Below are 115343 nucleotides of genomic sequence, written 5' to 3' on the forward strand. Positions count from 1 at the left end.
TCTTGCCCGCACCGTCAATGCCCTCGAAGGTCACGAACTTGCCCGGCACGGCTGCCGGTGCCACGGAGGATTGCGTCATTGTTCACCTCGCTGATATTTGTCCACGGCGCGATTGTGCTCCTGGAGATTCGTCGAGAAATGGCTTGTGCCGTCGCCACGCGCTACGAAGTACAGCGCATCGGTCGGCGCGGGATTCAGCGCCGCTGCCAGCGACGCCACGCCCGGTAGCGCAATGGGTGTGGGCGGCAGGCCGGCGCGCGTGTAGGTGTTGTACGGCGTATCGGTTTGCAGGTCGCGCTTGCGCAGCCGCCCGGTGTACTGATCCCCCATGCCGTAGATCACTGTCGGATCGGTTTGCAGCAACATGCGCTTACGCAGTCGGTTGATGAACACGGCCGCGACCTGCCCTCGCTCCACCGCCTGCCCCGTCTCTTTCTCCACGAGCGATGCCATGATAAGCGCCTCGTAGGGTGTCGTGTACGGCAGTCCCGGTGCCCGCGCGGCCCACGCTTCGTCCAGACGCTTCTGCATCAGGCGATAGGCGCGCTTGTAGACATCGATGTCGCTCGTGCCTTTCGGAAAAAGGTAAGTGTCGGGGAAGAACATGCCTTCGGCCTCGGCGCGGTCTGCGCCCACCAGTTGCATGATGTCGGCATCGGGCAAACCCGCCGTATCGTGACGCAGCGCCGGATTGGCATCGATCTCCGAGCGCATCTTCTTGAAGGTCCATCCCTCGATGATCGTCACCACATACTGGTTGACGTCGCCACGTGCGAGCTTTTCCACCACTTCGATGGGCGTGATGCCGGTCGCGAACTCATAGTTGCCCGACTTGAGCTTGGTGCCCACGTCCATCACACGGGCAAGCAGGTTGAACAGGAGCGGAGGCACCGGCACGCCGCCGTTGCGCAATTGCGCAGCCACGCTGCGCACCGAACTGTACGGCTTGATCGTCACGTCAAGTGTCGGCTTGTCTAGTTGCAGAGGGGCCTGCGCCCAATAATAGAAAGCGCCGCCCGCCGCCAGCGCGGCGACAATCAGCAGAACCAACAGGCGTTTGATGAAAGACATGAATTGCAGGGTAAGCCGTGTGTCGACAGCAGCGGGTTCGGGGGACTCGGTCAGCCGGACTTGCGTGGCGACGACGGTGTCGAGAGGCGCGTTTTGCGCGTCGAACCGGGCTCGCACGTCCTGGCGGAAGACCCAATATAATACTTTGACTTGCCGAACCCTCACAGATTGACAGGCTCTCCCGTTTATGACCTCCCAATGGCGTGATCTTCTGCCCCAAGCGGCAGCCGCTTCCTCCCTCGACGCGACGTCCGACGCGAGTGCTCGCGCGGCTCAGTTCGCGGCGTTGCAAACCGGCAGTTTCGTCTCGCTCGCCAGCGATACCGGCCTCATCGCGGTGACTGGCGCCGACGCGGCGGCCTTCCTTCACGGTCAACTGACCAACGATGTCGAGCGCCTTTCCTCCGCTCAGGCGCGTTTGGCCGGATATTGCTCCGCCAAAGGACGGTTGCTCGCAACGTTCCTGATGTGGCGAGACACGTCGGCCGACGCCACGATCTATCTCGCTTGCGATGCCGACGTGCAGGCGGCCGTGCAAAAGCGCCTCTCGATGTTCGTTCTGCGTGCGAAGGCCAAACTGACGGACGGCACCGCGACCCATGTGCTGCTCCAGGTCGGTGGCCCTGCGGCCGAGGCCGTTTTGGCCAACACGTTCCCGGCGTTGCCCGCCGCCGCGCTTGCTGCCGCTCACGCAACCCTTGGCGATGCGCCGACCAGCCTGATTCGTTTGCCTGACGCCGGCACGGCGCGCGCGCTCTCGCGCTTCCTGTGGAGCGTGCCGGTCACGCACGCCGCCGAGGCGTGGGCGGCCCTGACGCAGGCGGCGGGCCTCACCGTCGTCCCGCCGGCCCTCGCGGCATGGCTCGACGTGCATAGCGGGGTCGCGCGAGTCACCACCGCGACGCAGGAGCAGTTCGTCCCGCAGATGGTGAACTGGGAGGTCGTGGGCGGCGTGAATTTCCGTAAAGGTTGTTACCCCGGACAGGAAGTGGTTGCCCGCAGCCAGTATCGCGGCACAATCAAGCGTCGCCTGCATCTTGCGCACGTAAGCGGCGTACAACCAGCGCCGGGACAGGCATTGATCGAGACGAGCGATCCCGACCAACCGTGCGGCATGGTGGTACAAGCCGCGCCGGCCCCGGACGGCGGCTACGACCTGCTCGTAGAGGTGAAGCTGGCCGCACGCGAAGCCGACGACGTGAGGCTCGGCAGTGCCGACGGCCCGGCCCTCGCTTTCGCCGATTTGCCATACGAGATCATCGATCCGACTGAAACGCCCGCGTCGTCTGCGGCGGCCTCCTGATCTGGCCGCCCAGCGATTGCCCATGGACTGTTACGTCTACTACCGTGTCTCGTCGCACAACGCAGCCGCGGCACATGCCGCCGCTGCACGGCTCTTCACGCTGGCGGCGTCACGCTTCGGCGTGTCGGGGCGGTTGCAACGGCGCGCCGACGCCTCCGCCAACGACGCGACCAGCGGCACCACGACCTGGATGGAACGATACGACAGCGCGAGCCCTGCCTTCATTGCCTCACTTGCACAATTGGCGGCCGAGTCGGGCCTGACGGCGCTGATTGAAGGCGAGCGTCATACCGAATGCTTCGTTGACGCGCAAACCCCATGTGCCTGATTGTCTTCTCGTGGCAACCCGATACCGACACGCCGCTGATTCTGCTCGCCAATCGGGATGAGTTCTTCGAGCGTCCTGCCGAGCCGATGCACTGGTGGCACGACCGCCCGGATGTGCTTGGAGGCCGGGATCTGCGAGGCGGCGGTACGTGGATGGGGGTCAATCGCGCCGGGCGGTTCGCTGCACTCACGAACTTCCGCGACGGCCGCGCGCCGATGGCGTCGAAGGACGCGCCGTCTCGAGGCCTGCTGGTCTCGGCCATGCTCGACGCGACGTCGTTCGACGCCGATCTCGCACGCGTCGAGCGGCATGCACATGAGTACGCAGGCTTCAATTTACTCGCGGGCGATCTGCCCGCAGGCAAGCTGTTCTGGTTGGGAAACCGGGCCGATCACGTTGGCGGCAACCTGAAAGCGCCACCGGCAATACCCGTCAATCCTGTCGCGCACGCCATCTCCCCCGGACTGCACGGTCTGTCCAACGCCGTGATGGATACCCCCTGGCCGAAACTGCTCAGTCGCCGCGACGCACTTGCGGACGCAATTTCGCGTAACGCCGACGACGCCACGCTGTTGCAGATCATGCGCGACCCGACCGAAGCGCCAGACGACGCCCTGCCTGAAACGGGTGTCTCGCAGACATTGGAACGCACGCTTTCGGCAGCATTCATCGCATCACCGGCCTACGGAACGCGATGCACGACGCTGCTCCGCTACCACCGCGATGGTCGCATCGACATGGTGGAAGCGACCGTAACGCCGGGACAATCCCCCAAAGTGCTCTCCGATCGTCGCGATTTCTCCTTCGTCATCGACGCCAAACGCACTTAACGGCACGTCGCCGTTTATTCCCATCTTTGGGACGTGCTTCTCAATTTCGACACTTAAATTGGGAATCGCGCTGCATCGGCTGGCGGTGATTTTGCCAACTGCCTCAGCCCGTGACCGTGAAAACAGAAAGACACACCACTCCTGAAACTCAGGAATCCTTGATAAATTCGATAATAATCCCGCGCTATACCAACCGCACAATCTGCTTGCCGAAGTTTTCCCCTTTGAGCAGCCCCAGGAACGCCGCAGGCGCGTTTTCGATGCCTTGGGCCATCGTCTCGCGATAGCGCAACTCACCAGCGGCAATCGCGTCAGTCAGTTCTTTCAGCGCTTGCGGCCAGACGTCCATGTGCTCAGTCACGATGAAACCTTCGAGTCGTACGCGGTTCGTGAGCAACAGCGCCGGATACTTCATCGGAATCGGGTCGCCGTTGTAGCCGGAGATCATGCCGCACAAAGCAATGCGCGAGTGTGCATTGAGATTGCGCATGACGGCATCCAATACCTCACCCCCAACGTTCTCGAAATAACCGTCGATACCGTCGGGTGCTGCGGCGCGCAGCGCATCGTTCAGATTGCCTGCCTTGTAGTCGATACAGGCATCGAAGCCCAGTGTGTCCACGACGTAGGCGCACTTTTGCTCGCCGCCGGCAATGCCGATCACACGACACCCGGCGCGTTTGGCCAATTGGCCGACCACGCTGCCCACCGCACCGGAGGCCGCGCTGACCGCCACCGTCTCCCCGGCTTTCGGCGCGATGATGTGGTTCAGGCCATACCACGCGGTCACGCCAGGCATGCCGGCAACCCCAAGATAAGCGCTCATCGGCACGCGTGCATCGTGCAGACGACGCAGGTTGCTGCCGTCCGAAATGCCGTACTCCTGCCAGCCGAACATGGCGGTGACGGCATCGCCCGGCTGCCAGTCGGGATGGCGCGATTCGATTACCTCACCGACTGTCGCGCCGATCATCACCGTATCGAGCGGCTGCGGCGGGGCGTAAGACTTCGTATCGTTCATCCGGCCGCGCATGTACGGGTCGAGGGACAGGTAGAAGTTTCGGACCAGCACCTGCCCGTCACCAAGTTCCGGTAACTCCGGTGCGGCCAGATGAAAATTGTCCAGCGTGGCTTCGCCCTTCGGGCGTGAAACCAGCAAAATCTGGCGATTGATCGTCATGGTATTCCCTCCGCATCAACTGCATTGGTCGGGTAGCGACAATCGCTACCCGTTACGGTCTCAATAGGCTCGCCTCGCACGGGCGCCCCATACCGGTCAACAGCGCTTTACCCACGCATCGACCGGCAACGTCGTCGTCGACAGCGAGACGTTTTCCGGGCAATCGTCAGTCGCCGCTCGGGGCGTCGGGGCGTCGCTGCTCCCGCACGGTACGCCCGACCGCAAGGCGACGCAGATACTTGAAGGTCCCCATCGCCTTCGCTACCAGCTTGTCGTTGACGTCGCGCACCTCGCCCTCACAATAGGCCATCGTCGTGGAGCGATGCAGGAGACGCCCGAACGCGCGCATCTCGCCGGTGCCAGGTTGCATGAAACTCGTCTTCATCTCGATAGTCACCACGCCCGAGCCTTCCGGCGCCACACTCCGGCAAGCGGTGCTCAGGGCAACATCAAGCATCGCCATCGTGACCCCGCCGTGCATCACCTCCCAGCTATTGAGATGCTGAGGCGCCAGCGAGAGCCGTAACACCGACTCGCCCCCCTCAGCACTCAGCAATTCGATGCCGAGGTGATCGATAAAACCTGAACGGATCGAGAGCGCAGTCATCAGAAACTCCGGCCACATTGGCCATTACGGTAGAACTTGTCCATCGTCACGACATCATTTAGCGACGCAAAGCGAAGCGCATTGCGTCTGTTATTCACTCGGTGGCCCGCCACTCGCCCACGACTCCCCCGCTATTCGCGCGATACACCTGCGGCAGCCAGCGACGCCCACGCCCTGGCGAGCGAGCCGTTCAGATCGATAGCACGGCAGGCGTGCTCGATCACACAAACGTCGAAGCCCGCCGCCCGGGCGTCGAGCGCACTCCACGCCACACAGAAATCGGTCGCCAGTCCAACACAGTGCACGCGTCTCACGCCCTTGTCCCGCAAATACCCCGCGAGCCCCGTGGGCGTCTTGCGGTCTGCTTCGAGAAACGCCGAATAGCTATCGACATCGGCCTGATACCCCTTACGCACCACGGCCTGCGCGTGCGGAATATGCAAATCCGCATGCAATGCCGCCCCCTGCGTATCCTGCACGCAGTGGGCAGGCCACAGGACCTGTTCGCCATACGGCAAGGTCATCGTCTCGAACGGCCGACGCCCCTCGTGATTCTCGGCAAACGACACGTGCCCAGACGGATGCCAGTCCTGCGTCAACACCACATGGGCGAACTTTCCCGCCAACGCGTTGATCGCCGGCACCACCTCGTCACCGTGAGGCACGGCCAAGGCCCCTCCGGGCATGAAATCGTTCTGCACGTCGATCACGAGCAGTACTTCGTCCATCGGCTTCATATCATTGCCCCTAAACTATTCCCGCGATATGGCCAATACTGCCGGATGCAGGTGATAAAGCCGATACGGACAGGACACCTCGACGCAGCAGCCCTTTCCTATCGACCCCGTGTTGCTTACCCGTTGAAACGCTTGCCGGCTTCCGCCAGTTCCACGAGCCGTGCGGCCGGTGTCCAGTCCGCGCCGTGCTCACCCTGCTCGAACTCCCGCACCCGTGCAAGCACCTTGTCGAGCCCGACCATGTCGGCATAGAGCATCGGCCCGCCACGCCACAGCGGGAAGCCGTAGCCATTCAGATACACCATATCGATGTCGGATGCGCGCGCCGCCGTTCCGTCGGCGAGCACCTTTGCCCCTTCGTTCACCAGCGCATAGACGAGACGGTCGACAATCTCGCCGTCGGAGAACGCGCGAGGCACAATCCCGTTCGCCTTGCGATAGTCGTCGAGCATCTGCGCAATTTTGGCCGACTCACGCGGCGTGCGGTCGCCCTCAGCGTAGTCGTACCAGCCAGCGTGGGTTTTCTGGCCATAGCGGCCTGCTTCGCACACCACATCGGCAATCCTGGGATACACAATGCCGGGGTGTTCGGCATGACGACGCTTGCGAATCGCCCAGCTGACATCGTTGCCAGCCAGGTCGCTGGTGCGGAACGGCCCCATGGCGAAGCCGAAGCGCTCGATGGCAGCGTCGACCTGCGCGGGCGTCGCGCCCTGCTCGACCATCCATTGAGACTGCTTGAAATACGGTTCGAGCATGCGATTGCCAATAAAGCCGTCGCACACCCGAGCCACGACAGCGAGCTTGCCAATTCGTTTGGCGAGCTTCATGACGCTCGCCAATACGTCCTTGCCCGTATGGGCGCCGCGCACCACCTCGAGCAAGCGCATGACGTTGGCGGGACTGAAGAAATGCATGCCGATGACGTCCTGCGCCCGCGACGTGGTTTCAGCCAGCACATCGAGATCGAGCGTCGACGTGTTCGACGCCAGAATCGCACCGGGTTTGGCCACCTTATCGAGTTCGCGGAACACCACTTGCTTGATGGCCATATCCTCGAACACCGCCTCCACAATCAGATCGGCATCTGCGACCGACGTGAAATCGGTACTGCCTTGAATACGTGCCAGCCGCTTTTCAGCCTCGTCGGCTGCCAGCTTGCCCCGGGTCACGGCACGTGCGTAATTGCCGCGCATCGACTCGACACCGCGCGCTAACGACGCCTCGGTCGTGTCGATCAGCACTACCGGAATTCCAGCGTTCGCGAACGTCATGGCAATGCCGCTACCCATCGTTCCGGCACCGACGACCGCCACGCGCTCGATGGTGCGTACCGGGGTATCGTCGGGCACGTCGACAATCTTGGCTGCGGCACGCTCCCCTAGGAACGCGTGACGCAGCGCCTTCGATTCCGGCGAACTGACCAGCGCGACAAAACACTCGCGCTCGAACTTCACCCCTTCATCAAACGGACGTTGCAGCGCCGCTTCGACTGCCGCCACACATTTCTGCGGCGCAGGAAAATGGGGCTGCTCGCGCTGTACCTTGTCTCGCGCGGCATCAATGGCAGCCTGCCCCGAACCGTCAGCGTCGTCGATGGCAACGTCGCGCAATCGCGGCAAGGTGCCGCCTTGGGCGGCAATCTCGCTGGCAAAGGCAATGGCCCCCGCGAGGAGATCGTCATGACTGCCTTCGATGAGCTTCGAGAAGAGCGTGCCGACGAGCGTTTCGGACTTCACGACACGGCCCGACACCACCATATCGAGCGCACGCGCCACACCGATGGCGCGCGGCAGTCGCTGCGTGCCACCAGCACCGGGCAGCAGACCCAGCTTCACCTCGGGCAGGGCAATCTGTGCCCCCGGCAACGCCACGCGATAGTGACATGCGAGTGCCAATTCGAGACCGCCGCCCATTGCCACCGCGTGCACCGCCGCGACGACAGGTTTCTTGCAAGCGTCGAGCGCGGCAATCACGTCGACCAACAGTGGGCTCTGCGTCGCCTTCGGCGTGTTGAACTCACGAATATCGGCACCGCCGGAAAAAGCCTTCCCCCCGCCGATCAGCACCACGGCGCGAACCTGAGCGTCGGCCTGAGCTTGCGCGATGCCATCGGCAATACCCGCCCGTGTGGCATGTCCCAGGCCATTCACCGGGGGATTTTCCAGCGTGATGACGGCCACGCCGTCACGAACCTCATAAGCCGTGCTCATTGTTGTCTCTTTCCTTATTTATGTGCGTCGTTGGGGGCGCCGCAGGCGCTCCGACTGCGGCAAGACGATCGTTCGATTCTAGCGCAGCGCTAGACCTCAAGCCATTCGCGACGAATTGCGGGCGCGGCCGCCAGCGCGTCGGGCGGCCCCTCGAAGACAAGCGTGCCACGCCCCATCACCGCCACACGCTGCGCGCAACTGAGCGCGAGCGACAGCTTCTGTTCGATCAACAGAATCGCCACGCCCGCCGCCCGCAAATCGGTCAGAATTCGGCCGATGCGGGCCACGACCCGAGGCGCGAGCCCTTCGGTCGGCTCGTCGACGATCAATAGTTCGGGCCCCGCCATCATCGCCCGGCATAACGAAAGCAACTGTTGCTCTCCCCCCGATAGCGACGCCGCAGGCGCATCGCGCCGGGGTGCCAGTTCCTCGAAGCGCGCGAACGCGTCGGCGAGCGTCAGCGTCCGGTCAATGCCCCCCGCGCGACGCGCCGCGCGGGCTTTGCTATCTCGCTGCCCAAGCAGCAAATTCTGCGTGACCGTCAGCGGCCCAAAAACATCGCGGGTTTCCGGCACATAGCCAACGCCCAGCCGGGCGATCTGATGCGGCGCGAGCGAGACCAGCGACCTGCCGTGCCAACGAATGTCGCCCTCACGTGGCACCTGCCCCATGATCGCGCGAGCCAGCGTAGAGCGCCCCGCACCGTTGCGCCCGAGCACCGCCACGATCTCGCCCGGTGCAACGCGCATCGTCACACCATGCAACACTCGGCTGCCGCCGTATCCAGCCTTGACGTCGGATAGTTCAAGCATCGTGTGCCTCTCCGACAGAGTCCCCGTTGTAGGCGTCTGCGTAATCTCCCAGATACGCTGTACGCACATCCGGATGCGCGCGAATTCGCGCCGGGGTATCGCATGCGATGATCGCGCCGCGTGCCAGCACGGCGATCCGGTCAGCCAGCGAGAAGACCACCTGCATGTCGTGTTCGATCATCAACAACGAGCATCCCCGGCTGAGTTCGGCAATTAGCGCCACCATGCGGGAAGACTCCGACTGACTCATGCCCGCCGTAGGTTCGTCGAGCAACATGACACTGCCTGCCGACGCCGCACACAATCCCACTTCGAGTACGCGTTGCTCGGCGTAGCTCAGTGCGCCCGCCGGCACGTCGCGCCGCGCCTCCAGGCCAAGACGTTCCAGCCAAAGCTCGCTGCGCCGGGTGACGTCGTCCAAGCCACGCATTCGCCGCCAGAACGTATAACGATGTCCGTCCGGCCAAAGCGCTGCGCAACGCAGATGATCGATGACGCTCATTTGGCCGAACAACTGCGAGGTCTGGAAACTGCGCGACAGGCCAAGCCGGCTGATGACATGCGGCGCGCGGCCGGTGACATCCCGCGCGTGCATCAGCACACGCCCGCTGTCGGGCCGCGTTCTACCGGTAATGACGTCGAACAACGTGCTCTTACCTGCGCCGTTCGGGCCGATGATCGCAAGCCGTTCCCCCGGTGCCAACGTCAAATCGACACCGCTCAGCACTTGCGTGCGTCCGAACGATTTGCGCACGCCTCGCACGCTGAGCGCCTGGCCAGACGAGCGAGCCAGTGTTTCGGCGTCACTCATCGTTGCGCCTCCGCACGAAGCCTCGCACTCGCCACGGTGTGCCGCAAACGACGTCCGGCGAACGTCAGGGTGGCAACCCCAACGACGACCATCGCCGCCGCCGCACCCCATACCGCCGTGGCGGCGTGAGCACCCGGTCTTCCTGCCAGATTTAGCCCGGCGTCGCTGGCAAGCCTCGCGCCGTAGGTCATTTCCACGACGCCGATCAGCCCGCCAACGGACAATACGAAGCCAAGACACACCGCCGCATAGGGCTTCCACAGTACTCGTACCCTGCCATCGCGCCAAGCATGTACGTGGGCCGCGATCAACCCCGACATTCCGCCGGGGGCGAATATCACGACCGCGAGAAACCCCAATCCAAGATAGAGCTGCCACGCTCGCGTCAGCGACGCCAGCACAACGGTCGCGAAAACGCCGACGACGGCCCCCAGCATCGGCCCCGCGAAATACGCCGTACCGCCAAGCACAGTAAAAACCAACACGATGCCGGAGCGTTCCAGGCTGAAGGTGTCGGCACTGACCAGTTCGAAATTCAATGCGCCGAGCGCGCCCGCCACTCCGGCGAAAGCCGCAGCAATGATCTGCATGCGATACCGCACCGCCGCAGGCGACTGCCCGAGGAAGGCAACACGCCCCGCGTTGTCGCGTACCGCGCGTGCAAGAAACCCTAACGGCGTTCGCGTAACGCCGTACATCAGGCCTGCGCAAACGAACAGCCATACGGCCACCAGCGCATAGACCTCGCGCTGCGTTGCGAACGTCACGCCGAACCACGCAGCGCCCATCGTCCTGTCGGTAGGGATGCCGCGCTCACCACCGAACCATTCGGGCAGCATTGCGGCCATCACCCAGACAAGCTCCGCTACGCCGAGCGTAATCATCGCGAACGTCATGCCCGAGCGACGCGTGGTGACGTATCCCAGCGTGGCACCTGCGATACCGGCTGCGACGGCGCCCGCCAACGGAACGATGGCCATCGACACAGGCAGCCCCTGAACGCCAATGCGATTCATACACCAAACGCCCGCATAAGCACCGATACCGGCATAGGTCGCGTGGCAAAAACTCAATAGTCCCGTCGAGCCGAGCAGAAGATTGAACGACAACGCGAGAATGGCTGCGGTTCCCATTTGCGTCATCAGCGTTAGCGCCGCGTCGGATGGAAAGCACCAAGGCGCCAGCCCGAGAATGGCGGCAAAGAGCAGCCATACGAGCGCCCGGCGGCGCAGCGATACCGGCACGGATACCGGCGTAACGATGGCGTCGTTCATCACCCCTCCCGAACGCCGAAGAGGCCGCGCGGACGCCACAGCAGCACCGCTACCATCAGCAGATACGGTACTGCGGGCGCAAGCTGCGCAACGCTCAAATGGGAGATCGGGGCAACGACACCACTCAGCGTCCCTAACGCGCCGGAGACGCTCACACCGCCCCCGGTGGCCATTTCACTTTGTGGCCACCATTGTGCAAGGCTGGCATCGCTCGTGACGGCCCATGTCTGCAATAAACCAATCAGCAGCGAGGCGACGAACGCACCGCCCAGCGAGCCCAATCCGCCGACGACAACCACAACGAACACCACACTGCCCACTGTCGCCGCCATGCCCGGTTCCGTCACCAGCACATTGCCCCCTGCCGCCCCGGCCAGTGCCGCCAACGCCGCGCCGCAAGCGAACACGCCCGTGTAAAGCGCGGGCACGTTGTAGCCGAGGGCCTGCGTCATTGCCGGCTGTGACAATGCCGCCTGCAAGATCAGTCCGGCCCGCGTGGCGCGAAACGCGCCCCACACCAGCAAGGCAATCGCACATGCCAGCCCCATCAGGAACAAGCGGTAGGCAGGCACGGCAATGCCCGCCACATGAACGAGCACACCTTCGAAGGCCGCAGGCACGCCGTAGTCGACCGGCCCGCGCCCCCAGGCAAGCTGCACGAGTTCCACCACGACGTACGCCAGTCCGAACGTGGCAAGCAGTTCCGCCAGCGCGCCACGCGTACGCAATCGCCGCAAAACGCTCCATTCGAAGACAGCCCCGATCACTCCCACGATCAGCGGCGCAGCGACCAACGCCGGCCAGAAACCCACTGCCGCCGATAACGCGTAGGCAAAATACGCCCCCAGCATGTAGAAGCTGGCATGCGCGAAGTTCAGCACGCCCAGCATGCTGAAGATCAACGTCAGTCCGCTCGAGAGCATGAACAGCAGCAAGCCATAGCTCACACCATTCACGAGCACGAGGCCCGCAGTGGCATTCAGCAAATGCACGCCGTCTCCTTCGGAAAACCAATGAAAGACGCGGCAGCACCTGCCGCATCGAGAGAAATTCAGGCTGACATTATAGAGGGGAGGGGCAACCGCAATGCCCCGGGATCGCCCGAAAAGCGGCGTCACTGCTGGATTTCAGGCGGCATCCGCACCACCGTTCAGAGGTTTCCGAGCGGAATCCCGGCGGATGCCGCAGTCATGACAGGCGCCATGACCGGAAATCTACGACGCCGCCTGATAATCGCGGAATTTCTCGCGGAGTTTGAGCTTGAGCATCTTCCCGGTCGCCGTATGGGGAATCTCTTCGACGAACACCACATCGTCGGGTATCCACCATTTCACGACACGCCCTTGGTAGAACGCCAACACGTCTTCGCGCGTCAACGTCGAACCGGGTTTGCGAACCACGACCAGCAACGGGCGCTCTTCCCATTTCGGATGGCGAACGGCAATGCAGGCGGCTTCGTGAATCTCCGGATGCGCCATTGCGACATTCTCCACGTCGATGGAACTGATCCACTCGCCGCCCGATTTGATGACGTCCTTGCTGCGATCGGTGATCTGCACATAGCCTTCCGGGTCAATCGTGGCCACGTCTCCGGTGGGGAACCAGCCGTCGATCAACGGCGACGCATCCGAGCCGAAATAACGATCGAGCACCCACGGCCCGCGAGCATGCAGATCGCCGAACGCCTTGCCGTCCCAAGGTAACTCCTCGCCGTCCGGGCCCACGATTTTCAGGTCGACACCGTAAATGGCCGTCCCCTGCTTCTCCAGAATATGTTGCTGCGCCTCGGCCGGCAGGTCGCGGTGATGTTTGCGTAGATGACATAGCGTGCCAAGCGGCGACATCTCGCTCATCCCCCAAGCATGAATGACACGCACACCGTAATCTTTCTCGAAAGTCTGAAGCATGGCCGGCGGGCAGGCCGAGCCGCCGATCACCGTGCGCTCCAGCGTCGAGAAGCGTGCGCCGATAGATTTCACATGCGTCAGCAACCCTAGCCAGACGGTAGGCACACCGGCCGAGAACGTCACGCCTTCGGCCTCGAAGAGTTCGTAAAGCGACTTACCGTCGAGATCCTTGCCGGGGAACACAAGCTTCGCGCCGACAAGCGCGCTGGAATACGGCAGCCCCCACGCGTTCACATGGAACATCGGCACCACGGGCAATACGGCGTCGCGCGCCGACATGGCCATCGCGTCAGGCAACGAGGCACCGAAGGCGTGCAGCACCGTGGAGCGATGGCTGTACAGCACTCCTTTCGGATTCCCTGTCGTGCCCGACGTATAGCAAAGACCGGACGCCGTGGATTCGTCCATCGACGGCCACACGAAATTGCCGTCCTCCGCAGCGATCAACTCCTCGTAGCAAAGCAACGGCAAGCCCGACTCGGGCAGGTGCGCGCGATCCGTCATTGCGATCCAGCCCTGAACGCCGGGGCACATGGGGGCAATCGTCTCGACCAGCGGCAGAAAATTGATGTCGAACGCGACGAAGCGATCTTCGGCGTGATTGACGATATAGGCGATCTGCTCGGGAAACAGGCGCGGATTCACCGTATGCACGACACTGCCCATGCCCGAGACACCGTAGTACAGCTCGAGATGCCGGTAGCCGTTCCATGCCAGCGTACCCACGCGCTCGCCATCGCCGACTCCCAGCCGGCGTAACGCCTGCGCGAGTTGGCGGGCGCGCCGCTCGGCGTCGCGCCAGGTGTAGCGGTGGATGTCGCCTTCCACGCGACGTGACACGATCTCGGTGTCGCCGTGGTGACGCGCGGCATGCGTAAGCAGCGAGGAAATCAGGAGCGGCGCGGCCATCATCTGGCCGAGAAGCGGTGTTGCCATGCGTCGAATCTCCAGAAAAGTCGGGAAAACCGGAATTACGGGGATACGTCGGGAATAGCGTTCAGCCGTTCGAGAAGTTCGTGTGTCGAACGTTGGCACGGTCGGGGCGCGCCTTCTCCGGCACCGCAGAGATTCATTCTTGACGCGCTCGCTCGCCGGGTCAACGCCCATCGCTTGTGCGGCGCAGCAGACATGCGGCTACGCCAGTGTACGCACACTGGCAGCGCACGACGGACACCTCAAGTAGAATGTTTGTTCACCATCAGGAACGTCCTCCAATGTCGGCAACCGACCGTCCCGCCCCTGCTTCCACTTCGCTCAAGCCCTACGGACCGTTGCCTTTGGCGAACCGGTTTGCGTCGCTCGGCAGCGATTTCTATACGCGCCTCGCGCCTCAGCCGTTGCCCGCGCCCTATCTGGTCGGCTTTTCGGCCGACGCCGCGCGGCTGCTGGGCTGGTCGCCTGAAGCGGCACGCGATCCGGAGTTTCTCGCCACATTTGCCGGCAATGCGCCACTGCCCGGGGGCGACCCGCTCGCCAGTGTCTATTCGGGCCATCAGTTCGGCGTATGGGCCGGTCAACTGGGCGACGGCCGGGCATTGCTGCTCGGCGAGTCGGACGGCCCCGGTGGCCGCTGGGAAATCCAGCTCAAGGGCGGCGGGCTTACGCCCTACTCCCGCATGGGCGACGGACGCGCCGTACTGCGCTCGTCGATCCGGGAATTTCTCGGTTCGGAAGCCATGTTCCATCTCGGCGTGCCGACCACTCGCGCCTTGTGCGTCATTGGTTCAGACACGCCGGTGCGCCGCGAAACCATCGAGACGGCAGCCGTCGTGACCCGCCTGTCACCGAGCTTCATCCGTTTCGGTCATTTCGAGCATTTCTGGGCCAGCGATCAGTACGAAGCGCTGCGTCAACTCGCAGACTTCACCATCGATCATCATTACCCGCACTGCCGCGACGAAGCCAATCCGTACCTCGCGCTCTTGAGCGCCGTCTGCGACGCCACGGCCGAGATGGTCGCGCACTGGCAGGCAGTGGGTTTCTGCCATGGGGTGATGAATACCGACAACATGTCGATTCTCGGCCTGACGATCGACTACGGGCCCTTCGGCTTTCTCGACGGCTTCAACGCACACCACATCTGCAACCACTCCGATACGCAGGGACGTTACGCCTATCAGGCGCAACCGAATGTGGCGTACTGGAACCTGTTCTGCCTCGCACAAGCCTTGTTGCCCTTGTTCGGCGAAGGGGAGGCGGCGATCGAGCAGGCGCAGTCGGTATTGCCGGTGTTCAAGACACGGTTTGCCGAGGAAATCGACCTGCGTATGCGTGCCAAACTCGGATTGCGCGAGTCTCACGCCGACGACGAAACGCTCATCAATCGTTTGTTCAAGCTGATGCACGAGGGACGCGTCGATTTCACGCGCCTGTTTCGCACGCTCGCCGCGCTGGAACTCGAGAACCCCGCGGCCGACGAACCGCTGCGTGACATGTTCATCGACCGTGCCGGGTTCGACGCCTGGGCGGTGGATTACCGTGCGCGGCTCCGCCATGAAGCGAGCACCGACGCCAAGCGCGCTGTGGCCATGCGACTCGTCAACCCAAAGTACATCCTGCGCAATCACCTGGCCGAAATCGCGATTCGCCGTGCCGGCGAGAAAGACTTCTCGGAAGTCGACACGCTGCTGCGCGTGCTCTCACGGCCCTACGACGAACAACCCGAATTCGAGCGCTACGCCGAGTTGCCGCCCGACTGGGCCAGCCAGCTCGAAGTCAGTTGCTCGTCTTGATCGACGGGCATGGCGCCGGCGGGCGCCTGAGTATGACGGAACATTGCAAACCGGGGCATCGCCCCCATCTGAACAAGGTCAGACGATATACGACGCGCGGCGGCAACTCCGGGGCCGCCGCCCCTGAGGAGACTCTCATGAGCAAAGTTGAAAAAAACGACGCCGACTGGCGTGCCCAACTCGACGACGTGGAATATCAGGTGACGCGCCATGCGGCCACGGAGCGCGCATTTACGGGCCGTTACTGGGATCACTGGAAAGACGGTACCTACCGTTGCATCTGCTGCGGAGCGCCGCTGTTCGAGTCGACCGAGAAGTTCGACGCGGGCTGCGGGTGGCCAAGCTATTCGGCTCCCGTGGATAAGTCAGGCATCGACGAGGTCATGGATTACAGCCACGGCATGGTGCGCGTGGAAGTCCGCTGCCACAACTGCGACGCCCACCTCGGGCATGTGTTCGAAGACGGTCCGCAGCCGACCGGCTTGCGTTATTGCATCAATTCCGCCTCGCTGAACTTCGAAGACAAGGAAGGTCAGACCGACAAACCCATCGAAGGCTGAACCCCTACCCCGCCGGCCCTCTGCCGGTGGGGCGACACCTGAATTTCGACTTGCGGTGAGCACTTTTGGAGAATTCCCTCCCTGCCAGTGTTCGGACACCGACCGTGCCTCTGCTAAGCTGACATCTCCTTAACAAGCCTCAGGAAACGTCGCTCATGCCAAGCAAAATCACTGGTTTCAAGCCGCTTCTCTGCGCGGCGGCGGCATCTTTCGGCATACTAAGTGCCGCGCCTGCCATCGCGCAGTACACCGGCCCGACCGCCAGCCCAGCAACGACCGGAAGCGTGATGGTACCGTCAGTGGCATCGCATGTTACGACGGTAGAACGAGCGCTGGTTGCCCCCGACGATGCGGTGGCCGTAATCGAGGGCTTCATCGTCAACCGCCTCAAGCACGAGCATTACACGTTCCGCGACGACGCCGGCAGGACTATCGAAATCGAGCTAGACGACAAGTACCTGCCGCCGGGTCGGCAAATCACCGACACGACCCGTGTGCGTATCACCGGCGAAGTCGATCGCCATCGCTTCCGCCCGAACGATATCGACGTGAAGCGCATCGAAATCCTGCCGTAAGACGAAGCGCCCGCCCGACCGGGTGGCGGTGTGGCGCCGCGCGCCGCGCCGCGCTTTCGGAGATTCGCCGCGTCCCTCCAGGGGCCTTTGAAATATAATGGGCGTTTGCTCCCCAGACGCCTTGTGCCCCTGGGTGTTTGCCCCCGAAGCCCCCAAGTCGAGACTTCATGAAATTTCTTTTCGACCTGTTACCGGTCATTCTGTTTTTCGTCGCCTTCAAGTTCGCCGGCATTTATGTCGCCACCGGCATCGCGATCGTGACGACAATTGCGCAAGTCCTCTGGATGTGGCTGCGTCACCGCAAGGTCGAGCCCATGCAATGGGTGAGCCTCGCAATCATCGTGGTGTTCGGCGGTGCCACCATGGTGCTGCACGACGAAACCTTCATCAAGTGGAAGCCCACGGCGCTTTACTGGCTCTTTAGTATCACGCTGTTCGTCGCCGAACTCGTCTTCGACAAGAACCTGATCCGCGCCATGATGGAAAAGCAGATGGCGCTGCCCGAGTCACTGTGGCGTGCGGTGAATTTCAGTTGGGCACTGTTCTTCCTCGCCATGGGCGTACTCAACCTCGTCATTGCTTACCATTTTTCGACCGACACCTGGGTCGACTTCAAGCTCTTCGGTGGCATGGGCCTCATGGTCGTGTTCATCGTCGTGCAGAGCCTCTGGCTCGCGAAGTACATCAAGCAAGACGAATAACGCCCGACAGGAAGTCACCGCCATGACCATGGAACAGCAAATCGAAGCGCGTCTCACCGCTGCGCTCTCTCCCCTGGAATTCGCACTTGAGAACGATAGCGCCCGTCACGCCGGTCATGCCGGTGCCGCGTCGGGCGGTCATTACAATCTCAGGATCGTTTCCGCTGCGTTTACCGGCCGTAACCGCGTTGCGCGTCACCGCCTGGTGTATGATGCGCTAGCCGATTTGATGCAAAACGGCATTCACGCCCTCGCCATTGTTGCGCTCGCCCCCGGCGAAGCGTAATTCGCATGCGACGCGTCCCCCGTCGATTAACCTTGCCTTCGTCATTCGTTAGGAAAAACAGCATGGCATTGAAACTCGCCCGCACGGCTCTGGCGCTCGGCGCCGCCGTGTCGCTGACCGCCGTCTCCCTCCCCGTCCTCGCCCAGAATGTCGCCGTTGTGAACGGCACGCCGGTGCCTGTGGCACGTGCCGACGCCATGGTGCGCGAAATGGTGCGTCAGGGTCAGCCGAACTCGCCGCAACTGCAACAGCAGGTGCGTGAAGAACTGGTCAAGCGCGAAGTCCTCGCGCAGGCAGCCGTCAGCAAGGGGATCGCCACTCAGCCGGACGTCAAGGCACAGCTCAAGCTGGCCGAGCAAGGCGTACTGATCCGTGCCCTTATCGCCGACTTCCAGAAGACGTCGCCCGTGACCGATGCAGAAGTTCAGGCGCGTTACGACCAACTGAAGAAGCAGTTCGGCGATAAGGAATATCACGCTCGTCACATTCTCGTGCCTAGCGAAGATACGGCCAAGGAGATCATTGCGAAGCTCAAGGGTGGCGCGAAGTTCGCCGACCTCGCCAAGCAGTACTCGAAGGACCCGGGTTCGGCACAGAACGGCGGCGACCTCGACTGGTCGCCGGCCAACGCCTACGTGCCCGAGTTTGCCGATGCCCTGCAAAAGCTCCAGAAGGGCCAGTACTCGCAAACGCCCGTCAAGACCCAGTTCGGCTACCACGTGATCGAGCTGGACGATACGCGCGATGCGCAAATCCCGCCGCTGGCCGACGTCAAGCCGCAACTCGTACAGCAGATGCAGGAAGAGAAGCTGCAAGGCTTCATCGAAGGCCTCGAGAAGAAAGCCAAAATTCAGTAAGCTTTGTTGGTACGGCACTGAAACAAAAATCCCGCCTTTCGGCGGGATTTTTTTATGCCTGCGAGAAACGTTCCGCACGCTATCCGGCGCGGAACGTCCCCGTCGTGCCTTTACACCGTCAAGCCACCCAACGGCGAGCGTTGCGGAACATACGCATCCACGGGCTATCTTCGCCCCATTGCGCCGGCGCCCAGCTCATTTGCACAGTGCGGAACACGCGCTCCGGGTGCGGCATCATCACCGTGAAACGGCCGTCGCCCGTCGTCACCGACGTGAGGCCCCGCGGCGAACCGTTCGGGTTGAACGGATACTGTTCGGTCGGTTGACCGCGGTGGTCCACGAAGCGCATCGCAGCGATCGCCTGATCAATGTTGCCTTGCTGGCCGAAGTTGGCAAAACCCTCGCCGTGCGCGATCACGATCGGCAATTGCGAGCCAGCCATGTCCTTGAAGAACAGCGACGGCGAGTCGAGCACTTCCACTTGCGTGAGACGTGCCTCGTACTTCGATTGGTTATACGTGAACTTCGGCCATGCGGCCGCGCCGGGAATCAGGTTCGAGAGGTTGCTCATCATCTGGCAACCATTGCAAACACCCAACGCGAACGTATCGGCACGATTGAAGAAGCCGGCGAATTGCTCGGCCAGCGCCGGGTTGAACAGAATCGTCTTCGCCCAGCCCTCACCTGCGCCCAGCGTGTCGCCATACGAGAAGCCACCGCAGGCGATGAACCCCTTGAACGCTTCAAGCGTATGACGGCCTGCAAGCAAGTCGCTCATGTGCACGTCGTAAGCGTCGAAGCCGGCCTTGTCCAACACGTAGGCCATCTCCAGATGCGAGTTCACGCCCTGTTCGCGCAGAATGGCGATCTTCGGCCGCACGCCCGTCGCGATGAACGGTGCGGCAATGTCTTCGCTCGCATCGAAAGTCACCTTCGGCGAAAGCCCCGGATCGCTCGTGTCGTTCAGGGTTTCGTATTCGGCGTCGGCCGCTGCCGGGTTGTCGCGCAGACGCGCGATGCGCCAGCTCACCTCCGACCACACGCGTTGCAGCTCTGCGCGCGACGCGCCGAACACCTTCTTGGCGTCGCGGTAGATCTCGATGACGTCGTTCGTGTTCGGCTTACCGATCACGTTCGTGCAGCTCGACAGACCGGCTTCGCGCAGCGCCTGCAACACGGCATCGCGCTCAGACGCCCGCACCTGGATCACGCCGCCAAGCTCTTCGGAGAAGAGCGCACGGAGCGTCTTGTCTTCACGACGGCCGACCGTCTGCTTCGCCCAGTCCTTCGCGTCGCCGTAATCGGACTCGAAGCCTTCGTCGAGCGTGAGCATATCGACATTGAGCGACACCCCCACGTGGCCCGCAAAGGCCATTTCCGCCACAGTCGCGAACAAACCGCCGTCCGAACGATCGTGATAGGCGAGCAGCTTGCCTTCGCGATTGAGCTTCTGGATGGCGTTGAAGAAACGCTGAAGGTCTGCCGGATCGTCCAGATCCGGTGTCACGTCGCCAATCTGCTGCGTAACCTGTGCGAGGATACTGCCGCCAAGACGGTTCTTGTTGTGCCCTAGATCGATTGCGATCAGCACCGTCTCGCCGACTTCCGCGACCGAGCGCAGTTGCGGCGTGAGATGGCCACGCACGTCTTCGACCGGCGCGAAAGCCGATACGATCAGCGAAACCGGCGCGACCACGTCCTTGCTGCGGCCTGCGTCTTCCCACTTGGTACGCATCGACAGCGAATCCTTGCCGACAGGGATCGACAGGCCCAGCGCCGGGCACAGTTCCATGCCGACGGCCTTGACCGTATCGAACAGCGCCGCGTCCTCACCCTCGGTGCCACACGCCGCCATCCAGTTGGCCGACAGCTTGATCTGATCGAGCGACGCAATCGGCGCCGCCGCGATGTTGGTGATGGCCTCGCCGACTGCCATACGGCCCGATGCCGGGGCATCGATCACGGCCAGCGGCGTGCGCTCACCCATCGTCATGGCTTCGCCGCGATAACCGGCGTAATCCATCAGCGAGATGGCGCAGTCGGCCACCGGCACCTGCCACGGGCCGACCATCTGATCGCGCGCGGTCAGGCCGCCCACGGTCCGGTCGCCAATGGTGATGAGGAACGACTTGCTCGCGACCGTCGGGTGACGCAGCACGGCACGCGCCACGTCATCGAGCGACAGGCCCGTGACGTCCACCGGCGGCAGCTCTGCCTTGACTCGCGTAACGTCGCGATGCATGCGCGGCGGCTTGCCGAGCAGCACGTCCATCGGCATATCGACCGGGTCCGGCGACTCGGGGTGCATCGGGTCGACCAGCTTCAACTGACGCTCGTCCGTCGAGATACCGATCACTGCCACCGGGCAACGCTCGCGCTGGCAGACTGCCTGGAAGGCCGGGAAGCTGTCCGGCGCAATGGCCAGCACGTAGCGCTCCTGCGCTTCGTTACTCCAGATTTCGGCCGGCGACATACCCGACTCTTCGAGCTGGACCTGACGCAGATCGAATCGGGCGCCCTTGTTCGCGCCGTCAACCAGTTCCGGGAACGCATTTGAGATGCCGCCCGCGCCAACGTCGTGAATCGAGAGGATCGGGTTGGCCTCGCCCTGACGCCAGCACCAGTTGATGACTTCCTGTGCACGACGCTCGATTTCCGGGTTACCGCGCTGCACCGAATCGAAGTCGAGCTCGGCCGTGTTGGTGCCGGTCGCCATCGAACTGGCGGCGCCGCCGCCCATGCCGATGCGCATGCCCGGACCGCCGATCTGGATGAGCAGCGTGCCGGCGGGCAAGTCCTGCTTGTGCGTGTGTTGCGCAGCGATGTTGCCCAAGCCGCCCGCGATCATGATCGGCTTGTGGTAGCCGCGCACGCGACCGCCCACGTTCTGTTCGTAGGCACGGAAATAACCACCGAGGTTCGGCCGGCCGAATTCGTTGTTGAATGCAGCGCCGCCCAGCGGGCCCTCGATCATGATCTGCAACGGCGACGCAATCCGATCCGGACGGCCGTAGTCGGCGCCGGTGTCGTCGGGCTTGCGCAGCGACGGCGGCACGGCCACGTCGCGGTCGTTCTCCCAGGGTTCGCGGGCGTCCGGCAGCGCCAGATTCGACACGGTGAAACCGGTCAGCCCCGACTTCGGGGTGGACCCACGACCCGTTGCGCCTTCGTCGCGAATCTCGCCGCCAGCGCCCGTCGACGCGCCCGGGAACGGCGAGATCGCCGTCGGGTGGTTGTGCGTCTCGACCTTCATCAGGGTGTGGGTAAGCTCAACGCTGCGGCCGTACTTGCCATCGGCACCGCGCGGATACCAGCGTTCCACTTCGGCGCCTTCCATCACCGAAGCGTTATCGGAATATGCCACCACCGTACCCTGCGGGTGCAACTGGTGCGTGTTCTTGATCATCTGGAACAGCGACTTGTCCTGCGCCTGACCGTCGATGGTCCATTGCGCATTGAAAATCTTGTGACGGCAATGCTCGCTGTTGGCCTGGGCGAACATCATCAGTTCCACGTCGGTCGGGTTACGCTTCAGGCTCGTGAAAGCGTCGACCAGATAGTCGATTTCGTCATCGGCCAGCGCCAGGCCAAGGTCTCGATTCGCGGCTTCGAGGGCGCCTCGGCCCACGCCGATCACGTCGACCGTCTGCAGGGGCTTGGCCGGCAGCTCGACGAAGAGGGCCTCGGCGTCGCTGCGCGTGGCCACGACCGTTTCGGTCATGCGGTCGTGCAACACGCCCGCGACACGGGCGAGCACGTCTGCGGGCAGCGACTTCTTGCCGCCAAGCAGGCCCGACTTCACGCCGATCGTGTATTCGACAGCGCGCTCGATACGGCGCACGTGATCGATGCCGCAATTACGGGCGATGTCCGTCGCCTTGCTCGCCCAAGGCGAAATCGTGCCCAGGCGCGGAATCACCAGCAACTGGTCGCCCACCGGTTCTTCGCCCACCGGCTCACCGTAAGTGAGCAGACCGGCCACACGGACCACGTCTTCGCTCGACAGCGGTTCGGCGCTGGCTACGAGATGAACGTAGCGGGCGTCGACACGCACGATCGAACTGTCGATGGCTTGCAGGGTCTGCAGAAGACGTTGCTGGCGGAATTCGGAAAGCGCCAAGGCGCCGGCGAAGCAGGCAATGTGAGTCATGGAAGGACGGAAGGCGAGGCGTTCAAAACGCGGGGGAACGACAAACCGGGATTATACCCTGCTTACCCCGGGTTATACCCGAGTGTGCGGCAGGCAATATGGGTAGCCTCCCGCCCCGGGAGGGCGTCTCTCTGGTAACCTATGCGCCCCGTAACGAACACGGGCCGCAAAACCGCATTTCGGTGGCGGCACGGCCAAAAACGACACTAACAAGCGAACGAGCGGGCGTTCGCCACACACCAGACGGTTGGGAATGAAGGTCATCGTTATCGGCGGCGGGGTCATCGGCACGTGTACTGCCTACTATCTGGCCGCCGCGGGGCATACGGTTACACTCGTCGAGCGCAATAGCACGGTCGCGCAAGAGAGCAGCTTTGGCAATGCGGGCGTCATCGCGCCAGGGTACGTCACGCCCTGGGCGGCGCCGGGCATGCCGCGAAAGTTGCTGGGCTACATGTTCAGCTCGGCCAGTCCGCTCATCTTCCGGCCTGGCCTGTCGGCCGGCACGTGGCGTTGGGCTGCCCGCTGGCTGCGCGAGTGCAAGCTCGAGCGCTACCGCGCCAATCGCGAGCGCATGCAACGCATTGCTTTCTACAGCCAGCGCTGCCTGCACGAACTGCGCGAAACCCACGTCTTCGAATACGAACACACGCAGGGCTACCTGCAACTGTTCCGGACCGAGCGCGAAATCAAAATGAACGAGCCGGCGCGCGCCATGCTCACCGAGAACGAAGTGCCGCACCGCCTGCTCACTGCCGACGAGTGCCGCAAGCTCGAGCCTGCGCTGTCGACCGATGCCCAACTGGCAGGCGGCCTGCACTTGCCGCGCGACGAGACCGGCAACTGCCCGCTCTTCACGAAACGCCTCGCCCAGATCGCCCGCGATATGGGGGTGACACTCGCCACAGAGACGACCGTGCTGTCGGTGCGCCCGAATGTCGGCCGCGCAGGCGTCACCGTCGAAACCGCGGGCACCGGGCAAGCCGCCCAGCGCGCCACGCTGGAAGCCGACGCCGTGGTGATCGCCGCGGGCGTGGCCAGCACTGCCCTGCTGCGCCCGCTTGGCATCGATCTGCCACTCTGGCCGATCAAGGGGTACTCGATCACGGTGCCGGTCAAGACGGAACTCTTCAGCCCGCGCATTGCCGTGATGGACGAATCGTACAAAACCGCCATCACGCCGCAAGGCAACCGTTTGCGCATTGCGGGCACAGCCGAACTGGGCGATACCGAACTCGTGCTGCGCGAACGCGCCATTGCCACGCTGTACAAGGTGGCCACGGACTGGTTTCCCGGCGCGGGCAAATATCGCGAGGCACGCGCCTGGGTAGGCGCGCGCCCCATGCTCCCCGACGGCCCGCCTCTGCTCGGCGCTACACACCTGCCCGGCATTTTCCTGAACGTCGGTCATGGTTCGACCGGCTGGGCCATGGCCTGCGGATCCGGCCGGGTGCTGGCAGACGTCATCTCCGGGCAAACGCCGGAAATCGATCTGAACGGCCTGACACTCGCGCGTTACGAGCACTAATCACCCCTCAGCGGTGCCCCTCTACTCGCACCCTCGCGCCGGAAACGCGGCCGCCGCTAAAGCGGCTAGCGGCTGCGGCAGGCGGCCTCTCTTCGATGCCCGCGGGCGGCGCCGACCGCGTTCGGAAACCCCTTCGGTCAGCTTGTGGGAAAAGACCGACATGGCATCGGGGCGCACACCTGCAGGCAGAATGCCGCGATGGCGGCATAATCTCACGATAAGCACCTAGCGCACGTCACGCCGGGCCAATGCCCTCCGCATCGGGACGCCGCGCTCGCCGCACCTGCTACCGGGAGCCTTGCCTGCTATGTCTGATTCTTTGCGCGTCAACGTTCCTGCCAACACCGCCAGTCCGAGTCCGCTGGCGCGCGTTCCAGCCCCCCGCAGCGAGGTTCCCCTCGGGCCGGCCTGCGCAACGGTGGCGCTCGATCTGTATCTTCCCGGCACATTGCGCGACGTGGAGCGGACCGCCGCCGCCGCACGCCCTGCGCATGCCTTGATGGCCCGCGCCGGGGCAGCGGTTGCCGAGTGGCTGTACGGACGCCTGCCCGCGCTGGTGAGTGCCGGCCGCCAGCCCGTCTTGATTCTCGCCGGCCCCGGCAACAATGGCGGCGACGCTTACGTCGCCGCATGCGAGTTGCACCGGCGCGGCGTACTCGTCGAAGTCTGGCAACTCGCGCCGCCCACCGCCGACGACGCCCGCTGGGCTCTCGCCAATGCCCTTGCCGCCGGCGTGACGGTTCGGGCCGCCCCCGATACCTGGCCGGCCCCGTCGGCTTACGCCTGGATTGTCGACGGTCTGTTCGGCATCGGCCTGTCGCGCCCGCTCGAAGGGGCCGCCGCAGCGCTTGTCGAGAATATCGCCTACGCTCATCGCCAAGGCACGCCCATGCTCGCCATCGACATCCCCAGCGGACTGGCGGCGGCCACCGGGGTCGCTGCCGGCAGCGTCATACGTGCCGACGTGACCATGGCAATGCTCGGCGCCTGCCCCGGCCTATTCACCGGCGACGGCCGCGACTACGCCGGCGAGGTGCTCGTAGCCACGTTGGATGCGGACGACGCACTGACAGCGGCGCGAACAGCACTCCCCGACGGCAGCCTCATCACTACCAGCGCGCCCAACGCCTTCCTCGCGCATTTGCCGCAACGGCATCACGCCACCCACAAGGGAAGCTATGGGTCGCTGGCGGTGTTGGGCGGACACGAAGGCATGGTCGGCGCGCCGCTACTTTCGTCACGCACCGCCCTGATGACGGGTGCCGGACGCGTCTATGTCGGGTTTGTTGCACACGATGCGCCTGCGTGGGACCCGGTGCATCCGGAGCTGATGCTGCGCCACGCCGAAAACCTCGATCTTGCGACGATGCAGGCGGTTGCCGTCGGGCCCGGCCTCGGCACGTCCGCAGCGTCTGCCGCGTGCCTGTCACGCGCACTCGCACTCGACCACACACCGCTTGTCATCGATGCCGACGCGCTGAATCTGCTCGCTGCCGAACCAGCGCTCGCGGAGCGCGTGCGCCGCCGTGCCGGGCCTACGGTGTTGACACCGCATCCGCTCGAAGCCGCACGTCTGGCGGGCTGCGATGTGGCTCGCATTCAATCTGACCGACTGGCTTCCGCCCGCGCGCTCGCGCAGCATTTCGGCGCGACCATCGTGCTCAAGGGGTCCGGCAGCATCGTCGACGACGGAACCCACGCCTGGATCAATACGACAGGAAACGCCGGGCTGGCCACGGCGGGCACGGGCGATGTGCTCACCGGCGCCATCGGCGCGCTGCTCGCGCAGGGCATGCCCGCAACGCAGGCGGCACTTGCCGCGGTATGGCTGCATGGCCGAGCCGCCGAACGCTGCGTATGCGCAGGTGCCGGACCTGCCGGACTGACGGCGTCCGAACTTTTGCCCGCAATACGCGCCGAACTGGCGGATTTGCTGAACGAGGTAACGCCCGTGACACCCCTTACTCAATCACCTGGCGGGTCGCGCACCGATCCCCCCTGAAACGGCATATCCCGTAATACCCGCCTACTCCTTCATTTCGGCGCGATTGCCCTGCGACTCCCGTTATACTTCGCTTTATCGAAATGTCTCTATCGCACATGCCGTACAAGCCATCCGCGCCTTCCGCTCGTCTCGATCAACTCCCCGCCTGGCGTACTCTGCTGACGCATCGCGACGACATCGCCGCCCAGCATATGCGTGACTGGTTCTCCGGCGCGGGAGCCCGCACACGCGTCGAACAATTCTCACTACATGCGGCCGGCCTGTATCTCGATTACTCGAAGAACCGCATTACGGAAAAGACACGCACGCTGCTTACCCATCTTGCGCGCGAATGCGACCTTCCGGCCAAACGCGATGCCATGTGGGCCGGCAAGCATGTGAACGTCACGGAAAATCGCGCGGCATTGCACATTGCTTTGCGCGCGCCGAAAGGCATGGTCTTCCGCGACACCACGAGCGAAGTCAGCAGCGGCATTCTCTCAATGCTCACCCGTATGCGTGCCTTCAGCGAGAGCGTGCGCGACGGCCGTTGGGTCGGGGCGACCGGCAAGCGCATCAGGCATCTGATCAACGTTGGCATTGGGGGGTCCGACCTGGGGCCACGCATGGTGTGCGACGCCCTGGCCGCTTACGGCCGTCAGGATCTGAGCGCGCACTTCATTGCCAACATCGATCCGACCGAATTGGCGCGCACACTGCCTTTACTCGATCCGGAAAGCACGCTCGTTGTCGTCTGCTCGAAGACATTCACCACGCTGGAGACGATGACCAACGCGCGCACGATTCGCGCATGGTTCGTGGCGAACGGTATTCCGGAGAACGAACTCAGCAAGCATTTCGTCGCTGTGTCGACGAACGTTGAAGAAGCCATGGGCTTCGGCATTCTCCGCGAGAACGTATTCGAGTTCGGCGAATGGGTGGGCGGCCGCTACTCGCTCTGGTCGTCGATCGGGCTCGTCATCATGCTGTATCTGGGTGCGCAGCATTTCGATGCACTGCTCGCCGGAGCGCATGCCATGGACGAACACTTCCGCACTGCGCCGCTTGAAGCCAACATGCCGGTGCTTCTTGGCCTGCTCGGCATCTGGTATCGAAATTTCTTCGACGCGCAATCGCTCTCCATCGCCCCGTACACGGACGCACTCCAGAAACTGCCGCCCTATCTCCAGCAACTGGACATGGAGAGCAACGGCAAGTCGGTGCAGATCGATGGCACGCCTGTCGCCTGGCAAACCGCGCCGATCATCTGGGGCGAGCCGGGCACGAACGGGCAGCATGCGTACTTCCAGATGCTGCATCAAGGCACCACACTCGTGCCGGTCGACTTCATCGCCGTGCTCGAACCGCAATACGACGCGCCGGCCTATCTGGATCATCACCGCAAGCTGCTCGCGAATTGCTTTGCGCAGAGTGAAGCGTTGCTGCAGGGAGGTTCGATGGCGACGGCCGAACAGGCGGGCGGTCCGCTGGCCTCTCAACGTCACTTCAACGGCAACCGGCCGAGCAACACACTGGTCATCGACAAGCTCTCGCCCGAACGGTTGGGTGCGCTGATCGCGCTCTATGAACACAAGGTATTTGTGCAGGCCGCCATCTGGAACATCAATCCGTTCGACCAATGGGGTGTTGAACTTGGCAAGACGCTGTGCCGGGCGATCGAGCCTGAACTCGCCGATCCGGAGTCACTCAAGCCCGATGCGCACGACGCTTCCACGACATCGTTGATCCGCATGGCTGGCGAAGCCCTGAAAGCGAAGGGCTGAAGCCTTCGGCGTCTCGCGCCACCGCAACCAGAGCGACGCCCGCCGTCATCGAACGGGGCTACCTCGCCCCGTTTCGTCACCTTCACACGGCAGCGCCATTCACCAGCCGGCCACCGGCGAGTTGCACCGTCGCATCGCAGCGTTGCGCAATCGCCAGGTCGTGAGTCACGAGCACGAGTGTCGCCCCACTCGCCTCGTTGAGCGAGAACATCAAGTCGATGACGCGCTCGCCAGTGGCCGTGTCCAGACTGCCCGTCGGCTCATCGGCAAACAGGACCGCCGGCTCGGTGACAAATGCACGCGCGAGCGCCACGCGTTGTTGCTCACCCCCCGAGAGTTGTTTGGGATAATGCGTGAGTCGCGACCCCAGCCCCACCTGCTCGAGCAATTTGACGGCACGATTGCGCACCTCGCGTGTCTCACCCAACAATTCGAGCGGCAACATGACGTTCTCGAGCGCCGTCAGATGCGGCATGAGCTGGAACGACTGGAAGACGAAACCGACGGCACCACGTCGCAGCGCTGCACGGCCTTCTTCGTCGAGATCGCCAAGCGACTTGCCCAGCAGCGTGATCGCACCATCGGTTGCAGTATCGAGTCCGGCCATCAGGCCAAGCAGCGTTGACTTCCCGGACCCCGATGCGCCAACGATAGCCACGCTCTGCCCCTTCGCGACGGAGAAATCGATATCCTGCAATATGACTAGCTCGCCGGTAGCGTCACGCAACCGTTTGCCCAGCCCCCGCACCTCAATTACGTTTTCGGAAAACGACATGGCAAGAAGAGAGTTCTTGAAATTGGCCGCCTCAGCCCTCGCAGGCTGGTGCATGCTGTCAGGGACCGCGGCAAACGCGGCAAGTTCGGGCGCCCCGACGATTTTGGTCGTAGGCGACAGCCTTTCTGCGGAATATGGCATCCCGCGTGGCGCCGGCTGGGTGAATCTGATGCAGCAGACGATCACGCAAAACGGCTTCGATTATAACGTCGTGAACGCCAGTATCAGTGGCGACACCACGAGCGGCGGGCGCGCCCGTCTGGCACCCTTGCTAGCGCGCTATCACCCCGCCGTCACCATACTGGAACTCGGCGGCAACGATGCGCTGCGCGGCATTCCACTGGATCTGACACGCAACAACCTGCTTGAAATGATCACGGCGGCGCGCAAGGCCGGGAGCCGGGTCGTTGTCGTCGGCATGCGAATTCCCCCCAACTACGGCCCGGATTACAGCGAACAGTTCTTCAACATGTTCTCTGCCGTCGCCAAACAGGAAAAGACGGGTTACGTGCCTTTCCTGCTGGCAGGGGTCATCGAGCACCCTGACTGGTTCCAGCAAGACCAGATTCATCCGCTGGCCAAAGCCCATCCGCAAATCCTGCAGAACATCTGGCCAACGGTGAAGCCGCTGCTCAAGCCTGCCGGTAAACCTCCTGCCAAAGCGGCGGATTCCCGGACGCCAAAGTCCGGCGCATAAAAAAACGCGGCCGATTGGCCGCGTTTTTCTTGTCGTCCGTCTATCGATCCATCAATCGCTCGATTACGAACCTGCCTTCGTGACGTCGTTCACAATCTTGACCTTCGAGCGTGCACGCAGATCACCTAACCATGCATTCCATTCGGCCTGAGCGGCCAGTTGGTTAAGTTGCTGCGCTTCGGCGGCAAGGCGCTGGGCATCTTGCTCGGCCGGCTGCGTCACCTTGCTGATGCGGTACACCGCGTAGCCCTGACCCTCGCCCAGTGCCACACCCACATACGCCGGAAGCTTGGTCGTGTCCGCCCCGAAGATTGCGGTCAACGCCGTGGCGGACAGCTTGCCCGGGTTGTCACGAGAAACCGTCTGTGCGGCGCCAAAAGCGGCATCGCCTCCCTTCTTCAGCGCATCGAGCTTGGCTTCACCGGCCTTCTTGGCCTCTTGATCCGCCAGATCGGCGATCGCCTTCTCTTTGACTTGGGCCTCGATCTGCGCAAGCGGCGGCGTTGCGGCCGGGTGGTAGGTCACCACGTGAGCAGACACGAGCACGCCCTGTCCAACATCCACCGCTTCGGTATTACGCTTGTTCTTAAGCGACTCGTCACCGAACACAGCCTTGAGCAACTTCTCGTTACCCAGCGGGCTCTGCGCTTGCGAGGGGTCCGGCGTGCGCGTGACCTTGGCCGAGAGAACCTTCAGGTTGAGCTTGTCGGCGACTGGCTGCAGACTGTCGGGTTGCTCGTACACGGCGTTGGTGAACTGATCCGCCAACTTGGCATACGCCTTCGCTGATTCTTGCTGGCGATACTGATCGGCCAACTGAGCCTTCACCTCATCGAACGACTTGGTTTGCTGCGGCTTGATCCCTGTCAGCTTGATGATGTGATAACCGAAATCGCTCTTTACGACATCGCTCACGTCGCCGTCGGTCTTGAGGGCGAACGTGGCGTCGGCAAACGGCTTGACCATCGCGTCGCGCGTGAAGAAACCGAGATCGCCGCCGTTAGCCTTGGAGCCCGGATCTTCCGAGTTCTCGCTGGCCAGCTTGGCGAAGTCGTTCGGGTTTTTCTTGATCTGTGCGAGCAGTGCTTCAGCCTTGGCCTTCGCCTTGGCGTGATCGGCCGGCGACGCATCGGCCGGCGAGGCGATCAGAATGTGCGATGCGCGACGCTCTTCCTGCGTCGTGTACTGCTTCAGATTGTCGTTGTACATCTTGCGCAGCACATCGTCGCTCGCGGGCGTTTGCGCTGTTGCCGGCATCGCCTTCGGGTCGAGCACCACGTACTGAATCTCAGCCGACTCCGGCGTCTGGAACGCAGCCTTGTGCGCGTCGTAGTACGCCTGAATTTGCTGCGGCGTCGGCACGACCTTGCCTGAGAAATCCGAAACCGGGAAATTCAGCACCGACACGTCACGCTGCTGTGCACGCAGTTGCGCAAAGCGATCGAGCACCGCCTTCGGCAGCATGGCGCTTGCCTGCACACTCGCGGGAAGTTGATTCGACGCCAGCTCGAAACGGATTTGCGCCTCGAGTCGCTGCGGCGTGAGGTTCTGCGCAGACAGCAGTTGCTCGTACTTGGCTTGATCGATCGAGCCATCCGGGCGACGCAGTTGAGCGATTGCGGGGATGGCGAGAAGCGCGTCGCGCACCTGAGTATCCGGCACCGACAAATTCTTCTTGAGGGTTTCCTGCAAGAGCAGCTTCTGCTGGATCAGATTATCGAGCACAGCACTGCGCATTTCGGGAGTGTTGATCTGGCTCGCATCGACTGCGCCGCCAAACATTTGCTGCATGCGCTCGGTCTGCGAGCGAAGCACGCTGTCGTACTCCTGACGTGTCACGGTCTGATCGCCAACCTTGGCAATCGTGCTGGCATCCGCGGCATATTCTTGCAAGCCATGAACGCCGAACACCACGAACGACGGGACGATCAGCACCGTCAGGAAGATGAGGACCAAGCGTTGATGACGGCGGATGAAGTCGAACATACGAAATCGGAAAAGTCGTCTAGAGCGTCTTAGGACGTCATATGGCAAAAAAGGCGAACCGAAGTTCGCCTTTTCACAATTTGGCGGAGCGGACGGGGCTCGAACCCGCGACCCCCGGCGTGACAGGCCGGTATTCTAACCAACTGAACTACCGCTCCCCAAGATATCTGGAACTGGTGGGTGCTGAGGGGCTCGAACCCCCGACCTACGCCTTGTAAGGGCGCCGCTCTACCAACTGAGCTAAGCACCCGTTCCCGATTCAGGTGTTGTTCTTACTGTTGTTTCCCGCCGAAGCAGGAAAGCTCGTTAGTTTAACGTATCTTTCAAACCTTTGCCAGGGCGAAATTTCGGAACCTTCGCTGCCTTGATCTTGATCTCGCTGCCGGTGCGCGGATTCCGCCCGACACGCGCCGCTCGCTTGGCCACATGGAACGTACCAAAGCCGACAAGCGTCACCGCATCTCCCTTCTTCAGCGCTTTCGTTACTGCACCCAGCAATGCATCAAGTGCTCGACCGGCAGCAGCTTTCGAAATGTCTGCCTCACCCGCGATATGATCGATCAGTTCCGTCTTATTCACTGTAACCCCCTTGCAAGGATAGTAGGCGATTGAGCCGCGGAGGCGCTCTTTGCGCGCCTTGACATCGATCTGCGAGGTCCGCTGGCTTTGCCATTAGACAAGCCGCAAACCCTGATGTCAAGCCGTTTTGCGCCCTTTTACGCCCTTTTGGCCGCTTAGGAAGCACTCCTGAATCTGCGCGTTCCGATGGCTATTTTCGAGCACTTTGCGTGAATAAAAAAAGCCCGGGGAAAACCCCGAGCTTTTTGCCCATTTTCGATCCGGCGAACGACAACATAAATGCCGTCGCGCCGGATGAAAACTGACTGTCAGTGCTTGATGACTTCCTGCTTGCCGCTTGCATCCGTATTCGGCGTGACAGGGGCGGCTTTCGCCTCGTCTTCCGGCAGCGGTACGGGCGCATGCTCCAACGCCAGCTCGAGCACCTTGTCGATCCAGCGCACCGGCACGATCTCCAGCGCATTCTTGACCGTATCGGGAATCTCGGCGAGATCCTTCACGTTCTCTTCCGGAATCAACACGAGCTTGATGCCACCGCGATGTGCCGCGAGCAACTTCTCCTTGAGACCGCCGATCGGCAGCACTTCGCCGCGCAACGTAATCTCACCGGTCATCGCCACATCCGCGCGCACCGGGATACCGGTGAGTACCGACACAAGCGCCGTTGTCATGGCGATACCGGCAGACGGACCGTCCTTCGGTGTCGCCCCTTCGGGCACGTGGATGTGAATATCCTTCTTCTCGAATTGCTCATCCGTCACACCGAGGCGACGCGCACGCGAGCGCACCACCGAACGTGCCGCTTCGACCGACTCCTTCATCACGTCGCCGAGCGAACCCGTGCGGATGATGTTGCCCTTGCCCGGCATGAGTGCGGCTTCGATGGTCAGCAGATCGCCGCCCACTTCCGTCCACGCCAGACCCGTGACCTGACCGATCTGGTTTTCCTTCATGGCCAGACCGAAGTCGAACTTGCGCACGCCCAGGAAGTTGTCGAGGTTGCTCGCATCGACCTTGATGGACGAGCCATCGACCTTCTTGAGCAACAACATCTTCACGACCTTGCGGCAGATCTTCGAGATCTCGCGCTCGAGCGAACGCACACCGGCTTCGCGCGTGTAGTAGCGAATGATGTCGCGAATCGCGGCTTCCGTCAGATCGATCTCGCCTTCCTTCAGCCCGTTGTTCTTCTTCTGCTTCGGCAGGAGATAACGCTGAGCGATGTTGACCTTTTCGTCTTCCGTATAGCCCGACAGGCGAATCACCTCCATACGATCGAGCAACGGTGCCGGAATGTTCAGCGAGTTCGAGGTCGCCACGAACATCACATCCGACAGATCGAAGTCGACTTCGACGTAGTGATCCGAGAACGTGTGGTTCTGCTCGGGATCAAGCACTTCGAGCAACGCCGAACTCGGGTCGCCCCGGAAGTCCATGCCCATCTTGTCCACTTCATCGAGCAGGAACAACGGGTTACGCACTGCGACCTTCGACAGGCTCTGCAGAATTTTCCCCGGCATCGACCCGATATACGTGCGACGGTGACCACGAATCTCGGCCTCGTCACGCACGCCGCCCAACGCCATGCGCACGAACTTGCGGTTCGTTGCACGCGCGATCGACTGACCGAGCGAGGTCTTGCCCACACCCGGAGGCCCAACCAGGCACAGGATCGGCGCCTTGACCTTGTCCACGCGCTGCTGCACGGCAAGATATTCAAGGATACGTTCCTTGACCTTCTCGAGACCGAAATGGTCTTCGTCGAGCACCTTCTCGGCATTCGACAGATCGTTGTTGACCTTGCTCTTCTTGCGCCACGGCAGACCGACCAGCGTGTCGATGTAATTGCGCACGACCGTCGCTTCGGCTGACATCGGCGACATCAGCTTGAGCTTCTTGAGTTCGGCGTCGGCCTTCTTCTTGGCTTCCTTGGGCAGATGCGCGGCCTTGATGCGCTTCTCGAGTTCTTCGAGATCGGCGCCCTCTTCGCCCTCGCCCAGTTCCTTCTGGATCGCCTTGACCTGTTCGTTCAGGTAGTACTCGCGCTGACTCTTTTCCATCTGGCGCTTCACGCGGCCACGAATGCGCTTTTCCACCTGAAGAATGTCAATCTCGCTCTCGAGTTGCGCGAGCAGATGCTCAAGGCGCTCGATGACGGGGAACATCTCCAGAATCTTCTGCTTCTGCTCGAGCTTGAGCGGCAGATGTGCGGCGATGGTATCGGCAAGACGACCTGCCTCATCGATGCCCGACAGCGACGTCAGGATCTCGGGCGGAATCTTCTTGTTGAGCTTCACGTACTGGTCGAACTGCGCCACGATCGCACGACGCAGGGCTTCGGATTCCGGCGAGTTGCCATCGTCCGGTTCGAGCGGCATGACTTCCGACGTGAACTGGGTTTCTTCCTCGTCCACACTCAGGGTGCGGGCGCGTTGAATCCCTTCCACCAGCACCTTCACGGTGCCGTCGGGCAGTTTGAGCATTTGCAGGATGTTGGCCACGCAACCGATCTCGTAGAGATCCTTGGACGTAGGCTCATCCTTGGCCGCGGCTTTCTGCGCGACCAGCATGATGTGCTTGCCGCCTTCCATGGCGGTTTCAAGCGCTTTAATCGATTTCGGACGCCCCACGAAGAGGGGAATCACCATGTGCGGAAACACGACCACGTCGCGCAAAGGCAACAGGGGCAGTTGAATCGCTTCGGGCGGGAGGATTTGGGTGCCTGACATCTCGTTCCCCATATTTAACGATACCGTTGTGTTCCAGCTAATTGAGGCCGCCGGCGAGAATTACAAGAGGGACGAAGGGCCCTTTCGCCGACAAGTTGCACCACTCGGGGTTTCATTGCCCGTGGCACTAGTATGAAGGAAAAAAAGCCGTCCATGTTTCCATGAACGGCTTCGGATATCACTGAGTTGACCGTTCAATTGGAGCCGGCAACCTTGGGCGACTCCTGGTAGATCAAAAGCGGTTTTCCGTCGCCGCTGATCGCGTTTTCGTCCAGAATCACCTTGGTCACGCCCTTGAGCGATGGCAGTTCGTACATCACTTCGAGCAGTGCCTGTTCGATGATCGAACGCAGGCCACGCGCGCCGGTCTTGCGCTTGATCGCCTTGCGCGCCACCGCATGCAGGGCCGCCGGACGAATTTCCAGTTCCACCCCTTCCATCAGGAACAGGCGCTGGTATTGCTTGACCAGTGCATTCTTCGGCTCGATCAGGATGGTCACCAGCACGTCTTCATCAAGCTTACCCAACGTGGCAACCACCGGCAGACGACCGATCAGCTCGGGAATCAGACCGAATTTGATCAGATCTTCCGGTTCGACATCGCGCAACAGTTCGCCGGCGTCACGCTCTTCGCCGGTCTTCACTGTCGCGCCGAAGCCGATGCCCGTCTTCTCGGTGCGATTCATGATGATCTTCTCGAGACCATCGAACGCCCCGCCGCAGATGAACAAGATGTTCGTCGTGTCGACCTGAATGAAATCCTGGTTCGGATGCTTGCGGCCACCTTGCGGCGGCACCGACGCCATGGTGCCTTCGACGAGCTTGAGCAGCGCCTGCTGCACGCCCTCGCCCGACACGTCGCGCGTAATCGACGGATTGTCCGACTTGCGGCTGATCTTGTCGATTTCGTCAATATAAACAATGCCCTTCTGCGCCTGCTCGATCTCGTAATTGCAGTTCTGCAGCAGCTTCTGAATGATATTTTCGACGTCCTCACCCACATAACCGGCTTCGGTCAGCGTGGTGGCGTCGGCAATCACGAAAGGCACGTTGAGCAGACGCGCGAGCGTCTGCGCGAGCAACGTCTTGCCCGAGCCGGTCGGCCCGATCAGCAGAATGTTGCTCTTGGAAAGTTCGACCTCGTCGCGCTTGTCGCCGAGGTGCTTCAATCGCTTGTAATGGTTATAGACCGCCACGGCCAAAATCTTCTTGGCGCGATCCTGACCGATCACATATTGATCGAGACTCTCGCGGATTTCCTGCGGCGACGGCAAATCGGACTTGCCACCACTGCCGCTCTCGTCTTCAGCCGCTGCGGCCTCGTCGCGAATAATCTCGTTGCACAGATCAATGCACTCGTCGCAGATAAACACGGACGGACCTGCGATGAGCTTCTTGACCTCGTGCTGGCTCTTTCCGCAGAAGGAGCAGTAGAGCAGCTTTTCGCCGTTGGAAGTGCTTTTTTTATCCACCATATCTGTGTCAGCCTGCTAGCAATTTGCGCCCCGGTCGTCCCCCTACGGAGGCGGCAAACGCGGCATACGTGATTCCATTGTAACGCCATGCCGCGCGAGCGTGTGGCCCACCCGCGACAACCCTAAATTCCCTTCTACGACAAAGACTTGGCGCGATCACCCGGTCGTTCGTGACGAAAACACCCGATGTCGCGCCAGCCTTTTTCTGGTCAGGCGCCCAAATTCGAGACCGAATCAGGGACGCTTTTCAAGCACGCGATCGATCAACCCGTACTCGACGGCATCGGTCGCCGACTTGAAGTTGTCGCGATCGGTGTCGCGCGCAATGGTTTCGAGCGGCTGCCCAGTGTTCACGGCCAGCAAACGATTCAATCGATCCTTGAGCAAAAGGATTTCCCGGGCGTGAATCTCGATATCCGACGCCTGACCGCGGGCACCGCCCAGCGGTTGGTGAATCATGATGCGCGCGTTCGGCAGAGCGAAACGCTTGCCCTTCTCGCCAGCGGCAAGCAGGAATGCGCCCATGCTCGCGGCCATGCCCAGGCACAGCGTCGAGACCGCGGGCTTGACGAATTTCATCGTGTCGTAAATCGCCAGACCCGCTGAGACGGACCCGCCCGGCGAGTTGATGTACATCGAGATTTCCTTGTCAGGATTTTCGCTCTCGAGGAACAGCAACTGGGCGACAACAAGGTTGGCGCTCTGGTCGTTGACCTCGCCCACCAGGAAAATGATGCGCTCCTTCAGGAGTCGCGAGTAAATGTCATAAGCGCGCTCGCCGCGACCACTTTGCTCGACGACCATCGGCACCAGGCCAAGGCCTTGCGTCTCGAGGGCGGAGCTGTGCGTCTGGGAAGCGAGTTGGGCGAGCAATTCGGAACGGGTAATCATATCGGTTCGACCCTTCTATCGAGATGGTTTTGCGCGCCGCAGGGAGGAGGCTCGGAGGCCATTTGGAAAAGAACCGCCACGGCCTTTCGGCCGCGGCGGTTCAGTCGGTCGTGTCGCGTTCGATCAGGACTGCGTGTTGCCAGCCAGTTCTTCGAAGCTGACTTGCTTGTCGGTCACCTTGGCCTTACCCAGGACAAACTCGACAACGTTGTTCTCAACGACGAAACCTTCCATTTCCGCCATGCGCTGCTGATCGCCATAGTACCAGCGGACGACTTCTTGCGGGTCTTCGTAGCTCTTCGCGAACTCTTCCACTTCCGCCTTGATCTGCTCCGGCTTGGCTTGCAGGTCGTTCTGCTTGACCAGCTCAGCCAGAATCAGGCCCAGCTTCACGCGACGCTCAGCTTGTTCCTTGAACATTTCTGCCGGGATCGGCACGTTGGCGGCGTTCGGCACGCCGCGCTGCGCGAGGTCCTGACGCGCCATCGCCACCAGACGCTCCTGATCCTGAGCCACCAGCGCATTCGGCACATCCAGCTCTGCCACGGAGATCAGTGCGTTCATCACTTGATCCTTGAGCAGGGCTTGCGTGCGACGCTTCACTTCGCGCGACAGGTTTTCCTTGATGTCGGCACGCATCTTTTCGATGCTGCCGTCAGCGATACCGAGGGACTTGGCGAACTCGGCGTCGACTTCCGGCAGGTGCGCCCATTCGACCTTCTTGAGCGTGACCGTGAACGTGGCGGTCTTACCCGCCACTTCCTTGCCGTGGTACTCGTCCGGGAACTTGAGTTCGAATTCCTTCGACTCGCCGACCTTCAGGCCCAGCGTAGCCTTTTCGAACTCCGGCAGCATGCGGCCTTCGCCCAGCACGAACACGAAGTCTTCAGCGCTACCGCCAGCAAACACTTCGCCGTCGATCTTGCCAACGAAGTCGACCGTGACGCGGTCGCCGTCCTTGGCTTCCACCGTGCCGCCGTCGCCGTGGGCGCCAGCTTCGCCACGCACGTGGTAATGCACGCGCTGCTTACGCAGAATGTCGATGGTGCGATCGATCTCGGCTTCCGACACATCGGTCGTGGTGCGGCTGACCTCTGCGGCGGCCAGATCACCGATCTTGACTTCCGGGTAGACCTCGAACGTGGCGTCGAATGCGTATTCCGTGTCGGCGGCGTCGGCCTTCGGCGCGAAACGCGGCTGACCGGCCACGCGCAGGTCCTGTTCCTTGCTGATTTCGAAGAATTGCTGGCCAACCTTGTCGCTCACGACTTCGGCTTCGACCTGACCACCGTATTGCTGGGTGACCATCTTGAGGGGCACCTTGCCCGGACGGAAGCCCGGCATACGAACCGTCTTCGACAGCTTCTGAATACGAGCTGCGACTTCTTTTTCGACTTCCTGCTTGGGCAGGGCGATGGTAAAGCGACGCTCGAGCTTGCCGAGGTTTTCAACAGCGATAGTCATGAGGATATTCGTCCATCCAGAGGGTCGTTCTGTGTTGTGGCGAGGGAATGCCACAAGCGGACCCAGTCAGTTAATCAACCTTGGGCCGGAACCGGCGACGCCAGTTTCCCTCCGCCCCCGACAAATCGGGGTAGCCCCAAAACGGTTTCACACACAAAGCGAAACATTTTAGCAAACTATTGTCCCGCCTCCAGACTTTCCGCCCGGAAATCAGGGAAATCAAACCATTTCCCCTTCACATGTCTTCCGCGCGCCGTCTGCTGCGGCAGGCGCGCCCCTACTGGGCGGCCCCACGCTTTAGAGGGCAACGTCGACAAAAAGATCTTGGGAGACGCGCTTCCACCGCCTAGGATTCAATCGAACGTTTGAATGAAACGTAAGTTCATTGAAGCGACGTGGCGTTGTGCTGCGTCTTTCCGGAGGATCGTCGTGAGTCCACGCCTCTCGGCCGGCCGACAAGCCGGCGACACCAAACTGCGCATTCTCGATGCCGCAGAAGACCTTTTCATCGAATACGGCTACGAAGCCATGTCCCTGCGCCAGATTACGTCGCGCGCGGAGGTGAACCTGGCGGCCGTCAACTATCACTTCGGGAGCAAGGAGACCCTGCTTCAGGCCATGCTCTCGCGCCGACTCGACCGGCTCAACGAAGAGCGCCTCGCGTTGCTGACCCGTGCCGAAGACACCTGGCCTTCACCGAAATTGACGTGTGAACATGTGCTCGGCGCCATGTTCATCCCCGCGCTGGCCATTTCCCATCATCGCGATATCGGCGGCCCGGCGTTTCTGCGACTGCTCGGACGTGTTTATGCCGATCCGTCGCCGTTTATCCGTGACTATCTGCAACGGCATTACGCGCCGGTATTCGAGCGCTTCTTCGAAGCCTTTGCTCGCGCCTTGCCCGAATTGCCGCGCCAGGAACTGGGCTGGCGGCTGCACTTCGCTCTGCAAGCCCTGTCTGGCGTGTTGGCGAGCAGCGATACGTCGCGCCTGATCGACACCTTCGCGCAAGGCCAGCCGATGGGCGACCTGCAAGTCGTCGCGAGGCTCACGGCCCTGATGGTGGCAGCGCTCAAGGCGCCGATGCCGGGCGAGGAGCAACTGGCGAGCTTCGCCGCCGTGTTCGCCCTTGCGAAAGACGCCGATGTCACGCCGCCGCGCGAGGCCGGACATGTCGCAGATCCGTCCGGCCAGGCATCGCAAAGCGACGGTAGCGGCCCAACGTCCAGCGATAACGACCGCGTGTTCGCAAACGTCTGAGTCGAGTTCCCCACGAGCGCCGGAAGGTCGCTCGAAAAATAAGCCGTGCGCCCTATCGGCGCTGCGGCGGCATCAGCGTTAGCGTCAATATCCACGCCAGCGCTCTTTGCAGATGGAAGTCGCAATTTCGACGCATCACTCGAATTCTCGGCGCACCAATGTGTGACCGAACGATCCAACAAAAACGCCGCCGCCGGTTCGAAGCAGGCGCAATGCCAGCGAGCATCGGCAGACGGCACGAAGACGACAGCCCCCACCCGCGGCCCGGCATGACGGATATGCCACCGCAGGCATGACGCACCACATGTGCGGGGGAGCTGAACCGAAAGGGAGGAGAAAATGATGGCCGTATGGATTCTTGCGTTTCTCGTGGGCGTATCTGCCCTGCTCTTCTATCGCGCGCACGCCTGGCAGTGGCTCGTAGCCACGGTGCTCTGGGTCGGTGCGGGCGCCGTCGCGGGGCTGACGGGGACGGTCGCGACCGTCGTTCTGGCTATCGTGTTCGTGGTGCCAGCCCTGGTGCTGAGCGTCGGTCCGTTGCGACGCGCGTGGGTCAGCGCGCCCATGCTCGCGAAATTCCGAACGATCATGCCGGAGATGTCGGAGACGGAAAAAGACGCCATCGAAGCCGGCACGGTCTGGTGGGACGCCGATCTGTTTTCCGGCCGTCCCGACTGGCAGAAGTTCATGGCGCTTCCCGCCCCCGCCTTGTCCGCCGAAGAGCAGGCATTCATGGCGAACGAGGTCGAGCATCTGTGCGACCTGTCCAACGATTGGGAGAGCACGCAAGTCTGGCAAGACCTACCGCCCAAAGCGTGGCAATACGCGAAAGACGCCGGCTTTCTGGGCATGATCATCCCCAAGCGTTACGGCGGGCTCGAATTCTCCGCGTATGCGCATTCGCAAGTGGTAATGAAGCTGGCGTCGCGTTGTTCCGCCGCCGCCGTGTCGGTCATGGTGCCGAACTCGCTCGGCCCGGCCGAACTGCTATTGCACTATGGCACCGAGGCGCAAAAGAACTATTACCTGCCGCGCCTGGCGAAGGGGGAAGAGATCCCCTGCTTCGCACTCACGAGCCCATACGCGGGCTCTGACGCTGCTGCCATTCCGGATGTCGGCATCGTCTGCCGCGGCGTGCACGACGGTCGGGAAACGCTCGGCTTTCGCGTCACATGGAACAAGCGTTACATCACGCTCGGCCCCATCGCGACCGTGCTCGGTCTCGCATTCCGCGCGCTCGACCCCGATCATTTGCTGGGAGACAACGACGAGCCCGGCATCACTTGCGCCCTGATCCCGACGCATCATCCGGGCGTGGTGATCGGACGCCGTCACTGGCCGTTGAACGCCGTGTTCCAGAACGGCCCGAACTCCGGCAAAGACGTGTTCATCCCGCTCGACTGGGTTATCGGCGGTCAGGCACAGGTGGGCAAGGGCTGGCGAATGTTGATGGAGTGTCTCGCTGCCGGGCGTGCCATCTCGTTGCCGTCGTCGAACGTCGGCTATTCGAAGATCGCAGTGCGCGCAACGGGCGCCTATGCTGCGGTGCGTCGCCAGTTCCGTACGCCAATCGGCAAATTCGAGGGGGTGCAGGAAGCGCTTGCGCGCATGGCCGGCAATTTGTACGCGATGGACGCGGCACGCCGTATGGCAGCGCTTGCCGTCGATCTTGGCGAAAAGCCGTCGGTGATCTCCGCCATCGCGAAATACCACGTTACCGAACGCGCGCGCAAAGTGGTCAACGACGGCATGGATGTCGTGGCGGGCAAAGGCATCTGCATGGGCCCCAACAACTTCCTTGCCCGCGCGTACCAGCAGATTCCCGTGTCGATCACGGTTGAGGGTGCCAACATCATGACGCGCTGCCTGATGATCTTCGGTCAGGGCGCGATCCGCTGCCATCCGTATGTGCTCAAAGAACTCGCCGCTGCGCAAACGGCCGATCACACCGCAGCCGTGCGCGCCTTCGACGACGCCCTGTTCGGCCATCTGACCTTCGTGACGAGCAACATCGTGCGCGGCGCGTTGCAGGGCATCACGCACGCCCGGTTCTCTGCCGTGCCATCGACTGCCGCGCCAGAACTGCATGCCTACTATCGCGCCGCAAATCGCATGTCCACGCTCCTCGCCATCGCCTCCGATGTGTCGATGGCTGTTCTCGGCGGTTCGCTCAAGCGTCGCGAGAGCATCACGGGGCGGCTTGGCGACATCCTCTCGCAACTGTTCCTGCTCACGGCAACGCTCAAACGTTTCGAAGACGAAGGGCGTCCCGAAGCCGATCTGCCGCTGGTGCACTGGGCTGCGCAAGACGCCCTCTGGCAGGCACGCGAAGCCTTCGAAGGCGTTCTCGCGAACTATCCGTCGCGCGCTGTGGCGTGGTGGATGCGCTGGAAGCTGACGCCGCTCGGCCTGCCGTACGCCAAGCCGTCCGACGCGCTCGCCGCACGCGTGGCCGAAGTGATGCAAACACCGGGCGACGCCCGTGAGCGCCTCATCGCAGGCAGTTACTCGCCGCGAGTCGAAATCGACGGGCTGGCCTATGGCGAGATCGTGTTCCAGATGACGCCGCAGGTCACCGCCATCGAGCAGCGTCTGCGGACTGCAATCAAGGAAGGCCGTCTGCCGACGATGCCGCAAAGCCTGCCCGAATTCACCGAATGGGTGGACCACGCGGCGGAACTGCAACTCGTGAGCGACGACGAACGCCGGGTGCTGACCCAGTACGCGGATTACGCTGCGCGCGCGGTCGCCGTCGACGACTTCCCGGCCGATTTCGGACGCCTTGCCGACATGCAGCAAGCCCAGCAACAGGAAGCGGCCGACGAAGCGCTCACCTCATGAGCCGGTCTGGCTGCGCCCACCCCATCACTCTGAGGATTTACGCGCCGTGACAACGCCCGACCGATACCTGGCTTTCGCCAACTCCGCTGTAGGCAGCCGTCTGGCCAATACGCTGGGACTGCCGCGCCCTGTACCGCTCGAGCGCATGCCGGCTTTCGGCGACACCGAGGCGCGCGCCACGCCCGCACCGCTTGCCGTTGTCGGCGGCGCAGGCGACGCGCCGCTACTGCCCGGGCTGGCACGTGAACTGCATTGGCTCGACATCCCCAGTCTGGCCCATGTCGAGCGACTCGACTGGATCTCGTACGCCAACAAGGCCGGCACGATGAGCGGGCGCTTCAACCCCGATGAGGGGGTACGTCCCAAGGCGTTGCTGTTCGACGCCAGCGCCATTGCCGACACCAGCGAGCTAAGCGCGCTCTACACGTTCTTCCACGACACCCTCGCCTCGCTGGACCGATGCGGGCGGGTACTCGTGCTGGGCTTGCCCCCGCCGCTGGCAACGACACCCCAAGCCAGCGTTGCGCAGCGCGCGCTCGAAGGCTTCGTGCGCTCGCTCGCGAAGGAACTCAAACGGGGCGCCACGGCGCAGTTGCTTTACATCGCACCGCGCGCCCGTGAAGCCTTGCACTCCACCTTGCGTTTTTTCCTCTCCCCGCGCGCCGCTTACGTCAGTGGGCAAGCCATCACCTTGCAAGACCCGGTATTCGAAACGCCGCCCATGCGCGATCAGCGTCCGCTCGCGGGCCAGGTCGCGGTCGTGACGGGCGCGGCGCGCGGCATTGGCGAAGCTATTGCCACCGTGCTGGCCCGCGACGGCGCCCATGTCGTCTGCGTCGACATCCCTGCCGCACAAGCCCCGCTCGACGCGGTCGCGGCCCGCCTCGACGGCAGTGCCCTGACATGCGACATTGCCTCACCGGAAGCGGGCATCACGCTGCTCGCGCATCTGAGCACGCATGCACCCCGCGGCCTCGACATCCTCGTCCACAATGCCGGCATTACCCGCGACAAGACCCTCGTGCGCATGAGCGAGGCGCAATGGCAGAGCGTGCTCGATATCAATGTCGGTGCTCCGCAGCGCCTGAACACCGCACTGCTCGACGCGGGGGTGCTGCGCGCCAACAGCCGGATCGTCGGTGTCGCATCGATCAGCGGCATTGCGGGCAATCGAGGGCAAACGAATTACGCGGCGTCGAAGGCGGCCGTGATCGGTATGGTCGAAGCGTGGTCGCCGCGGCTCGCCGAGCGCCACATCAGCATCAACGCCGTCGCTCCCGGTTTCATCGAAACCCAGATGACCGCCGCCGTGCCGTTCGCCATTCGCGAAGCCGGACGCCGCATGAACTCGCTGGGTCAGGGCGGTCAGCCGGTTGACGTAGCGGAAGCCATCGCGTGGCTTGCCCACCCTGCCTCGGGGGCACTGACCGGGCAGATCGTGCGCGTGTGCGGCCAGAGCCTGCTGGGAGCGTGACCATGCCCAACGACCGTCCCCTCGACCCGCCGGGCGCCGGGCAAACAGCCGTGGAAGTGTCCCGTCTGCCCTCGCCGCTTCATCTGTATCTGCGTGCGTTGCTATCGGCGCGCAAACCGGCACTGGCACAAACGCTGCCGCCACTGGCGTTCGCGCGCCGCAATGTCGTGCTCGACGCGAACGATATTGCTCGCTACGCGCGCCTTTGCGGCTTTACCGACGCGCAAGGGATCCCACCCACATGGCCGCACTTGCTCGCCTTCCCGCTCCACATGCGCCTGATGACGGATCGCGCATTTCCGTTCGCCATGCTTGGCATGGTGCATCTGGCGAATCGTATCCGTACACACGCGTCGCTGGCGGCCGGGGACCGGCTCGACTTCGACGTGCGGTGCGGCCCCCTGTATGCGCATGACAAGGGGCAGGTCTTCACGGTACTTACGACCGCGCGCCGTGACGGCGACAGGGTGTGGACAGGCGAAAGTCTGTATCTGCGCACCGGTGTACGTAACGCGCTTGGCGCGCCCTATCGGGCCGGGTTGAGCGCCAACCCGGCGCTCGTGAAGACTGCCTCGTGGCAAGTTCCGGGCGACCTCGGCCGTCAGTACGCGCGGGTTTCGGGCGACTACAACCCCATCCACCTCTGGCCCATCACGGCCAGGCTGTTCGGCTTCCCGCGTCCGATCATTCATGGCATGTGGAGCTTCGCCCGCACACTCGCCGCAGTGTTGCCCAACCAGTCCATCAGCGCGCAACACCTCGACCTCCTCGTGGAGTTCAAAACACCGCTGCTGCTGCCGGGCAACGCCACGCTTTGGCGCGACCCGCACAGCGATGTCTTCGAATTGCGCGACGCAGCGGGCACCGTGCCGCATCTGCGCGGACGGTGGCAGGCCGCACCGAGCGCATCGTCCTCCATCAACACCTTCGCTACGGACCCTTCATGAGCGCTTTCAAACCTACCGCGCCGGCTCCCGCCCTGCGTCGCGTTGCCATTCTTGGCGGCAACCGCATCCCGTTTGCGCGTTCAAACACGGCCTACGCCACGGCATCGAATCAGGACATGCTGACGGCCTCGATTCAAGGCCTTGTCGACCGTTTCGCGCTGCATGGTCAGGTGCTCGGCGAGGTAGCTGCGGGTGCCGTCCTCAAACACGCCCGCGACTTTAATCTGACGCGCGAATCCGTGCTGTCGACGACCCTCGCCCCGCAAACGCCAGCTTACGACGTGCAGCAAGCGTGTGGCACCGGCCTCGAAACCGCGATCCTCACCGGCAACAAGATCGCACTGGGTCAGATCGACGTGGCGATCGCAGGCGGTGTCGACACCGCCTCGGACGCCCCCATCGGCGTGAACGAAAAACTCCGCCAGATTCTGCTCGAAGCCAATCGGCAACGCAGCACAGGCGGCAAGCTGAGCGCCCTTGCGAAGGTACGTCCCGGCATGTTGTTCAGCCCCGCACTCCCGCGCAATGGCGAGCCGCGTACGGGCCTGTCGATGGGCGAGCATTGCGAATTGATGGCCAAACGCTGGCACATCGAGCGCGCCGCACAAGACGAACTCACGCTCGCAAGCCATCGACACCTCGCCGCCGCATACGAGCGCGGCTTCTTTCTCGATCTGATGACGCCATTTCGCGGCTTGCAACGCGACAACAACCTGCGGCCGGACGTCACACTCGAGAAACTCGCCAGCCTCAAGCCGGTGTTTGATCGCAGCGCCACAGGCACGCTAACGGCAGGCAACTCCACACCGCTCACCGATGGCGCCTCTTGTGTATTGCTCGCCAGCGAGGACTGGGCGCGCGCGCACGGCGTGCCGGTGCTCGCGTATCTCACGTATTCGCAAACAGCCGCCGTCGACTTCTTCAACCCCGACGAGGCGCAGCGCGAAGGTCTGCTCCTGGCGCCCGCCTACGCCGTGCCGCGCATGCTCGCACAGGCCGGACTCACGTTGCAGGACTTCGACTTCTACGAAATTCACGAGGCCTTCGCCGCGCAAGTGCTATGCACGCTGAAGGCATGGGAAGACCCGCAATACTGCCGCGACAAGCTCGGGCTGGCGGCGCCCTTGGGCAGTATCGATCGTCAACGGCTGAACGTGAACGGCAGTTCGCTCGCCTGCGGTCACCCGTTCGCCGCGACCGGCGGGCGCATTCTCGCGACCCTTGCCAAATTGTTGGCCGAGCGTGGCGGCGGGCGTGGCCTCATCTCGATTTGCGCGGCCGGCGGACAAGGCGTAGTTGCGATGCTGGAGCGATAGAACAGATCAAGGAGCAAGGAAAAAAGGGGCAGCCGGAACCACGGCTCCGCGCAAGCATGCGAGTTGCCAGCAGAGCGACCCATCGGCAGCGGATACCCGTGCATAAGCATGGAGACAACGATGGATCAAGCAGTTCAACAGGAACGTGTTTGGCTCAGCACCTACCCCCCTGGCGTTCCTGCCGATATCGACGTCACGCGGTACACGTCGCTCGTGCAGGCTTTCGACGAGTGGATTGGCAAATACCGAGATCGAGTCGCGTTCGTGAGCCTCGGCAGCGAGATCACTTACGCCGAAGTCGCGCGTCAGGCATATGCATTCGCCGCGTGGTTGCAAGCGCAAGGCGTGAAGCCAGGCGAGCGCGTTGCGCTCATGATGCCCAATTGCTTTCAGTACCCGATCTGCCTTTTCGGCACACTTATCGCAGGCGCTGTGGTCGTCAACGTCAACCCGCTGTACACGGTGCGCGAGCTCAGACACCAGTTGCAGGATAGTGGTGCGCGCACCATCGTCGTCTTCGAGAACTTTGCGAAGACGCTGCAGGACGCACTTCCCGGCACCGAACTGCGCAACGTGCTCCTCACACAGATCGGCGACTTGCTCGGCGCTGGCGCGAATGTCAAAGGGCGCTGCGTCAACTTCCTCATGCGCCGGGTAGCCCGGCAAGTGCCGCCTTACTCACTGCCGCAGGCGATACCGCTGCGTCAGGCGCTTGCCGAGGGCGCGAAGCACACGCCCACGCCAGTGCCCCTCACGCGTGAGGATCTTGCCTTCCTGCAATACACGGGGGGCACCACCGGGGTGGCCAAGGGCGCCATGCTCACGCACGGCAACGTGCTGGCCAATCTGCTCCAGACCGAAGCGTGGGCAGCCGATCAGCTTGACGGCGACATCGAGGTAAATCTGTCGCTGCTGCCGATGTATCACATCCTCTCGCTCACCGTGAACTGTCTCGTGTTCATGAGCCTTGGCGGGCGCAACATTCTGATTGCGAATCCGCGCGATGTGAAGAAGGTTGTCTACATCATCCGCAATGAAACGTTCACCGGTGTGACCGGCGTGAACACGCTGTTCAACGGTCTGCTGGAGAACGCCGATTTTTGCGCGCGCGACTTCTCCCGGTTAAAGCTGTCGCTGGCGGGCGGTATGGCAACGCAACGCGCGATTGCCGACCGATGGAAGCAAGTGACCGGCAAGCCGATCATCGAAGGCTACGGCCTGACAGAGTGCTCGCCGATCGTCACGATGAACCCGGTCGACCTCGCGCATATGGACGACTACCATTTCACCGGCTCCATCGGCCTGCCCGCCCCTTCGACCGATGTCCGCTTCAAACGAGACGACGGCACATGGGCCGACCCGGGCGAGCCGGGCGAGTTGTGCGTGCGAGGCCCGCAGGTCATGCGCGGTTACTGGCAGCGCCCGGAAGACACGGCCAAAGCGTTCGACGCCGACGGCTGGCTGATGACCGGAGATATTGGCGTGATGGACGAGCGTGGGTATGTTCGCCTCATCGACCGCAAGAAAGACATGATTCTCGTGTCGGGCTTCAACGTCTATCCGAATGAAATCGAGGACGTAGTGATGCTGCATCCCGGCGTGCGCGAGGCGGCGGTGGTCGGTGTCCCCGATCCGGTCGCCGGCGAGCGAGTGAAGCTCGTGGTCGTCGCGAAAGATCCGGCGCTGAATGTCGAGGCGATGTTGGCGCACTGCCGCCAGCATCTGACCGCCTACAAGGTGCCGCGCATCGTTGAATTCCGTCAGTCGGAGTTGCCCAAATCTACCGTTGGCAAGATCCTGCGACGCGAATTGCGCGAACCGATGGTGTCCGCTCAGGGGGACCAATGACATGGCCATTCACGCTTTTCCCCGTAATGCCGGCGAAACCGGTAGTGGTGAGCGCCACCGCTTTCAATGCGCGCCCAGCATCGCGATGCGCCGCGTCGCACTTGCACTCGCGTTGCTGCCCCTGGCAATTGTTGCCGGTGCGTTTCACGTACCCGATGCCGCAGCGCAAGCCCATGCCGCGACAGGCGCATCGACACCCACCGCCCCCGAGGCGAATGCAGCAGGCAACGCGGCGGCGGGCGACGTCGAGGTGTCCAGACTGGCCGCCCTGCCCGTCGCCGCGCAAACGCAATGGCTATCGCGCGCGATCAAGAGCGGCGAGTTGGCGAAGCTGAGCGACGACCAGATCGTCGCTCGTATGCAGGCGATTCAAGCCGAAGCTCTCGTCCGGTTCCTGAAAGCCGAATCTGCCGCCCTGCCGGAATACCAGTACGAGTTGACGCGCCACGAGCGTATCAATAATCAGTGGCAGACAACCCCTGACCGCATGCTCGTGCGGATTCGCGAGAAGCCGTTGCAGATCTATGCCAGGTGGCTGCCCGACGGCGCTCACGCAGGTCAGGAAATCATCTACGACGAGACGAAGAATCCGAAGGAGATGTATGGCCATCTCGGCGGCATTCTCGGCTTCACGTCGATCTGGAGCAGTATCGACGGCCCTCTCGCGCGCTCGCAATCGAACCACACCGTGCGCGATCTCGGTTTCGCGTTCATTGCGGAGCAGATTGCGCATGACGGCCGCAGTTTCCGCGCAGCCGGGCTGCCCGAGAAACCGGCAAGAATTTCGGTTTCCGAATCGAATGGCGTGCGCATGCTGGCGCTGGAGTGGGACGCCCCGTCGGGCCCGCCTCAGCATTACGCGAACAAATCGCGGGTGCTGATCGATCTGAAGACGGGCCGCCCGCGTGGCATTGAAGCGTGGGACACGTCGGGCCAAAAGGTCGAAGAAATGCGCTTTGAGAAAGTGCGCAAGGAACAGTGGACCGACGCGACGTTCGACCCGAAGAATCCCGACTATAAGTTCTGACGCAAATGCGCCGCCGACCGGTGCGAATCGGTGGCGCGTGATCGGCACATGCACGACGAAAGCCCGCCACCCTTCATCGAGGGTGGCGGGCTTTCGCTTGTCGGAACATCACGAGCAGGTCACGGCGATGTCTCGCCGGCGCCCGCCCGCCGCTACCGTTCAGGTCTGCGGCAGTTCGATCTTCACTTCGAGCACTTCCAGGTTGTCCTGATGCTCGACGCTGACCTTGATGTCGTCTTGTGCGATTTTGACGTACTTGGAGATGACGGCGACCAGCTCGCGTTGCAGAGCCGGCAGATAGTCTGCTGGCGGCGACGAGCCCGCGCGTTCGTGCGCCAGAATGATCTGCAGGCGCTCTTTGGCAACGGCGGCGGTCTTTTTCTTCTCCCCCAGGAGGAAGGACAGGAAGGACATGGGCGCTCCTTACTTCGAGCCGAAAATGCGCTGCAACAACCCCGGCTTTTGATAGTCGGTAAAGCGCATAGGCTTGTCTTCGCCCTTGAATCGGCTCACCACGTCGCGATAGGCGTCGGCCACGTCGGTACCGTCGAGATGAATCGCCGGCGTCCCTTGGTTGGAGGCATGCAACACCGACTCCGATTCCGGAATCACGCCGATGAGCTTGATTCGCAGGATTTCCTGAATGTCCTCAAGCGACAGCATCTGGCCGTCGTTGACGCGTTTCGGGTTGTAACGGGTGATGAGCAGGTGCTCCTTGATCGGTTCGCCGCCTTCGATGGCGCGCTTCGTCTTCGACGAGAGAATGCCCAGAATGCGGTCCGAGTCGCGCACCGACGACACTTCGGGGTTCGTGACCACGAGTGCTTCGTCGGCGAAATGCATCGCGAGCAACGCCCCCGATTCGATACCGGCCGGCGAATCGCACACGATATATTCGAAGCCCATGTCGGTCAGGTCCTTGATGACCTTTTCGACGCCCGCTTGCGTGAGTGCTTCTTTGTCGCGCGTCTGCGAGGCGGGCAGAATGAACAGGTTCTCGCAGGCCTTGTCCTTGATAAGCGCCTGATTAAGGTTCGCTTCGCCCTGAATCACATTGATCAGGTCGTACACGACGCGGCGCTCGCAACCCATGATGAGGTCGAGATTGCGCAGGCCGACGTCGAAATCGATGACTGCCGTCTTGTGCCCCTGCAAGGCGAGGCCGGCGGAAAAGCTGGCGCTGGTTGTCGTCTTGCCGACACCACCCTTGCCAGAGGTCACCACAATCACTTTTGCCATCTGTCGATGCCTTCCCAAACTTGAGGATGAATTTAGCTACGAATCATTTGAGCCCGAGTGGCTCGAAAATCAGTTTGTCGTCTACCAGCCGCACCTGCACCGAACGCCCCTGAACATCGGGCGGCAGCGCATACTCGCCAGTCCGGTAAATACCGGCGATGGAAATCAGCTCGGGCTCGAGGCAGGTACAGAAGATGCGCGCATCGAGCTTGCCCTTCACCCCTGCCAGCGCCCGCCCCCGCAGCGGCGCGTAAATGTGAATATTACCTTCCGCGATCACCTCGGCCCCATAACTGACCAAATCGAGGATGATCAGATCGCCTTTCGCGTAGACCTGCTGGCCCGAACGCAACGGCTTGTCGATGATGGTCGAGGGCACAACGCTGGCCTCGGCGCCGGCCTGCACCGGGGCCGCTTCGGCAGGTGCTGCGGTCGCCTCAGGCGCAGCCTCGCTCTCGCGCGACGCACGCGATACCCGGCGTTCGTGGCTATCCAGCCGAGGCAGGCCATCCACGACCGCCCAATCGGTCTGCTCGCTGTTGGCGACCACGCCGATCGGCTTCATGCGGAATTCGGCCAGCATTTCAGCCAGCGCGGGCACGGCAACCCGCTCGTCGCCGGCCAGACGCCGTACGTCGATGGCGACCGTGTCGCCCGCGAAAAACTCCGGGGTTGCCTCGAAGCGTTGCGCCAGTTCGGTGCGCAGCGTGTCCAGTTGAGGCGTCTTGACAACGAAATGCAGGGTATCGACTGCACCGCTGCGTAACTCGAAGTACGGCGTTTTCTTTTGCGGCATGTCAGGTTGTTGTGCGCGAATTGCTGGCAAATTGGGCATTCTACCGTCCCTTGCGTGCGAGCAAACCGCAAATAAGCGGGATGAAGCGGCGATTTGCACAAATATTGCCTTTACCGCGACGCAGCATATCGTGCATTTTGCATGCGATTTTTCCGTAGGCAGATGCTAGTCGATTGACATGGCAATGTCATCACGCAAGCCTATGCTGGCGGTGGGAAAGTCCCTCACGAGAAGTGCTGCACAGCAGCATCGAAAGTGCGAATTTTGTCGCGCAAGTGCCATATTCGTGACCTATCCTTAAATTCCCTGACGAGGGACCCCCCTGTGTGGAACCGCAAACCGGGAGACGGAAGATGCTGAGTCATCATGAATTTGCCACCCTGATGCTGGTCAAGGACGCTCCAGAGCAAGTGGAGCACAATCGCCCGGACCTCGAATCGCTGCTTGAAAGCAAACTGATCGAGTGGGAAGAGTTGGCGTCGGGTGAGAAGTCCCCGCGCCTGACTGTCCAGGGCAAGTATGTCCTTCAGGCCGTTGCCTGAGCGTCCAGCCTGCTGTTGAGGTGCCTGTAGCAATAAAAAGCCCGCCGGAAGGCGGGCTTTTCATTTGTGGGGAGAGGTGTTCTCCCCCGACGATCCAACGACATTCAACCGTGCCGGACATCACGACGCTGGCGGCGCCAGGTGTGCCGCGCCGACGGGTGCTCCCGGCACCAGTTACGATCCACCAGCCAGGCGACGGCAGCGCCGACGACCAGCACAATCACCAACATTGCAATCAGGCTCCCTGTGAGCATAGTGGCCTCCTAACTTCGACATGGCGGGATGGCACGTTTCAATTGTAGGCAATCCCTATCGAGATAGGTACCCGGAAATGATCCGGGTATACGGCGTTTGCTTTGAATCAAACTCTCTGCATCTCACGGCCCAGATCAATTGTGCGACGCACCATTTTAAATCTGACACCGCGATGGCGGCCCCCTGTCACTGGTCGGACGGTCGGCCATCTGAAGCTTCCCTCAAAGGGAATCGACCACCCCGCCATCGACACGAAGTGCCGCCCCGGTCGTCGCCGATGCTTGCGGCGACGCAACATAGACCACCATATTCGCCACTTCCTCCGTGGTAGCTGCACGCGCGATGATCGAGCCAGGACGGTGCTCGCGTACAAACTCGGCCGCCGCCTGCGCCATGTCGGCGTTCGCCGGCACGCCCGATTGACGGAGCATCTCGATCATGCCGTCCGAGAGCGTCGGGCCGGGCAGCACGGCGTTGACGGTGACACCCGTGCCGCGCATGCGCTTGGCCAGACCGCGAGACACCGCTAATTGGGCCGTCTTGGTCATGCCGTAGTGAATCATGTCCTCGGGAATATTCAGTGCGGACTCCGAGGAAATGAAGATCACGCGCCCCCAGTCGCGGTCGGCCATTCCCGGCAAATATGCGCGGGAGAGCCGCACCCCCGACAGTACATTGACGTCGTAAAAGCGCTGCCACACCTCGTCCGGCACTTCGAAGAAGTCCTGCGGTCCGAAAATGCCCGCATTGTTCACGAGGATGTCGACATCCGGCACGGCAGCAACGAGCGCGTCGCAGCCCTCGGCCGTCGCCACGTCCGCCGCGATGCCACGCACCTGCGCGTCCGGGAGCGCCTCGCGCAGTTTCGCGACGGCGGCATCCACGCGCGGTTGCGAACGCCCGTTGATGAGCGTCGTGGCCCCTGCGGCTGCCAATCCGTGAGCGATGGCGAAACCAATGCCAGCCGTCGACGCCGTAACCAGCGCCACCTTTTCGTTCAGATCGATATTCATGACTGAGTCTCCGGAAATAGCAAGCGTCAGGCGATCGCGCCACCGGCGTCGATCAGCACGGTCGAGCCGGTCGCACTTGGCGTGCCGGCCAGATAAAGAATCGTGTTGGCGACATCCTCGGCGGCCACCACACGGCGCGCTGGCAAGCGCTCCGCCGCGTTGCGATACATCGCTTCGCGATCCGCCTCAGCCAGTTTGTTCCACAACGGCGTGACCGTCAGGCCCGGCGACACAGTATTTACGCGCACTGGCGACAGTTCCAGCGCGAGCCCACGACCCAACGCCTCGACCGCCGCGTTGATCGCGCCCTGCACGACCGAGGACGTGCTCGGACGCACGCTCAGGTAGCCCGACGTCAGCGTGAGCGAGCCGCCGTCTTCGATTCGTGCATAGCGCGCTACGTGATACGAGCCCCAGAACTTGCTGTCGAAAGCCGCGTGCGCGTCGTCCAGCGAGAGCTTGCGAACCTGCCCCGTCGGCGTTTGCGCGGCCGAGACGACCACATGCTGCCAGGGGGCGTGATCGGCAAAAAATCGTTCGACGGCAGACGCGTCGCCCATGTCGAGCACGACGGCACGAGCCGTAGTGCCGATAGTGGCAAGCGCTTCGTCGAGCCTGGACTGACTCCGCGAGGCGATAGTCACCGCCGCGCCGGCCTTGGCGAACGCCTGTGCTGCGGCTCGGCCGATGCCGGAACTGCCGCCAATGACCAACACGCGCTGACCGTCGAAATTGAACATGATGAGGCTCCAGAAAGTGATCGTGACGATGAAAGCGTTGCGACATCGGCGCAAAGCCCGGCTGCCCGAGGGGCAAGCGCCGGTTCGCAACGTCTTGGCACCATTGTGATCCTCTCCATGACACACGATAATCCCCCAACAAACTGAATGACTCTCTTCAAATTTTTGATAATTGAATGGCGATGATCGATCAGACATTGGACCTCACTCTCTTCGACCGGGTCGTTGCCACGGGCAGCATGTCGGCTGCCGCGCGCGAGCTGGGGCTGTCGCTCGCTGTCGTGAGCAAGCGGCTTGGGTTGCTCGAGCAGCGTCTGGGCGTGCGTTTGCTCAATCGCACCACGCGCAAGCAGGCGCTAACGGAAGAGGGGCAGGTATTTCACGCATGCTGCCAACGAATTCTGGCCGAGATCAGTGAGACCGAGCGGTTGATGACGCGCCAAGCGGGCACCGTTGGCGGCGTGCTGCGCATCAGCGCCCCGCGGGCGTTCGGACGCCGTCACCTCGCCCCGCTGCTGGTCGCGTTTCGCGAGCGGCATCCGGATCTGAAGGTGCATCTCGAACTGAGCGATCTATGGGTGGATCTGCTGGCGCATGGCATCGACGTTGCCATTCGTGTGGGCACGCTGCCCGACTCCAGCCTCGTCGCTCAGGAATTGGCGCCGAACTACCGAGTGCTGGTCGCGTCGGCGGACTATCTGGCCCGACGCGGTACGCCGCAGGAAGTGGGCGATCTGCAGCAACACGACTGCATTCTGTTTGGCCATGCGCCTCACGGCGACTGGCGTTTCGTTTGGCAATCCGAAACGTTACGGATCCAGGTACGCGATACCTACGTTGTCGACGACGGCGACACCGCGCACGAGCTGGCGCTGCACGGCGCAGGCATCACGCAGAAGTCCATCTGGGATGTCGGCGACGATATCGAAGCCGGCCGGCTCGTGCGCGTACTACCGTCGCTGAAAATTCCGGCGTCACCGCTGCATGCCGTGTACCCGCACAGCCGGCACCTTGCGCCGCGCACGCGGGCTTTCGTCGATTTTCTACGCGATCGGCTGCGCGCCACCTGGCGCTGGCCGCAACGCTGATGCCACGCCCTTGCGCCCCTGCGCCCCTGCGCCCCCGCGCCCTCGCGCTCGATCAGCCGGCGCCGTGGGCGATGAGCGCCTCGCGTCCGGCGGCCAAGAGTGCGTCCGACAGTGCAGGGTCCGCCTTCACAACGGCGCGAGACAGCACAAGCGCACCAACCATTTGTGCGAAGCGGGCCATCGCGGCCTGTGTGGCTTGTGCCGGGCTCAGCCCCTGTTCGATCTCTGCTGCCGTCATGCGGGCAATCACATTCGAGAGCCCTTTCGCGTAGCACGCCTGCGCCTCGTCGCCGATGCGCGGCGCGTCTCCGGCAAACCCAGCCATCGGGCAGCCGCACGCCACGTCGTCGCGATGCTCTGTCGACAGATACCTGCTCACGCGCGCCTCGCGGGACAATCCCGCCTCCAAAGCCGGATCGCCCCCCGTTAGTGCCCCGTCACTGGCCGCCACTGCGCGCGCCATCACCGCGGCGACCAGCGCATCTTTCGATTTGAAGTGGTTGTAGAAACCGCCCTGCGTAAAGCCGGCCGCCTTCATCAGCGTCGTCAGTCCTACCGCGTCTACACCGTGCTCGCGAAACAATCGCTCGGCGGCCGCGACGATCGCTTCACGGTTTTCCGCCGCCTGTTCTCTCGAAATGCCCATCTGCAACTCCTCACGTCCGTCTACGCAATCGCGCCTATCGATATCATCGAAAAAGACAATTGCGATCACCATTGACACATCAACATCCGACTCGTCACAATGCATCACCCCATGACAATGTCGATCACAATTGTCATGCAGTATAACCTACGCTCGCGCCAGTCTGGTGCAGTGCCATTCGTTGCTGGAGTTTCCGAAATGAAGATCAAAGATGCTGTCGTGTTCGTGACCGGCGCCAATCGCGGTCTGGGACAGGAGTTTGCAAAGCAGGCGCTCGAACGTGGCGCAAGGAAGGTCTACGCCGGTTCGCGCGATCCGTCCAAGGTGACGCTGCCCGGCGTCATCCCGGTCAAACTGGACGTGAACAACCCGGAAGACGTGGCAGCCGCCGCCAAACTGGCTGGCGACGTCACACTGCTCATCAACAACGCCGGCATTGCTCGCGTAACGGAAGGTCTTACCCGGCCGGGTGCCGCGGAATTGCTGCGCGAGACGCTGGAAACGAACCTGTTTGGCATGCTGGCCATGTCGCAGGCATTTGCCGGCACGCTGGGGCGCAACGGTGGCGGCGCCCTGCTCAACGTGCTGTCGATCGTGAGCTGGATCAGTTCAAATGTCATCCCCGAGTATGCGATTACCAAATCGGCCGCCTGGTCGCTGACGAACGGCCTGCGTCAGGAGCTGCGCGCTCAGCGCACGCAGGTGGTGGGTTTGCATGCGGGATACATCGACACCGACCTGACACGGGGTTTCGATGCGGAGAAAAGTGCGCCGGCCGATGTGGTGCGCCAGGCGTTTGAGGCGATCGAAGCCGGCGAAGAGGAAGTGTCGGTGGACAACGCCACGCGTCAGGTCAAGCAAGCGCTCTCGCAGGGCATCTACCTGCTCGACCCGGCGGCGGCCCGGACCCCGTCGTAAAGTTCAGCCACGCCAGACGTAAAAACGCCGCGATCCCCCTTCGGGCATCGCGGCGTTTTTCCTTCAAGCCTTCCGCGACCTGGGCGACCCGTCATCGCAATGGGCCCAGGTGCGTCGCGTCAGGCGGCCTTGTCCATCTGACGCTCACCGCCCACGGCTTCGATCAGATCATCGAGCATGCGAGCGAGTTCGCCGGTCATGAGCGCGACATCGGCGTCGAACTTCTCGGCCTCGCCTTCCGCCGTCGGGTCGGCAGCGTCCTTGATGATATCGAGCGGCGTCACGCGCTTGATGACGAACGCATCGGTCAGCACGAACGAAATGCGGTCGTTCCACGTCATCGCGAGCTTCGTGCAACGCTTGCCTGCCTCGATGTGCTGACGCACGTCCGCACCGTCGAGCGGGTGGCGCACATAACGCACGGCCGCCTTCTCATCGGTGTTCGAGCGCAGTTCCACGTCCTGATCGACGGTGAAGCCGCCCGGCGCTTCGTTGCCGGCAAGCCACGACGTCATCACCGACACCGGCGCTTCGTTGAGTTCCACGTTTTCAAGCGTGATATCGAGCGTCTTGAGGAGCAAGCTGCGCACTTCGTCGGCCTTGGCGGGCGACGCGGCATCGATCACCAGCCAGCGATTGACCGGATCGATCCACACACGCGTGTCGCGACGAATACCGAACGCACGCGGCAGCAACTCGTCGGTCACTTGCTCCTTGAGTTCCTTCATCTGCTTGCGGCCCGGCTTGAAACCCTGCTGCTCTTCGAGTTCGACCGCCTTGGCGCGTGTGACCTGATTCACGACGGTCGACGGCAGCAGCTTCTTCTCGGCGCGATAGGCCAGCAGAAACTGGCGGTTGACGCTGTGCACGAGTTCGCCGCCGTCACGCGGCGGTGCCCAGCCTTGCACTTGCATTTCGAGGCTGCCGCCCTCGCGGAAGGCGTGCTTCTCGAGCGCCTCCTCCATTTGGGCGACGCTCATTGACCAACCGGCAGGAATTCGGTGCAACTGAAGATTCTTGAACCACATCGGGCATCACCGCAAAAAAGCAAAACGGCGATTTTACCAGTGCCGCGTGGTCCGGCGAAGCTCAGTTACACGAATGGTGTCAGAGAAAGCGATCGAGGATTTTCCGGCTCGGCTTGTCCAGCTTGCCCGTGTCGCGAATCAGGAAGTGAATGCCATGACTGTCGGAGATGAGCAACGTTTGTCCACCCAGACGCCGAATGTCCTCCTCGCCCCGCAACACGAACGACGCCTCGCCCCGGTTCGTCTCGACGGTCCAGGTGCTCGGCGTGGCGTACGTCGACACACTCAGAATGCGCTGCACCTCGGGCATGAATTCGCGCGCGGCAAGTTCCTCCGCCAACAGGCTACGCATGGCGGTGGGCAGCACGTCGAGCGAATCGAGCCAGACCAGTTCGCGCCCCTCCGTGCTCACCAGCGCGAGGCCGTCGTCCGGCGCGGCAATCGGAAACGCCCGCACGGGCACTACGCCTTCGTGGGCAATGCCCGCGGCGTCCGTCAACACCAAACGTCCAAAGGCGTTGCGCGACAAAGTGAAATCGATCTTCATAAATGGCTTCGCGAACGTTCAGTTAACGGAGAGCGGCTGGGCCGGTGCAGCACTTACGGCTGCAATGGTGGCGGCGGCCTCGGCCGACCCGAGCGTCGCATCGATGTCCGTATCGACATTGCGTTGTTGCGCCTGATAGAGCTTGTAGTACGCGCCTTCGCGCGCCATCAGTTCATCGTGGTTGCCCACCTCGACGATCTTGCCGCGATCGAGCACCACGAGCCGGTCAGCCTTTCGCAGCGTCGACAACCGGTGAGCAATGGCAATCGTTGTGCGCCCCTTGACGAGGTTGTCGAGCGCCTTCTGTATTTCCTTTTCGGTGGCGGTGTCGACCGACGACGTCGCCTCGTCGAGTATCAGAATACGCGGGTCGATGAGCAGCGCACGCGCAATGGAAATGCGCTGGCGCTCGCCGCCCGAGAGTGCCTGTCCGCGTTCGCCGACCAGCGAATCGTAGCCATGCGGCAGACGCAGGATGAACTCGTGAGCATGCGCCGCGCGCGCGGCCGCCACGATCTCGGCGCGCGTGGCCTCCGGCTTGCCGTAAGCGATGTTATCGGCAATCGTGCCGAAGAACAGGAACGGCTCCTGCAACACCAGCCCCACGTTCCGGCGGAAGTCCGAGACCGGCAGCGCCCGAATGTCCACGCCGTCGATCTGGATCGAGCCTTCGGCCACGTCGTAAAAGCGGCAGATCAGATTGACCAGCGTGCTCTTGCCCGACCCGCTGTGACCGACCAGACCGATCATCTCGCCCGGTGCGATACGCAGATCCATGCCGCGAATTACCGAACGATTGCCATAGCGGAAGCCAATATCGCGCAGATCGATGGCGCCCTTCACTTCCTTCAGATGCACCGGATTGACCGGTTCGGGCACGTTCGAGACGTGATCGAGTACGTCGAAGATGCGCTTCGCGCCTGCGGCGGCCTTCTGCGTAACCGACACGATGCGGCTCATCGAATCGAGACGGGTATAGAAGCGGCTGATGTAAGTCAGGAACGCAGCGAGCACACCGACGGTGATCTCGTGTTTGGAGATCTGCCAGATGCCGAAGATCCACACCACGAGCAGGCCCACTTCCGTCAGGAACGTCACCGTGGGGGAGAACAACGACCACACCTTGTTCACGCGGTCGTTCACCACGAGGTTGTGGCGATTGGCCTCCTTGAAGCGTGCGACTTCGCGGTTCTCCTGTGCAAACGCCTTGACCACGCGAATGCCCGGAATCGTATCGGCGAGCACGTTGGTGATCTCTGCCCAGATCCGGTCGACCTTCTCGAAGCCGTGACGCAAGCGGTCACGCACCAAATGGATCAGCCACGCAATGAACGGCAGCGGCACGAGCGTGACCACCGCCAGCCATGGGTTGATCGACACCAGAATGACCGCCGTCATGATGATCATCAGCACGTCGGTGGCGAAATCGAGCAGGTGCAGCGAGAGGAACACGCAGATGCGGTCGCTCTCCGAGCCGATACGCGCCATCAGGTCGCCCGTACGCTTGCCACCGAAGTACTCGAGTGAGAGACGCAGCAGATGCGAGTAAGTCGCGGTGCGCAGATCGGCCCCGATGCGCTCCGACACCTTCGCAAGCAGATACGTGCGCGCCCAGCCCAGCACCCAGGCGACGACGCCCGCGCCCAGCAGGCCCGACAGGTACATTCCCACCAGACGATAATCGATGGGCTGACCGTTCTGGAACGGGATCAGCACGTTGTCCATGAGCGGCATCGTCAGATACGGCGGGATCAACGTCGCGCCCGTGGCGCACAGCGTGAGCAGGAAACCGGCGAGCAACTGGAAACGATACGGACGCGCAAAGCGCCACAAGCGCAGCAATGCCCATGTCGACGGTGGGGCTTCTGCCTCCGGGTTGCACTGCGGGCACTCGTCGGCGCCCAGTGGCAGTTCAGCCTGACAGATCGGGCATGTGCCCGTCTCGCCGGCCTCGTGACTGACGGCGTGCCCCGCCGCCAACGCCTCGCGCTGGCGAGCAACGACATCCATCAACGCAAGCGCCGCCGGGTTGTGACCCAGCGTATAGCGCCAGTTGGCGAGCTTCTCGCGGGCGTCGCACAACTCCAGCGAGCCCACCCCCGCATGATCGGAGTGCGTAAGCGAGAGGTCGGGGCGATAGGGCCACGACTGCCAGCCGGCACCGTTGCCCTGCCCGTCGCGATTCGCCTCGCGCGCGAGCAGCCGGCGCTCGGTGGCAACCACGACGCCTCGGGCGAAGTGCAGTTGAGCGTCCAGATCGACGCTTAGCCAGGCCAGTACTGTCTCGCCGTCGGCCAGTTGCGCAGCGACTTCCGGATACCAGACCTCGGCGGCGACATTTCGGGCGGACGCGGATAACGCGGAAGATGCACCGCCCGAAGCGCCGGACGGGCTGCTCTCGGGCGAAGGTGTCGGGGTGGCGGCAGAAGAAGCCGCAGAAGCGGAGGTGTCGGTCATTGCTGCGGCAGACGTGTCCTCAAGGGGCGGACAACGAGGCAAACGAAGAAAAATCGAGGCGGACTTTCCCTGTCAGTCCGCGAAATTGCCGCAAGTATAACCACAGCGACGCCTTTTGCGGCGCGGAGTTCCCCGATGACACGGTGCAGCATGGAAATATTGTTGCGACGGTCAACCGTTTACGGATTTTTACGTTAAGTAACCAGTTAACTGAACAAGCGCGACCGGCTGTGCCGCCTGAAATCGGCCTCGCCGGCTTCTCCGAACCCAGCCTTGACGCGTGAATTAGCCTTAAGAATGAAAAAGAAAGACATTGAGATTTTCGATGTCCTGTCGCTGCGCGGCCCGAATATGTGGACATATCGGCCGGTGCTTGAGGCATGGGTCGATATCGGCGAACTCGAGGAGTTCCCGTCCAACAAGATCCCGGGGTTCCCCGAGCGGCTGTCCGAATGGCTGCCCTCCCTCATCGAGCATCGCTGCAGCATCGGCGAGCGCGGCGGCTTTCTCCAGCGGCTGCGCGAAGGCACGTGGCCGGGCCACATTCTTGAGCACGTCACGCTTGAGCTGCAAAACCTTGCCGGCATGCCCGGCGGTTTCGGCAAGGCACGCGAAACGCCGATCTCCGGTGTATATAAGGTGATCGTGCGCGCCTGGCACGAAGACGTAACGCGTGCCGCCCTGTTCGCCGCACGCGATCTGGTCATGGCGGCCATTGAAGACCGCCCCTACGACGTGGAAGCGGCCGTGGAGAACCTGCGCGGCCTGGTCGACAAACACTGTCTCGGTCCGAGTACGGCGTGCATCGTCGACGCCGCCGACGATCGCGACATCCCGCATATCCGTTTGTCCGACGGCAATCTGGTGCAACTGGGTTACGGCGCAGCCGCCCGGCGCATCTGGACCGCCGAGACCGACCGCACCCCCGCCATTGCCGAGAGCATCTCGCGCGACAAGGACCTGACCAAGCAGTTGCTCGAATCGTGCGGCGTGCCCGTGCCGGAAGGCCGTCTGGTCGAGAGCGCCGAAGACGCCTGGGACGCCGCGCAAGATATCGGCCTGCCGGTCGTCGTCAAGCCATACGACGGCAACCATGGCCGTGGCGTGTTCATCAATCTCACCACACGGGACGAAGTCACCACGGCATTCGAGGTAGCGCTCGAAGAAGGCAACGGCGTGATCGTCGAGCGCTTCGTGTCGGGGCTGGAACACCGCCTGCTGGTGGTTGGCGGTCGCGTCGTGGCCGCCGCCATGGGCGAAATGGCCTCGGTGATCGGCGATGGCAAGCACACCGTCTCTGAACTCATCGAATTGCAGATCAACAGCGATCCGCGTCGTGGCAGCGCCGAAGATCAGCCCCTGAACCGCGTGCGCATCGACTCGTCGGCGCGTCTTGAGCTCAAGCGCCAGGGCTTCGACGCCGACGCCGTGCCGCCCGCAGGCAAAAACGTTCTGATCCAGCGCAACGGCAACGTCGCCTTCGACGTGACGGATCGCGTGCACCCGAGCGTGGCGGCCCATGCGTCGCTGGCCGCGCGCATTGTGGGCCTGGACATCGCCGGTGTCGATCTGGTCGCGGAAGACATTTCGCGTCCGCTGGCCGAGCAACGTGGCGCCATCGTTGAAGTCAATGCCGGTCCTGGCCTGCTCATGCATCTGAAGCCGGCCGACGGTGCGCCACGCCCGGTGGGCCGCGCCATCGTCGACCATCTGTTCCCCGATGGCGACGCCGGCCGCATTCCGGTCGTCGGCATTACCGGCACCAACGGCAAGACCGTTACGGCGCGTCTGCTCACGCATCTGCTGCAACTCGCGGGCGAACGCACCGGCCTTGCGTGCAGCGACGGCCTGTTCCTCGACAAGCGTCTGGTGCAAAGCGGCGACTGCGCCAATTGGGACGCCGCGCACCGCGTACTGATGAACGCCAGCGTGACCGCCGCCGTCTTCGAAAACGACAGCACTGCCATTCTCTCCGAAGGTCTCGCCTACGATCGCTGCCAGGTCGGCATTGTGACCAACATCGACCGCCCGGACCATCTGGGCCAGTATTTCGTCGAAGACGTCGACCGCATGTTCAGCGTGCTGCGCACCCAAGTCGACGTGGTGCTGCCCGACGGCGTGGCCGTGCTCAATGCCCGCGATCCCCTTGTCGTCGAAATGGCCGAGTTGTGCGATGGCGACGTGATCTTCTTCGGGCTGGACGAACATCTGCCGGCCATCGTGGCGCACCGCGCCGCGGGCAAGCGCGTGGTCTTCGTACGTAAGGGTCAGGTCGTGCTGGCCACCGGCTCGGAAGAAAGCAGTGTCGGGGCCACGGCCAACATGCCGCTGACCTACGCTGGCCGGGTCGACTTCCAGATCGAGAACGTACTCGCCGCCGTGGCGGCCGCCTGGTCGATGGGCGTGGCGCTCGATGTGCTGCGCGCAGGCGTGACCACGTTCGATGTCGGTCAGGTCGATGCCCCGGGCCGCTTCACGCTGTTCGAAAAGCAAGGCGCGACGGTTATTGTCGACGACGCGCATAACGCGCCGGCCCTGTCTGCCCTTGCGGCCGCGCTGGCCAGACTGCCCGCCGAGCGCCGCATCGCGGTGTACGGCCCGGGCCTCGACCGCATGGACGAAGATTTGCAAGCCGAAGGCAAGCTGCTGGCGCAGACGTTCGAGCGCGTGGTGCTGTGCGACGACCTGAGTGTCGAGCGCAAACGCCCGCTGGCCGAGTCACGTGCGCAATTGCGCGCGGGAATCGATGCAGCCGGCCGTAAGGTGCAGGTCACGGACGCCACCGAGCGTCGAGCCGCCGCCGAAGCCGCACTGGCTCAGCTCGTGAGCGGCGATCTGCTCGTGTTGCAGGCCGACGAAGGCGGCGCTGGCGCGATGCTCGACCTCGTACATCTTTGGATGGGTCAGCCGATGCGCGCGTTGGCTGCCTGAGTCGAGTCAGCCCGATTCGCCGCGAGTGGCGGCGCGCAGACGTTTCTGCCGCCGTCCACTATATAGATAGAACCGAATACCCAAGCCACGGTCGTTTTTCTCGCCAACCATCCGCTATATAGGGACGCGAAGTGGACAGACAGGGATTGCAATTTATGGAAGTCTCCCGCATCCGCGCACTGCGCGGGCCGAACCTCTGGAGCCGTCACACCGCCATCGAGGCCATTGTGACGTGCACCGATCTGGAATACTCGATCGGCAATCTGGCCGGCTTCGAGGCCCGTTTGCGCGCGCGCTTTCCCGAGCTGCACGCGCTCACGCCCGACGCCGAAGAGCGCCCGGTGTCGCTGGCCGATGCCCTTGCCACCACCGCGTTGCAACTGCAAGCGGCGGCCGGCTGTCCGGTGACGTTCAGCCAGACGACGCAAACGATCGAGCCGGGCACGTTCCAGGTCGTGGTGCAGTACAGCGAAGAACAGGTTGGCCGCCTCGCCTTCGAGCTGGCCCAGCAACTGATCAACGCTGCCCTTGAAGACAGCCCGTTCGATCTGGCCGATGCCCTCTACCGTCTTCGCGATCTCGATGAAGACGTACGCCTTGGCCCGTCGACCGGTTCGATCGTATACGCCGCCGTCGCGCGCGGCATTCCGTACCGCCGTCTGACTGAAGGTTCGATGGTGCAGTTTGGCTGGGGCAGCAAGCAGCGCCGCATTCAGGCCGCCGAGACCGACCGTACGTCGGCGGTGGCCGAGTCGATTGCACAGGACAAGGATCTGACCAAGACGCTGCTGCACGCCGCCGGGGTACCGGTGCCGCTGGGCGGCACGGTGCGCAACATCGAAGACGCGTGGAAGCTGGTGCAGGAGATCGACGCACCGGTTGTGGTCAAACCCCGAGACGGTAATCAGGGGAAAGGCGTGGCGGTACGTCTGCGCACGCGCGAAGAGATCGAGAAAGCCTTCGAGGTTGCACAGGACATCAGCCGCGACGTCATCATCGAGCGCTACATTCCGGGTCACGACTTCCGTCTGCTCGTCATCGGCAACAAGCTGGTGGCAGCGGCGCGCCGCGATCCGCCGCAAGTTACCGGCGACGGCGTGCATACCGTGCGTCAACTGGTCGAGGCCGTGAACGCCGACCCGCGCCGCGGCGAAGGCCATGCCACGTCGCTCACCAAGATTCGTTTCGACGACATCGCGCTCGCCACGCTCGCCAAGCAAGGGCTGAGCGCCGACTCCGTGCCGGACGCCGGCGCCCGTGTCGTGTTGCGCAACAACGCCAACCTGTCGACCGGCGGCACCGCCACCGACGTGACCGACGATGTGCACCCGGAAATCGCGGCGCGCGCCGTGGCTGCTGCCCAGCAAGTGGGGCTGGACATTGCCGGTGTCGACGCCGTGTGCGAAACCGTCATCAAGCCGTTCGAAGAGCAGGCCGGCGGCATTGTGGAAGTCAATGCTGCGCCGGGCCTGCGCATGCATCTTCAGCCGTCGTACGGCAAGGGCCGTGCGGTCGGCGAGGCAATCGTCTCGACCATGTTCGCAGACGGCGACGACGGCCGCATTCCGGTCGTGGCGGTCTCCGGCACAAACGGCAAGACGACCACCGTTCGCCTGATTGCTCACCTCATCACCCAGCAGGGCCTGCGCGTTGGCATGACCGGCACCGACGGCATCTATATCAGCGGCCAGCGTATCGACACCGGCGATTGCAGCGGCCCGCGCAGCGCGCGCAACGTGCTGATGCACCCGGACGTGGATGCCGCCGTGTTCGAGACGGCGCGCGGCGGTTTGCTGCGCGAAGGTCTGGCCTATGACCGTTGCGACGTGGCGGTGGTCACGAATATCGGTATGGGCGACCATCTGGGCCTGTCGTACATCAACACGGTGGAAGATCTCGCCGTGCTCAAGAGCGTGATCGTGCGTAACGTGGCGCCGCGTGGCATGGCCGTGCTCAACGCCGCCGACCCGATGGTTGCGCGCATGGCCGATGCCTGTCCGGGCGACGTAACATACTTCGCACTCGACGCCTCGCATCCGGTGCTTGCCACGCATCGCGCGAAGGGCAAGCGCGTGGTTTATGTCGACGGCGGCAACATCGTCACGTCGCATGGCAGCGAAGAGACCCGCTACGCGCTGGCGGCGATTCCGCTCACGCGCGGTGGTGCCATCGGCTTCCAGGTCGAGAACGCCATGGCGGCGGTGGGTGCCGCCTGGGCGTTGAACATCGATCCGGTCACGATCCGTGCGGGGTTGGCCACCTTCGTGAACGACGCGGGCACTGCGCCGGGCCGCTTCAACGTGTTCGACTACAAGGGCGCGACCGTGATTGCCGATTACGGTCACAATCCCGACGCCATTGCGGCGCTGACGCAGGCCGTGGAAACGATGCCCGCACGTCGCCGTTCGGTGGTGATTTCGGGCGCGGGCGATCGCCGCGACGAAGACATTCGCCGCCAGACGCAGATCCTGGGCGACGCGTTCGACGATGTGCTGCTTTATCAGGACCAATGCCAGCGCGGACGCGAAGACGGCGAAGTGCTGCGATTGCTGCGCGAAGGTCTCGTCGGTGCGCGTCGCGCGAGCCATATCGACGAGATTCACGGCGAGTTCCTGGCCATCGACACCGCACTCGCCCGCTTGCAACCGGGCGATCTGTGCCTGATCCTCATCGATCAGGTGGACGAAGCCCTCGCGCATATCTCGCAGCGCGTAGCAGAGGCCAACGCTCGCTGAATGGCAGCAGGATCGCTCCGGCGTTCCTGCGCCACCGCCCTAAGATCGGGTGCCGACCGCGCTAGATTGCGCGCCCGGCGCCCGTCTTTCCTCCTCACTTACCCCCACTCGTCAAGCCATTCGCGTCTCTCGCGAGGAGCGCGCACGTCGTCTCGGATGGGGTCGGCATAACGACCTGTCGTGGGCCGCTCAAGTGTGCGGCGGTCCAACGTGAGCCCCTCCGAGCCTCTATACTTGCCGGCAGCGCAAGCGCATTTTGGCAGTGGCCGGATACCCCCGGCTCAACACGGAAGCGTTCCCATGCAATCCAAAGATCACTGGAATCAGGTCTACTCAACGAAAGCCCCGACCCACGTGAGCTGGTTTCAAGAGCACGCGAACCAGTCGGTGGAACTCATCGCGCAGGCCCAAATCGAGAAAGGTGCCGAGATCATCGATGTCGGCGGCGGCGCATCCACGCTTGTCGACGATCTGCTCAGCCGCGGCTACCGTCACCTCACCGTACTGGATCTGTCCGATGCCGCGCTTGCCGTTGCGCGCGACCGCCTTGGCGCCGGCGGGGACTCGGTGTCATGGATCGCGGACGATATTACCCGTGTCGAGTTGCCTGTCCACCAATATGACGTGTGGCACGACCGCGCCGTCTTTCACTTCCTCACCAGCGACGCCGACCGCCACGCCTATGTGAGCGCGGTGCTTCGCGCCGTCAAGCCGGGAGGGCTGGTCATCGTTGCCACATTTGCCGAGGACGGTCCGGAGCAATGCAGCGGGCTGCCGGTCATGCGGTACAGTCCGGATGCGCTTCACGCGGAATTCGGTGCGCCCTTCACTCTGCTAAGAAAGGCTCGCGAGGAACACCAGACGCCATGGGGCGCGACACAGAAATTCATCTACTGCCTGTGCCGTAAAGACGCTGACTGACCTCTCCCTTCGGGAACGAATGCTCGCTCGCTTCCGCTGGACCAATCTCTCCACCTCTCATCGATCCGACATGCCACGTTTCGTCACCGTTCGCTCACTTGCCATGTGCATCATCCTCGGTCTGCCCATGCTGGCCCAAGCCGATTGCCGTGATCGTCTGGAAGGTTGGACGAAAACCCTGCACCCCGGCCGCACGCTCGATACCGATCTCGCGAGTTGCAAAGTGTGGCCTGCGAATCCGGCGCTCACGCTGGTCGCGTTGCCCTTGCCGCAGAAAGGCAGCACCGACGACGACAAGGTGTATGACCTGGAGGTGTTGGTGACTGACAGCCAGACGGGGAAAGTCGTCGCCCAACGCTTCGAGGCGTCTGCACTGGAGTCCGACGCTGTCAGACTGCGCAGCATTTCGCTCGACACCGCGCCCTGGCGACTGACGCCGCAGGTGCTGGCCTTTGGCGTGCGGACCGACTTTGAAGGGTCGTCGCGCGTGAATCCTTTCTCGCAAAGCGTTTTAAACCTGTATGTCATCGATGGCGCCAAGCTGCGTAAAGTCGTCGACAAACTCGCGACACAAACGGGCGGGGGCGAATGGGACGGGAATTGTGCGGGCAGCTTTTCCGACACCTCGCGCGGCGTCTCCGTCGGCCCGGCCGGCAAGAACGGCTACGCAAAGCTCATCGTCAGCGAGAAAACGCTCACAACGACGAACAAGCCGGCCCGCAATGATTGCGCAAGTCAGGAAAGCACGTCGAAGCGGTCCAACGTCACCCTTGAATATGACGGCGAGCGGTATCCGGTACCGAAGGCGCTCAGGGGAAGTTGAGTCGCGGCCTGGTGGGGCTTGCGATGGATGCGATAAGAGAGGCGGTGGCGTGGCGAGCGCCTGAGGGTAGCTTCGACGGCCTAGGGGGCAGCGGTGACGGATTGACTCCACTGTCGAAAACCGTCCGTCGAAAATTGCAGTCGGCAAGACGCTGCCTGATATTGCAATGAGGCGCTTGCTCAAGCGCCCGAGCACGATCTGCCTGCCGCTGTGGCACAGCGAATCTACAGGTGAAAATCGCCCGCCGCTTCCGGCTGGTAAAGCACTTTCTCAATCCGAATGCAGCGAGTACGGTCTGGAATCCGCCAGTCGATGGCATCGCCCTCTTTGTAACCCAGAATCGCGGTGCCAACGCCGGAGAAAACCGACAGTTTCCCGGCGCTGCCATCGGCGTCCTGCGGATAGACCAGATCCACTTCCACTTTCTCGTCGTCCAGATGCAGCACGGCCCTGGAGTTCATCGTGACGACATCCCGTGCCACCTGCCGAGCATCCACGACGATGGCTCGCTCGATCTCGTGCTCCAGTTCCACCACGTCGGGGCCTGACTCCAGCGCCACCAGATGCCTAAGCCGGGTCTGGTCGATTTCAGTGATGTAGATCTCCGAAGCGCCGCCCAAAGCGCCTTCGCGCAAACGCTGTAGATAGCGCTCCGAGGTCATCGCATATGACTTCATCGTGGGGGTTTCACTGTCGAGCAGAAAGCCGCAACGCAGGAACGTCTTCAGCGAGCGCGCGTTGTCGATGTGGATCTTGGCGATGACCTTCTCGGCCCGCATATCGAAGAAGGCGAGCTTCATGCCTTCGCGCAAGGCGCTGGCACCGAGCTTACGGCCCCAGTTGTCGCGGTTTCCGATGACCAGAACGATCTCGCAGTCCGGCCCCGTCTTGATCAGACGCACGAAGCCCACCGGCTCGTCATATCGGTCGTAGGCCATGAAGAACCGGCCGCCTTGATTGAACAGATGAGTGAGGATCGGCAACTGGACCCGATCAACGACTTGTTCGATGAACCGTGAAACGTGACGTGAATCGCTCAGATAGCGGATGACGGCCTCGTCTTCCAGCCAGTCCATCAAATTCAGCGCGTTTGCCCGAGTGATCTCCGGGCACAGAGAAATGAAAGGCTTGCTCATCTTCACCACACTTGATTGCAAGAATAAAAGCCTTTCATGGCTACGGCCATGACGGTTCTTTCGACAAAGCGCCCATTCTAAGACAGTGGGCGCGAGCCGGGGAGTTCCGGGCTCAGACGTCTGGAAACATCTGGGATTTCGCGCAGGGCCAGTCCACCCTCAACGACGCGGCATAACCGTCTGGCGCATTGCGCAACGCCGCGCCGCAGGCAGCCCGGCAGCCACCTCATGCGCCAACACCTGCCTGAGCCGTTCACCCAGATCCGGCGCGGCAATCGGCACGAAACCCAGCCGGGTATAGAACGGCCCATTCCAGGGCACGTCGCGAAATGTCGTTAGCGTGAGCGCCGCCAGCCCCATACGCGCCGCATGCTCGGCCGCCGCCGTCATCAGCGCCCGCCCCACGCCGCGCGACTGCCAATCGCGATGCACGGACACTTCCCACACATGCAGTTCGTCGCCAAACACCTCGGCTTCGAGAAACGCGACGGGCTTATCATCTTGATCGACGGCCACCCACGCCACGCCCTGCGCGATCAGTTCTCGATGCCGAGCTACCGGCATCCCTTCACCGTCCGCCAACCAAGCCAGTTCCGGCAGCAGACGAAACAATTCGCCCGCACTCCGGTCAACCTGCGGCAGTGCGGGCGCATCGTCTGGCCTGGCGACGCGAATGCGCACCGCAGCCATCGCCTCCATCACCGTCAAACCACCACCTCCTGCGGCGCCATTTCCGTGCCGTACGAGGCCCAACGCCCCTCGGCATCGGTCGCTGCCACCGTCGGTTTGCACTGCACAGCGGTCTCGTCAAGGCCTTGGAGCAACGGGCAGCGCTCGAAGAGTTCGGCGATGAAGTCGACAAATACGCGAACCTTGGGCGACAAATGACGATTATGCGGGTACACAGCGGAAATCGGCATGGGCGGCGGCTTCCATTGATGCAGGACCTCGACCAGTTGGCCGGACTGCAAATACGGCAACGCCATAAAACGCGCCAACTGAACCGTGCCAAAGCCCGCCAGCCCCAGTTGCAGATAGGCCTCGGCGTCGTTCACGGCGATCGAACCCTGCATGCTGATCTCGACTTCCTTGCCGTCCACAAGGAATTGCTCGTCGATGACCCGCCCCGTGCGGCTCGAGAAATAATGCACCGCCGTGTGCCGTTGCAGATCGTCGAGCGTATGCGGCATGCCCATGCGCTCCAGATACGCCGGTGACGCGCACGTCAGGCTCTGGAACATGCCCACGCGCCGCGCGACCAGGCTTGAATCCTGAAGTGTGCCAACACGCAACACACAGTCGACCCCCTCCTGAATCAGATCGACCGGCTTATCGCCCATGCCGACCATGAGTTCGATTTCCGGATAGCGGTCGTGAAATTCGCACAGCGACGGCAGCACCACCAGCTTGCCGAGCGAGCCCGGCATGTCGATGCGCAACTTGCCGCGCACGCGTTGGCTGCTCTCCCGGAACGACGACTCGGTCTCCTCGATATCCGCGAGAATGCGCAGGCAACGCTCGTAATAAGCCGCGCCGTCGGGCGTGAGGTTGAGCCGCCGGGTCGTGCGCTGCAACAGCCGTGTGCCCAGATGCGCCTCGAGATTTTGAATAATCGTGGTCACCGAGGTGCGCGGCAAACCCAGATTGTCGGCCGCGCGCGAAAAGCTGTTCGCCTCGACCACTCGCGTGAAGACCTGCATCGCTTGTAAGCGATCCATGTTGTTTCCCCATTCAAAAGCACTGTTGCACTTGCCGATCCGGCATTTTGTGCCTCCGTCCCCGATGCATATGCATATTGGTCGGCGGCATAAGCCAATGCCCATAAGGCCGACACCGATTAGTCGAGCTGGCCGAACAGTGTTGCCAAATTATAGGCGTTTATCCTAATGTCCGTGGCCTCTAGACTTCGCTCCATCGAATGTCATGAGAGGGGTATCGCTCGCGCGAACCCGAAGCCCTATGTCAACCAACGCCAAGCCGAAATCGGGACGCCCGGTGCAAACGCACCACACCGAGGACGGACTGCGCATCGAAGAGGTGAGCATCGCCGGCCATGTGGGTCCGGTGACGCTGCGCCTTTACCGGCCCGCGGGCTCCGCCGCAGGTGCTGCCCATGAGACGGCCGGCGAGCCCGGCGTCGTGGTGCCGCTCGAGGCCCATCTGCCCGCCGTGCTGTACTTCCACGGCGGCGGTTTCTGCAACGGTTCGCTCGACGACGGGGACGTAGCCGCCCGCTATCTTGCCTCGCACGTGCCCGCGCTGGTCGTCTCGGTCGGCTATTCGCTCGCGCCGGAACACCCGTTTCCCGCCGCGCCCGAAGACGCCTGGTGCGCCGCACGCTGGCTTCAGCGCCACGCCCGCCGCTACGGCGCGAGCCCGCGCCGGCTGGCTGTGGTCGGTCACGACGCCGGGGGCAACATCGCTGCGGCGCTCACCATGATCTCGCGCGATCGCGGCGAAGTGGCGATTGCCGCGCAAGTACTGCTCGCCCCGCTGCTCGACCCCAGCATGACGCGTCTGGCCGACGGCCGCACGCCAAGCGATATCGAAGCGAGCGAGTGCGCCCGGTGTTATCGCGCCTATCTGCCGCATGCCACGCAGCGTTTGCACCCGTATGCCGCACCGCTCGAATCACGCCGTCTCGCGGGCCTGCCGCCCACGTTGATCGCCTCCGCCGAACATGACCTGCTGCATGTCGAAGCCGAAAAATACGCTGCCGAACTCATCGCGGCCGGCGTGCCAACGCAGGTCACGCGCCATCGCAGCGCGTCCCATCACGGCCTGGCCGCCCTTCCCGCCGCGTTGCGCGAGGTGGCCGCGTTCCTGACACGCCGGCTGGCGCCCCCCGCCACCGGCTCTACCCAGTGAGTCCATCCGATCCCGGAGATTTCAAAAATGACCACCCTCGCTCGCAAACCTGTACTCATTGCCGCCGCCGCTACGGTGGCGCTTCTGGCCATCGGCACGCTCACCGTCGTGCGCGTTGACGCCAGCACGCCCGCCGCCCAAGTCATGCCGACTGTGGAAGTGGATGTGGCCAACGTGATCTCGCGCACCGTGACCGACTGGCAAAGCTATTCCGGCCGGCTCGACGCGGTGGATCGCGTGGACATCAAGCCGCTCGTGTCGGGCACCATCACCGCCGTGCATTTCAAGGACGGTCAACTCGTGAAGAAGGGTGACCCCCTCTTCACCATCGATCCGCGCCCGTATGCGGCCGAAGTGGACCGTGCTGCGGCGCAGCTCGCGTCGGCACAAGCCCGTGACGTCTTCACCAGCACCGACCTTGCACGCGCACAGCGCCTGATCGCGGATAACGCCATCGCGAAAAAGGACTTCGATCAGAAGGAAAACGCAGCCCGTGAGGCGGTGGCCAACGTGAAGGCCGCGCAGGCCGCGCTGGAAACGGCACGCATCAACCTCGGCTACACGCAAATCGTGGCCCCGGTCTCCGGACGCGTTTCGCGTGCGGAGATCACGGTCGGCAACACCGTGTCGGCGGGCGCCCAATCGCCCGCGCTGACCACGGTGGTGTCGGTCTCGCCGATCTACGCCGCGTTCGACGTCGACGAACAGACCTATCTGCGCTACCTGTCGCGCGACACGGCCAAACCGAGCGGCGTGCCCGTCGATCTGGGGCTGGCCAACGAATCGGGCTACTCGCGCAAAGGCACCGTGTATTCCGTGGATAACCGCTTCGACACGACGTCGGGCACGATCCGCGTGCGAGCACGCTTCGACAACGCCGATGGCGCGCTCTTGCCGGGCCTGTACGCCCGCATTCGCGTGGGTGGCGGCGAACCGCACCCGGCACTGCTCGTGGACGAAGCCGCTGTCGGCACCGACCAGAGCAAGAAGTTCGTGATGGTCGTCGACCCGCAGAACAAGGTGCAGTACCGCGAAGTGCAATTGGGCGAGCGCCACGGCGGCCTCGTGGAAATCGCGGGCGGTCTGAAAGACGGCGAACGCATCATCGTGAACGGTCTGCAACGCGTGCGCCCGGGTGACACGGTCTCGCCGAAGGCCGTGAAGATGGCCGGCGACACGGGCAACGCGGACGACACCCACGATGTGGCCGCCACCGCTGTTGCTGCCAACGATGCTGCCCATGCGGCCGATACCTCGGCCAAAGCGGCTACGCCAGCCGCGAACGGCGCCAATGCCGCACAGAAGACTTCGCAGAACAGCAGCAAGGACGGTGCCGCAGCGCATTCGGCCGCCGCGAACCAGACGGGCGCGGTGACGAAGACGGCGTCGCGTTGATCGCGGCCGCACTGCCCCTACCGTTGGTAAGTCGCGTGCTGGCACACGTATTCATTGCACGCTGAACGACACCCCAGAGTTTCGTCATGAACATCTCAAAATTCTTTATCGATCGACCCATCTTTGCAGGGGTTCTGTCGGTCATCACGCTGCTGGCTGGCTTAATTGCCGTGTTCCAGTTGCCGATCTCGGAGTACCCGGAAGTGGTCCCGCCGTCGGTCGTCGTGCATGCCCAGTATCCCGGCGCCAACCCGAAGGTGATCGCCGAGACGGTGGCTTCGCCGCTCGAAGAGCAGATCAATGGCGTGGAGAACATGCTGTACATGCAGTCGCAGGCCAACAGCGACGGCAACCTCACCACGACCGTGACCTTCCGTCTGGGCACCGACCCGGACAAGGCTCAGCAGCTCGTGCAGAACCGTGTCTCGCAAGCGCTGCCGCGCCTGCCGGACGACGTGCAGCGTCTTGGCGTGACGACCATCAAGTCCTCACCCACGCTCACGATGGTGGTGCACCTGATCTCGCCGAACGATCGTTACGACATGACCTACCTGCGCAACTACGCGCTCATCAACGTCAAGGACCGCCTCTCGCGGATCAAGGGCGTGGGTGAAGTGCAGTTGTGGGGGGCAGGCGACTACTCGATGCGCGTGTGGCTCGATCCGGCCAAGGTCGCCCAGCGCGGCCTGACCGCGTCTGACGTGGTGAAGGCCATTCGCGAGCAGAACGTGCAGGTTGCGGCCGGCGTGATCGGCGCGACCCCGGCCGGCCCGAATACCCCGCTGCAACTGAACGTGAATGCGCGCGGCCGGCTGAACACGGAAGAAGAGTTCCGCGACATCATCCTGAAGACCTCGCCCGACGGTGCCGTCACGCATCTGAGCGATGTGGCCCGCGTGCAACTCGACGCCTCGACATACAGCCTGCGCTCGTTGCTCGACAACAAGCCGGCCGTGGGCCTCGGTATCAATCAGGCACCGGGGGCAAACTCGCTGCAAATCTCGGACGATGTTCGCGCAGCGATGGCCGATCTGCAAAAAGATATGCCGCCGGGTGTGGAGTACCGCATCGAGTATGACCCGACACAGTTTGTGCGCTCGTCGATCAGCGCCGTGGTGCACACGCTGCTCGAAGCCATTGCTCTGGTGGTGTTGGTCGTGATCGTGTTCCTGCAAACGTGGCGTGCGTCGATCATTCCTCTGCTCGCCGTGCCGGTGTCGATCGTGGGAACGTTTGCCCTGCTGCTTGGCTTCGGCTACTCGATCAACGCGCTGTCGCTGTTCGGCATGGTGCTCGCCATCGGTATCGTGGTCGACGATGCGATCGTGGTCGTCGAAAACGTGGAACGTAACATCGCGGCCGGGCTGTCGCCGAAGGAAGCGACGTATCAGGCGATGCGGGAAGTGAGCGGTCCGATCATCGCCATCGCGCTCACGCTGGTCGCCGTGTTCGTGCCGCTCGCTTTCATGTCGGGCCTGACGGGGCAGTTCTACAAGCAGTTCGCCATGACCATCGCCATCTCGACGGTGATCTCGGCCTTCAACTCGCTCACGCTCTCGCCGGCCATGGCCGCCCTACTGCTCAAGGACCATCACGCCAAGCCGGATTGGCTCACGCGTCAGATGAACCGTTATCTGGGTGGCTTCTTCGGGGCGTTCAATCGCGTGTTCCATCGCGGCTCGGAGAAGTACGGGCACGGTGTGACCCGCGTGATCGGCCGCAAGGCCGTCATGATGGCGATCTTCGCCGTGTTGCTGGGCGTCACGGTGTTGCTGGGCAAGGTCGTTCCGGGTGGCTTCGTGCCGGCGCAGGACAAGGAATACCTGATCGCATTTGCTCAGTTGCCCAATGGCGCGTCGCTCGACCGCACCGAGACCGTGATCCGCGACATGTCCGCTATCGCATTGAAGACGCCTGGCGTGAAGAGCGCCATCGCCTTCCCGGGTCTGTCGGTCAATGGCTTCACCAACTCGTCGTCGGCAGGCATTGTGTTCGTCACGCTCAAGCCGTTTAGCGAGCGAAAGGACAAGTCGCTGTCGGCGGCTGCCATCGCTGCGAAACTCAACGGCGAATACTCGAAGAACAAGGACTCGTTCATCGCCGTATTCCCGCCCCCGCCGGTGCTGGGCCTGGGTACGCTCGGTGGCTTCAAGCTGCAAGTCGAAGACCGTGGTGCGCTCGGCTACGAAGCCCTGAACGACGCTACGCAGGCGTTCATCAAGAAGGCATCGCAGACGAAGGAACTGGGCCCGACGTTCTCGTCGTATCAGATCAACGTGCCGCAACTGAACGTGGATCTCGATCGCGTGAAGGCCAAGCAACTGGGTGTGCCGATCACCGACGTGTTCGACACCATGCAGATCTACCTCGGCTCGCTGTACGTGAACGACTTCAACAAGTTCGGTCGCGTGTATCAGGTTCGCGTGCAAGCCGACGCGCCGTATCGTGCGCATGCCGACGACATCGGCCTGCTCAAGACGCGCAACAGCAATGGCGACATGGTGCCGCTCTCGTCGCTGGTGAAGGTCACGCCGACGTACGGTCCCGAAATGGTGGTTCGCTACAACGGCTACACCGCCGCCGACATCAACGGCGGGCCGGCCCCGGGTTACTCGTCGGGTCAGGCGCAAGCCGCGGTGGAGCGCATTGCGGCGGAAACGCTGCCGCGCGGTGTGAAGTTCGAATGGACCGACCTGACGTATCAGCAGATTCTCGCGGGCGACTCGGCACTGTGGGTGTTCCCGATCTCCGTGCTGCTGGTGTTCCTGGTGCTGGCCGCACAGTACGAAAGCCTGACACTGCCGCTGGCCGTGATCATGATCGTGCCGATGAGCATCATGTCCGCGCTGTTCGGTGTGTGGCTCACGCGAGGGGATAACAACATCTTCACGCAGATCGGTTTGATGGTGCTCGTGGGGCTCTCGGCGAAGAACGCGATTCTGATCGTGGAATTCGCCCGGGAATTGGAAATGCAGGGCCGCACGGCCATCGCTGCCGCCATCGAGGCGAGCCGACTGCGACTGCGCCCGATTCTGATGACGTCCATCGCGTTCATCATGGGTGTGGTGCCGTTGGTGACGTCGAGCGGTGCCGGTTCGGAAATGCGTCATGCCATGGGCGTGGCCGTGTTCTTCGGCATGATCGGGGTGACCGGATTCGGTCTGATCCTGACGCCGGTGTTCTACGTGCTGCTCCGTACGCTGGCAGGCAAGAAGCCGCTGCATAGTGCGCACGCGTCGACCATGCCCGCCAACGTCAAGGCCGAAGTCTGAAGGATGCCAATCATGCAATCGCAATGGATCAAACGCAGTCTGGGTGTCTCGAGCCTGCTCGCTACCCTGCTGGTGGTGGCGGGCTGCTCGATGGCCCCCACTTACGAAGTGCCGAAGGTGACCGACAAGGGTATGCCCACGGCGTTCAAGGAAGCCGCACTCCCGGCCGGTGAAGCCGGTACGTGGAAGACCGCCGAGCCTTCCGAGGCCGTGGCGCGCGGCGAATGGTGGAAAGTGTTCGGCGACGCCACGCTCGACAAGCTCGAAGAAGACGCGCTGTCCGCCAACCAGAATCTGAAGGCCGCCGCCGCCCGCGTGCAGGAAGCACGCGGCGTGCAGCGACAGGCTCGTGCGGCGCTGTTCCCGACGCTCGACGCCGGGTTCGGCCCGACTCGCCAGAAGATTTCGCCCGCCTCGCAGCTTCAGCCCGACGGCACGAATATCGCGCCGTACACGCTGTGGCGTGCGCAAGCGAGCGTTGGCTACGAAGTCGACCTGTTCGGCCGCGTGTCGGATAACGTGGCGGCGGCCCGCGCCGACGCCGAGCAAAGCGAAGCGCTGTTTCACTCGGTGCAGCTCGCCTTGCAAGCGGACGTGGCGCAGAACTACTTCAACCTTCGCGAACTCGACGCCGAACAGGCGCTGTACACGCAAACGGTAACGCTGCGCGAAGAGGCCCTTAAGCTGGTGCAGCGCCGCTTCACTGAGGGCGATATCGGCGAGCTTGACGTGGCGCGCGCCAAGGCCGAACTGGCCACAGCGCAATCCGATGCGCTGGCCGTTGCACGCCTGCGTGCGGCATCGGAACATAGTCTGGCGATTCTGCTCGGCAAGACGCCTGCGGAGTTTTCATTCGCGCCGTCGCCGCTGGTGCCCGTCGCGATCCGCATTCCGGCGGGTCTGCCGTCGGCCCTGCTCGAACGGCGTCCGGATATCGCGGCGGCCGAACGCGCAATGGCGGCGGCGAACGCACGCATCGGTGTTGCGAAGGCGGCTTTCTTCCCGTCGCTCTCGCTGACCGGTTCGGGCGGCTTCGAGGCGGCCACGCTGGGCGACCTGTTCAACTGGTCGAGCCGCACCTTCCTGCTGGGCCCGGTAGTCGGCGGTCTGCTCTCGATGCCGATCTTCGATGGCGGTGCACGCAGCGGCAATCTGTCGCGTGCCCGTGCGCAATATGAAGAGGACGTGGCGAACTACCGTCAACAGGTGCTCGTGGCGTTCCAGGAAGTCGAGGACAACCTGTCGAATCTGCGCCTGCTCGCGGCACAAACGCGTGCGCAGGACGATGCGGTGAAAGCGTCGAGCCGCGCCGCGCAACTGTCCCGCACGCAGTATCAGGAAGGCTCGATTGCGTATCTCGATGTGATCGATGCCGAGCGTACCGTGTTGCAGTCTCGACGCAGCGCGGTGCAGCTCGCAGGCGCGCAAGCCGTGTCGACCGTCAACCTGATCCGCGCCCTCGGCGGCGGCTGGGGTGACGTGCCGGCATCAGGCGCAGCCCCTGCGGCTCCGGGTTCACCGCCGGCTCCGGCAGCGGCTGCCACACCTGCGACGGCTGCGGTGTCGTCCGGCGGCAATGCCACGGTGGCTGCCCGCTGAGCGCACCCGACAGACCGAATAGCGCGTCAGCAAGACGGAGGGGACGGCCCGGCTTATCGAGCCGCCGCAGACCATCCCCCCGTATCGAATGCATCGAACCGGCGGCCGCACTCGTCCCCCCCAAGACGAGTGGCACGCCGACCTGCCCCCGACGCGCGCCAAGCACGCCGCCGGTCTCGATGCACCCGGCCACCTGACGGTAAGTGTTGGAAAGGTTTCTTCCCTGCGTCCCTGCTTGCCCGGTGCATGCCTGAGTCACACGACATTCGGCATGCCCGGGCTTTTTTTTGCGCTGCGATGGTAGGATGGATGCACGGTTCTCGCTTCCGCCGGCTCCTGCACACCGTGTGAAACCCGCGGACACGACGACCGTCACTGGCAAGTCATCTCGAATGCTTCCCCCGCGTGCGGTCTTCCGACCCTACGACAAGGAGTGCAAACAATGAAGATGCGCAAGACACTGTCGCTTTGCCTCGCCGCCGGTCTGGCGGTTTCCTCCACTCTCGCCTTCGCCCAGGGCGGACCACCGCCACAAGGTGGCCCGGATAACCGCGGCGGACCGCCGGGACAGCGGCCGGGCGGTCCTCACGGTGGCCCACCGGGCCATAGCCCTCAACACGGTGGGCCGAAGGGCCAACATGGCGGTCCGCCGCCGCGCGGCCCTGCGGAGGACACCTGGCAACACCCCGACTGGCGCAAGGGCGACCGCGTGCCGCAGCAGTATCGTGATCGTCAATACGTCGTCGAAGACTATCGCCAGTACCGTCTGAATCCGCCACCTCGCGGTTACCACTGGGTTGGCGTGGGCGGCGACTTCCTGCTCGTGGCCATCAGCACCGGGCTGATCGCGCAGATCGTGCTCGGCAGCGGACGCTGACTCGTACAGCTCGTCCGCGAAACGGGCTGACGTCCACCGACTCGCCAGTCTTGCGGCAGGGCCGACACCCTGCCGCATTTCCCCCTCTCACACGCCTCGTATCCAATATCCATCTCGGCGCGCGGACCCCGTACCACCGGCTTGTTGCCTCGTGCCACCCGCAGCATCACCTACCTCTGCTGAATCCCCACAACACCGGCATCCTCCGCGTTACCAACCTCAATCACCTCGCCCATCTCGCCCACCTTCCGCCCACCCCCGAAGCGAGCCGCACGCATTTGACGTCTCGTTTTCCTCGAAATGGTGCACCATTTCGCCACCTCATAAGGTAGACCGGTATCTTCGCTGCGGCGCAGCATTAAAATCACGGCCTCTTCCCCTCAAATCCATCGATATACGATATATCATGCACAAAATATCAAAACGTCGCTCCCAATCGGTGCGACCGATGGAAGGGATGACATGGCAATGACGCGACGTGACGTGAGGGATTGGCTGGCCGGTTTTCTGCCGGCCGTGGTCGCTGTGCAATGGAAAGAGCGACTTCGCGCCGGGTTTGGCGCACTGTGCGGAATCGCGCTGACCGGGGGCCTGACGCTGTGGATGCTGGGTCCGGCCACTGCCATCCCCTGGCTGGTCGCGCCGATGGGCGCCTCGGCCGTGCTTCTGTTCGGAGTGCCCGCCAGTCCCCTCGCCCAACCGTGGTCGATCCTTGGCGGCAATCTGGTGTCGGCCCTCGTTGGCGTGACTTGTGCAATGTTTATCCCGTCGCCGGTTCTCGCCGCCGCCACTGCGGTTGGTGTCTCCATCGCGCTGATGTTCACGTTGCGCTGCGTGCATCCGCCCTCGGGTGCCGTTGCGCTGACAGCCGTGCTTGGCGGCCCCGCCGTGCATTCGCTCGGCTACGGCTTCGTGCTCGAGCCGATCGCCCTGCAATCGGTGCTGCTGCTTGGATCGGCGATCGGCTACCACGCCCTCACCGGTCATCGATATCCGCATGCGGTCCGGTCGCAGGCCCCTGCCCGCTCCGCCAACGCTGCGGCCATTCCAGTAACAACGGCCGATGCCGAGAAGGCACTCGCTCGCCGCAGCGAGATGCTCGACATTTCCGCGGAAGACCTGGCCAGCCTGCTACGCGACACGCAACGCGAAGCCTATGCGCGACGTGCCCGCGAGTTGACCTGTGCGGATGTCATGTCGGCTCCGCTCGCGAAAGTGCAGGCAAGCGACGAAGCACCGGCAGCATGGCGTTTGTTGCAGCGTCACGGACTCGACGCGCTGCCAGTCGTCGACAGCGACGCACGTGTGATCGGGCTGGTCACGCGCCATGACCTTCATACGCGCCGGGCACGACGTCAGCACTGGCCGCGCTTCGGTGTCGCGCTTGGCACCGGGCAGCGCCCGGCTGTGCGCGATCTCATGCAAGGGAATCTGAAGACTGCCACAGCCAGTATGCCGCTCTCGGAACTGGTGCCGCTGCTCATGACGCAACGTCACGGCACGCTCCCCGTGCTGGACGAGGCGGCGCGGCTCGTCGGTGTCGTCACGCATGCAGAAGTCCTCCGCAAAGTCATGGCAGCCTGAAGCGCCGCCACCCGACGTCCACTCGTAAGGCCCGCCCCGCGAGATACTTGACGTGGCGCGGGCGCCCCTTTCTGCACCCGCGTCTTACCTCCGCTTCCTTCCGCTTCCTTCCCCAACGCCGCCGGTCTGCGCCGTCTGCGTATTTGTCAGCCCCAAGCCGATCTGCAAGAATGGCGGCGTCGTGATGCGTTCACGCCAGACAGCTTCGATCAACGAAGCGATATTCGCTCAAGGGGAAACATGGAACCGATTACGTTCAAGCAGTGTTTCAAAGGAGCATGGCGCGACGGCTTCAACGCACTACGTAATCGTCCGTTGCTATGCCTGACAGTTGCCATCGTCATGCTGGTCACTTCGGCACTTAGCATTTCACTCAAGGAACTGGCGCTCACTGCGTCGCAAAACGGCGCGCCAGCCGGGTTCCGGCTACGCCTCGCAGTCATGTCTTTCGGCGTGGTGCTCGTGAATATCGTGGCGTTCTCGGTCCTTGCCGTTCACGTCGTGCGATACACGATTCTTGGCCCCGACACTGCGCAGCATTCCCATTGGTACGGACGCGATCTGTGGCGCTATCTCTGGACATCGATCCAGATCTGCGTGGGCCTGTTCGCGGTGTGGTTCATTGCGGCCCTCTGCGCCGCATTCGCCTTGCGCGCAGCGGGGCGCGGCGATTCCAACGCGCTCCTCGGCACGTTTTTCGTGCTATTGATGTGTGCGTTGCTCTTCGTGCTGATTCGCGTGTCGTTGATCTTCCCGCAGATCGGCGCGGGGCGCAGCAAGCGCTGGCGCGCGGCGTGGCAAGACTCTCGCGGTCACTTCTGGGTGATGGTCGGTACGACCATCGGCACTATCCTGCCGCTGATCGTTGCCGGCGTGATCATGGCGATTCTGTTCGCGGTGGTTCTGCACTTCATTCCGGCCGCGACGACCGTCGTGCTCGGCACACTGATCCTGCAAACCGTACTGTCCATCGCGTGGGTAGCCGTGGCCACCAGTGTGTCCGGCTGGCTGTATCACCGCTTCGCCGACCATCTGCTAATGCTCGACGACGCACCCGACGACGTCTGAGGCGCACCCGCTGCGCCCCAGCGCATCCATGGAGATCAGGCCGCGTCGGCGGTGGCCGCGCTGCCCTCCAGCGAGCCGAAGCGGGCATATTCACCCAGACCGTCGGGCCATTGTGTGAGCACTTCGAAACCCGTTTCGGTCACGGCCACCATGTGTTCCCACTGCGCCGACAACGAACGGTCGCGCGTAACGACTGTCCAGCCGTCTGCCAGTTGTTTCGTGTCGGGCTTGCCGACGTTGACCATCGGTTCGATGGTAAAAATCATGCCCGGCCGCAGCGTAAGCCCCGCACCTTGACGCCCGTAGTGCAGCACTTGCGGATCGTCGTGGTAGGTGGTGCCAATACCGTGCCCGCAATAGTCGCGCACGATGCTGAAGCCCTCGCGGTGGGCCACCGTCTGAATCGCATAGCCTACGTCACCGAGTGTTGCCCCGGGGCGCACCGCACGAATGCCCGCGAGCATTGCCTCGTAAGTCGTGTCGACCAGACGCTTGGCGAGAATGCTCGGCTTGCCCGCGTAGTACATGCGACTCGTATCGCCGAACCAGCCGTCCTTGATGAGGGCGACGTCGATGTTCACAATATCGCCGTCATGCAGCTTCTTCTCACCGGGAATGCCGTGGCACACGACATGATTCACCGACGCACACACCGTCTTCGGATAGCCGTGATATCCGATGTTCGCAGGGATCGCCTTCAGCTCGTTCACGATGAAGTCGTGACAGATACGATCGAGTTCATCCGTCGTGACACCCGGCTTGACGTGTTCGCCGATCATCGCGAGTACCTGTGCGGCCATCTCGCCTGCGCGACGCGACAGAGCAATTTCTTCTTTCGAGCGAATAACAACGCGTTCGCGCACCATTACGCCACCTTGTTAAATGCGGTGACAGGAGCACCGGTTGCGGGGGGAGCGATGGCGCCGGCCTCACTGGACGATGCGGCATCGGATTCGATGAGCTTGCGGCAAATTTCGCCATAGCTCAGCGACGGATTCAGTTCGGCGAGCATGCCGACACGCAGCCAATGTTCGGCTTGCGCGTTGATCGAGCGACTGAGCGCGCCACTGGTATTGCGCAGCGCCTCATGCATTTGCTCCGATATCTTGACGATACCCATATTGCGGACCTCTATATACGAAATGACTACGAAACGTATATTAACAGGCTTGTGCGAACTTGTCTCCTCCGGCCGCTCGCCTGTTCGCTCGCTTTATGAACAGCAACCGGCCGGGTTCGATCGGGTACGGTTCGACTATCATGACGTCCAGCCATGAAAATCGGCAGCGGGCATCCGCGTCAGACCTCATCCATCATCAGCCGATGTGCCTATGCAAATCGCCGACAGTGAGATTGCCAAAGGGGTTGCGCGGCAAAAGCCAGGGTGGCTCACGCGCGAGCGAGTGGTGGTATATAGCGCCGCGTTGCTGTTGTGCCAACTGCTCGTACTCGGAATCTGGGCGGTACGCTGGATGCTGCATGAGCCCGGCGTCCCCCCGATGGGCGTGGACTTCCGGGTATTCTGGAGCGCGTCGTATCTGTCGCTGCACGACAGCCCGATGGCCGCGTTCGACTTACTCAAGATCGCCGACGTCGAGGACAGCATGTTCCCCGGCCATTACGCGCCGTGGGTCTATCCCCCGACGTTCCAGTTGCTGGTCTACCCACTCGCCCTCCTTCCCTACGCCCTGTCTTACGTGAGCTTCTGCGCCTTTGGCCTAGCTTGCATGCTGTTGGCGTTTCCGCCTGAGGGCAAGCGCGGATCGTTGCCGTGGGTCGCCGTTGCGGCCTTCCCGGGTATCTGGATCGCAACGGCGCACGGCCAGAACTCGCTAGTGAGCGCCGCGCTGGCCGCCGGCGCACTTGGCTTGCTGGAGCGCCGTCCGTACTTGGCCGGCATTTGCGCCGGCATGCTGACATTCAAGCCCCAACTGGCCGTGCTCTTTCCGCTACTGTTCGTCTGTGGACGGCATTGGCGAGCACTGCTTGCGATGACGGTGAGCGCAGTGCTCTTCGTCACCGTCAGCACCCTGATCTTCGGCATACCGCTCTGGCTCAGGTTCTTCGAGGCGGCGTCGTGGTTCAACGCCACCGTCATCGACAATGTTTCCGGCGGTGTCATGCGGGCAATGCCTTCGGTATTCGCCACCGTGCGACGCCTCGGCGGCAGCGTGCCGGTGGCGTACACCGTGCATGCGATCGTTGCAATTCCGGTGGTATTGGCAACCCTCCGCCTTTGGGCTCGCAAGGCTCGCTTCGACGCCCGAGCAGCGGCCGCCGTCATCGCCACACTGATGATCCAGCCGTATATCCTGCACTACGATCTGGCGTGGCTGTTGCTGCCGATCGTCTATCTGTGTCGTGACCGGGCAACCCGAGACGCCTGGACCTACCGCGAGCGTGTCATCGTATGCCTCGCCTGGTGTCTGCCATTGCTCTCGCTGCTGCCGTCCTACTTTCCCGCGATATTGCAGCCGGGCGTTCTGGTGCTACCGGCGCTGTTCATTGTCACGATCGCGACAAATTGCAGTAAGGCGTCGCATCCCTTGTGAAATGTGTTGGCATAACGAAGTGATTTTCCGGATGGCGTGATAGCATCCGGGCTCGTCGTCACGAACGCGGCACCCTGCCGCGCACCATGAACATGCCGGTATGGTCACGCAGCAAACGCATTGCATGGGCGGGCCTCGCCGCCATGTGGATGCTGCTTTGCTCGCCGCTGATCAGTCAATATCTGCGTGCCCATCCGTCGTCCCTCGATGACGCCTTGTCGGGCACGTTCTGTACGAGTCTTGACGAAACGGCGGTGCGGGGACAGCACACGCCGGTATCTCACGGCACAGGTGCGAGCGCCGCCTGCGGGTATTGTTCGCTACTCGCCCACACGCCGCCGCTTCCGCCCGCTACGCTCACGCTGGCCGACATTCGTCTCGGCAATGAGCGTCTCGCGGCGTCTCCGGCGGTTATCGTCACTGGTGCGCCGCGCCGTCTCACGCCGCCCTCGCGCGCACCTCCTCCTCACGCCTGAGCATCCCCTTGCCATTCGCTGCATGTTCGTCGCACGTCACTTGTTGAGGTCGACAACCGGCGCCTTGGCCATGCCCTAAGACCCGAAGACACGCTGTTGCCCGTAAAGGGCGACGGCCTGCGCGCGTTTGCCCGTTGTCGCGCCGAGCGACGCGAGGGTGCATGCGTGCTCGACCACACCAGACAAGACAGAGTCATGAAAACGTCATTCCCTGTGCGCACCGCCGTGGCGGCGGCCATCGGCACGCTATGCACTTTTGCTCAAGCGGCGGACAACAACGAAAACGCCTCGCAAAGCGTTGATTTGCCCGCCACGCAGGTGCAGGCAGCCAGTGCCACACCGCTCGACGAACCGGTTCAGACCGGCAGCCGGCTGGGCCTTTCGATCAAGGAAACACCCGCCAGCGTAGAGGTCATCGACCGCCAGCAACTGGCGGAGCGCGGCGATGCCAGCATCATTGATGCGGTGAGTCGTGCGACTGGCATCAATGCCTCGCCCCATCCCGGCAACGGCGGTTCGGAACTCGGGGCCCGCGGCTTCGTGGGCAACGCGTCGGTCACGCAGCTCTACGACGGCGTACGGCCGTACGGCGCCATCGGCGTCACGTTTCCGTTCGACACCTGGTCGGTCGAGCGAATCGAAGTGTTGCGAGGCCCGGCCTCGGTCATTTACGGCGAAGGCGCCATCGGCGGTGTGGTCAACATCGTGCCCAGGAAGCCCGAGCAGGCGCCCGTCGAAAATGAGATTCAACTCGGGATCGGCACTGAAAGCACCGGACGCGCTGCGTTTGGCAGCGGCGGTGCGATCAACGACAAGCTTTCTTATCGCTTCGACGCCAGCGCCAATCGATCCGACAACTGGGTGGCCCGGGGAGATTCGCGCAATGCCTCGTTCTCGGCAGCCGTCAAATACGATTTCACGCCGCGCTTCTCCGTCACGGCCTCGCTCGCCGAGGGCAATCAGCATCCGATGCAGTACTTCGGCGTGCCGCTGGTCGGTGGCCGCCTCGACCCCGCGACCTATAAGCAGAATTACAACGTCGACGATGCGCTGATCACTTACCGCGACAGTTGGGCAACGCTGGCGGCTTCCTGGCGGCCAACGGATCAGGTGACGATCACCAGTACGCTGTACCGCGTGAAGAGTCAGCGGCATTGGAAAGACGCCGAGTACTACACGTACTTGCCATCATCCGGACTCGTTCAGCGCAGCAGCTATACGGAAATCCTGCACGACCAGGAGCAGATCGGCAACGTGACGAGCGCGACACTCAAGGGGCATGTGTTCGGTATGGAGAACACAGTCTCTACAGGCTTTGAGTTCAATCACACCACGTTTCAGCATACGAACAACTCGCCCTACTCGGGCACGTCGCTCGTGGATCTCTACGACCCGGCCCCTGGGGGGTTCATCAACGTGGCGGGCACCTATCCCAAGTACCGGTCCCAAGCGAATCAGTACGCGTTCTTCGCGGAAGATCGCTTGAAGGTGACGTCGCGTTGGTCCGTGGTCGGTGGCGTGCGTTACGACCACGCGAGCATCAACCGGGACGACCTTGTCACGGGTGCGGCGTTCTCGAAAGATCTCGGCTATACGGGCTGGCGTGTGGGCACCGTCTACGACGTCACGGCCCATACGAGCGTATACGGACAGTATTCCGTGGCCGCCGATCCCATCAGTTCATTGCTGATGCTCACGGCCAGCAAAGCGAAGTTCGATCTGGCGACCGGCAAGCAGATCGAGTTGGGGGTGAAACAGGATTGGCTCGACGGGCGTATCGACGGCACGCTGTCCGTGTACCGTATCGTCAAGAACAACCTGCTGTCGGTCGATCCGCTCAACCCGTCGCAGAGCTTGCAGGTGGGGCAACAATCGTCGCGCGGTGTCGAGCTGACGCTGGGGGCGCAGGTGACCCGCGACATCCGGATCGATGTCAACGGTACGCTGTTGCGCGCCAAGTACGACGAATTCGACGAGAGCGTGGGCGGCGTTTCGGTATCGCGCGCCGGGAACATTCCGGTCAACGTGCCTCAGCAGATGGCAAACCTTTGGATGCATTGGCGCTTTGCGCCGGCGTGGACGGCCAGCGGTGGGCTCAAGTACGTTGGCAAGCGGTACGCCGACACAGCGAATACGCTCGCGCTGCCGTCCTACACGACAGTCGATCTGGCGCTGGCGTGGAAGCCGCGTCGCGACCTCACCTTGACCGGGCGTGTCTACAACGTCTTCAATCGCCATTACGTGCAGACCGCGTACTACAACAATACCCAATGGCTGCTCGGCAACGACCGGCGGGCCGAACTGGTGATGCTCTATCGCTTCTGAGCACTATGTCCGCAGGCGGCGGGGTTTCGCGCTGCCGCACCAATATCGTGCGGCGGCAGCGACAGCGCTCGGGCGGGTGGCTTCGCGAGCGCCGCGCGAGACGCACAACCGGCAAGCAGAAACCGCTTTTTCGTGAAAGGCCGACGATGACCCGCCTCGGAGTGGCATGTTTGTTACCCCGTGATGGCGACTCATCGCGTGCATGAGACATTCACGACACGCGCCGAAAACTGTTGTTTTGTCGTTCAAATCCGCGTATAAGTATGTGATCGAACATCAAGTCTGACTTTTATCGATCCAGCGTCGATCTCATCGATCTTTGCGAGACACTTCCGATCTCTGAATTTCTTGTTTGTCCGCCACTGGCGACGACCTACGCATTTCGCGATGGCTGCGCGCCGGGAAAACCAGGAGTTCGCATGAGTACCGGGATTGTTAAGTGGTTCAACGATAGCAAGGGTTTTGGCTTCATCAAGCCGGATGACGGTGGCGACGATCTGTTCGCACATTTTTCGGAGATTCAGCCGCAAGGGCGTACTGAATTCCGGAGCCTTCAAGAAAATCAGCACGTCTCATTTGACGTCACGCGCGGCCCGAAGGGCTTGCAGGCTTCGAACATCAAGCCAACCTAATTAATCCCCTTTGCGGTTCCCTCATATCAGCGCCGCTACGCGCATCGTGATGTGCTGGGACTCGCACAGCCGGAGGCAGTATGGCTTACGTAATCCCGTTTTACCGGGGCTTCCGCCTAGAGACATTCGTTTTCCGTCATCAGGACGCTGGCTCGTTCAAGCGACAGCACGACCGCACGTTCGAGGTCTCCGTTCGCATCTCCCGAACCACGCTGGAAGATCCGGCGCAGTCGACCGACCCCAAAGTCTTTCGCCTTGAGAGTCTGCCGTTCGACTCCATTGGAGAGGCGCGACGCGCGGGGAACAGCTACGCACAGTCGCTGATTGACGACATCGTCAGCGACGGTCCCACCAAAGCCTGAGGTTGCCATGGCCATCGCCCCGCACTGGTTTCTTTACGCCGGGTATGTGCCGTCGGACACCACCCGATTTTTCTCTGTCGCCGCCGTGTCGTATGCCATTGGCCTGAGCCGCAGAAGTCTCGCAAGCCAATTGGCGCAGCACCGCCGAATCGCCAGATGGTTTTGCCTGCCCGGTAACGGCGAGTACAAATCGCCCAATTGAGAAGCACGCTTGTCAAAGAAGGCCCTAAGGGTCCATAGAACTTTTACAGGAGCATGTCATGCTCACCCTCTCGACGCAGGCCATCACCGTCGCACTTCAGCGAATCGCAGAAAAGAGCGCCAAACAGCCCTCCGATGCGGTCATCAATGCCCTTCTTGCCCGCGAACTGATCCACCGGGTCGGAAAGCACTTCGAGCCGACGCAATTCGGTCGGTCATATTGCCGTAACGCTTACGCGGTGCGGCCCTCGTGGTGAGGTGGTGGCGATCCACTTGAGATCGTCGTCCCACCGGTCCATCGTCCCGTAATTCCGCAGTCCGCTGACGGGATCAGGTAGCGCGTTCGCCGAACGTCCCCCAATGGCGGCTCGGGTGCTCACGCTTGGCGGGGACTTCTCTCAGCAATCATCGACAACGGTCGCTCACCCGGCGCCGGAGAATGGGGCATCGGTGTTATCGATGCCCCTACTGCCGTTACGGCATTAATACCTTGTCCACATGGTGGATGACGCGTCCGATTGCATGACGTCTCTGATCGTCGCGCGAGCGATGTCGCCTTTGTTGTCGGTAACGGTAGACCTGACTGACATTCTCGTACCCAAGGCGTCTAGAGAATCACGGTCCCAATGGTTGAACTACGTTGCTAACCCGGCGGAATTCGGCCGGGGTCAGGTACTGCAAACTCGAATGCGGGCGCACCTCGTTGTCGTGAGTACACCAGTCCTCGATCACGATCTTCGCTTCAATCCGATTGCGAAACCACTCCATCGCTAAACACTCATCACGGAATTCTCCGTTCAGCGAAGCACATGGTCACGACCGACCAGGCCCTTGGCCACCTCAGGCACCGTGTCCCGATCTGCTTCCGAAGTATTCGCACAACCTGTTCGTCGCTGTACCGGCTTTTCTTCATGCCAACTCCTCGTCTGAGCTGAGGAGCCATTATCTCTAGACTTGATCGGTATGAATTTTTCGGGACAGGTCAGGTTAAAATCCGGCACCAATTATTCTAAGCGTTGAAATGATCTATTCGGTCCAGTGTCTGCGGGGGATAGCTGCCCTGCTCGTTGTGATGTACCACTATCGTGATTTTCTTGACGGCGTGTATGCTCAGGGCGACTTGGGACAACTGCTTTTCAGGAATGGGCATGCAGGCGTTGATCTGTTCTTCATGATCAGCGGGTTCATCATCGTGTTTTCGACCCAACGAGACGACGGGCAGCGCCTTATTTCATTTGTGGTTAAGCGGGCATTTCGCATATATCCGCTCCTCATCATCTGTGTAATCGCATTTTTTTTTGTGAATACCCCGCCAGAAATCATGAGTGAGAGGGCATCAGTAGCTCGACTGTTGAAATCGCTCATCCCGCTCAATTCGGACTATAACGGCCAAGCCCCGTTCTTCGGATACAACCTGCTCGGGCCAGCATGGACCTTGTCCTACGAAATGTACTTCTACGCAGCATTCGCCATCTCAATCACGATGAGTCACAGATACCGAGTCGCCATTTGCTCAATATTGCTGTTAGCGATCGGACTTGGCCTTCAGTTCAAATTCAACGGCGCCATAAATCTTGATCCATTTGTGCCACTACAGCACACCGCATCGAACTCGTTTAACGGGCATTTGCAAGTTCTCGCGTCTCCTATGATCTACGAGTTCATCGTTGGGATGCTACTTGCCGCGGCATTCCCTCACATTCACAAAATCAGCGCACTCACATCGGGAAACCGCCCCAAGATTCTGCTTTGGTGCGCATGCGTCACTGTTGGCGCGCTTCTGCTTACCCACGTCCCCTATCAGCATGGCGTTCTAGGGTTTGGGGCATGGGGATTGTTTGTGCTCACCGCATCGTTGATTTATGAAGCAAGTACGAAACCTAAGCCTCTGCCAGTACTCTTGTTTTTTGGTGAGATTTCGTACTCACTGTATTTAGTGCACATGATTGTTTGGCGAGCGTGGGACGCTCATCGGACTATGTTGCCAAGCTACCTGAATGGCTTACCTCTTCTTGCGTTAATGCTGGGAACTTCCATTCTCTCGGCATATGGTTTGCACGTTGTGATCGAAAAACCAGCAATCCGTTTTGCTCGTCGGCTCCTATCCAAAATATATTGCAGAACTCTGCTATCTGGACATCAGCCTAACGGCAAAACCATCAACGCGTCGTAGCTGCGCTCGCAGGCGAGTCCTGCGATGTGTAGTGGTCAACCCATCCCGGACACTGCGTTAAGTTTTTCTTCTGCTACGGCAGGAGCTAGCCTGTCATTGAACTGATGCGGACGTATCCAGTTGTACCGCTGCATCAGGTAATGACTGATGTCCCGGTGAGCTTGCGGTGCCGTCATATATCCCGTGTTCGGCACCCATTCCGTTTTCAAACTCCGGAACAAACGCTCCATTGGCGAGTTGTCCCAGCAATTGCCGCGCCGGCTCATGCTCTGCTCGATCCGGTACCGCCATAGTCGCTGGCGGAACTTGCGACTACCGTACTGACCACCCTGATCCGAGTGAAATTGCAGCCCTTGCGGACGCCCGCGTTGCTCGTAGGCCATATCGAGTGCCTGCACCACCAGGTCGGCGTCAGGACGAGTCGAGAACGCCCAACCGACGACACGGCGCGTGAACCGGTCCAAGACTGCGGCCAAGTAATGCCAACGGCCTTGCGCCCAAACGTACGTGATGTCGCCGCACCAGACTCGATTCGGCGCCTCCACCACAAACTGCCGATTCAGGCGATTCGGAATGTCCATGCGCTCGATGGTGGCTCGCTTGTAGGCGTGGCTGCTCGGTTGTTTGCAGATCAGTCCAAGCTCCGCCATCAATCGACTGACCTTGAAACGTCCGATGGCAATGCCTTGCTCACGCATCATTCCCACGATGCTGCGGCTGCCCGCTGAGCTACGGCTTTCGACGAACAATTCATGCACACGACTGCGTTGGGACAGACGTATCGGGTCGACACGCTGGCACCACTGACGATAGGCGTACAAGCAATATCGTGGAAGCTCGAACAGTGCGCAGAGTCAGGCTATGGGCTCACCTTTGGCGAGTTGCTCAATCAGCGCGTACGTTCGATCCCTTCCGCCATTAAGAGCGCGGTGGCTTTTTTTAAAATGGCCTTCTCGCGCTCAAGGCGATCGATGCGAGCCTCAAGCTCCTGGATACGCTGCTGCTCTGGCGTGAGGGCCTTGCTCTGAGGGGTAACACCCCGGCGCTCAAGCTGGCGCTGATCAACCCATCGGCGCAAAACGGACTCGGCAACGCCGACAGACCGGCATGCATCCACGTGGCTGTAGCCCTGATCAAGGGCCAGTGCCGCAGCGTTGCGTTTGAACTCAGGGGAAAACGATCGACGTTGTTTGGTCATCAGACGCCTCTTCATGGCGAGCATTCTCGCCTAAATGAGTGTCCGGAGGGATTAGACCACTACACTTTCGCCTGCTCGGTCATCGAGGTGTCTGACGGCTCCTGCAATGCCCGCTTCGGCGGGCACCTTCAAGAGAGCAGATCCGCGTCGGCGCGGCGACGTTAAATAGCCCGTATCCCTCTTCCCCGATCTGATCAGGATCTCGGGTCTGCTCTCTTGAGGGTGAATGCTAAGGTATCGAGGCAATGTCAGGCGCTCGAATACCTATTTCAACTGGTCCCTCAGCTTCTGCTTCACATGCTCGGCCAGCGATACGAGGTTGTTACCGTATTCTGATTTTCCATCCAGGATCGTTGCCTCATTCGCAAGCCCCTCGGCTTGGATTTCCTGAGTGGTCTTCCCGGCCATCGCTCCGTACTTCATCGCTGCTTCTTTGAAGCCCTTCTGACTGAGGATCCAACCTGCCAGAACGAGTTGCTCCTTGTCATAGTTTTCTTTGAAGGCGGGAATCGCGCCCGCGATGACTGCCAAGGGCTCCGTGAGCAGCTTTTCGTAGTACTCGACCTTTTCGCGCAGCAGGTTGTAACTCGCCCTGTCGATCATGCCCGCGCCGCTGAAGTCAGTCGTCGCAGCCGAGGCTCGGCGATTTGCCTCGCTCTTTAGCCGATCGATCTCCTGCTGTTTTCGTTGCAGGTCTGCGTTCTTGTAAAGGGAATCTACAAAAAGATATCCCTTGGCAAATTCGTCACTCATGAGACGCCCTTCGTCTTAATTTCGGCGAAGCTCATCTTACTACAACGATGTCCATTCTCCTGATACTGCTGCCGCTCCCCTGGGCGCGAGCGGCGGCTTACCCGCGCCCTCCCCGCTCGACGCGGCGGCGCATTCGATCAACGACTAACCCGCGGTGCCTATGGACTACGGCTAGGGGCGCTAAATGCGCCCACTTCATTCAGTGACCGCCCCAGTGCGGCACCGACGTTAGAGCCCGACGAAACGCGGCACGGGATCAAAGTTGCCCGATGGCTGGAGGAGTGCCCGCCCTCTTTACGCCAGATGACGGCGCCCAAAGTTGACCGGTAGTAGAGCGAGCCTGACTGCTCACAGGCCCATGGCGGACATGGTTAAAGCCACATCGCCCCGGTGTTCTGCCGGGGTGTTCATTACCTCTCTGGAGGATTCCCATGTTTGATCTTTCGATCAGCCAGTATCACGCTGGCTGGCACGACGCTATGCGCGGCGAGCCATGCCGATCCACCGATCTCGCGTACCGCCTCGGCTATCGCGACACTTCCCACTGAGGCCCGCGCATGCTTGATCGCATCCTGATCTTGACCGTCAACGGCGCCGACAAGTGGATTCGCGCTCACCAGCCGGCCGCCTGGACGATCTGGGGCGCTCTCCTCGTCGTATGCCTCTATGTGAGGTGGAAGCATGGCGTATGACGTCTGCCGCAAAACGAGCCGCTGACGGCCGCGCGTAGAAGAGCTGCGCCCTCTCATGAATCACCAGCCGTCCCGGCTTCCTTCCAGACCAGGCTCCCCGCGCGTCCGCGAGGAGTTCGAAGCCAGGCAGGCGCGCCGCGACGCTCTCGAAAAACACGCGCCCATCCTGATTACCGCCCTCGCCTTCTTCATCAAGGCCATCGCTCAACCTGACGAGTAAGCGCCGCCTCGCGGGCAACAGAGGAGCGGAAATCGTGAAATTACGACGCCCCATTTAGCCGATCAAGCGACTTGCACACCTCAGCGATGATGCTGTTCGCCACATCCTGCTCGGATTGATCCTTCGCCAACTGGCGCTGGCCCTGCGCCTTCGGAAACGGTCGGCCAGTGGCGTGTTCCGTAACCGTAACGAGTATTCGCCATTGCGTTGGGCACTCGTCAACGGTGACGTATATCTCAAAGCCATTGTGATGCAGGTGATGAACCGCCATACCGGTCTCCTTCCGTTTCGAGGAATCCGAGCATGATCAGAGATCAGTTCATTCTCGACATTTCCGACAAGTTGATCATCGATAACTTCGCCGGCGGCGGTGCGAGCTGCGGCATTGAGCTGGCGCTCAGCCGCCACGTCGACCACGCGATCAACCATGATCCCGAGGCCGTCGCCATGCACGCGATGCCCCCCCCGCAGACCGAGCATCACTGCGAATCTGTGTGGGACGTCGAGGCGAGCGATTCTCGGGTTCTCATCAAGTGCGGAAGCTGTGGAATTCGGCACTGAAACGCGCGGGCGTGCGATACAGAAACCCATATCAAACCCGACACATATACGCGCCAATGATACTGTCGGCGGGCGAACACCCGATGTGGGTGGCGAAGCAAATGGGGCATGCGGACTGGACGATGATCGCGCGCGTCTACGGCCGATGGATGCCGACGGCGGACTTGAAGGCGGGGGATAAAGCCGTTGAGAAGTTCGCCAAAAATGCTGGCACGGATGCTGGCATTTCTGGAGAAAAACAGGCAAAAACCGGCTAGATTTTTGCCAGCCTCAAAATAAAACCCGATGATTTATAAGGGTTTTTTGGTGCGAGGAAGGGGACTCGAACCCCAATCCAAGCACCTTCATGCCCAATGAAATCAGTGACTTAGCTTGAGTGCGTCACGTCGAAAGACAAGCGTGGGTGACACAGGGAAACTGATTGTATCACGCAGGCTGCGCGGTCGCGTGGAGTGGTCATGAAAAGACATCGCCAATTGATTACTCACGTTCGACGCACAAGAAAATCGCTCACTCAATGGCAGGTTAGTGGACAGACTCGATCAATCAAGCGCCTACGAACGTCTTCCGGAATTTTCAACAGCCTACCAGCCATCAATAGACCATGCCGTATTGGTTGTTTGCGCCCCCCTAGACGAAGCCGCGATGCAGTGTAGCTGCCGATTGCTCGACTGCTCGCTGCGCCAACATCGGCAGCGCTCAGCCTCGAAATCTTCACAGATTCGTCCATAACAATAGTAGTGCTAAACTAAGCAACCTATCCGGTAAATTTCTTACTGAATTTATCAGATACTTATCTCTATTCTTGCGATTTTAAAACGCTGGAAATGTGACTCACCAACAATAATCCGGCGACACGACAACGCACGATTCACAAAGTGAACGGGGGCTCCTTTGGCAAAAGTAAAAAATCCCATCCTATTCTCAACGCATTTTGGAATAGACCCAGCCGCCTTTGAGGAGGCTGGCCTAATAGACCCATTCCTAAACGTCGATACTCAGTTGTTCATCGATCCGGTTTTGCTCGAAAAGTCATCACACTCTGAGATTAGCAAGGAGGCCCTCGCAGCTTTCCATGAGCATTTCTCAAAGTTCATTCGACTATTGGATATATCGGAGAAGGAGGGGGATGCCGCGTGGAAAGGTGCACGTAAGTTACTTGACCTCAGTGAGCCGCCCGACAATGGGCTTGGTTACGGCGGAAGTCGACGCGGAGGGGCATCGAGGCCGGATGCTATACGCGAAGCGATCATGCGGACGTCGAAGGACATTATCCGACTCGGGAGTAAAGACCCAGACATGTTGGGGTTGATGGGTTTTTTCGAGGAGAACGTCGGCCCTGACACCATCAGCGACTTTACGACGAGGGTAATAGTCGAGGCGCTGTCTCGAATTACTGAAGAATTCTGCAAAGTGCACGGCGTTCCCACCAGCCATGGAAACGGCGAGTCGAGATACGGCCTTCCATCCTTTGATCTTGGCGATGGGAGGGTACGGACGGTGATCTTGGTGCCTCAGGACATCGTCAGAGAACTGCCAATAGCAAACGATTTTTCAGAAGTCTATGCAGCCATTGAAGCGACCAATAGAATCCGTGATCGAGTTAATGCTTTTTTAGGGTTGGCAGCAAAGACGTCATTAACAGAGAAAAAGGCCGCAGTTCGAAAAGCCGCCCTCGAATCTGAGCAGCTATTCTCCGAATTCATGGGGGCGATCAAACAGTTTGCCACGTCGTACGCGGACTCCGATGACAGCTTAGGCTACAAAAAACTGAAAGAGATTCTGTCGTCCGATCCGGATCAATACAAGAGCTCTACGAAGTTCAACTTGAATTCTGGCATCGAAGAAGTTATCAAAGTTGTCAAGGAAACGATTTCCATGTTTCAGCATCATGTTGAGAAGGGAAATTTGTGGGAGGAGCTTTGGGTCAACGGAGAGCCTAAGAAGGAGCGGGCCGCCCAGTTGATTTACTTCGCGATTGCTGACTCATTTTGCCGCGCAAATAACGTCGACATATCGCCCGAGGCGAATATGGGAGGTGGCCCCATAGATTTCAAGTTCAGCCACGGATACGAGGCGCGGGTACTTGTCGAAATGAAGCGTTCAATGGGTTCTGTGCGCCACGGATATGAAAAGCAGCTTGAACACTACAAGGACGCCGCCCGAACGTTCCATGGAATCTACGTGGTCATAGATTTCGGTGATCTCGGGGGTAAGTTGCTCGACATCCAGCAAATTCGAGCGCGGCGGATTGCTGCAGGTGAATCGGCATCGGAGATTGTGGTCATTGACGCCTCTCCAAAGGCGTCGGCCAGTAAGCGCAAATGATGCCGCAGGCCTCGCACCCTTGCGCTTGAGTACGCAGTGCGAGGTCACGTCAGGATTAACCGGCCCCGACGAGCGGTCCGTGTGTTGAAACGGATTCGCTACTTGAGCCATCAATAGACCATGCCGTATTGGTTATTCACGATGCCCTCTGCGATGCCGCGAAGCTGCGCAGCGCGTGCCGGTTGTTCAGATGCTCTCTGTGCCCGCATCTTGGCCGCTTCGGCCTCCGTGACCTTCATACGGTATCCGTAGTTCAGGGTGTACTGATTGTGCTGCGGGTCGTAGACCGCATACACGCCCGGAGGCAAGTTGTCCTTGAAGAACGCCGCAGCCTCCTTTGGATCTTTCGGGACTTCGCCGTGAATCAGTTCGCCCCGGCGTTTCCCCGGCTTCAGGTAGAAGTCAGGGTCATCGAAGTTGTTCGGCGTCTGTTCCGTGACACCCTCGTCCGCAGCACGACGCACGGCGATCTTCTGACCTCCGTGAAGGATGATGGGGTTGTCGAGGGAGTCGTGGATTTGCGAGAGGCCCGTGCCGTCCGGGCGCTTCAGGGACAGGCCAGCCGAATCGGTGACGATGCCGGGTAGCGCCTCACTGAGATCGCGGAGATCGCCCTGCGCCGTCTTGAACGGGTCTTCATACTGGCCCGCCGCATTCGCCATCGGAAACGACGAATAGATCGGCGCGTAGCCCTTCGCAGTCGAGTAAGGGTGGTCGGGGCTGGTATTGATCGGCACGCCCACAGCGCGGCCCCTACCGCCGAACGGATCGTCAATGATCTTGACTGTTCCGTTCATGCCGACCGTTGCCATGCGGGTTCCCTTGAAGACCGTCGCCGCGTTCTCCACAGCGACATCAAAGTCCACCTGCCCATTGGCTCGCTGCGCCATCAGTTGCTGGAGTACGATTCCGTGAAACTGCTGACGCATATCTGAACTCATGGACGTATTGGGGTTCCAGATGAGACCGGTTCGCCCTACGTCCGCCAGCATGGCCTTGCCCATCGCCTTGTCCACAGCAACGTCGATGTCCGCCTGCTTCTTACCGGGCAGGAGCGGTTGCCAGTTGATGGACCCGCCGTTGCCGACCTTCTCCAGTAGCTTCGCGTCCATGCCGCCATCGCGGATTGACTTGTAGACCTGTGAGACGTCGCCGTTGGTCGGGGCGAGCGCCTTGACGCCCCAGTACATCGCCGAGGCTTCATCGTCCTTGCCGAGATACTGACCGAACGCGTGGTCGCCCACTTGATCGTGGATACGGTCCATGATTCGCCACGCACGCGCGGCGCGGTCAGGACTACCCGACTTGATCGCCGAGGATAGGTCTCGTTGGATTCGAACGGGCATCGTGCCTCCCGAGATGTCCCGGATGCCCGGTGCCGTCACCCAGCCCACAAACTCAGCGCCTGCTTGATCGGACGCAAGAGGATCAGGGAGACCGGCGTTGCCTTGCATTGAGGCGTACAGCGCCGGAAATCGTTGCCCGCCGTCCTGCCCGATCTTCCGAACTAGGTACGGCTCATAGCCCGTCTTCCTTAGTTCGTCAGGATCTACGCCCAACAGCGCCGCTATCGTATTAATGTTATGCGTGCCGCGATGCCCTTGCTCGGCGAGACTAAACGCGTTGATGACTGCCTGTTGCTTCGAGGCGGCTTGCAACCCTTCTATGACATGCCCAAACTTATCGATACCGACGCCGTGGTTGGCGTCGACGCGCTGGGCTTTGTACAGCAGTTCCGCCCAATCCTGTGGGGTAGCGTTGGGATTCATCTTGAGCGCAGCGGCTGCGAGGCGAATTCCGTCCACCTCCCGCGCCGCCTGTACCGACTTGACGGTCTGGATCTGGCGCACGGCATCGTGCGACATCTTGTCGTACTCCACCGGATTGCGGTCGGCCCAGCCAGATGTCGCAAGGACGTTCAGGTAATTCAGGGCTTGCGTCTTGTTGCGCACGCTGCCCATGAAACTACCGATCATCTTGTCGGACAACGCGCGGTTGCCATGCGTTACGGCGTCCACCTGCTGCGTGAGCGTGGCGAAACCTGCCTCGGTCATCCCAAGGGGCGAGTTGATCTGGTTTGCTGCCGCGTTCTGGATCTCGACGGTCTGGTTCTGCTCCTGAGTCTGGGCGATGTGCTCCTTCGCCTGAGCGATCATCGACTGCGCCGCAGGGGCATAGCGTCCGGCGAGCGCCGCATCAAAGTCCACGTCTCCCGTGCCTGTACCGAAGAAGTCCTTGGAGACTTGCTTTGCAACGGCTTCCGGATCGACGGAGCCATCCTGCGGCATGCTGCGCAAACGTGCGGCCAATTCCTGCGTCATCTCGGACGCATGGTTCTGAGCGAACGCCTGCTGGTACGCGGCGTGATACGACTCACGCCCGTCTGCTGCGGCGTCGGGAGCCTTACCTGCCGTGTAGTCGGCAATCCCTTGCTTCTCCAGCGCCGCGTTCTCACGCTCGATGTTCGCAAGGCGGCCCTGCTCCACTGTCTGGTTGACCCGCGCCGCCGTGTTGTTCAGATTCTGGAAGAAGCCGCCGAACGAATTCGACAGGGACTGGAGCGCCGAGACTTGCCCGGACGCGTCCACACGGCCTACGGTGAATTGCTGCGGAGTCGTCGTGACACTTGGTGCCGCCGTGATGTCCGGTTGCGTCAACGGGGTATTGCGGTACTGCTGCTGTTGTTGGCCTGCCATGATTAATTTGGGGTGTAAAGGTTGACGGTTACAGGGATTCCTGCTGGGCCTTGTGGACGGCGCGTAGCTTCTCAAGCGCCTCGGCGGGACTTAGGTTGTCCCGTGCCCACGATGGGACTGGCTGGGTATCTACCAACGTAGTAGACATTGCCGTCTGTCCGGCTCGATTGATGCGCTCGATTGCGGCCTTGGCGGAATAGCTGTGTGGGTAGCCCTTCGGGTATGGGTGCTGGTGAAGCCACAGGGAATGGTTGAAAGCCTTAGACAGCCTGCGTTCTCGGCGGGCCTTGTCGGCTTCGTCCATGCCCTTGAGGTAGGCGGGGTCCATCAGACGTCGCCAACGTTCTACAGGTCGGTTCTTGGCCCGTAGGCGTCGCTTCGATTCCGTCGCGGCCTCGGGATCACTGCGATACTTCGCGACGGCGTTGGCTCTCATGCAGTCCTTGCACTTGCTCGACCAATGGCCCCGCGTCCAGACGGGGCGATCATCTCGGGTGTAAAAAGCGTCCACGGAGAGCAAGTGACGGCACTGGGAACACTGGGCGGCTGTGCGGGCTACGTGGTTCCGGGGAACGAATGGATATACGAAGGTCATGGCCTCATGTCCTTTAGGCAAAAAACACGGGACCGCATAGGCGGGCGTGTGCACGCGGTAGCGCCCGACGGGGGTATTTACTTTGGCAGTACGATTGGGGCCGGAAACGAAAAAGGCCGCTTTCGCGGCCACGGTGTATAAAACACGATGCGCTACTTCAGTGGCGACACACCTGTACGTTCGTCAGGTCGAACGGGTCGGCCTGCAAGTAGCTATCGCCGTCTTTCAAGCAATGCAGCGCGGCCACAACGTCATACGAGTGTGTGCCGCTCGCGTAACGCGACGAAGTTTTGTGTGCCCGAATAGCGCCCGTTTCAGGATCTCGGAACCAGCGGGTTCGCCGTAGGCCCAGCACTTTCGCCAGATATTCCCAATCTCCCCGGCGAATCTTGGCGGCATGGTGCGGCTCTCCAACAAGCGGGACGTACATGAACTCGTCCATGCCCCATGCTCGATGGAACAGACGCGCCCAATTGCAGCGACGCCCATTGACGCTCTCACGTTGTATGTCCTGCTCAACAGACGCCCGTACACCGTCTCTATCGGTCTCGAATGTGGCAATTAGGCCCCGGGGCTTCCCATGAGCGAGCGGGACGCCCCTGCGGGTTTGGCGGCAAACTCGCGCAGCTTCGGGACCATCTGGTCTACGTGCAGCTTCGTGATCGCGTGAATCTCATCGGCCTCTGCGCGGGCCTGCAGGGCGAATGCGGCGCGGCGTTTCATTTCCTCGTAATTGTCCTCAAGCGCGATGCGGATGTGCGACTTGTGAATGGTGGTCATGCTGGGTTGGTTCCTTGTGAAAATGTGGCTGGTAAGTCAACAAAAGAAAAAGGCCCGCCGAAGCGAGCCTTTGGTACGGGGTGGTCAACCTGTGGGACTTTGTCCTCTGTGCAGCCCATCGAGGACCGCTGCCGCCTCCCTGCCAGTGTTGTCAGGACAGAGATGCGCGTACTTCTTCGTCATCGACGGATCGGCATGGCCGAGCATGTGCGAGACCTTCAGCAGCGACACGCCCGCCTGCACCAGTCGGGACGCGTAGGTGTCCCGGAAGGTATGCGGCGTCACCCGGTCAGCAGTCGGGTCATCGTTGAGACCACACGCATCAATCGCCGCCTGAATCGCGCCGGTCGCGTGACCTCGGCAGGAGTCCTCGCGGGCCCAAGCAGACTTACCGGTCCCGATGGTCTCGTGCGCAGGGAACACGAAAGTCCTAGGGGTGTCATCCCGATTCATCTTGACCTTCCGCGCCTTCAGGACTTTCAGCGCCCGCTGTGTCAGCCGAAGGCCACCTTCGTTATCCACCTTTGAGCGGTACAGGAACACCACGCCAGCATCGAGGTCCACCTGTTGCCAGCGCATCCCGGCGATCTCGTTGTAACGCGCCCCAGTGTCCAGCAGCACGGTCACTAGATCCAGATTGTCCGCTGCCGAATCCTCGTCGTCGCTCACACGCGAAGCGAGATACGACAGCAGGCGCGTCTCCTCCTCGATATTGAGCCAGCGCAGCTTACCTTTAGACTCGCGCATCTTCAGCGACGCCGCCCGGTTGTACCGATCTGACCAGATGATCGGCTTGGATGGCAGCGAAATGCTCAGGCTGGCCGCGTATCCCATGAGGGTGCGCACGAGGCTTATTTCACGGTTGATCGTCGCGGCGCTATTCCCCTCGCGGAGCCGTGCCCCCTTCAGTTCGACCAAAGTCGCCTGAGTCATCTCGTGGACCATCAGCGTCTTGGGCAGGCCGTAGCGTGCCCCTTCGACCAACTCCCACGCCTTCCCGACCTGCCTTAGTTCTTCACCGAACAGCTTGCGCACCCGTGAGGCGTTGTTCTTGTGGTCCTTATTCGTTAGCGCTGTCGCATCAACCCACTTCTGAGCGATGGCGAATAATGTGGACCGCTTGATGCCAAGCTGCACCAACCGGCGCTCATCCAGCACCAGTTTGCGCTTCTCAAGCTCATACTCTGTGGCCTCGCGTTTCGACGTGGTGTGCGTGGTGCCGCGATAGCGGACCTTGGCAATAGCGAATTCGTAGTACCAGATGTCCGAACCCGGACGTTTGTAAAGTGTCATTCGTGCGCCCCCGCGCCAGTACCATGCGCTTCACCGCACAAAGCGCCCCAGACCGCCGACGCCCCCTCTTGGCCCGCCCGCGACACCAGATATTCATTCTCAAACGTCTTGAGTGCGAATACGTCGGCGGCTTCGTCATACTCGGCGACCATCGCGTCGTCCCCAAGCGTCAACGCGAACCAAGGGAAGCCCGTGACTTCCGTTACATACTCGCCGATCTGGGCGGTCCCAAACACCTCAATGGCGCGGCAGTGGAGCGACGCAAACAAGTGCGCGTTGGTTTGATGAGCGTTCATATGTTCTGGGTGTAGTCACTGTTTTGGTTCGTCGGGGGCATTGAGTGCGCGGGAGATCGTGGCAAGGCCCACGCCAAAATGCTCCGCTAGGGTTCGCACTGAACCGCCATGTTCTGCGTGATACGCGCGGACTTCTGCGTAGTCCACAGCAGGCTTACGACCTTTGTACTTGCCCGCTTCCTTTGCGACGGCGATACCTCGGGCTTGCATTTCGCGGCGATTCAAATAATCCGCCGCCCCCTGCGCCGCCATGAATGCCAAGAGCGCGTCACGAATGCCGAGCCGCAACGGGTCTGTTTCCCGCCCGTCAAACACCATGGCGTTGAGGGTGCATTCGACGCGCACGCCCTTTTTCATGAGCCGTTGCATGGTCTCGTGAAGCTCGTCGTATCTTCGTGAGATGCGGTCGAGCCAGCGAACCACTAGCACCCCGCCTTTACGCAAATCGCGCTCAACGTGCTGCCACTGTTCACGCTGCGAGGGCGGCACGTGGTACCCGCTCACCCCCTCATCTATGAACACGTCGTCTTTGGTTATGCCCTGCGCGGCGGCGTCTGCGTACTGGCTCGCGGCGGTCTGCCCGTCGAGCGTCGATACCCGTCCGTAATAGATGCGCCTCATTCGTTAATCACCTCGTTCCGTTGACGTGGTGATCCGAATTATAGACCGTTCCGAAATTCAGTCAACTCTAATGGAACGGATTTGAAAGGCGCTGGTGCGCTCGGCTGAGGTATACCCAAACGGAACGAGCCAGCGTATCGAAGGCAAGCAGGGCATGGCGTACGCGCCTAAGGGTTGGGGTAAGCCGGGAAGCGCGAGAAGGCGGGCAATTTCTCTCAATTTGAGGAAAAATCGGGCGCTCGCGTTGGGCGTGGTGCTTTCCCACACCGCGTGGAAAGGTCACGGGTGGACGTCCGGTGACTGAGCACCTTGTGGGTGAGTGTGCCCCCTATGTGATCCTCGCGCAGCTTTCGCCGCAGTTCACCGCGAAGCCTGTGGGCCGTCGGCCTTCCCTTGAGTCGAGTGATGACCACTTGGCAAGAATGGCGGGCCGTACGGGGGGAAATTGCGTCACTCGGCCCGGGAAACCATCTCACGAATTTTCAGGGGAAAAATAGGGCAAGCGTCACGCCAGCATGCTGGCTGACTATCGCATCTTTGGCCGCGTACGGCGTCGCTTCACCTTCACAAATTGTGGAGGTGAAGAACCAGCGAGGGGACGCAACGACGATTGATTGATCGGCCGATGAAAATGTTTAGGGCTTCGGATCGTCCGCGCTCCCATTCTCTTTGCCCTCGGAGACACGTACGCCAACCGGTGATACCTCGTGTGACATCTGTGGCGAGCGCGGGGGCAACCATGCGTCCTGAAGCTTGCCAGTAAGCATTGCGGCGAACCGGCGACTGATGTACCCGCCCTCCTTGCTCCGTTGTGCGGCGAGTTGCGTCGTTCCGCGCGGAAATCGGAGATCAAAGTTGATCTCCAGCAAATCGCTCATAAAGGAGTACAGCCCATCAGCATCAAAGTGAACGGAGATGACTTCCTTTCCGACGATGCGCGTAGATGTGATGCGCTCGACATTTTCTGGCGACCACTCCCACATTCCGTGCACTATTGCTTTGCGATATTCATGGCCTCGCAGAATTCTTGCATGCACCCTCTCCAACACCATCCGGCGTTTGCCTCTGGCTTGGTCCACCACACGCTCCTTTCATAGACTCAACACGCCCGTGAACTGTATGTTGTTCATCTCCCGTGGTAGCTTCGGTAGCTCCTCTGCGCCACCATCGGGGAAATAGGTGTCTAGCGTCTGAACGAAAACCTCGTGTTCCAGCGAAGCCCAAGCGGCGACAATCTGTCCGATGAAATGCGATTCTTTGTCAGTTAGCTGAAGGTCAAACAGCATCTTCAGTTTCCCGTCGTTGCTCACAATTCCACCCCCCTTTTCGAAAATAACCAATTTCCGGTTGGCCCGCCAGAATAACGCGCGAACCATGTCACCATCGCAGCCTAAAGCCATTCTTTGGGGGTAGTATTTGATTTCCCGAATCACTCCACCCGTGCCCGTATGGCCCACTCTTACTACTCCCAGCGCACAGGGACAAATCCGAATCAATCTGGTCTGCCCCTAAGAGACATCGTAGACCTTTACATTCGCGTGTACGACCAAATGTGCGAGGACGGGTACTTCTCCGAGGCCTTCGGCTATTACTGCGTAGACGCAGGTCACGTTAATGGCAACGTCCGCGACATCGATCTCGAATTGCTCCTTACCGTTCGGAAGAAAAACCTATGGCCCCCGAAAGAAGAAGGGCATAAATACACTGAAGACGATTTTTTTGATGTCGTAGAGTTTTTGTTCCAACAAGTTTCCAAGCCAATAGACGGCTCGTTTCATAGCTACAACCAATGCGGCATGCATTGGGAGACGTTCAATAGGCAGCAAGGCCAAAGCGAGTATCGCGATAAGGTGAATGCCGTATTGATGCACTATGCACGTCCGTTTGAATTATCAGAAAACGGCGAAATACTCCACAAGCCACAGCAGGGATTTGAAAAAATATTCGATGCCGACATTCCCTCAAGCGACGCAAATATATCAAAGCGCGTGAATGCCGCGATCTTGCGTTACCGCCGCCACGGTGCGACGCTCGATGACCGCAGGCAGGCAGTTCGTGATCTAGCGGACGTGCTGGAGTACACCCGCGCGGAGATCAAGTCACTTCTTACTTCCGCCGATGAGAAGGACCTATTTAATCTCGCAAACAACTTTGGAATCCGACACCACAACGACCAACAGAAGACGGGGTATGACGCGAGTCTATGGTTGAGTTGGATGTTCTACTTCTATCTTGCAACCATTCACGTTGTGCTACGGAAACAGCAACAGAGTCGGTCAGGCCTATCTGATGGCGGCTAACTTGAGCCAAGTTACGGGACCCGCTTACACACTCTGCTTGCCTCCGCTGGCCCTGCGTCCCGTCGCCTCAGCGGAGTGCTCGGCGACCGAAGTGAGTCACAATGCACGGACCAAGAGCACGCAGCAAATACCCCAGACCGCTCCGATGGTCATAATACTCATCGCCCAGGCGACCGGCTGCCACAGACCCTCACAACGAGACCTGGCACCTCCCGAGGAGATGGCTTTCTCGTGAATAGCCATCGTTTGGTCCATCAGGCTGCGGATGCGGGCGTGCAGTAACGTCAGTTCATCTTGTGTCATTCAAACCGTCTCCAATGTACTGAATGTGGTACGGGACCTGTAGCAACCAGAACCATCTCAGGGAAATGGTTACTGTTGAATCAGCGGAGCAGTTACAAGCCACCGTTACCGTGCCCTCATAATCCCAGTGGGACACGGTGCTGGTCCTGATTCCTCTCTAAGAGTCTTATAGAGGTATAGGGACCCTCGGAGTGATCACCCTGTGGGCTTTTATTCTGGCAGGCCGCCCCCCACCACCACACAATCGGGTGTGCGCGTCTTGGCATTTCGTCCTTACCTTGTGGGACATTAAAACAATCAAGGCAACTCGCCCCGATTGTTCCATTCCCGAGACCAGTTAGCCAGGCCACTTCACCCGGTTCAACGCCTCGACCATCGTCGGAAGACTCGCAGCGGCAGTGTAGATCCGCCGACCGCTAGAACCCGTCGCAGCGTGCCCCGTGATTGCGTCAGCGGTCTCTGCGTTGACACCAGCTTCGGCCAATGCCGTGCGCAGCCAATGTCGGAACCGATGCGAGCCTTTCAGCGTCCCTGCTGGCAGCCCGGTGACCTCGCGGAACTTGGCGAACCATCGCGCCCCGATATCAGACGGCCCCTTATTCCGATCATTGAGCGTAGGCAGCGCATGACCGGCCCGCCCCGACAGACGCTCGACCCAGTCAGCAAACCACGCATCACCCGTCAGGTTCGCCGGTAGCGGCACCGTCCGTTCGCTATCGGCAGTCTTAAGCGGGCCAGCCTCGGCGGTAAAGCGGACGCACAGCAGTCCCGAACGCGTCACGAAGTCCTCGCAGCGTAACTGCCCGACCTCGCCCAGACGTGCGCCGGTGTGCAATAACAGCAGCAGGAGCGCCCTACCGTCTTCGGGGGTCACATTGACCCACGACGGAACCTCGGCCATCCGGTCGGAAAACAGCGGACTGCTGAACATCCGGCGCAACTCGTCGTCAGTCCACGGCTCACGCTGCTTGGCCCCGATAGTCTTGTCGAAGGTCAAGTCCATTGGATTCCGCTCGATCAGGTCGTCCCTTACGGCTACGTTCACAACGGCCGTTACAGCACTAGCGATGTTATATGCGGTCTTTCGGACATAGCCCCGCGCAGGGTCCAACAGATAGGCCACGAAACGCGCTCCAGTGGCCTTGGTAATATCACGCACACCAACCCCTTCGGACACCGCCTCGAATAGCGATACGGCCCTTCTTGTGCGCCTGATCGAATCTTCTGAGGGGGAGTTACGGTTGATCCAACTCGGGATGACTTCGGATAGCTTCAGCACCTTGGGGGCAGACGACCCAGACGGCCCAGGCGGCGCAATGACCTCAGGGGTGTCGATAGGCTCACCTTGGTCCCGACGCTCCACATCGCGCCAAGCGCCTACCAGCGACCGGACAATGCTAATCAGGCACGACTTACCGTCAGGAGCCGACCAGTCCACACGCAGCCCCCAAGCCTTAGCGATGGTCTCGGCGTGTTGCTGGGCGATGCTCAAGTCACCATCGCGCATCGCAGCGACGGCCTTCGCGCGGAACATTGCGAAGGCATCTCGGGCGATCTGCTTCACACTCCCACTGGAATAGAACGTGGTGTTCTCCTCGGCCCGCAAGATTCTCCGACGAACCTCGTTGGCAAACTGTGCTGCTAGCGCCGGTGTGATCGTCACGAAGGGAGCCGGGGCAGCTTTGGCTCGCAATACGGCGAACCGGTTGCGGTACTCAGCATGGATGGCGTGCGCCCTCTCAGCCGCTTCGTCCCGATTGGAAGTCTTGAGACTCGCCCGGTAAGCATCGACAGCAAGGGAGCCATTCGAACGCCTCGGCCACAGGGGACGAATATCGTCAGGGAGTTTGATTCGGAGATGGTACGTAGCGCCCCGAAGGTGGACGCCAGCAGGTAGTGCAGTCGGCATTGTCATGGACTCGATTATCCACGCAATCTCGGCGGTGTGGTACCGCCAAGTGACACACTCTAGGCACACATGATTCTTTTTGGACTTCCCGGAGAGGCCCGCACCGCTTGGGTTTCCAAGACTGGCGGGACTTGCCGAGACTTCATTGATGGTGCGAGGAAGGGGACTCGAACCCCTACACCCTTGCGGGCGTCAGGACCTAAACCTGGTGCGTCTACCAATTTCGCCATCCTCGCAGCCCGTGGGCGTCGTTACCTTTGTGAGGAAACGGCATCCCGGCATCGGGTCGACGGCATGCATTGTCCAGATGGACATGAAAAGGGGCGACTCGTCGCCCCGCTGCATGCGTCAAAGCAGGCGAGCATTCTACACGAAGTGAATTTGAGCGGCAATCTCGCGTAACGCCAACCCTCTCTCGCCCGGTCCTCCATGCCCCCGGAATGCTAGAATTCGCACCAACTCATGGCGCTTGCCCCGATTGCGCGTCCGCGCGCCAATATCCCGGCATCCGACCAAACCCATACCCCCATTCGCATGCAACCCCACGAAACCGCCGACACCCCCTCCGGCACCCACGTCAGCGCCGCACAAGTCAACGAGTATTGCCGCCAGAAAGCCGGCCCTCCTGGCTCCGCACTCTATTACGCGCTGCTCCAACTGCCCCTGTCCAAGCGCGACGCAGCCTATGCCGCCCACGCTTTCTGCCAGGAAGTCGCCGATATCCACGCCGCCGTTCATGACCCCGGTGTCGCCCACGCAAAGCTCGACTGGTGGCGCCAGGAACTCGCCCGACTCTTTGCCGCTGCCCCAGCACACCCCGTCACCCGCGCCCTCGCGTCAGTCGTCAAAAACACCGACATCCCACGCGCGGCGTTCGAAGCCGTGCTTCACGGTGCCGAGATGGACCTCGCCCAAATGCGCTATCTCGACTTCGCCGGCCTCTCCCACTATTGCGACGCCGCCGGTGGCGCCCCCGCCGAACTCGTCTCGCGCATCTACGGTTTCAACAACCCGCAAACCCCCGCGCTCGCCCGCACCCTCGGTCACGCGATCTCGCTCGGCCGCCGTGTCACCGATGCGGGTCTCGACGCGCGCGCCGGCTATGTCTACTTCCCCATCGACGAGTTGCAACGCTTCGGCGTCACCGCCGCCGATCTGCAAAATGGAAAGTACTCGCCCGCCTTCGTCGAACTCATGAAGTTCCAGCACGCCCGCGCGCGTCAGGCCATCACCGAAGCCGCCGCCGCCATCCCGAAACATGACCGACGCAAACAAAAACCCCTGCTCGCCCTCGCCGCGCTCCAATTGGCATTGATGGACGAAGTCGCCGCCAGCGACTATCAGGTCCTGCACCAACGCATCGATCTCACGCCGCTGCGCAAATTCTGGCGCGCCTGGCGCGCTCGCTAAATCAGGCCAAGTCAGGCTAAATCACGCAAAGTCGCGATAAGACACGCCGACCCGCAACCGCCAATCGATCTGCGATGTCGCTCCAGCGACTCGCGAACCCCGCAAGTGCACCTGGCCGCCGTCCACGCCCCCACAAGACTTGCACGCATCAAGCAAGGCCGACTTGAACCGCGCACACGCGCGCCTCGCCCAACAACGACGTCGGCCCTTTCCCAAGAGCGCCTCTGCAATACCGCTCACCGATAGCAAGAATCCAAGACGCCACGGCGACCACTCAATCGACTCGAACGACCGGCACTCTCCCCCCGCACCAACGCCGACCCGCCGCGTGAGCGTCGGCAACGTCGCCCACCGGGTTCGGAAATCCAACGGGCGAAGACGTTCTGCCGGCGTCTATCGTCAATCCGATCCCAGCCCTCACCGCAACCTCAAACCCGCAACACATCCAACGGTTTGAATGCCCCGCCCAGCACCGGTTGAGGGTTCAAGCCCCACCAGCGTTGCAGCACCGTCGCGTACACATCGCGGAAATCGACAGCGAACGGCAGGTTCCCATTCCCGTCCAGCCGATCCAGCCTGGGCACATCTCCGTAGAGTCCACCGCGAACGCGCCCGCCCGCGATAAAGTGCGGCGCCACCGTGCCATGGTCCGTCCCGTTGCTCTGATTCTCGCGCGGACGCCGGCCGAACTCCGCGTACGTCACAATCATCGTCGACTGCCATCGATTCAACTCGGTCAGGCCCGAGCGCAACGCCATCATCCCTTGCGACAACTGACGCAACAAATTCGCCTGCTGCCCCGGTTGATTCTGGTGCGTATCAAACCCATTGAGCGTCAGACGCAAGACCGCAACGCCGCGCCCCGGCTGCGGTACACCCGCCGGCGAGTCCGCCGCCGCCACGACCTGCAACGCCGTCCTCACCACATTACCGAACGCCCCAGGCGGCATCGGCGTGCGCAACACATACTGCCCCTGACGCGGCCGCAGTCCATCCGCCGCCTTCACAATGTCGTTCTCCACGCGCAGCACATGCGCGAGCGCCGGATTGCTCACCTGCGCCGCATTCGCCGACGCCAGATTCGCATCCCGCAAAAACTGCGCCGGATTCGTCAATGTCACCGCGCGCGCCCCCCCGCCCAACGGCCCCAACTCCGCGCTGCCCACAATCACACCATCAGCATCGAAACCCGGCGGCACCGCCTGCTCGGCGAACGCCCGCGACAACCAGCCGTCTCGCAAATACTCGTCGGAGCGCGACGCCGTATTCCATATCTCGATCGACCGGAAGTGCGACAAATTCGGCTGCGGATACCCCACACCCTGCACGATCGCCAACTCCTTCGCCTGCCACATCGGCAACAACGCCCGCATCTCCGGATGCAGACCGCTGCGCTCGTCAAGTTGCACCACCTGCTCACGCTTGACACCAATACTCGGACGCAGGCTCGCGTACATCGGGTCCGCGTAGGGAATGACGGTGTTCAACCCGTCATTGCCCCCCTTGAGTTCGATCAGAATCAGCAGATTGCCGTAGTTGCCGACCGTTCCCGGCGCTATCCCGGAAAGATCACGCGCAGCGGCAAACACCGGCACCGGTGCCAGCCACGCCGCACCCAGGCCACCCGCGAAAGTCAGAAAATCACGTCGACGCATCTCACACCTCTCACGGCTCGCTCCGCAGGATTGAATACGGAGATTTCGCCCAATGACACCCATCCCGTTCTGCGCGCTATCGTTCTATCGCGCTACCGATCCAGCACGCCAACCCCGTCATCGCCCCCTCATTTCAACTGATATGCGGGGTCCATCAACAACGCCTGCAAATAGGCCGCGCTGTTCTCACCCGCCGTTTGCGGCGCCGCAGGTGCGAACGGCAATACGGCTCGCTGCAACGCCTCGCGCGACGCCGCATCCGGTATATCGACCGGCCCAAGCGCGTAGGGTTGCAACCAACGCGACAGGTCGAAACGTACGCCAGCGACTGTCCTCGGCATCGCGGCCGCAGGACGAAGCGCCGCGCGTTGCACTGCCGGATTCGCCGACAGCGACGGCGACATCATCGACGGACCACCGGAATTCGCGTTTTCCGTCGCCCGGAACATCCGCTCGACAAACTGCTTTCGTGCAAGCAACGTGGTGCTGTCGATCCAGGCGTCGCCGCCCGGCCAACCCTTCACGTTTGGCGGACGGAACAGGTCCTGCCCAAGCACGCGCATCTGCTGAGCCAGCATCTGCGGATCGTCGTAGCCAATGTCGAACTCGCGCACCGTGTCCGTCACGAACTCCGAGGGCGACTTGACCAACGTACCTCTCGTTCGCGCGTCCCAGAACGCCGGGCTCAGCAGCAGCGCACGCAGTGCAACACGGATGTCATAACCGCTCGCGCGGAAAGCCCCCGCCACACGCTGCACCTGCGCCGGATCGGGCGTAGGCGACACGAATTCGCGCCACAGCTTGCCGGTGACGAACGTCGCCGTTTCCGGTCGCGCCAGCAAAATGTCGAGCATCTGATCGCCATCGAAGTCGCCGGTCTGGTTCAGCACGGTCTTCGTGCCGGTGTCGTGCACATTGGCGCGCCAGACGTAGCTCATGGTCGGCCGATCGATACTCCATCCGGTGTAGGCGCGCGCCGCCTCGCGAACATCCTGCTCCGTGTAATGCCCCTCGCCAAGCGTGAACAACTCCATGACCTCACGCGCGAAGTTCTCGTTGGGACGCCCCTTGCGACTGCCCGCACCATCGAGATAGATGAGCATGGCCGGGTCCTTCGACACCTCATGCAACAACACACCAAAGTTGCCCAATGCGTTCGCTCGCAGCAGCACGTTCTGCCGATAGAGCACGACCGGCTCGCGCACCTTGTCGTCGCTCGATACGAAGTGGTTGTGCCAGAACATCGTCATGCGCTCGGTGAGCGGCGACGGCGTGCTCGCCATCTCCTGCGCCCACCAGGCAGCCAGCGACACCGCCATGCGATTGCGACGCTCGTTCAGCTCGCGTCGCTGAGCGTCGGTCATGTTCTTGACCGGTACGCCGTAGAGCGGCGGGTCGCTGACCCAGACGGGAGGCGGCGTAACGGCAGTGCGTCGCGTTTGCTCCAGCAGACGGTCGACGGCTTGCGCACGCGTGAGCCCGACGAATGGTGCCAGCTCGCGGGCATCGGGCGAGTAGCCGGTACGCGTGAGAAGGTAGCGGGCGTCGTCGGCAGTGAGAGGGCGAGTCGACGGATCGGCAGCGGCAGTGGTCGCGCGCGACGACGCAGAGTGGGTGGCATGCGCCGCGCCAGTGTGCTTCGTTCCCGCAGCGTTGGCCGTCGATGCCAAGGGCGACGCCAGCCACAGAGCCGCCAACACGCCCGGCACCCACCGTCGAGAGGCAAGCGTTTTGAGACTGGCGGTCAGGGTCGGCGCCGTGGCGATCCCGGGCTTCGTCGCCTCAATGCGCTTGCGACAGGCACAAAAAAAGCCAGCGTCGACAGCGGCTGGCGGTGTTGGGTTCGGCTTCATGAGACGCTCGCGTCAAAGTGACATCACTGGCGTTTTGGGAGAAGCGTTTGGCGACGTTTCCGAAAGCGGGGCGACCACTGACGTCGTGCGCGTCATGTTAGTGACTGTACAACTCTCGCACTGCGTCTTGAATATGCTGACGAAGCAAGCGCCGGTCTTCCGGCGACATATGACCATTGGGGCGACGGCCCGGCGGCGTGTTCGGCAGATCGTCGTTACGGCGCTCGCCGGAGGCATCTCCCTGAGACTTCGCATTCTTCGACGGATTGCGAGGCGACGGTGCTGACGCCGCACGCTGCTGCCCGGACGGACTCGCGCCATAGGCTTGCGTACCGAAATGAGCTACGGGACGCGCATAGGTCACGCCCAGGTGTCCCCAGAGCATGATTCCCCCGAACAGTAGCGTCAACTCAGCAGCCCATCTCATCTTGTGCGTATGTCCTTCATGCCATGCGGCAAATTTTCGGCATGGCAGGGGTGCAAGTGTACCCACAGCCTATGGTCAGCGCGCAAGCGGTAGGGTAAATTGTGTAACCCTTTGTAACCCGCTTTGGCGGCCTCCTCAGTTCGCAACATTTCGGGCTAAGATACGTGGCATGGAAAACAAAAATTCTCCCAAAATTCTGGTTGTCGACGACGATCCGCGCCTGCGCGACCTGCTGCGTCGCTACCTCGGGGAACAGGGTTTCAATGTCTTTGTGGCCGAAAATGCAACGGCCATGAACAAGCTTTGGGTGCGCGAGCGCTTCGATCTGCTCGTGCTGGACCTGATGCTCCCCGGTGAAGACGGTCTTTCTATTTGTCGCCGTCTGCGCGGCGCGAATGACCGCACGCCGATCATCATGTTAACGGCCAAAGGCGAGGATGTCGACCGTATCGTCGGCCTGGAAATGGGCGCCGACGATTATCTGCCGAAGCCTTTCAATCCGCGCGAACTCGTCGCCCGGATTCATGCCGTACTGCGCCGTCAGGCACCGCCCGAACTGCCGGGCGCGCCCAGCGAGACGATGGAAACGTTCGAGTTCGGCGACTTCGCCCTGAATCTCGCCACGCGCACGCTCACCAAGAACGGCCAGGAAATCGCTCTCACCACGGGCGAATTCTCGGTGCTCAAGGTGTTTGCCCGCCATCCGCGCCAGCCGCTGTCCCGCGAAAAACTGATGGAACTGGCGCGCGGGCGTGAATACGAAGTGTTCGATCGTAGCCTCGACGTGCAGATCTCCCGTCTGCGCAAGCTCATCGAACCCGACCCGGGCAGCCCCCGCTTCATTCAGACGGTCTGGGGCCTCGGCTACGTGTTCATCCCGGACGGCGGCGCGTGATCTTCCGCCTTTGCGTCTCGCGCAGCAAAACGACGCCGGTCGCGACAAACTCGTGCACCGGCGTTGTGTCTTGTTTGATGCCGCACCCTCTGCCCTACGTCACGCTTCGCCCTGGCAACCGTCATCTGGCGATCCAGGGCGGCGGACACACACGAATCACGCTTTAGACGGAGCAACCCCATGCATCCGATCCGGATGGTACGCGGGCTGTTCGGCGGTCTTTTCTGGCGTACCTTTTTCCTCATCGCACTGCTCATCGGCGTCAGTCTGGCCGCCTGGTATCAGAGCTTTCGCGTGATCGAACGCGAGCCGCGCGCACAACGTGTGGCGCAGCAGCTTGTGTCGATCGTCAAGCTCACGCGTACCGCCCTGCTCTATTCCGAACCCGATTTGCGTCGCGCCCTGCTCCAGGATCTGGAGAGCAATGAAGGCATTCGCGTGTATCCGCGCGAGCCGGCCGACAAGATCGAGAAGCAGCCGGGCGGCGTGGTGCAGGATCTGATCGTGCGCGACGTGCAACGACGTCTCGGCACCGACACGATCATCGCCGCCTCGGTCAACGAGATTCCGGCCATGTGGATCAGCTTCAAGATCGACGAAGACGATTACTGGGTCGCCATCGAGCAAGACCGGATCGACACCGCCACCGGCCTCCAGCTCTTCAGTTGGGGAACGTTCGCGCTGGCGCTCTCGCTCATTGGCGCCGCCTTCATCACCGCACTCGTGAACCGGCCGTTCGCCCGGCTCGCCCACGCGGCACGCGCCATCGGCGAAGGGCAACGCCCCGATCCGCTGCCCGAACGCGGCATGGGTGAGGCGGCCGAGGCCAACCGCAGCTTCAACCAGATGGTGGACGAACTCGATCGCCTCGAGGCCGACCGGGCACTGATGCTCGCCGGCATCTCGCACGACCTGCGCACGCCACTCGCCCGGCTGCGTCTGGAGACGGAGATGAGCCCGTCGGACGAGAGCGTCAAACGCGACATGATTAGCGATATCGAACAGATGGACGAGATCATCGGCCGCTTCCTCGATTACGCCCGTCCGGCGTCGCGCACGATGCAGGCGCTGGACCTCTCGGAAATCGTGCGCGAAACCGCAGCATCGTTCGACGGCCGCGAAGATCTGAACCTGAGTATCGAACTCGCCGAGGCCACCCCTGTACTGGCCGAGCGTACCGATCTCAAACGCCTGCTCACGAACCTGATCGAGAACGCGCGCAAATATGGCCGCGACGCCGAGACCGATATTGCCAACGTCCATATCATGACGCGCGTGCTTGGCGAACGTGTCGAGATGCGTGTGCGCGATACGGGACCAGGCATTCCCGAGGAACAATTGGCGCTGGTTTTCCGTCCGTTCTATCGTGTGGACACCGCCCGCACGAAGGCGGACGGCACCGGTCTCGGCATGGCAATCGTCCAGCGCATCGCCATGCGCTACAAAGGCGTCGCGTCACTACGCAATGTGCGCCCCGGCACGGGCCTTGAAATCATCGTGTCATTTCCGCTTGCTAAATAGGTGTGATCACACGGAAATTTGGCTATGCTCAAGGCTTCCCCGCGCAGCATCACGCAAAATCCTATCGGCGGGATTTGATTTAACTATCTCCAGCATAAAAAGAAACTATTGCTACCATTGATTTGATAGCGTATACTGCCTTGGTTGACCGGGATCGTGCGATTCTGGTCAGTTGCTGGTTGCGATGTACCCGTGACATCTCGACATAAACCGCACTAATTTAGGAGTAAATCGATGAAGACTGTCGGCGACAAACTCGAAGCGTTCTCGGTAGCTGCTGCCAAGCCCGGTTTCAACAA

102 protein-coding genes, 3 tRNA genes and 3 pseudogenes (2 of these 108 only partly in view) are annotated in these 115343 nt (G+C 61.9%); 52 read left to right on the plus strand and 56 right to left on the minus strand.

Going from position 1 to position 115343, the window contains the following annotated elements; translation table 11 throughout:
- Together tmk and mltG are read right to left on the minus strand one after the other, a co-directional pair.
- A protein-coding gene (gene tmk, locus AT395_RS14435; protein WP_042116204.1) for a dTMP kinase crosses the window boundary here: on the minus strand, window positions 1–79 show its start. 584 nt of this gene lie to the left of the window's left edge; only the first 79 of its 663 coding nucleotides appear in the window; its start codon is at window positions 77–79; the stop codon falls past the left edge of the window.
- Complete coding sequence (gene mltG, locus AT395_RS14440) at window positions 76–1071, minus strand: endolytic transglycosylase MltG (protein WP_048629636.1); 996 nt, start codon at window positions 1069–1071, stop codon at window positions 76–78. The genes tmk and mltG overlap by 4 nt, the downstream gene beginning before the upstream one ends.
- Window positions 1072–1258: 187 nt before the next feature.
- Here mltG and ygfZ point away from each other — a divergent pair, with 187 nt between their 5' ends.
- From ygfZ to AT395_RS14455, 3 genes are read left to right on the plus strand one after another with little or no spacing between them, the layout of a single operon-like run.
- Complete coding sequence (gene ygfZ, locus AT395_RS14445) at window positions 1259–2374, plus strand: CAF17-like 4Fe-4S cluster assembly/insertion protein YgfZ (protein WP_082164855.1); 1116 nt, start codon at window positions 1259–1261, stop codon at window positions 2372–2374.
- 22 nt (window positions 2375–2396) lie between these two features.
- On the plus strand, window positions 2397–2702 hold the full coding sequence (locus AT395_RS14450) for a DUF4936 family protein (protein WP_042116206.1): 306 nt from the start codon (window positions 2397–2399) through the stop codon (window positions 2700–2702).
- Entirely contained in the window at window positions 2693–3532 is an 840-nt protein-coding gene (locus tag AT395_RS14455; protein ID WP_052765646.1) for an NRDE family protein, read from the plus strand. Before AT395_RS14450 ends, AT395_RS14455 begins: the two co-directional genes overlap by 10 nt.
- A gap of 184 nt (window positions 3533–3716) precedes the next feature.
- On the opposite strand, the gene AT395_RS14460 is transcribed toward AT395_RS14455, so the two are convergent.
- The 9 genes from AT395_RS14460 to AT395_RS14500 all read right to left on the minus strand — a co-directional run bounded on the left by AT395_RS14460 (window position 3717) and on the right by AT395_RS14500 (window position 14009).
- On the minus strand, window positions 3717–4712 hold the full coding sequence (locus AT395_RS14460) for an NADP-dependent oxidoreductase (RefSeq protein ID WP_042116208.1): 996 nt from the start codon (window positions 4710–4712) through the stop codon (window positions 3717–3719).
- 166 nt (window positions 4713–4878) lie between these two features.
- Entirely contained in the window at window positions 4879–5319 is a 441-nt protein-coding gene (locus AT395_RS14465; protein ID WP_082164864.1) for a PaaI family thioesterase, read from the minus strand.
- A gap of 131 nt (window positions 5320–5450) precedes the next feature.
- Complete coding sequence (gene pncA / locus AT395_RS14470; protein ID WP_048629561.1) at window positions 5451–6056, minus strand: bifunctional nicotinamidase/pyrazinamidase; 606 nt, start codon at window positions 6054–6056, stop codon at window positions 5451–5453.
- Window positions 6057–6172: 116 nt separating this feature from the next.
- Window positions 6173–8269 carry a 3-hydroxyacyl-CoA dehydrogenase NAD-binding domain-containing protein gene (locus AT395_RS14475; protein ID WP_048629562.1) on the minus strand — a complete coding sequence of 699 codons (2097 nt, stop codon included), beginning with the start codon at window positions 8267–8269 and terminating at the stop codon, window positions 6173–6175.
- A gap of 89 nt (window positions 8270–8358) precedes the next feature.
- On the minus strand, window positions 8359–9081 hold the full coding sequence (locus tag AT395_RS14480) for an ABC transporter ATP-binding protein (protein ID WP_048629563.1): 723 nt from the start codon (window positions 9079–9081) through the stop codon (window positions 8359–8361).
- Window positions 9074–9892 carry an ABC transporter ATP-binding protein gene (locus AT395_RS14485; RefSeq protein WP_048629564.1) on the minus strand — a complete coding sequence of 273 codons (819 nt, stop codon included), beginning with the start codon at window positions 9890–9892 and terminating at the stop codon, window positions 9074–9076. Before AT395_RS14485 ends, AT395_RS14480 begins: the two co-directional genes overlap by 8 nt.
- Window positions 9889–11166, minus strand: a complete 1278-nt coding sequence (locus AT395_RS14490) for a branched-chain amino acid ABC transporter permease (protein ID WP_048629565.1) — start codon at window positions 11164–11166, stop codon at window positions 9889–9891. The genes AT395_RS14485 and AT395_RS14490 overlap by 4 nt, the downstream gene beginning before the upstream one ends.
- The gene (locus AT395_RS14495) at window positions 11166–12089 is read right to left on the minus strand and encodes a branched-chain amino acid ABC transporter permease (protein ID WP_042118636.1); all 924 of its coding nucleotides are present in this window, start codon (window positions 12087–12089) and stop codon (window positions 11166–11168) included. The genes AT395_RS14490 and AT395_RS14495 overlap by 1 nt, the downstream gene beginning before the upstream one ends.
- Before the next feature lie 291 nt (window positions 12090–12380).
- Entirely contained in the window at window positions 12381–14009 is a 1629-nt protein-coding gene (locus AT395_RS14500) for a 3-(methylthio)propionyl-CoA ligase (protein ID WP_048629566.1), read from the minus strand.
- A gap of 278 nt (window positions 14010–14287) precedes the next feature.
- Between AT395_RS14500 and AT395_RS14505 the strand changes: the two genes are divergently transcribed.
- The 6 genes from AT395_RS14505 (at window position 14288) to AT395_RS14530 (ending at window position 18784) form a co-directional block, all read left to right on the plus strand.
- Complete coding sequence (locus AT395_RS14505; RefSeq protein WP_042116221.1) at window positions 14288–15805, plus strand: protein adenylyltransferase SelO; 1518 nt, start codon at window positions 14288–14290, stop codon at window positions 15803–15805.
- Window positions 15806–15942: 137 nt separating this feature from the next.
- On the plus strand, window positions 15943–16365 hold the full coding sequence (gene msrB, locus AT395_RS14510) for a peptide-methionine (R)-S-oxide reductase MsrB (RefSeq protein WP_042116222.1): 423 nt from the start codon (window positions 15943–15945) through the stop codon (window positions 16363–16365).
- 155 nt (window positions 16366–16520) lie between these two features.
- Window positions 16521–16940 (plus strand): YgiW/YdeI family stress tolerance OB fold protein, encoded by a 420-nt coding sequence (locus tag AT395_RS14515; protein ID WP_048629567.1) that lies wholly within the window; start codon window positions 16521–16523, stop codon window positions 16938–16940.
- Window positions 16941–17107: 167 nt separating this feature from the next.
- On the plus strand, window positions 17108–17641 hold the full coding sequence (locus AT395_RS14520; protein ID WP_048629568.1) for a septation protein A: 534 nt from the start codon (window positions 17108–17110) through the stop codon (window positions 17639–17641).
- 22 nt (window positions 17642–17663) lie between these two features.
- Complete coding sequence (locus AT395_RS14525; protein WP_039365984.1) at window positions 17664–17927, plus strand: BolA family protein; 264 nt, start codon at window positions 17664–17666, stop codon at window positions 17925–17927.
- Window positions 17928–17989: 62 nt separating this feature from the next.
- Window positions 17990–18784 carry a peptidylprolyl isomerase gene (locus AT395_RS14530; RefSeq protein ID WP_042116227.1) on the plus strand — a complete coding sequence of 265 codons (795 nt, stop codon included), beginning with the start codon at window positions 17990–17992 and terminating at the stop codon, window positions 18782–18784.
- 118 nt (window positions 18785–18902) lie between these two features.
- On the opposite strand, the gene purL is transcribed toward AT395_RS14530, so the two are convergent.
- Window positions 18903–22934, minus strand: coding sequence for a phosphoribosylformylglycinamidine synthase (gene purL / locus AT395_RS14535; RefSeq protein WP_048629569.1), 4032 nt, complete (start codon window positions 22932–22934; stop codon window positions 18903–18905).
- Between the two features lie 253 nt (window positions 22935–23187).
- Between purL and AT395_RS14540 the strand changes: the two genes are divergently transcribed.
- The 3 genes from AT395_RS14540 (at window position 23188) to pgi (ending at window position 28230) form a co-directional block, all read left to right on the plus strand.
- Window positions 23188–24462 (plus strand): D-amino acid dehydrogenase, encoded by a 1275-nt coding sequence (locus AT395_RS14540; protein ID WP_042116231.1) that lies wholly within the window; start codon window positions 23188–23190, stop codon window positions 24460–24462.
- A gap of 307 nt (window positions 24463–24769) precedes the next feature.
- Window positions 24770–26464, plus strand: coding sequence for an NAD(P)H-hydrate dehydratase (locus tag AT395_RS14545; protein WP_082164856.1), 1695 nt, complete (start codon window positions 24770–24772; stop codon window positions 26462–26464).
- 83 nt (window positions 26465–26547) lie between these two features.
- On the plus strand, window positions 26548–28230 hold the full coding sequence (pgi, locus tag AT395_RS14550) for a glucose-6-phosphate isomerase (protein ID WP_231606155.1): 1683 nt from the start codon (window positions 26548–26550) through the stop codon (window positions 28228–28230).
- 82 nt (window positions 28231–28312) lie between these two features.
- On the opposite strand, the gene AT395_RS14555 is transcribed toward pgi, so the two are convergent.
- Window positions 28313–29005 carry an ABC transporter ATP-binding protein gene (locus AT395_RS14555; protein ID WP_042118642.1) on the minus strand — a complete coding sequence of 231 codons (693 nt, stop codon included), beginning with the start codon at window positions 29003–29005 and terminating at the stop codon, window positions 28313–28315.
- On the opposite strand from AT395_RS14555, the gene AT395_RS14560 reads away from it, so the two are divergent.
- Complete coding sequence (locus AT395_RS14560) at window positions 29004–29702, plus strand: arylesterase (protein ID WP_072632840.1); 699 nt, start codon at window positions 29004–29006, stop codon at window positions 29700–29702. The genes AT395_RS14555 and AT395_RS14560 overlap by 2 nt on opposite strands.
- Before the next feature lie 63 nt (window positions 29703–29765).
- On the opposite strand, the gene AT395_RS14565 is transcribed toward AT395_RS14560, so the two are convergent.
- The 8 genes from AT395_RS14565 to tig all read right to left on the minus strand — a co-directional run bounded on the left by AT395_RS14565 (window position 29766) and on the right by tig (window position 38826).
- On the minus strand, window positions 29766–31688 hold the full coding sequence (locus AT395_RS14565; protein ID WP_048629571.1) for a SurA N-terminal domain-containing protein: 1923 nt from the start codon (window positions 31686–31688) through the stop codon (window positions 29766–29768).
- An 81-nt stretch (window positions 31689–31769) separates the two neighbouring features.
- Window positions 31770–31846 (minus strand) — tRNA-Asp (locus tag AT395_RS14570).
- Window positions 31847–31862: 16 nt separating this feature from the next.
- Window positions 31863–31938: transfer RNA gene (locus AT395_RS14575), tRNA-Val, on the minus strand.
- 56 nt (window positions 31939–31994) lie between these two features.
- Window positions 31995–32267 carry an HU family DNA-binding protein gene (locus AT395_RS14580; RefSeq protein WP_042116237.1) on the minus strand — a complete coding sequence of 91 codons (273 nt, stop codon included), beginning with the start codon at window positions 32265–32267 and terminating at the stop codon, window positions 31995–31997.
- A 308-nt stretch (window positions 32268–32575) separates the two neighbouring features.
- Complete coding sequence (gene lon, locus AT395_RS14585; protein ID WP_048629639.1) at window positions 32576–34996, minus strand: endopeptidase La; 2421 nt, start codon at window positions 34994–34996, stop codon at window positions 32576–32578.
- A 194-nt stretch (window positions 34997–35190) separates the two neighbouring features.
- The gene (clpX, locus tag AT395_RS14590) at window positions 35191–36471 is read right to left on the minus strand and encodes an ATP-dependent Clp protease ATP-binding subunit ClpX (protein WP_039366003.1); all 1281 of its coding nucleotides are present in this window, start codon (window positions 36469–36471) and stop codon (window positions 35191–35193) included.
- 234 nt (window positions 36472–36705) lie between these two features.
- The gene (gene clpP / locus AT395_RS14595; protein WP_048629640.1) at window positions 36706–37359 is read right to left on the minus strand and encodes an ATP-dependent Clp endopeptidase proteolytic subunit ClpP; all 654 of its coding nucleotides are present in this window, start codon (window positions 37357–37359) and stop codon (window positions 36706–36708) included.
- 126 nt (window positions 37360–37485) lie between these two features.
- Entirely contained in the window at window positions 37486–38826 is a 1341-nt protein-coding gene (gene tig / locus AT395_RS14600) for a trigger factor (RefSeq protein WP_042116240.1), read from the minus strand.
- A 429-nt stretch (window positions 38827–39255) separates the two neighbouring features.
- Between tig and AT395_RS14605 the strand changes: the two genes are divergently transcribed.
- The 7 genes from AT395_RS14605 to AT395_RS14635 all read left to right on the plus strand — a co-directional run bounded on the left by AT395_RS14605 (window position 39256) and on the right by AT395_RS14635 (window position 49539).
- Window positions 39256–40086, plus strand: coding sequence for a TetR/AcrR family transcriptional regulator (locus tag AT395_RS14605; protein WP_048629641.1), 831 nt, complete (start codon window positions 39256–39258; stop codon window positions 40084–40086).
- 342 nt (window positions 40087–40428) lie between these two features.
- Window positions 40429–42927 (plus strand): acyl-CoA dehydrogenase, encoded by a 2499-nt coding sequence (locus AT395_RS14610; RefSeq protein WP_048629572.1) that lies wholly within the window; start codon window positions 40429–40431, stop codon window positions 42925–42927.
- A gap of 46 nt (window positions 42928–42973) precedes the next feature.
- A complete protein-coding gene (locus AT395_RS14615; protein ID WP_042116245.1) occupies window positions 42974–44401 on the plus strand; it encodes a 3-oxoacyl-ACP reductase in 1428 nt (475 codons plus the stop codon).
- Window positions 44402–44403: 2 nt separating this feature from the next.
- A complete protein-coding gene (locus AT395_RS14620) occupies window positions 44404–45348 on the plus strand; it encodes a MaoC/PaaZ C-terminal domain-containing protein (protein WP_053086401.1) in 945 nt (314 codons plus the stop codon).
- The gene (locus tag AT395_RS14625) at window positions 45345–46664 is read left to right on the plus strand and encodes an acetyl-CoA C-acetyltransferase (protein WP_048629573.1); all 1320 of its coding nucleotides are present in this window, start codon (window positions 45345–45347) and stop codon (window positions 46662–46664) included. The genes AT395_RS14620 and AT395_RS14625 overlap by 4 nt, the downstream gene beginning before the upstream one ends.
- Before the next feature lie 108 nt (window positions 46665–46772).
- Window positions 46773–48512, plus strand: a complete 1740-nt coding sequence (locus AT395_RS14630) for an AMP-binding protein (protein WP_048629574.1) — start codon at window positions 46773–46775, stop codon at window positions 48510–48512.
- A gap of 1 nt (window position 48513) precedes the next feature.
- On the plus strand, window positions 48514–49539 hold the full coding sequence (locus tag AT395_RS14635; protein ID WP_231606156.1) for a DUF1571 domain-containing protein: 1026 nt from the start codon (window positions 48514–48516) through the stop codon (window positions 49537–49539).
- Between the two features lie 159 nt (window positions 49540–49698).
- Here AT395_RS14635 and minE read toward each other — a convergent pair whose 3' ends face one another.
- Genes minE through minC form a run of 3 tightly spaced genes read right to left on the minus strand, consistent with a single transcriptional unit; the run spans window position 49699 to window position 51574 of the window.
- A complete protein-coding gene (gene minE / locus AT395_RS14640; RefSeq protein ID WP_010808102.1) occupies window positions 49699–49953 on the minus strand; it encodes a cell division topological specificity factor MinE in 255 nt (84 codons plus the stop codon).
- 9 nt (window positions 49954–49962) lie between these two features.
- Window positions 49963–50778: a septum site-determining protein MinD gene (gene minD, locus AT395_RS14645; protein WP_042116253.1), complete on the minus strand. Its 816-nt coding sequence runs from the start codon at window positions 50776–50778 to the stop codon at window positions 49963–49965.
- A gap of 43 nt (window positions 50779–50821) precedes the next feature.
- Window positions 50822–51574: a septum site-determining protein MinC gene (gene minC, locus AT395_RS14650; protein WP_042118652.1), complete on the minus strand. Its 753-nt coding sequence runs from the start codon at window positions 51572–51574 to the stop codon at window positions 50822–50824.
- A 353-nt stretch (window positions 51575–51927) separates the two neighbouring features.
- Here minC and AT395_RS14655 point away from each other — a divergent pair, with 353 nt between their 5' ends.
- On the plus strand, window positions 51928–52116 hold the full coding sequence (locus AT395_RS14655; RefSeq protein WP_010808105.1) for a hypothetical protein: 189 nt from the start codon (window positions 51928–51930) through the stop codon (window positions 52114–52116).
- A gap of 104 nt (window positions 52117–52220) precedes the next feature.
- Here the strand turns inward: AT395_RS14655 and AT395_RS25595 are convergent, their stop codons facing one another.
- The 3 genes from AT395_RS25595 to AT395_RS14665 form a co-directional block, all read right to left on the minus strand.
- Complete coding sequence (locus tag AT395_RS25595; protein WP_156181638.1) at window positions 52221–52370, minus strand: hypothetical protein; 150 nt, start codon at window positions 52368–52370, stop codon at window positions 52221–52223.
- 222 nt (window positions 52371–52592) lie between these two features.
- On the minus strand, window positions 52593–53384 hold the full coding sequence (locus AT395_RS14660; RefSeq protein WP_042116255.1) for an SDR family NAD(P)-dependent oxidoreductase: 792 nt from the start codon (window positions 53382–53384) through the stop codon (window positions 52593–52595).
- Window positions 53385–53410: 26 nt separating this feature from the next.
- Window positions 53411–54124: an SDR family oxidoreductase gene (locus AT395_RS14665; RefSeq protein ID WP_048629575.1), complete on the minus strand. Its 714-nt coding sequence runs from the start codon at window positions 54122–54124 to the stop codon at window positions 53411–53413.
- Between the two features lie 176 nt (window positions 54125–54300).
- On the opposite strand from AT395_RS14665, the gene AT395_RS14670 reads away from it, so the two are divergent.
- Window positions 54301–55212 (plus strand): LysR family transcriptional regulator, encoded by a 912-nt coding sequence (locus AT395_RS14670; protein WP_042116259.1) that lies wholly within the window; start codon window positions 54301–54303, stop codon window positions 55210–55212.
- Window positions 55213–55264: 52 nt separating this feature from the next.
- Here AT395_RS14670 and AT395_RS14675 read toward each other — a convergent pair whose 3' ends face one another.
- Window positions 55265–55858 carry a TetR/AcrR family transcriptional regulator gene (locus AT395_RS14675; protein ID WP_048629645.1) on the minus strand — a complete coding sequence of 198 codons (594 nt, stop codon included), beginning with the start codon at window positions 55856–55858 and terminating at the stop codon, window positions 55265–55267.
- Between the two features lie 198 nt (window positions 55859–56056).
- Here AT395_RS14675 and AT395_RS14680 point away from each other — a divergent pair, with 198 nt between their 5' ends.
- Window positions 56057–56776: an SDR family oxidoreductase gene (locus AT395_RS14680; protein WP_048629576.1), complete on the plus strand. Its 720-nt coding sequence runs from the start codon at window positions 56057–56059 to the stop codon at window positions 56774–56776.
- 119 nt (window positions 56777–56895) lie between these two features.
- Here AT395_RS14680 and AT395_RS14685 read toward each other — a convergent pair whose 3' ends face one another.
- The 3 genes from AT395_RS14685 to AT395_RS14695 form a co-directional block, all read right to left on the minus strand.
- Window positions 56896–57804, minus strand: coding sequence for a recombination-associated protein RdgC (locus AT395_RS14685; RefSeq protein WP_042116263.1), 909 nt, complete (start codon window positions 57802–57804; stop codon window positions 56896–56898).
- 79 nt (window positions 57805–57883) lie between these two features.
- Window positions 57884–58351 carry a cyanophycin metabolism-associated DUF1854 family protein gene (locus AT395_RS14690; RefSeq protein WP_042116264.1) on the minus strand — a complete coding sequence of 156 codons (468 nt, stop codon included), beginning with the start codon at window positions 58349–58351 and terminating at the stop codon, window positions 57884–57886.
- Between the two features lie 18 nt (window positions 58352–58369).
- Window positions 58370–60808 carry a cyanophycin metabolism-associated ABC transporter gene (locus AT395_RS14695; protein ID WP_224787439.1) on the minus strand — a complete coding sequence of 813 codons (2439 nt, stop codon included), beginning with the start codon at window positions 60806–60808 and terminating at the stop codon, window positions 58370–58372.
- 297 nt (window positions 60809–61105) lie between these two features.
- On the opposite strand from AT395_RS14695, the gene cphA (AT395_RS14700) reads away from it, so the two are divergent.
- The 4 genes from cphA (AT395_RS14700) to AT395_RS14715 all read left to right on the plus strand — a co-directional run bounded on the left by cphA (AT395_RS14700) (window position 61106) and on the right by AT395_RS14715 (window position 68218).
- Window positions 61106–63739: a cyanophycin synthetase gene (gene cphA, locus AT395_RS14700; protein WP_048629577.1), complete on the plus strand. Its 2634-nt coding sequence runs from the start codon at window positions 61106–61108 to the stop codon at window positions 63737–63739.
- Window positions 63740–63894: 155 nt separating this feature from the next.
- Window positions 63895–66474 carry a cyanophycin synthetase gene (gene cphA / locus AT395_RS14705; protein WP_048629578.1) on the plus strand — a complete coding sequence of 860 codons (2580 nt, stop codon included), beginning with the start codon at window positions 63895–63897 and terminating at the stop codon, window positions 66472–66474.
- Between the two features lie 300 nt (window positions 66475–66774).
- Window positions 66775–67395 (plus strand): class I SAM-dependent methyltransferase, encoded by a 621-nt coding sequence (locus AT395_RS14710; protein ID WP_048629579.1) that lies wholly within the window; start codon window positions 66775–66777, stop codon window positions 67393–67395.
- Between the two features lie 70 nt (window positions 67396–67465).
- On the plus strand, window positions 67466–68218 hold the full coding sequence (locus tag AT395_RS14715) for a PA3715 family protein (protein WP_048629580.1): 753 nt from the start codon (window positions 67466–67468) through the stop codon (window positions 68216–68218).
- Between the two features lie 224 nt (window positions 68219–68442).
- Here AT395_RS14715 and AT395_RS14720 read toward each other — a convergent pair whose 3' ends face one another.
- From AT395_RS14720 to AT395_RS14730, 3 genes are all read right to left on the minus strand, one after another.
- A complete protein-coding gene (locus AT395_RS14720) occupies window positions 68443–69354 on the minus strand; it encodes a bifunctional GNAT family N-acetyltransferase/nucleoside diphosphate kinase regulator (protein ID WP_048629581.1) in 912 nt (303 codons plus the stop codon).
- A 159-nt stretch (window positions 69355–69513) separates the two neighbouring features.
- Entirely contained in the window at window positions 69514–70053 is a 540-nt protein-coding gene (locus AT395_RS14725) for a GNAT family N-acetyltransferase (RefSeq protein ID WP_197090704.1), read from the minus strand.
- Between the two features lie 5 nt (window positions 70054–70058).
- The gene (locus tag AT395_RS14730) at window positions 70059–71072 is read right to left on the minus strand and encodes a LysR family transcriptional regulator (RefSeq protein ID WP_042116272.1); all 1014 of its coding nucleotides are present in this window, start codon (window positions 71070–71072) and stop codon (window positions 70059–70061) included.
- A gap of 241 nt (window positions 71073–71313) precedes the next feature.
- Between AT395_RS14730 and AT395_RS14735 the strand changes: the two genes are divergently transcribed.
- The 7 genes from AT395_RS14735 (at window position 71314) to AT395_RS14765 (ending at window position 82017) form a co-directional block, all read left to right on the plus strand.
- The gene (locus tag AT395_RS14735; RefSeq protein WP_082117926.1) at window positions 71314–72222 is read left to right on the plus strand and encodes an alpha/beta hydrolase; all 909 of its coding nucleotides are present in this window, start codon (window positions 71314–71316) and stop codon (window positions 72220–72222) included.
- A 27-nt stretch (window positions 72223–72249) separates the two neighbouring features.
- Complete coding sequence (locus AT395_RS14740; RefSeq protein ID WP_224787440.1) at window positions 72250–73617, plus strand: efflux RND transporter periplasmic adaptor subunit; 1368 nt, start codon at window positions 72250–72252, stop codon at window positions 73615–73617.
- An 86-nt stretch (window positions 73618–73703) separates the two neighbouring features.
- The gene (locus tag AT395_RS14745) at window positions 73704–76889 is read left to right on the plus strand and encodes an efflux RND transporter permease subunit (protein WP_042116274.1); all 3186 of its coding nucleotides are present in this window, start codon (window positions 73704–73706) and stop codon (window positions 76887–76889) included.
- Between the two features lie 12 nt (window positions 76890–76901).
- Window positions 76902–78488, plus strand: coding sequence for an efflux transporter outer membrane subunit (locus AT395_RS14750; protein WP_048629582.1), 1587 nt, complete (start codon window positions 76902–76904; stop codon window positions 78486–78488).
- Window positions 78489–78930: 442 nt separating this feature from the next.
- Complete coding sequence (locus AT395_RS14755; protein WP_048629583.1) at window positions 78931–79365, plus strand: RcnB family protein; 435 nt, start codon at window positions 78931–78933, stop codon at window positions 79363–79365.
- Between the two features lie 468 nt (window positions 79366–79833).
- Window positions 79834–80949, plus strand: a complete 1116-nt coding sequence (locus AT395_RS14760) for an HPP family protein (RefSeq protein ID WP_048629647.1) — start codon at window positions 79834–79836, stop codon at window positions 80947–80949.
- 240 nt (window positions 80950–81189) lie between these two features.
- Window positions 81190–82017, plus strand: a complete 828-nt coding sequence (locus tag AT395_RS14765) for a hypothetical protein (protein WP_048629584.1) — start codon at window positions 81190–81192, stop codon at window positions 82015–82017.
- Between the two features lie 35 nt (window positions 82018–82052).
- Here AT395_RS14765 and map read toward each other — a convergent pair whose 3' ends face one another.
- Together map and AT395_RS14775 are read right to left on the minus strand one after the other, a co-directional pair.
- The gene (gene map, locus AT395_RS14770; RefSeq protein WP_042116281.1) at window positions 82053–82883 is read right to left on the minus strand and encodes a type I methionyl aminopeptidase; all 831 of its coding nucleotides are present in this window, start codon (window positions 82881–82883) and stop codon (window positions 82053–82055) included.
- Window positions 82883–83137, minus strand: coding sequence for a ParD-like family protein (locus AT395_RS14775; protein ID WP_042116283.1), 255 nt, complete (start codon window positions 83135–83137; stop codon window positions 82883–82885). The genes map and AT395_RS14775 overlap by 1 nt, the downstream gene beginning before the upstream one ends.
- A 211-nt stretch (window positions 83138–83348) precedes the next feature.
- Here AT395_RS14775 and AT395_RS14780 point away from each other — a divergent pair, with 211 nt between their 5' ends.
- The 7 genes from AT395_RS14780 (at window position 83349) to AT395_RS25605 (ending at window position 88822) form a co-directional block, all read left to right on the plus strand.
- Window positions 83349–84569, plus strand: a complete 1221-nt coding sequence (locus tag AT395_RS14780) for a glycosyltransferase family 87 protein (RefSeq protein ID WP_052765648.1) — start codon at window positions 83349–83351, stop codon at window positions 84567–84569.
- A gap of 86 nt (window positions 84570–84655) precedes the next feature.
- Window positions 84656–85045: a DUF2946 domain-containing protein gene (locus AT395_RS14785; protein ID WP_048629585.1), complete on the plus strand. Its 390-nt coding sequence runs from the start codon at window positions 84656–84658 to the stop codon at window positions 85043–85045.
- Between the two features lie 195 nt (window positions 85046–85240).
- A complete protein-coding gene (locus tag AT395_RS14790; protein ID WP_048629586.1) occupies window positions 85241–87370 on the plus strand; it encodes a TonB-dependent receptor in 2130 nt (709 codons plus the stop codon).
- Between the two features lie 419 nt (window positions 87371–87789).
- Window positions 87790–88002 (plus strand): cold-shock protein, encoded by a 213-nt coding sequence (locus AT395_RS14795; RefSeq protein ID WP_010808134.1) that lies wholly within the window; start codon window positions 87790–87792, stop codon window positions 88000–88002.
- An 80-nt stretch (window positions 88003–88082) separates the two neighbouring features.
- Window positions 88083–88364, plus strand: a complete 282-nt coding sequence (locus AT395_RS14800; RefSeq protein ID WP_042116287.1) for a hypothetical protein — start codon at window positions 88083–88085, stop codon at window positions 88362–88364.
- A 7-nt stretch (window positions 88365–88371) separates the two neighbouring features.
- Window positions 88372–88566 carry a hypothetical protein gene (locus AT395_RS25600; RefSeq protein WP_124988585.1) on the plus strand — a complete coding sequence of 65 codons (195 nt, stop codon included), beginning with the start codon at window positions 88372–88374 and terminating at the stop codon, window positions 88564–88566.
- 58 nt (window positions 88567–88624) lie between these two features.
- Window positions 88625–88822 carry a hypothetical protein gene (locus AT395_RS25605; RefSeq protein ID WP_010808136.1) on the plus strand — a complete coding sequence of 66 codons (198 nt, stop codon included), beginning with the start codon at window positions 88625–88627 and terminating at the stop codon, window positions 88820–88822.
- Window positions 88823–89180: 358 nt separating this feature from the next.
- Here the strand turns inward: AT395_RS25605 and AT395_RS14805 are convergent.
- Window positions 89181–89369 (minus strand): annotated as a pseudogene (locus AT395_RS14805) (integrase core domain-containing protein); the annotation flags it as partial.
- Between the two features lie 217 nt (window positions 89370–89586).
- Here AT395_RS14805 and AT395_RS14810 point away from each other — a divergent pair.
- Window positions 89587–90738, plus strand: coding sequence for an acyltransferase family protein (locus AT395_RS14810; protein WP_048629587.1), 1152 nt, complete (start codon window positions 89587–89589; stop codon window positions 90736–90738).
- A 35-nt stretch (window positions 90739–90773) separates the two neighbouring features.
- Here AT395_RS14810 and AT395_RS14815 read toward each other — a convergent pair.
- Both AT395_RS14815 and AT395_RS14825 read right to left on the minus strand, forming a co-directional pair.
- Window positions 90774–91936 (minus strand): annotated as a pseudogene (locus tag AT395_RS14815) (IS3 family transposase).
- Window positions 91937–92200: 264 nt separating this feature from the next.
- Window positions 92201–92689, minus strand: coding sequence for a hypothetical protein (locus tag AT395_RS14825; protein ID WP_042116290.1), 489 nt, complete (start codon window positions 92687–92689; stop codon window positions 92201–92203).
- A 557-nt stretch (window positions 92690–93246) separates the two neighbouring features.
- On the opposite strand from AT395_RS14825, the gene AT395_RS26235 reads away from it, so the two are divergent.
- Window positions 93247–93381 carry a hypothetical protein gene (locus tag AT395_RS26235; RefSeq protein WP_257787201.1) on the plus strand — a complete coding sequence of 45 codons (135 nt, stop codon included), beginning with the start codon at window positions 93247–93249 and terminating at the stop codon, window positions 93379–93381.
- Window positions 93382–93436: 55 nt separating this feature from the next.
- On the plus strand, window positions 93437–93601 hold the full coding sequence (locus tag AT395_RS25610) for a hypothetical protein (protein ID WP_156219762.1): 165 nt from the start codon (window positions 93437–93439) through the stop codon (window positions 93599–93601).
- Window positions 93602–93641: 40 nt separating this feature from the next.
- Here AT395_RS25610 and AT395_RS14830 read toward each other — a convergent pair whose 3' ends face one another.
- Window positions 93642–93872: a hypothetical protein gene (locus AT395_RS14830; protein WP_048629589.1), complete on the minus strand. Its 231-nt coding sequence runs from the start codon at window positions 93870–93872 to the stop codon at window positions 93642–93644.
- Window positions 93873–93904: 32 nt separating this feature from the next.
- Between AT395_RS14830 and AT395_RS25320 the strand changes: the two genes are divergently transcribed.
- The 3 genes from AT395_RS25320 to AT395_RS26140 all read left to right on the plus strand — a co-directional run bounded on the left by AT395_RS25320 (window position 93905) and on the right by AT395_RS26140 (window position 96490).
- The gene (locus tag AT395_RS25320; RefSeq protein WP_048629590.1) at window positions 93905–94162 is read left to right on the plus strand and encodes a class I SAM-dependent methyltransferase; all 258 of its coding nucleotides are present in this window, start codon (window positions 93905–93907) and stop codon (window positions 94160–94162) included.
- Between the two features lie 83 nt (window positions 94163–94245).
- Entirely contained in the window at window positions 94246–94419 is a 174-nt protein-coding gene (locus AT395_RS25325; RefSeq protein WP_231606157.1) for an integrase, read from the plus strand.
- Between the two features lie 637 nt (window positions 94420–95056).
- Entirely contained in the window at window positions 95057–96490 is a 1434-nt protein-coding gene (locus tag AT395_RS26140; protein WP_048629591.1) for a hypothetical protein, read from the plus strand.
- Window positions 96491–96600: 110 nt separating this feature from the next.
- Here AT395_RS26140 and AT395_RS14845 read toward each other — a convergent pair whose 3' ends face one another.
- From AT395_RS14845 to AT395_RS14885, 9 genes are all read right to left on the minus strand, one after another.
- Window positions 96601–99186, minus strand: coding sequence for a hypothetical protein (locus AT395_RS14845; RefSeq protein ID WP_174554642.1), 2586 nt, complete (start codon window positions 99184–99186; stop codon window positions 96601–96603).
- 28 nt (window positions 99187–99214) lie between these two features.
- Window positions 99215–99514, minus strand: coding sequence for a hypothetical protein (locus AT395_RS14850; RefSeq protein ID WP_048629592.1), 300 nt, complete (start codon window positions 99512–99514; stop codon window positions 99215–99217).
- A 424-nt stretch (window positions 99515–99938) separates the two neighbouring features.
- Window positions 99939–100223 (minus strand): hypothetical protein, encoded by a 285-nt coding sequence (locus tag AT395_RS14855; RefSeq protein WP_048629593.1) that lies wholly within the window; start codon window positions 100221–100223, stop codon window positions 99939–99941.
- Window positions 100224–100342: 119 nt separating this feature from the next.
- Window positions 100343–100561: a hypothetical protein gene (locus tag AT395_RS14860; protein WP_048629594.1), complete on the minus strand. Its 219-nt coding sequence runs from the start codon at window positions 100559–100561 to the stop codon at window positions 100343–100345.
- An 84-nt stretch (window positions 100562–100645) separates the two neighbouring features.
- Window positions 100646–101854, minus strand: a complete 1209-nt coding sequence (locus tag AT395_RS14865) for a tyrosine-type recombinase/integrase (RefSeq protein ID WP_048629595.1) — start codon at window positions 101852–101854, stop codon at window positions 100646–100648.
- Complete coding sequence (locus tag AT395_RS14870) at window positions 101851–102150, minus strand: hypothetical protein (RefSeq protein WP_048629596.1); 300 nt, start codon at window positions 102148–102150, stop codon at window positions 101851–101853. The genes AT395_RS14865 and AT395_RS14870 overlap by 4 nt, the downstream gene beginning before the upstream one ends.
- Before the next feature lie 15 nt (window positions 102151–102165).
- Complete coding sequence (locus AT395_RS14875) at window positions 102166–102771, minus strand: recombinase family protein (RefSeq protein ID WP_048629597.1); 606 nt, start codon at window positions 102769–102771, stop codon at window positions 102166–102168.
- A gap of 635 nt (window positions 102772–103406) precedes the next feature.
- Complete coding sequence (locus AT395_RS14880) at window positions 103407–103850, minus strand: hypothetical protein (protein WP_156219764.1); 444 nt, start codon at window positions 103848–103850, stop codon at window positions 103407–103409.
- A gap of 12 nt (window positions 103851–103862) precedes the next feature.
- A complete protein-coding gene (locus AT395_RS14885) occupies window positions 103863–104228 on the minus strand; it encodes a hypothetical protein (protein ID WP_156219765.1) in 366 nt (121 codons plus the stop codon).
- On the opposite strand from AT395_RS14885, the gene AT395_RS14890 reads away from it, so the two are divergent.
- Window positions 104220–105071 carry a hypothetical protein gene (locus AT395_RS14890; protein ID WP_048629600.1) on the plus strand — a complete coding sequence of 284 codons (852 nt, stop codon included), beginning with the start codon at window positions 104220–104222 and terminating at the stop codon, window positions 105069–105071. The genes AT395_RS14885 and AT395_RS14890 overlap by 9 nt on opposite strands.
- Before the next feature lie 96 nt (window positions 105072–105167).
- On the opposite strand, the gene AT395_RS14895 is transcribed toward AT395_RS14890, so the two are convergent.
- From AT395_RS14895 to AT395_RS14905, 4 genes and pseudogenes are all read right to left on the minus strand, one after another.
- Window positions 105168–105374 carry a hypothetical protein gene (locus AT395_RS14895; protein ID WP_048629601.1) on the minus strand — a complete coding sequence of 69 codons (207 nt, stop codon included), beginning with the start codon at window positions 105372–105374 and terminating at the stop codon, window positions 105168–105170.
- Window positions 105375–105711: 337 nt separating this feature from the next.
- Window positions 105712–107037 (minus strand): tyrosine-type recombinase/integrase, encoded by a 1326-nt coding sequence (locus AT395_RS14900; RefSeq protein WP_167370734.1) that lies wholly within the window; start codon window positions 107035–107037, stop codon window positions 105712–105714.
- An 84-nt stretch (window positions 107038–107121) separates the two neighbouring features.
- A pseudogene (locus AT395_RS26380) lies at window positions 107122–107289 on the minus strand (hypothetical protein); the annotation flags it as partial.
- Between the two features lie 143 nt (window positions 107290–107432).
- Window positions 107433–107519: transfer RNA gene (locus tag AT395_RS14905), tRNA-Leu, on the minus strand.
- 226 nt (window positions 107520–107745) lie between these two features.
- Here AT395_RS14905 and AT395_RS14910 point away from each other — a divergent pair.
- Entirely contained in the window at window positions 107746–108693 is a 948-nt protein-coding gene (locus AT395_RS14910; RefSeq protein ID WP_231606158.1) for a squalene/phytoene synthase family protein, read from the plus strand.
- A gap of 428 nt (window positions 108694–109121) precedes the next feature.
- On the opposite strand, the gene AT395_RS14915 is transcribed toward AT395_RS14910, so the two are convergent.
- The 3 genes from AT395_RS14915 to AT395_RS14925 all read right to left on the minus strand — a co-directional run bounded on the left by AT395_RS14915 (window position 109122) and on the right by AT395_RS14925 (window position 112628).
- Window positions 109122–110348 carry a DUF1501 domain-containing protein gene (locus tag AT395_RS14915; RefSeq protein WP_042116364.1) on the minus strand — a complete coding sequence of 409 codons (1227 nt, stop codon included), beginning with the start codon at window positions 110346–110348 and terminating at the stop codon, window positions 109122–109124.
- Window positions 110349–110476: 128 nt separating this feature from the next.
- Entirely contained in the window at window positions 110477–112201 is a 1725-nt protein-coding gene (locus tag AT395_RS14920; protein ID WP_048629604.1) for a DUF1800 domain-containing protein, read from the minus strand.
- A gap of 97 nt (window positions 112202–112298) precedes the next feature.
- Window positions 112299–112628: a hypothetical protein gene (locus AT395_RS14925; protein ID WP_053086402.1), complete on the minus strand. Its 330-nt coding sequence runs from the start codon at window positions 112626–112628 to the stop codon at window positions 112299–112301.
- 169 nt (window positions 112629–112797) lie between these two features.
- Here AT395_RS14925 and ompR point away from each other — a divergent pair, with 169 nt between their 5' ends.
- The 3 genes from ompR to AT395_RS14940 form a co-directional block, all read left to right on the plus strand.
- Window positions 112798–113523 carry an osmolarity response regulator transcription factor OmpR gene (gene ompR / locus AT395_RS14930; RefSeq protein ID WP_010808867.1) on the plus strand — a complete coding sequence of 242 codons (726 nt, stop codon included), beginning with the start codon at window positions 112798–112800 and terminating at the stop codon, window positions 113521–113523.
- Between the two features lie 180 nt (window positions 113524–113703).
- Window positions 113704–115044 carry an ATP-binding protein gene (locus tag AT395_RS14935; protein ID WP_094069081.1) on the plus strand — a complete coding sequence of 447 codons (1341 nt, stop codon included), beginning with the start codon at window positions 113704–113706 and terminating at the stop codon, window positions 115042–115044.
- A gap of 234 nt (window positions 115045–115278) precedes the next feature.
- Window positions 115279–115343, plus strand: the start of a protein-coding gene (locus AT395_RS14940) for a peroxiredoxin (RefSeq protein WP_042116372.1). The gene runs 484 nt beyond the window's last position; the window shows 65 of its 549 coding nt (coding positions 1–65); the start codon lies at window positions 115279–115281; the stop codon falls past the right edge of the window.

Source organism: Pandoraea apista (assembly GCF_001465595.2).
In the GTDB taxonomy this organism is placed as follows: Bacteria; Pseudomonadota; Gammaproteobacteria; order Burkholderiales; family Burkholderiaceae; genus Pandoraea; species Pandoraea apista.

What these genes read in the sequence shown, in the direction of transcription:
- mltG (WP_048629636.1), bottom strand. Translation starts at nt 1,071, where the DNA reads ATGTCTTTCATCAAACGCCTGTTGGTTCTGCTGATTGTCGCCGCGCTG.
- ygfZ (WP_082164855.1), top strand. Translation starts at nt 1,259, where the DNA reads ATGACCTCCCAATGGCGTGATCTTCTGCCCCAAGCGGCAGCCGCTTCC.
- AT395_RS14450 (WP_042116206.1), top strand. Translation starts at nt 2,397, where the DNA reads ATGGACTGTTACGTCTACTACCGTGTCTCGTCGCACAACGCAGCCGCG.
- AT395_RS14455 (WP_052765646.1), top strand. Translation starts at nt 2,693, where the DNA reads ATGTGCCTGATTGTCTTCTCGTGGCAACCCGATACCGACACGCCGCTG.
- AT395_RS14460 (WP_042116208.1), bottom strand. Translation starts at nt 4,712, where the DNA reads ATGACGATCAATCGCCAGATTTTGCTGGTTTCACGCCCGAAGGGCGAA.
- AT395_RS14465 (WP_082164864.1), bottom strand. Translation starts at nt 5,319, where the DNA reads ATGACTGCGCTCTCGATCCGTTCAGGTTTTATCGATCACCTCGGCATC.
- pncA (WP_048629561.1), bottom strand. Translation starts at nt 6,056, where the DNA reads ATGAAGCCGATGGACGAAGTACTGCTCGTGATCGACGTGCAGAACGAT.
- AT395_RS14475 (WP_048629562.1), bottom strand. Translation starts at nt 8,269, where the DNA reads ATGAGCACGGCTTATGAGGTTCGTGACGGCGTGGCCGTCATCACGCTG.
- AT395_RS14480 (WP_048629563.1), bottom strand. Translation starts at nt 9,081, where the DNA reads ATGCTTGAACTATCCGACGTCAAGGCTGGATACGGCGGCAGCCGAGTG.
- AT395_RS14485 (WP_048629564.1), bottom strand. Translation starts at nt 9,892, where the DNA reads ATGAGTGACGCCGAAACACTGGCTCGCTCGTCTGGCCAGGCGCTCAGC.
- AT395_RS14490 (WP_048629565.1), bottom strand. Translation starts at nt 11,166, where the DNA reads ATGAACGACGCCATCGTTACGCCGGTATCCGTGCCGGTATCGCTGCGC.
- AT395_RS14495 (WP_042118636.1), bottom strand. Translation starts at nt 12,089, where the DNA reads ATGCTCTCGAGCGGACTGACGTTGATCTTCAGCATGCTGGGCGTGCTG.
- AT395_RS14500 (WP_048629566.1), bottom strand. Translation starts at nt 14,009, where the DNA reads ATGGCAACACCGCTTCTCGGCCAGATGATGGCCGCGCCGCTCCTGATT.
- AT395_RS14505 (WP_042116221.1), top strand. Translation starts at nt 14,288, where the DNA reads ATGTCGGCAACCGACCGTCCCGCCCCTGCTTCCACTTCGCTCAAGCCC.
- msrB (WP_042116222.1), top strand. Translation starts at nt 15,943, where the DNA reads ATGAGCAAAGTTGAAAAAAACGACGCCGACTGGCGTGCCCAACTCGAC.
- AT395_RS14515 (WP_048629567.1), top strand. Translation starts at nt 16,521, where the DNA reads ATGCCAAGCAAAATCACTGGTTTCAAGCCGCTTCTCTGCGCGGCGGCG.
- AT395_RS14520 (WP_048629568.1), top strand. Translation starts at nt 17,108, where the DNA reads ATGAAATTTCTTTTCGACCTGTTACCGGTCATTCTGTTTTTCGTCGCC.
- AT395_RS14525 (WP_039365984.1), top strand. Translation starts at nt 17,664, where the DNA reads ATGACCATGGAACAGCAAATCGAAGCGCGTCTCACCGCTGCGCTCTCT.
- AT395_RS14530 (WP_042116227.1), top strand. Translation starts at nt 17,990, where the DNA reads ATGGCATTGAAACTCGCCCGCACGGCTCTGGCGCTCGGCGCCGCCGTG.
- purL (WP_048629569.1), bottom strand. Translation starts at nt 22,934, where the DNA reads ATGACTCACATTGCCTGCTTCGCCGGCGCCTTGGCGCTTTCCGAATTC.
- AT395_RS14540 (WP_042116231.1), top strand. Translation starts at nt 23,188, where the DNA reads ATGAAGGTCATCGTTATCGGCGGCGGGGTCATCGGCACGTGTACTGCC.
- AT395_RS14545 (WP_082164856.1), top strand. Translation starts at nt 24,770, where the DNA reads ATGTCTGATTCTTTGCGCGTCAACGTTCCTGCCAACACCGCCAGTCCG.
- pgi (WP_231606155.1), top strand. Translation starts at nt 26,548, where the DNA reads ATGTCTCTATCGCACATGCCGTACAAGCCATCCGCGCCTTCCGCTCGT.
- AT395_RS14560 (WP_072632840.1), top strand. Translation starts at nt 29,004, where the DNA reads ATGGCAAGAAGAGAGTTCTTGAAATTGGCCGCCTCAGCCCTCGCAGGC.
- AT395_RS14555 (WP_042118642.1), bottom strand. Translation starts at nt 29,005, where the DNA reads ATGTCGTTTTCCGAAAACGTAATTGAGGTGCGGGGGCTGGGCAAACGG.
- AT395_RS14565 (WP_048629571.1), bottom strand. Translation starts at nt 31,688, where the DNA reads ATGTTCGACTTCATCCGCCGTCATCAACGCTTGGTCCTCATCTTCCTG.
- lon (WP_048629639.1), bottom strand. Translation starts at nt 34,996, where the DNA reads ATGTCAGGCACCCAAATCCTCCCGCCCGAAGCGATTCAACTGCCCCTG.
- clpX (WP_039366003.1), bottom strand. Translation starts at nt 36,471, where the DNA reads ATGGTGGATAAAAAAAGCACTTCCAACGGCGAAAAGCTGCTCTACTGC.
- tig (WP_042116240.1), bottom strand. Translation starts at nt 38,826, where the DNA reads ATGACTATCGCTGTTGAAAACCTCGGCAAGCTCGAGCGTCGCTTTACC.
- AT395_RS14610 (WP_048629572.1), top strand. Translation starts at nt 40,429, where the DNA reads ATGGCCGTATGGATTCTTGCGTTTCTCGTGGGCGTATCTGCCCTGCTC.
- AT395_RS14620 (WP_053086401.1), top strand. Translation starts at nt 44,404, where the DNA reads ATGCCCAACGACCGTCCCCTCGACCCGCCGGGCGCCGGGCAAACAGCC.
- AT395_RS14625 (WP_048629573.1), top strand. Translation starts at nt 45,345, where the DNA reads ATGAGCGCTTTCAAACCTACCGCGCCGGCTCCCGCCCTGCGTCGCGTT.
- AT395_RS14630 (WP_048629574.1), top strand. Translation starts at nt 46,773, where the DNA reads ATGGAGACAACGATGGATCAAGCAGTTCAACAGGAACGTGTTTGGCTC.
- AT395_RS14635 (WP_231606156.1), top strand. Translation starts at nt 48,514, where the DNA reads ATGGCCATTCACGCTTTTCCCCGTAATGCCGGCGAAACCGGTAGTGGT.
- minE (WP_010808102.1), bottom strand. Translation starts at nt 49,953, where the DNA reads ATGTCCTTCCTGTCCTTCCTCCTGGGGGAGAAGAAAAAGACCGCCGCC.
- minD (WP_042116253.1), bottom strand. Translation starts at nt 50,778, where the DNA reads ATGGCAAAAGTGATTGTGGTGACCTCTGGCAAGGGTGGTGTCGGCAAG.
- minC (WP_042118652.1), bottom strand. Translation starts at nt 51,574, where the DNA reads ATGCCGCAAAAGAAAACGCCGTACTTCGAGTTACGCAGCGGTGCAGTC.
- AT395_RS14655 (WP_010808105.1), top strand. Translation starts at nt 51,928, where the DNA reads ATGCTGAGTCATCATGAATTTGCCACCCTGATGCTGGTCAAGGACGCT.
- AT395_RS25595 (WP_156181638.1), bottom strand. Translation starts at nt 52,370, where the DNA reads ATGCTCACAGGGAGCCTGATTGCAATGTTGGTGATTGTGCTGGTCGTC.
- AT395_RS14660 (WP_042116255.1), bottom strand. Translation starts at nt 53,384, where the DNA reads ATGAATATCGATCTGAACGAAAAGGTGGCGCTGGTTACGGCGTCGACG.
- AT395_RS14665 (WP_048629575.1), bottom strand. Translation starts at nt 54,124, where the DNA reads ATGTTCAATTTCGACGGTCAGCGCGTGTTGGTCATTGGCGGCAGTTCC.
- AT395_RS14670 (WP_042116259.1), top strand. Translation starts at nt 54,301, where the DNA reads ATGGCGATGATCGATCAGACATTGGACCTCACTCTCTTCGACCGGGTC.
- AT395_RS14675 (WP_048629645.1), bottom strand. Translation starts at nt 55,858, where the DNA reads ATGGGCATTTCGAGAGAACAGGCGGCGGAAAACCGTGAAGCGATCGTC.
- AT395_RS14680 (WP_048629576.1), top strand. Translation starts at nt 56,057, where the DNA reads ATGAAGATCAAAGATGCTGTCGTGTTCGTGACCGGCGCCAATCGCGGT.
- AT395_RS14685 (WP_042116263.1), bottom strand. Translation starts at nt 57,804, where the DNA reads ATGTGGTTCAAGAATCTTCAGTTGCACCGAATTCCTGCCGGTTGGTCA.
- AT395_RS14690 (WP_042116264.1), bottom strand. Translation starts at nt 58,351, where the DNA reads ATGAAGATCGATTTCACTTTGTCGCGCAACGCCTTTGGACGTTTGGTG.
- AT395_RS14695 (WP_224787439.1), bottom strand. Translation starts at nt 60,808, where the DNA reads ATGACCGACACCTCCGCTTCTGCGGCTTCTTCTGCCGCCACCCCGACA.
- cphA (WP_048629577.1), top strand. Translation starts at nt 61,106, where the DNA reads ATGAAAAAGAAAGACATTGAGATTTTCGATGTCCTGTCGCTGCGCGGC.
- cphA (WP_048629578.1), top strand. Translation starts at nt 63,895, where the DNA reads ATGGAAGTCTCCCGCATCCGCGCACTGCGCGGGCCGAACCTCTGGAGC.
- AT395_RS14710 (WP_048629579.1), top strand. Translation starts at nt 66,775, where the DNA reads ATGCAATCCAAAGATCACTGGAATCAGGTCTACTCAACGAAAGCCCCG.
- AT395_RS14715 (WP_048629580.1), top strand. Translation starts at nt 67,466, where the DNA reads ATGCCACGTTTCGTCACCGTTCGCTCACTTGCCATGTGCATCATCCTC.
- AT395_RS14720 (WP_048629581.1), bottom strand. Translation starts at nt 69,354, where the DNA reads ATGAGCAAGCCTTTCATTTCTCTGTGCCCGGAGATCACTCGGGCAAAC.
- AT395_RS14725 (WP_197090704.1), bottom strand. Translation starts at nt 70,053, where the DNA reads ATGGAGGCGATGGCTGCGGTGCGCATTCGCGTCGCCAGGCCAGACGAT.
- AT395_RS14730 (WP_042116272.1), bottom strand. Translation starts at nt 71,072, where the DNA reads ATGGATCGCTTACAAGCGATGCAGGTCTTCACGCGAGTGGTCGAGGCG.
- AT395_RS14735 (WP_082117926.1), top strand. Translation starts at nt 71,314, where the DNA reads ATGTCAACCAACGCCAAGCCGAAATCGGGACGCCCGGTGCAAACGCAC.
- AT395_RS14740 (WP_224787440.1), top strand. Translation starts at nt 72,250, where the DNA reads ATGACCACCCTCGCTCGCAAACCTGTACTCATTGCCGCCGCCGCTACG.
- AT395_RS14745 (WP_042116274.1), top strand. Translation starts at nt 73,704, where the DNA reads ATGAACATCTCAAAATTCTTTATCGATCGACCCATCTTTGCAGGGGTT.
- AT395_RS14750 (WP_048629582.1), top strand. Translation starts at nt 76,902, where the DNA reads ATGCAATCGCAATGGATCAAACGCAGTCTGGGTGTCTCGAGCCTGCTC.
- AT395_RS14755 (WP_048629583.1), top strand. Translation starts at nt 78,931, where the DNA reads ATGAAGATGCGCAAGACACTGTCGCTTTGCCTCGCCGCCGGTCTGGCG.
- AT395_RS14760 (WP_048629647.1), top strand. Translation starts at nt 79,834, where the DNA reads ATGACGCGACGTGACGTGAGGGATTGGCTGGCCGGTTTTCTGCCGGCC.
- AT395_RS14765 (WP_048629584.1), top strand. Translation starts at nt 81,190, where the DNA reads ATGGAACCGATTACGTTCAAGCAGTGTTTCAAAGGAGCATGGCGCGAC.
- map (WP_042116281.1), bottom strand. Translation starts at nt 82,883, where the DNA reads ATGGTGCGCGAACGCGTTGTTATTCGCTCGAAAGAAGAAATTGCTCTG.
- AT395_RS14775 (WP_042116283.1), bottom strand. Translation starts at nt 83,137, where the DNA reads ATGGGTATCGTCAAGATATCGGAGCAAATGCATGAGGCGCTGCGCAAT.
- AT395_RS14780 (WP_052765648.1), top strand. Translation starts at nt 83,349, where the DNA reads ATGCAAATCGCCGACAGTGAGATTGCCAAAGGGGTTGCGCGGCAAAAG.
- AT395_RS14785 (WP_048629585.1), top strand. Translation starts at nt 84,656, where the DNA reads ATGAACATGCCGGTATGGTCACGCAGCAAACGCATTGCATGGGCGGGC.
- AT395_RS14790 (WP_048629586.1), top strand. Translation starts at nt 85,241, where the DNA reads ATGAAAACGTCATTCCCTGTGCGCACCGCCGTGGCGGCGGCCATCGGC.
- AT395_RS14795 (WP_010808134.1), top strand. Translation starts at nt 87,790, where the DNA reads ATGAGTACCGGGATTGTTAAGTGGTTCAACGATAGCAAGGGTTTTGGC.
- AT395_RS14800 (WP_042116287.1), top strand. Translation starts at nt 88,083, where the DNA reads ATGGCTTACGTAATCCCGTTTTACCGGGGCTTCCGCCTAGAGACATTC.
- AT395_RS25600 (WP_124988585.1), top strand. Translation starts at nt 88,372, where the DNA reads ATGGCCATCGCCCCGCACTGGTTTCTTTACGCCGGGTATGTGCCGTCG.
- AT395_RS25605 (WP_010808136.1), top strand. Translation starts at nt 88,625, where the DNA reads ATGCTCACCCTCTCGACGCAGGCCATCACCGTCGCACTTCAGCGAATC.
- AT395_RS14810 (WP_048629587.1), top strand. Translation starts at nt 89,587, where the DNA reads ATGATCTATTCGGTCCAGTGTCTGCGGGGGATAGCTGCCCTGCTCGTT.
- AT395_RS14825 (WP_042116290.1), bottom strand. Translation starts at nt 92,689, where the DNA reads ATGAGTGACGAATTTGCCAAGGGATATCTTTTTGTAGATTCCCTTTAC.
- AT395_RS26235 (WP_257787201.1), top strand. Translation starts at nt 93,247, where the DNA reads ATGCTTGATCGCATCCTGATCTTGACCGTCAACGGCGCCGACAAGTGG.
- AT395_RS25610 (WP_156219762.1), top strand. Translation starts at nt 93,437, where the DNA reads ATGAATCACCAGCCGTCCCGGCTTCCTTCCAGACCAGGCTCCCCGCGC.
- AT395_RS14830 (WP_048629589.1), bottom strand. Translation starts at nt 93,872, where the DNA reads ATGGCGGTTCATCACCTGCATCACAATGGCTTTGAGATATACGTCACC.
- AT395_RS25320 (WP_048629590.1), top strand. Translation starts at nt 93,905, where the DNA reads ATGATCAGAGATCAGTTCATTCTCGACATTTCCGACAAGTTGATCATC.
- AT395_RS25325 (WP_231606157.1), top strand. Translation starts at nt 94,246, where the DNA reads ATGTGGGTGGCGAAGCAAATGGGGCATGCGGACTGGACGATGATCGCG.
- AT395_RS14845 (WP_174554642.1), bottom strand. Translation starts at nt 99,186, where the DNA reads ATGGCAGGCCAACAACAGCAGCAGTACCGCAATACCCCGTTGACGCAA.
- AT395_RS14850 (WP_048629592.1), bottom strand. Translation starts at nt 99,514, where the DNA reads ATGGACCCCGCCTACCTCAAGGGCATGGACGAAGCCGACAAGGCCCGC.
- AT395_RS14855 (WP_048629593.1), bottom strand. Translation starts at nt 100,223, where the DNA reads ATGGACGAGTTCATGTACGTCCCGCTTGTTGGAGAGCCGCACCATGCC.
- AT395_RS14860 (WP_048629594.1), bottom strand. Translation starts at nt 100,561, where the DNA reads ATGACCACCATTCACAAGTCGCACATCCGCATCGCGCTTGAGGACAAT.
- AT395_RS14865 (WP_048629595.1), bottom strand. Translation starts at nt 101,854, where the DNA reads ATGACACTTTACAAACGTCCGGGTTCGGACATCTGGTACTACGAATTC.
- AT395_RS14870 (WP_048629596.1), bottom strand. Translation starts at nt 102,150, where the DNA reads ATGAACGCTCATCAAACCAACGCGCACTTGTTTGCGTCGCTCCACTGC.
- AT395_RS14875 (WP_048629597.1), bottom strand. Translation starts at nt 102,771, where the DNA reads ATGAGGCGCATCTATTACGGACGGGTATCGACGCTCGACGGGCAGACC.
- AT395_RS14890 (WP_048629600.1), top strand. Translation starts at nt 104,220, where the DNA reads ATGGCCCACTCTTACTACTCCCAGCGCACAGGGACAAATCCGAATCAA.
- AT395_RS14895 (WP_048629601.1), bottom strand. Translation starts at nt 105,374, where the DNA reads ATGACACAAGATGAACTGACGTTACTGCACGCCCGCATCCGCAGCCTG.
- AT395_RS14910 (WP_231606158.1), top strand. Translation starts at nt 107,746, where the DNA reads ATGGCGCTTGCCCCGATTGCGCGTCCGCGCGCCAATATCCCGGCATCC.
- AT395_RS14915 (WP_042116364.1), bottom strand. Translation starts at nt 110,348, where the DNA reads ATGCGTCGACGTGATTTTCTGACTTTCGCGGGTGGCCTGGGTGCGGCG.
- AT395_RS14920 (WP_048629604.1), bottom strand. Translation starts at nt 112,201, where the DNA reads ATGAAGCCGAACCCAACACCGCCAGCCGCTGTCGACGCTGGCTTTTTT.
- AT395_RS14925 (WP_053086402.1), bottom strand. Translation starts at nt 112,628, where the DNA reads ATGAGATGGGCTGCTGAGTTGACGCTACTGTTCGGGGGAATCATGCTC.
- ompR (WP_010808867.1), top strand. Translation starts at nt 112,798, where the DNA reads ATGGAAAACAAAAATTCTCCCAAAATTCTGGTTGTCGACGACGATCCG.
- AT395_RS14935 (WP_094069081.1), top strand. Translation starts at nt 113,704, where the DNA reads ATGCATCCGATCCGGATGGTACGCGGGCTGTTCGGCGGTCTTTTCTGG.